Here is a 107,895-nt window from a genome sequence, read left to right as displayed (position 1 = left end):
AAATCACAGCCCAAGGGTTGAGCGGAAGTGGCTTATGGCTGTTGTTGCTCAACTCAGAAGTGATGTGGGTTATCAATGAGCAAATAGTTAGAAGCTCTAGTTCTGCTGAGCAGCTGCTTGCATATTTTCTTATTCCTTATTTAGCATTCACTCTGATAAAACTAAAGATTCATTTGATGACTACGATTATGAAATGGTTTCCCGCAAAGATGATGCCGGGATGAGTTCTACGCGCTCAGAAAGAACAGACTCGATAATGAAGTGCATATAGAATGCCTTTCTGAGATTAATTAAAGATTTCTGATCGGAGGCAGGAGTCGATTCAATTGCTGAATCAATGGCGCACATTGCCTGGAGGTTAGTGACTCGGTCCATCGTGAAAGCTCCGTATCGATGTCTATAGCCTCACCGCAAGAAGTCCTCAAAGCCTTGAGTTAGATCATCTCGCGCTGTGAGATTGGTCATTGCTCTAGTGGCGCGCTAGCAATGACTTCAGTGCATCCATACCCTTCTAGTTCTGCTGATCAGGCCTTAGTTCAAGCTCAAATTGCTTCTGCTGGACAGTTCGCTATCTATGCACAGCAAAAAATGGCTGATATGGCTTCTTCCGCTACCGCTGATTTGGAGGCCCTCGCTGCTTTGACCCCAGCAGGTACGGATTCAGCAAAAGTGATCGACATTCAACCTGTTGCTATCGCTTTGCCTGATTCTGCTAAAGCCATGCTTCCCCAATCCACTCGCATGGCTAATGCGGCCTTGCCTCAGGCAACTTCTCCTTCTTCCTCAGCTAAACGCCGGGCAAGAAGAGCTAAAGCCAAAGCTGCTGCTTCTGAACCAACCAATCTGGTGACGACACTTTGCGTGATCGTGCGCGTGAGCAGCTATCTGGTGCTTTCCACCTGCCGAGTACTCCTCAAGAGATTGCTCTGGTCGGAGACGCGTTAGAAGGCTCAGGCACAGTTCCTCCGCCAATACCTCCGGAAGACGACGAAGCTCGATAAAGAGAGCAAGAAAAACCCCTCGACGCTGCCAGTCGAGGGGCCTCCGCTCTCCAGTGGCTGTTGGTGGGCCTCAGGCGCCGACTCGACAGTTGTCACTCCGGCCTCGACACCAGCTCTTATCTGTTGAAACCGCTTCCCTATGGGGACCCACTACAAAATTGGTGACAAACCCAATACACGAATAAAGTGCGATGCTCTAGGGGTTTCTAGAAGCTATGCATGGACAAGAAAGGCGCTAAGGGTTATTGGATCAGCACTTCAACAGTCACCAATCCAGCTTTATTTGCTGAGTACGTTGAGAAGGTTGGACCTTGGCTCAAAGAAGTTGGTGGAGTGGTTTTTGCTAAAGACACAGAACCTCAAGGGAAAGAGAAGACAGAAGGAGCGAACTTGGCAGTTATTTGTGAGTTCCCTTCGATGAGAGCAGCACTCGATGCTTATGAATCAGCTGAGTATCAAGAGCTAAGCAAAATCCGTTACGCAGCCACAGAGAATGCAACCTTCACGATCATGGAAGGTATGGATGAAGCAGCAAAACTAAGGAGAGCCATGGGTAAGTAGTCGTTTCTTGAAACTGTTACTTGGATGACATCGCCTTTGATGTAAATCGACTAGAAGGCTGATACTTTTTTTGTTTGACATGACCTTTCTGATGCATTGGAGCTTTAAAACTGGATATCACGAGAAAGCAGCTCGTCAGTTCCTTGCGACAGGTGCCCCGATGCCTGAGTGCAAGTCTTGGCAGCGCTTTCACGCACCAGGCTCTGTACAAGGCTGGATCATTGTCGAAACCAACGACGCTGGAGTCTGCTATGAGCATGCAGCTGAGTGGGCTGAGTTCCTTGACTGGGACGTGACTCCCGTCTTCACGGATGATCAGGCAGGCCCATTGATTGCAAAGGTTTATAGCTAACCTCTATTGCAAGCAGTGATGCAAGGGCCTAGCCCAGTTGGAACCTCAGAGGCTCCTGGGGAAGCTTTAGCTGACATCGCCTCTTTCTCACTGAATATTCACCAACCCTCCCCGATCTGGGGGAGGGCAAGACAAACGCATGAATCCTCATTGCACCAAGCGCCTCTTTCCCCATGGCTACTGCTCTGCTGTGCATAACAGGCGTGCTAGCCGGCTTGATCCACAACCGCCTGTTCATGCGCGGGAACACTGCTGATGACACCAGTGAGAGCAAGCTCCTGGGAACGCTCCCTTGAAGCAGACAACGACCCAACACGGGTATAGATGCCATCACTGATCAACATCAGCACGTTGGAGGTGAACAGGTCTGGGATGTTGTCCTTGTAGGTCTGAAGTTGGTTAACGCTGCCCAGACGTCTACCTTCTCATCGGCGTGGTTCTTCAGTTCCAAAACAACGACCGGCAGCCGTTCAGGTGGACGACGACATCAGGACGACGTGTGCTTCCGGCCCTGAATCATCAACTGGGAACTGCAGCGAATAATCAGATCAGGTTGTCGTCCTGGCCTGGAATGATATGCAGATGGGCCGGTTCATGAGCCAGAAACGCATCCCTGTGCACATTCAGAAGCAGGCTGCAGATGTCATCTCCGGCACGGATCAACAGTCCCTCTCCTTTGCAGACCTGATCGTTTTGGCCATTCTCGCCTTTGACCAGTCTTGTCAGAATGAACAGCCTGGTCGGTTCAAAACGAGATAACTCAGGGCTCAGCGATGTTTGAAATTCCCAAACCGATTCACCGCAGCAGGGTTCGACAACTGCTGGGCCGGGAATATCACATTGCCAGACGCAAAGCCAACTGGCTGTTCGGTTCCAGACAATGGGCGACAACACGCGACGTCCTGGCGGCAAGCCACCGCAAATTCTGCCATCAGTCTCTGATCCTGCGCCCTTTAAGGGATGTGGATATGGTGCTTCAGCACAACAAGCGCAGGAATCTGGAGCTAGCGCTTGCGCAACTGGATCGAATCCTGATTCGTCCGGGGGAAACAATGTCCGTGTGGAAGCTGGTCGGACGACCCACTAGACGGAAGGGCTATCTAGAGGGTCTGGTACTGAATCAGGGCAGGATCTCCAGGGGGACAGGAGGAGGCCTTTGTCAGCTGGGAAATCTACTGTTCTGGATGGCGGCCCACAGTCCGCTCACGATTTCAGAGCGCTGGAGGCATGGTTTTGATGTGTTCCCGGATGTGAATCGAACCATTCCCTTTGGTGCCGGAGCAACACTGGCGTACAACTATGTGGATCTGCAGATCACCAACAACACGCCCTATTGCTTCGCGATTCATCTATGGCTGGATGACATCCATCTGCATGGTGAACTCTGCTGTGATGAGGATTACGACTGCATCTACAGCGTCGAGGAGCGTCATCACAGGATCCAGCAGCAGATCTGGGGCGGCTATTCGAGGCACAATCAGCTCTATCGGATCTGCACAGCATCCGATGGTGTTGAGACGGAACAGCTACTGGTGGAAAATCACGCGATCATGATGTACGAGCCGTTGCTGAAAGCGGCGCCATGATGCCTTGATACTGAACGAATCTCAGCCTGTTGAATCGTCATCGCCAATCCCTTGAGAATCGCCAACTAGCTAGCCAACCAAGGCCACTGGATCCCGAAGGCCTCGAGGGGGTCCATCACCAGCTTGTTAAGCGCACGCCCGAGCACCACCTGCGGTTCATCGGTGCGGATGGGGATCACAGAGTGCTGCAGGGTCCTGGGCAGGTCGGCGCCCCTCACGATCCCGCGCCTGAGCAGTGAGTTGCCCGCTTCCAGACCACACACGTAGGCGCGTTCCTGACAAAGGCCTTTAGCACCATGTTCTTTCTCGCCCATCCGCACCCAGTCGCCGGCGCAGACCACCGAAGCCAGTGACGTCTCCATTGGTGGCCGCTTGCTGAAACTTCCCGGCGAGAAGAGAGACACCGAACCCGGATAACGCCGCACCTCCTGATCCACGACCCTGGCCCCCCGGAAGGCAGGCTGCGCTATGGGCAGCAGATCCTGCATCAGGCAGTCGACGATCTCCTGATCGCTCAGCTCGGCGATGGCCGAGGCGTTGTAGAAGTCGCTGGCGATCACCGAACCCTGCGGTGGCTGATCACCCCAGAGCGCCTGCTCCGACTCCCGCTGCAGTTGATCCAACATGAAGAAGGTGGCGCCGGCGCCTCTTAGTGCGCTGAAACGTGAGAACACATTGGCGGGATCGGCGACCGGCACGGTGCGATCCAACCACAGACGGATCGACACCACATCGATCGATCCGAGCGTGGCGGCACGCACAAGCTCTGGCGCCAGCGCGCCGCACTCCGGGGATTGCGCCATCAAAGCACCCATTCCTTTGGCACTCACGGCAAGCACCACGGCATCGACATCCTCGATTAAACCGGTGCTCCCGCTTGTTACGGAACGGGTTGCCACCGAGCGGATGGCCTGAGTCTCCGGCGAGACGTTCAGCCGGGTGGCCAGGGTGCCGCCCAGCACCTCGAGCTGATGCTGCTCCTGCAGCCGCTCACTGAGCGGGGCAATCAGCTGTTCGGCGATGCTTTTCGACCTGATCCAACGCACATCGAAGGAATCCTGATGCGCCAGGGCGTAGTAGTAAAGGAGCTCCATCGTGACAGCGGCCGACAGCTCCTCCGGCGGCTTGAACAGCCCCACCAGCAACGTGGGCCGCAGGAAATCATCGATCATGCGATCACTGATCCTGAGCTGTCTAAACAGCGTCAGCGCATCGATCGAGTCGTAGCTCCTGTATACCGCATCGCTGCGGTTCAGATCGAGCATGGCGTAGAGCAGGCCGGCGATGCTGAGCCGATCAGCAACAGGCAGGCGCTTGAAGTTATTGATCGTTGCAGCAACCTGACCCAGGGGACTCGGCCACAGCGGAGCGTCACCGAAGACAGGAGCCGTCGCCTCCAGGCCTTCAGGTGACCAGAACGCACTAGTGGTGAACTCCGTGAAGATCGAGCCGAGCCCGAGCTCTGCTGTCAGGGCATTGATGTTGGGATAATCCTTCCAGAACCCCCGGGTGCCTGCCTCGAACGGTTTGCCGCTTGGCGTGGTGAGGGGCTGACTGCCGGTTGGATCCGCCATCCCATCCATCAGGGTTACGCGAACACCCGCTTCGCAGAGTGCCTTGGCCGCACCCCAGCCAGCCCAGCCGGCCCCGATGACAACCGCATGAGATTGCTTTTTACCCGGAGAACCTTCGGCCATGAAGCTGTTTTACATCGGCCCAAGCTAAAGAGATGAACTCATCAACCATGGGCTTCCTTAGCCACCTTGTGACAAAGGCAACTCTTGAAGGAAGTCTTCGTTGTCTCCACAGAGCAACTACTATTTCTTCGTCCCTGCTTACATGGGTAAGCGCAGCTAGCCCGAGCCCTGTAGCAAACACCTCAGAGGCAGCGCAGCAAGACCCCTCTCTCTCGTTAAGAGCACCTAAAAACTGACCTAAATTGGGTTAATGCTTCGGAGGGCTATTTAAAAAAATGGTTTTTCGCACCCTGAGAACAGACACTCGTAGACGTGTTGAGGAGATCATCCATCGCTTAGCGACTGGAGAACCTGTCAGCCTCGAGGAGCGGGCTCAGCTTCAGAAGTATGCACTCCACATTCCTTTTGTTGCAGGCCAATTGAGGAAAGCCCTTAAACACCGAGAGGAGCTGGAGGCAGATGGACTTATTGAATAATCGGAGGGTTGGCTCGCCACTGTCAGCTCTCTTTCTGATCTGGCCACCACACTCTTAGCTTAAGGAGGCGAGAGCTTTCTGCGCTCATGCATTCTAGATACTCAAGGATGTGGCTTTGCTATTGCTCAACATGTTTGCGATGAGCATGTAGAGCCTCAATGAGTTGTTCTTCTGACATTAGTTTAGGTGTTGGTTGTTATTTGTAAGTTTATGGTGCCAGCTATCGGATGTCATTTCCAACAAATATTGAAGTGGTTAAAGCAATACAAAGCCCCTGCAGTTGCAAGGGCTTTGCATTGCTTTTGAACCGTGATGCCATACCAACAACAGGCTTGAGTGGTTGACGCCGCCGAAATGGCGTCTGTCGAACGATCAAGATTGCGCCGCAAGCGTTCTTAGCCATGACGACAGATAACGACAACAAGGGCACCAACACATAAGTGCATGCCGTTTCAGGGCATGGGCACACCTGCTCTAGTTGTCATGGCTATTAATTCTATGCTTCCCATATTCGCGCTTCGAGAGCTGCACAAACAACTGAAGAAGCCCACGAACCCTAAAAGGGTATCTCCACTGGAGAAGGACGTTATGAGCCACTGCTTGGAAAAAGCAGAAAGAACAAACCAGGCCCTAGGGGGGGCTCTTTTTTTTAGCGGCATGCCAGCATTCCTGATCTGGAGATTGCTCAATGACTGAAACCAAGAAACCAAGTCCTATGAAGGACTTCACAGACAAGCTCTTCGATCTGTGCAGGGAATATCAGCAAGAGATCCCACCGCACAAAATTGCAGAAGTGCTAAGGGACTACGCAGAGCGGTTGGATTGATGGTGCGTTTCTCATGCTCTTGGCCTCAACGATCGCTGAAGTGTGCACACTAAAAATGCCCCCTATGTGAGAACAGAAGGAATCAACAACTAATAAACGACCAGCTGACCGCCATCATCCGGCCCAGCGGTCACTCTTTGGTGGCGGCAAACTCTGTATATGGCTCTACTTCCTGTAGACAGGCTGCAATTCGGCAATCTGCTTCTCGAGCTGATCAACAACTCAAAGATGCTCTGCTCTGCGTGCATCAAGACGAGCAACGCGCTGTGCGTTTTGACACTCCTGCGCAGCCTTGTACTCAGAATCAGGGATCACAACAACGCGATCACGAGAAATGGTGTAGCCAAAGGGAGCATTGAAGCCTTCGTCGAATCGTGAGTACAGGTCGTGCAGTTCAAGACCTCTACAGCATGACGCCATCAGAAGGTGAGAGCGAACTAAAAAGGTCGTAAGAACAAGGGCCGGGCGGGGCTAGGCATCACCTCCTGAACGTCTCGAATATGGTTTGCGTCAAAAAGAATCCATCGATCAACCCATCGCATCTTCGAGGGAAGGCCAGAGCTTGTTTACTTGAGCCAAGTTTCAACCCAGGGTTTCTCTCCTGGGATCTTGTCGATGAGGAAGACCTGCCCCTCGCTTGGCTCGCTGGCCTTGCCGTTGTCCTGACATGCATCAATACAAGCCTCGATCCCCTTCTTCTCAGGTTGGGCACAACTTTTTGTTCTTGCATTCCTGGCCATGTGAGAACATCAGCTTGACGAGCCCTTCCGTATCTAGATGAGCAGCAAGGAAAGCGAGCAGGAAATCGATCTTCGGATTGCTCGTATCAAGAACGAATTGGCTGAGGCAGAGGCTCGTCTAAAAAACGAAATCGCTGAGATATTGGCTCGTCTAAAGAAAGAGTTGGCGGAGGTAGAAGCTCCTCTAAAAAAGGAATTGGCAGAAGCAGAGTTACAAAGGGGTTATATCCGTGCTGCTGCTAGGCAAAAGGAGATCCTGAAAGGTCTTCTCGAGCAGAAGCCAAGAGCTTGACTTGCTAGCTCGAACTTGTGCAGGAGGGTGACACAACCCCCTACCAATGGCTGACATGGCCCTCCAACCCTCTTTTTTCAAAAAGCTCTCGCATCTTCGAGGTGTGCGAAGCTGCTACAAATACCGATGGGTTAGCGAGTGACCCTTCAAACGACTCGCCGCTAAAAATGTGAAGATAATATCTACTAGCAGCTGGTCTATCAATGAACTATCAAATGTTGCTCGAATGCCATGCCGCAGGTACAGCAATAACTGTAAGAGAGGCACAGCTATTGGATCTAGAGTTGGACTCCCAAATCGCAAGTATCAAAGTTTCTCGAACGCAGGGTTGTATTGAAGTCGCTCCTGATCACATTTGCCAATCAGCTGGTGTCTGCAAAGGTAGTTTCTGGATCACTTGCTTTGCCGCTGTACTTGATCAGGTCACTCCTGTATCAGCTGGGAAGAAAGCAAGAGGCGCAACAGTCTTTGATGAGTTAATCAACAATCGTTATCTAGTTGATCATTAGGTACTTGAGAACACACAGCTGCTATGCGATGAACAGACAGCTGGTGTGCCCCATGAATAAAAAGGAGAGAGACCTCAGTCTTTTTTCATTCCTTCAATTGAAGTAGCCTGATAGCTGCAGCCAATAGGGAAGTAGATAATGAAGCACCTTTTAAGCATGCAACGACCCCATAGGCACTTTGGATGATGACGCTACTGCTGGGAGGAACGCACCTATTCTCTTGTTCATTTTTCAGGGCATAGACCTCATAATTCCCACCCCCAGTAAAGTTAATCCAGTGACTGCAAGCGAAAGCTTTCTTTCTTTGCCATTTCTGGATTTAGTTCAGCCCATTTCTTCATCGCTGGGTTGGCATCCAAGTAAGCCTTATAACTGCATTTGTATTGACGGAGCCTGAAATCGCACTTTGGCGCTTCACGTCTTTCTCGAGCAGCTTGTTCTGAAGGGCTCTCCCATCCAGCAGGAGGTTTTTGACAAGTGCTGTTGTAGCCGATTTGAGGTTCGCCAGGAGGACATTCAGGATTGATGCTTGCTCTTGCGCTGCCTTGAAGTTGCATCACTCCAGCTCCATACCAAAAAGATCCCTTGCATCCCCAATCAGCTTTCCCTGCAACTCGTTGGTCATGTCCGGTATCAAAGCCAAGGCCCGTTGATGTGTTGTAGACACATTTAACCTCCATGCAGTTGCCTCCACCAACGTAGGCAAACCCTGATGGGCATTGATTACCTTCTGCAATATCTGCACCTTGTGAGCGAATCTGCCTGGTCGTGTTACTAGTGTCGCCTTTCATTGCTCTGACACAGCCAGCGTAGTCTTTAGCTTCAATACAAAGCTTGTGTATCGAAGGTTCGACTTGTGGATTCGCTTTAGAAGCAGCAGCAATAAAGAGCAATGATCCGAGACCTGCAGCAAAAGAGATTGAAGAAATGAATTTCATTGTTGGTTGATGATCTTCAGGTTTTCAGCTTCGCTCCAGGAATGAATGCTAATGCAACTGCGGAGCCTTTAGATAGTTGACTTCGATTGAAGCAAAATTCATATTAAGGTTTTAATTGTGACGCTCTCAACTCAGACAAACACACTATCGCACAGCCAACCTGCAGCAGCAACATCCAGAAAGAGATTTTTTGATCTTGCTATTTCCCCTAAAAGAAGGATTTCCCGCCAGATTGGAGGAAGAGCATTTTCAATCAATAAAGCTAAGTTTTCCCCAAAGAAACTACAGCCTTTTTCTTTGTTTAAAAGATACTTGTTTTCACGATACAAAGGATATGATTAGGGTCAATGGACTAAAGGCATGGATTTATTGCTAGCGCTAGGCATTCCAATGGTGGTCTTGGGTCTAGCCTATCTACTGATCAATAATGCTTCAGGATTTCCTGTTTGGCTAGAGAGGCTAACGAATAGAAGTGGAGCAATCTGGACATATGGTGTAATCATCATTGCCGTTATTTCCATAGTTAGATACGCCAGTGGAAATTAACGATGGGTTCATACCTTTTTAATTGAAACAATGCAAGAGTTCTCGAAAGCTAGTTTCATCGCACTATTTCCTTCTCCCAGATACGCTCCAGCGATGCTCTGAAGTCTTCTGTAGCGAATGCTCTATTCAGTGTCTTCTGGAAGAGTAGATGGGAGAGTCTTCTTAATTTCAGGCCAACCGCGAAGCAAGCAACTGCCCAAGCAAGGATTACCCAAATGGGATGTTGCATCGCTAAAGAGCCTCCACTCAGACAATGCTCTATCAGGCTCCTATCGGCACGAAACCGTCATCAAGTTGCAATCTGCCGCCTGATCGGCTCACATGCCTCCCCGTGCTTATCCCCATCCAGACGGGAGTCTCCTTGTCTGAGCAGTTCCTGGCTGCAGGCTATGAACTGATGTCCTTGCAGCGATAACGTGTTCCCTTGCTATTGCTCTGCTTATTTGTCCTGTAGTGTCATAGACGCTTGATCCCAGCAGAAACAGACCACATTCCCAGTCCTCCTGGCCTGAAAGTGATCTCTAGACCTGTGTAGGACTGTGATCACACCCTTTGATGTACTGCCAATAGACAAAGGCATTTCCCGACTTCACTAATGAGTGGTTGATGTTGCTGCCATTGAGAATGACTTCTGCAACGGTTCTTGCATAGCGGTCAGTTGCCTTGGAGCGGAGAGTCACATCAGATCCAACCGCTCATAGAGCCTTTATTACTTGTCGTGCTGATATGTCATACGGCGACTGTGAGGTCTCTGGAGCGACTATGCAGGCAAAGGCGCACTTGGATTGATTGGCTGCATTCTGTGACGGCGAGAGTGTCACCATCACCTATCGCAAGTACTTCTGCTGCATTGCATGGGTCTACCCAGACAGCATGAAGAAGAACTAGAAGTCTCTTGCCCATATCCGCTCCAAGAACTTGTAGAACTCTTTCTTAGTCAACGGTTTAGCAAGCTCTTGCTTTCTCTTAGCTCTCCTGATCCACCAAATCATCAAACCCCAGTAGAAAATAACCAGCAAACCAACTTCGAGATAACTCCAGTGCAAGTGCCCCATCAGTTCTCTCCCAGTCCTTTTAGTTCCTTCCGTAGGACACGGTTAAGGTTGTCATCGCAGCCAATGATCATCTGCGTGTCAATCGTGCCTTGCCTATAAGCGGCACATCCCTTGGCACAAAAATCTTTAGTTATCTGCTGGCATCGATCAAAGGCTCTAGAAGGCAATTGAGATTTCAAATTCTTATTGATCTTTTCAAAGACAAGTGTCTCAGTAGTGAGGCGGCTTTGAGTCTTCAACTGGAAAGTAAGCACGTTCTTCCTCATCAGATTCTTGGCTGTTGAGGTACTCATCAACCTCGTCATAGGAATCATCATCGACATCTCTTTCGTGAACAGTCACGCCTAAAACTCCATTTGATCTCATCTAACTCAATTTTGCCTGATCACATCTCATGGTTATAGTAGGAAGAAGCGTAGGTCAAGCAATAGAAGGGGTCTATGGCATTGCTGGTGAAGACGCCGGTGCCCTATCTCACAATTCACGAGGCTCTATCTAGGCTTAAGACATAGCCGTGTCATAGATGTCCCGCCTTAGCTCAAGCCTGCTCCTGATGCTGATCTCACTGAACAACTCACAGTAGAAACCACGCTTGGGTTCAGGGTTCGCATCTAAGAAGAGGAGGTCCACAAGCGGCTAGAAATCGCGTTGTTAAAAATTCCAATCCGCTGAGCTACTTTCGCTCGCGTAAAAACCAGAAAATCCTCTTACTAGTGTATACAAGCTAAATCCATTAATTATTCTCAGATTCCAAGTCTAGAACGGCTAAGACATAACATTCAAGAACGGAATCTTCTAATTATGCTAAAATATATAAATGATCTTCAAGCCTCTATATGCGACGCACGCCAATCTCAGATTTTATCCTCAAATGTGCAATAGCTGGCATATTACTCTGCACATCAACAATCTCTGCGGAGGCAAAGGATAAAGTCATTGAAGGCACAGCCTATAGCTATAATTGTAGAGAAGGGCTCTGGAAAAGCAAAATAATTGGTCGTGGAGTCAACGACAAAGACTGGATTACAATTGAAAGGCTGGAGGAGCTTTCAGGTACTCGACAAGTAAATGTTAGGAATGATATTGAAAAATCATGCCAATCCTCTTCACTAATCTCTAAGGCTAAAAGAGCATTTGGAGCCGATTGTGAGCTCGTAAGTGATTCTTTTGATCCTGGGAATTGGCAAATTGATTATGCAAGTAGATTCAACACTCATGGGAGTAAGTACTTGATCTTCGCAATAAGATATGGTGATGGAAGCAGGAGGCTCTGCCTTTCGAAGAATAATTTCAGAGACAACTCACCCATCGAAACCCCAGGCAGGAGCCTGTTTCTCCACAACATCGCAAGACAAGCGGGTTCATCGGTTATTGAATACGAGTATCATCCTGGGAATGGATGGGGCTACGAGGTTAAAAAGTACCGACTAGATTTTAGTGATCCAGAACGACCAAGTTTTAGCGTCGTTGATAGTTGGATCCATCAGCGGTAAATAGAATTCGGCTTAACTGAGGCAGGCAGAATACTACTTATGCTTATCTCAAAGCAAATGCTAAGGCTCAGTTGCTATTGCCTTGCAGCTTTAAACCTATAAGATTTAGCTAATCAGTCATTTGCCAATGGATCGAAATGTTTTAGGCGAACCTCTCGAGATTTGTAGTTGTGATCCGAACACGGGTTGGTATCGAGACGGAAAATGTAGAACTGATGGATATGACCTTGGTCAGCATACGGTTTGCTGCGTGATCAGCGAGCAATTTCTGACCTATAGCAAAGCTCAAGGGAACGATCTATCAACGCCAATGCCTCAGTATGGATTCTCAGGGTTGAAACCAGGTGATCATTGGTGTGTATGTGCATCTCGTTGGAAACAAGCCTATGATGATGGCATGGCCCCAAATATTCGATTAGAGGCAACGAATATCGAAGTTTTGGCAATTGTAGATCTTCAGATACTCAAGCAATACAGTCATGCTTGAGCTGCATAGATCTTTGAGAATTTAGAGCACTAAGAGGCATGATCGATATCTCGGATGCGCTAAGGAATCATTATTTAATACTCTTTAAGCAATACTTTGGCATCAATCAGATTTATGTTTGTTGAAGAACTAAATACTTCCCAGTACTTTAAGGGATATTGGCCATGGTTGTTATCAATCCTCCCTTTCTGAAGGGCTTTCAGTAAAGGTCTGCTCCAAGCGCCTTTTGAATTCATCGTCCCGACTGATTGGACTAAGATCCCTTTGCGGCTTGAAGTTTGTGCCGACTTCCTTTGGAGGCTTGAATTCGACTCGCAAGTCCCTTCTTTTACTGAATAGTCCCATCGTCATACCTAGCCACCAGAACTGAAGTCCAGCGAAAACAAGAAAACAGAGCCCAAGCCCTATGTAGCCAGCGTTCATCTCCATACAGGAAGCCTTGCATACAACTGGCATGGGCTCGATATGAGCGGCTTTGGCAAGAACAGGCGAACGCCTGCCAAACGAGAGAAGAAGTGAATCAAAGCTCGTGAACTCGACCAGCTCGCAGTTGTTGACCAGCTCGCGGAGCAGATTGCTGACCGCTGGCTGCTAATGATGTGGGATCAGCCTGGCGCTGCTTAGGTGGGATAAAACAAACAGGGACTAGGGATCTTGGATCAAAGAGAACGTCTACTCCCCCCTGTTGCTATGCGAGTGGGCATTTGATACCTAAGCTTGTTGCCTTGGTGCGTGCAAACGCCTTGTGACTTAGCCAAAGTTGGAACGAACGCATGAGCTGCCCTCTGTACCTACCAGAGGGCCTTTTTTTATGGCAGAGGAGATAGACCTCGATCTGCTCAATCAACGTCGCCCTGCTTCCAGCCAGTGCCATCGATAGAAGGAGCCCAAACCTTGATGCAGTCGGTTCTCGTCGCCTCTTCCCATTCCTTACTCTCCTCATTCTGCAGATATTGACTCCACTCTTTGATTGAGTCGCCCCATCTTTCTCCGACGCACCACTGTGGGCATAGGTCGAAGTATTTTTCTGATAGTCAAGGTTGGCGTATAGATTTCTCAGCTCTAGAAGGAGCAGCCAGAGCTCCGATCAGCAAGAAGAGCATCAGAGCTTGAGCCGCATTGGCGAATGTATTTCTTTGGTTCTCCCAATAGCCTGAAGGGAGCCTTCTTTCTCTTGGGGCCTCAGTTCACATAAAGCCAGCGCGCCTGATCAAGCACCTGCTTCAACTGGTCGTCATCCAGAGCAAGGGCTTCTGGCCAAACATCAGAGAGCCAAGCACGTAGCTTGATGCAATCGATTCCAGCCTTGCTCTGCCAGGGTGTGAAAAACTCCTCCTGAGCAGCCAGAACTCGGAACTTCAGGAACTCCAGCAAGCGGGCTCGCAGCCGCTGTTGGTTTGGCATTCAATGGATCGTTCCGGTCCGTTAAAAATACAACTCCGATCCAAGAAAAAAGAAGTCAAGAAGAAACAGTAAGAGAGAGATGGATTAGCCGGCCTATAAGTGCCCCAAACTGGTGAATAGACGCAAGCACGCAAGCAGCAATCAACAACTGGATGATCACCAACCATCAGAGCAAGCTCCTTAAGATCATCGATAAAATCGGCTTGGGAGAAGAGAACAAGCTGAAGAATGACTCATTTCACCTCGTTTACTGAGCCATTTGGTCAGCAAAACCTCCTGATTGATTTTGAATTGATCCAAGCTGACTTTTCCCTGGTTGCTCAGCAACTCACCTCTTAAAGCCATGGTGTTGATCTTGTGAAGGTTTACACCCTCACGCTGCAGTTCAAGATTGCCTGAGGAACAAAAGACCCCCGAGGAACCAGGAGGTCTTTTCTCTCCCACACCCGTAGGTGCTAGCGGTCAGGTTTCCGCTGCCGCTAACCCATTGTCTGACACTGCTTCTTGCTGACAAGGCTGCAATTCGGCAATCTGCTTCTCGAGCTGATCAACAACTGAAAGATGCTCTGCTCTGCGTGCTTCAAGACGAGCAACGCGCTGTGCATTTTGACGTTCCTGAGCAGCCTTGAACGCAGAATCAGGGATCACAACAACGCGATCACGAGGAATGGTGTAGCCAAAGGGAGCATTGAAGACTTCGTCGAATCGTAAATACATGCCATTCAGTTCAAGACCCCTACAGCATGACGCCATCAGAATTTTCGACCGAACCAAAAAGGTCGTAAGAACCAGGGCCGGTCGGCGATAGACATCGCCCCCTAAACGGCTCGTGTACGGTTTTTGCGAATCAAAATCCATCGATCAATCCATCGCATCTTTGAGGGAACCCCAGAGCTTCTTTGCTTGCGCAAGATTTCAAAGCAAACGCTTCTCTCCTGTGATCTTGTTGATGACATAGAACCGCTACTCGATTGGATCGCTGGTTTCGCCGTTGACCTGATCTTCAGCAATAAGAGGCCCGACCCAATTCTTCTCAGACTGGGAGCAACTTTTATTGTTCTTGCTCTATCTGGTCATGTAAGCCCATCAGATGTGTGCAAGGCTTCTCTTATGCAACACGCTCTGAGTTGAGATGAATGCTGGCTATATCGCTCTTGGGATCTGTTTGCTTGTCTTCCTTGGCCTTCAGTTTTGGTGGGTAGGAATGACGATGAGAAATGGCCGTGGTGGGGCCAACGGATGGGGTAGAACAGGGCTTTTTGACTTCAGGTCTCAACAAGAGGTCAAACCAAAAGACAGCATCCAGAGCTACAAAATCAGAAAGCAGTTAGAGGAAACCTTCTCTAAAAGCCCTTAAAGGCCCTCGAACACCTCGGTGGTGCGCACTCCACCGGTCTTTCGATTTACGCAGATCAGATGTGTGCAAGGCTGCCGGTGTACAACAGGTGGTCTAAGTTTCAATACCCCCTTGACCTGCTATGGAGACGAACGCTGCTTTAGCACTTCTTCTCTCTTTGCTTGTCTTATTTGGCCTTGGTTTTTGGTGGTTGTTCAGAATGACGATCAGGAAAGGCCCTGATCGGGCCAGCGAAGTGGGAAAAGCAGGAGGGCTCTTTAACTTCAGTTCTCAACAGAAGGGCAGCTCACGGCGCAAGATCGCACCAAACGACGCAATCAAAGAGCGATTGGAAAAAACCTTTGCTGATAGCGCTTCACGAACGGAGGACTAAGACGCCTTAACCCTGATGAGGGTATTCCTGCCACCAATCTTTCTTGCGCTGCTTCCATCGCTCACGCGGGTCATCCACGTGGGGATTGATCGTCTTGGTTTTCAGTAAGGCAGGCTCAGCCTTCATCGAGCGGCCTTTGATAACTCGATATCGCGCTCGAGATCGCTAAGAGCAGCGCAATCCATGAATTGCAGAAACCACTAGCCCTTGGGGTCAAGCAACAAATACGCCGCGCCGCGCTTCATCTCACGCATCATTGTCAGTCGCCCATCAAGATCTTGCCTTCGCCATACGTCTCTGGCGGGTCAGGGATGGGCTGTTCCTCTGGGTTTTGTGGGATGGCTTCTTCCATCCCCAAATCGATTTCAACGAAAAGAAGAGATAGGGCACCAATGAGTAGAACAGCTCCTGCGAGTAGAGACCAATGGCGACTGTCCATACAGCGATGAGGCAAGCACATTGACCTCTTCTACTGGATTTTGCCCTCACCCCCCCTATTGAGCAAACGAATCAATCTCTTGATAAGGGTGGACAGGTGGAACTCAAACCAGTCATCATGAGAATGATTCCCATTCCCACTCTTAAGTCTTGGTTCTGCGTCTATCGGCAGAGGCTACGGCTGGAGACCCAAGGCCCTTTCAGGGCGGTGAGTTGGACCAACTCCAAATGATGACCATGCGAGTTCCACGCAATCAGCCAACAGCCTTGTTGCTACAACCATGAGCAAAACCTGGCTGATCTCCGGGCCTCCCGGCTGCGGCAAAACAACCTGGATCCTCAACACAATGCAGAGCCACTCCGGCTGTTGTGGATACCTGCGACTTGAGGGTTACGCCGATGAAGGCCTTGAACAGGCCCCCGACACGGGAATAGATCTTGCCTTTCTCCAAGATCAAATTCCTCAACTGAGAGACCTCACTGATCCGCATCTAGACCTCGCATCCCAACCGGACGACTTGCTGGCATTGATCGAAGTTCCTCAGTTCCGCCCTCCCAAGGAGACTGGTCTGATCGGGATCGATCCTCGCGTCAAAGCTCAGCTCGAGGCGTTCCACCTGCTCCCTGATCGGCATCTCCACTTCGGCCAAGACCCTGAATTGCCGAAGCGAGACAGCTTGGAATTCAGCAAACTCGAATCCTGGACCATCAGCCTTCACAAATATGTCTGGGACCCCAGCAGCCTCAACAGCTTCTGGTTCGAACTTGTGAACGGTGCCTATGGCGATGTTTACCGAGCCAAGGCATTAATGAATCTGCCTGATGGTCGTGCATTTTTCTGCAACTGGATGATGACTCAGGACGGTTCACAGTTCCTGCCCCTACAAGCAGTTGCACCACCAAATGGCCGCCCCACTCGAGTGTCTGAATTGGTGGTTCAAGGCAAAGCGCTCGATGCAGTCGGCGCTCAGTCGACGATCGACGACTGCCTGCTCAACGATGCCGTATTGGAGATGCATCAGGCACCTCTGCGGGATCGGCAACCAGAACTCACTCACTCACGCTGATTGTTATGGCTCATGCTGTGATTTCGTGTCTGCACGCCAACCTCGCTGCATTCGAGGCGGTGCTGGATGACATTGATCAACAAGGGATCGAGACGATCACCTGCCTTGGCGATTTAGTGGGCTACGGCCCCCAACCCAACGAAGTTGTGAAGCTGGTGCGAGAACGTGCCATACCCACTTGTCAGGGCTGCTGGGACGAGGACATCATCGATGGACTGAATGCATGCGAGTGCAGTTACCCATCTCAGCTGGCTGAACGGCGCGGACACCTGGCCCATCAGTGGACAGCCGAGCGGATGACTGATGAGAACAAGGCCTTTCTGGCCAGTCTGCCGACATCGTTACGTCGAGATCGGCTCCTGTTTGTGCACGGCAGCCCCAATAGCCAACACGAATATCTGCTGCCAAATATGGATGCCTTTGCAGCACTCGAAAGGGTGGAAACGGCAGGAGCCGAGACCCTTTTCTGTGGACACACTCATCAGCCTTATGTGCGTGAACTGCGCAATGGATCAATTCATGTGCGCCTGCAAAACGCCGGCAGCCACAGCGCAGGGGAACACGAGCTCAATTTGCCAATGCGTCGAATCGTCAATGCTGGCTCTGTGGGCGAGCCACGTCACGGGAGTACCAGCGCCACCTATGTGATTCACAACGATGCCACTGATGAGGTTGAGATCAAAGAGGTGAGCTATGACGTTGGGAGAACCTGTCAAGCCATTGTTGAAGCGGGGCTACCTCCAGTGTTCGCCTGGCGCTTGAGCCATGGCTTCGAATATGCAGAACAAGCAGAAGACGCCAGCCACGTGTGTGAACGCTGATGGATCGCTGGGCACTCGTAAGCGGTCTCCGCGGAGATTTGGAGGTTTATAACCTCATCCAGCGAGACTTAAAGAAAACCCGTGGGGTAGAGACCCTCTTTGTCTTGGGAGATCTGATTGGTCCTGATCGCAACTGCAACGCACTGTTGAACCGTCTGCAAAACCCTCATCGCAATGAATTAAAACCCCAATGCATCTATGGGTGGTGGGAAGAACAATTGCTTGCAGAGCGCGGGTTTCGTGGTGATCGAAATGCCGAAGCAATACGTCTCAACCAAGGAGAAGATGCTGTGCATGCACTTGTCAATGCTGTTGATTCTGCTCACTTGAACTGGCTGGCCTCTCTTCAATTCGGCTTCATTGAACTGGATTGTGGTCTCATCCATGGCAGCTCGGCGGACGTTGGCGACAACCTGACGCCTGAGAGCTCACCGTTAGTGCTCCTTGATCGCCTCACACGACTCGATGTGAACAGACTGTTCACTGCACGCAGCACTAAGCAATTTCGTCTTGAGTTAACAGGTGGAGGTATCGACTCACAAGTCAAGGATTTGGAGGGTCAACAGCAACATCAACAGACGGTTCCCAAACGGAGCGTGATCGGCATCGGAGCTGGCCCTCATTACACCCTGTACGACCCAGGCAGCGATCAAATCGACTTCCTCACTGCCGGAAGTCAAACGCCATCCAAGCATCGCGGTTTTGCTTGAACTAACCCTGCCCAACAGGACAAGTTAAAAGTTCAGTGAAAGACAGGAGCGCCTAAACCCTTGATGGCAATGGGGTTTAACACTCTCTTACGATCCAATGCTTAGAAAAGCGAAAGCTTTTAAACGTTCGAGCAGTTCCCCTTTGAAGCAATCATTGGCTGCTTTCCCTAAGCATTCCTTGTCTGCTGAAACCACAATAAAAAAACCTGGAGCTATGAGCGGAGGAGGGCAGGTAGGCATTAGCTTTTTAACGACGCCCCCAATCTTCACTCCTATCCGACAACCCCTTACTTTCACTTGCCAGTAACGACTAGCTCAGACAAGAGAAAGGGGCCCGCAGGCCCCCTAGAACGTGCTGTTGTATCCCAGCAAATATCGGCAGATGGGTCCCACTCCAGCTGCCGTTAGCGGTCACTCTTTTGTGCCCGCTAACTCTTTGTCTGGCTCAGCTGCTGGTAGTGCAGCTTGGAGTTCACCGATCTGCTCGTTAAGCCGCTCAATCACCTGAGAGTGATGCTCTTTGCGAGCTTCAAGTTTGGCAACTTGGCGCTCATTTTCTTGGGCACGCAGCTTGTTGTACTGCGAATCAGGAATCACAACAACGCGATCACGAGGGATGCTGTAGCCGAATGGAACGTCAAAGACGGAATCGAATAGTGAATACATGATTGTTCTCTTCAAGACCCCTACAGTTTGATGCAGCTGGATGGTGCAACCGAACCAAAAAGGTCGTGAGAACCAGGGCCGGTTGGCGATAGACATCACGTCGCGAACGTCTCTGGTACGGTTTTCGCGACTCAAAATCCATTGATCAATAGGTCGCATCGTCAAGGGAATACAAGAGTTGCATGGCTTGAGCAAGGTTCAAGCCTGGAGGCTTCTCTGCTATGAACGCATCGATCACCTAGAACTGCTCCGCGCTTGGCTCCTATAGCTCGCCGTTGTCTTGAAATTCAGCAATAAGGTTCTCGAGCTATTTCTTCTCACGCTGCGCACGTTTACGCCTGTTCTTGCCATCGTTGGCCATATGAGACCATCAGCTGAGCAAGCCTTCCAGCTCCTAAATGCTCAGTAAGTCCATAACTGGGATATTCGGCCGTCGAAACAAAAAAGATGCTCCCAAAGAGGACCCCACAGAAACAGATCTCGAAAGGGGCTACAGACTCGCTGCTGCTAGGCAAAAGGAGATTTTGAAAGAACTTCTCGCACAAAAACCAAAGCCCTGACTCCCTACCACTGGTCTAGGGGCAGAGTTGTTGAAACGACCCTCACCACTGGGCTGACGTGGCCCTCCAGCCATCTTTTGCAGTCTTTGCCATCGCTCCCCTGCCTCATCCACATCGGGATCCATCGCCCTGCTTTTCAATAAGGCGAGCTCGCCCATCATCTGGCGGTCTAAGTAACTACGGCCGAGAACATCTATAAAGCGCAGATACCCTTTAAACACCCAACTGGAAAGCGCTCTGATAAAAAGGCCTGCTCAAGCTGGAGATGGAGATGAAGGAAGCAGGGATCCGCTTCGAAATGTCTGAGGGTGAAGACGATGAATGAGACCTACTTCGATGAACTATTCGAACGCTGGCAAGCGGCCGATGAAGTTGACGCTGAGTTGATCCAACTGATCAAAGACACTGTTCGATTTAGCGAAGAAACTGAAGACGACACCTTGAGGAATCGTGCTCGTGAGCTGCTATCTGGTGCTTTCCACCTGCCGAGTACTCCTCAAGAAATTGCTCTGGTCAGAGACGCGTTAGAAGGCACAGGCACAGTTCCTCCTGAAATACCTCCTGAAGACAATGGCTATGGCCTATGACGAAGCCCGATAAAGAGAGAAAGAAAAACCCCTCGACGCTGCCAGTCGAGGGGCATCAGGCGCCGACTTAGCAATTGTCACTCCGGCCTCGACGCCAGATCGTATCTGTTGAAACCCTTTGCTATCACTTGTCAGTGACTGCTCACTAAACCAATAAAAAAGGCCCCGTAGGGCCAGGGGCAAACCTTGTGGTTCTCACAGAGCTCGATGAGGTTTGGCGAATGCAAGACCGCGCAGTCCGAGAAAGGCAAAGACGGAGCAGATGCCGGTGAGAAGTACAAGGGTCGAGACCAAAGTAGGGGTCAGTTCATAGCAACTACCCCAAAAGCTGATACCCATGTCATTGACAGCAAGACTTTTAGTTCATAGCAACAACTCAGCCAATCGCCAATAGGGCCAGGTTGATCGTTGCTGATCAGGTCAATCGCAAAGTGAGCGGCGCCAACGATCAATTAAGCAAAAAGACCTGCTTTAACAGGCGTGGGGAAACGACAGAGCCACCTCAGCACACCTCAATCGTGTGGTTCATAGCAACTGCGAGATTGTCAATCAAAGGACAAACACAATCCAACATTTGCGAAGCATCCATCCTGGTTGAAGCTGCTAAACCCTGGTCTTAAAGGGATTGGACGCTATGGATCGTTCAGACAGCCTCGCCAAGATGGCAGTTCAGGCCACTTAAGCAATACACCACTGCAGGAAAAAAAGATCACTCAAGCAACACACGCTGCTCGACCCACAAAAAAACCAAGACCGATGTCGCCGTCAGCGAATGTTCTCATGCCTTAGTTGATGTAAAAAATCAAGTCATACCAGTAGGTTTGCCAGCGCATAAAAAAGACCCCTGGTTGCTTTGCATTCACAGCAAGGGTCTTGGCGTTCTCGTGTGAGGTGGGGTTAGCTCGCAGTACGGGCTAGCTCCTTCGCCTTGTCTGACAGAGCTCCCTCAAGAGTCAACCTTGCGATCTGAATTTCAAGACGTTCAAGGGCGCTGAGGTATGCAGCCTTGGTTTGCTCGAGGTCTGCAACACGTGCAGCCTTCTGAGCGTCGTGGTGAGCCTTGTACTCACCATCACTCATTGCATAGAAGGTGGGTTTTACAGAGGCGCTGGAGGAAGCGAAATAACTGTCGAGGAGCTCGCCTTTGTCCTGATAGTCAGCGATGCGGTTGTCTAAGGAGGTCATTGGAGGGAGAGAAAAATCGTTCCTTACCGGGCTGCATTTAAAGGGCCATCCAGGATGCAGTGGGTACGGTTTCCGCGAATAAAACTCGATAGGCAGATACTTGCTGTCTGCCAAAGTCACCCAGAGCACCTTGACTTGTGTCTGGTTTAACTGCAGCTGTTGTTCCCCTGCTCTGCAGCGATGCGGTTCTTGAACCACTTCTGCTCAGTTGTGCTCGTCACTGCTTTTGTCCACCTCTTGCCATGAGAGCCGATCAACTAGGCAAGCAATCTTCTTAGTCAGACCTCAATCCCAGCTCAAGCAGGTTGGAGGGTTCTAAAGAGCAGGGATTCATACACAGCTATCGCCAACAAGATCAAGACGATTCCGCTCACCAGTACTTTGCCGTTCATCGATGTCTTAGAGACGGGCACTTCCCTTTCTACTTTCTGCTCAAGTGCTGTGCTAATCGAGTTTTGCAAGAACCTGCCACCCTTGCGGTGAGCATGCTGGCCTGGCCATCTCAACCCAACAACTAGGCAAGGCTTTCGGTCTGCACCAATTGAAAATGAGGCAAAGAAGGGCAGCCCAAACAATTGCACCGTTTAAGAATCATGCGTGCTCAAGTCGGGCCAAGGTCCCCATTGGCAAACCTGGCGATCCCTTCCAAGCTGAGCCCACCAACCAGCACAAATTCATAAACAGCGATCCCCACAAGGGATAGGACGATGGCCAGAACCACAACTTTGCCGTTCATCGATGCACCACTTGAAAACATGAAGGATTGATCAAAACTCAACCTGATTGGAGGAATCTGACGATCAAAGGTTCACATAGAGCGACACCAGCCAGTAGCAGGGCGATTGCCAGAAAAAGAGCTTTGCCACTCATCTATTGCATTGGGGCGTGTCGTCCCTTTCTACTTTCACCTCAAGTGCTGTGGAGCATTGATCGAACCCTGCACTCATCACCATTGGGGTGGCGCAGCGCTCCAAAACCCCTTGATGCCTTGTTTGCATCGCTCCATGAGCTCCATGGCGTCTTTGATGCAATGGCCAAGCCTCCTTGCCGTGAGCAGCAACAGAGGCTGATGAGGCCATCAATCAAGCGTGCTGCAGCCTCGGCGCTTCCTTCTAGTGCAACTGATCAACCGCCCCTCAGGGGGCTTTTTTGCCCTTATACGCGTAGACCAGCTTCGTCTAGACGTATAAGCCAAGTAGACCAATGATCATCGAGAAGGATCTTTAAGCCTGAGGGGCTAAGCCCAGGCGTAGCCTGGATAGGACCGGCTGTTCATCTTGAACAAACGTTAATGCTGGTTGTACTTGTATTCATCGATACTCAAGATAGAGCCAGCTGTTTTGACAACGGTGGTTTTTTCGCAAGCGATCCAAACCAAACCTCTCACTTATACGTCGCCTGCGGCACGTGAACGTGAAATTTACTTCTCATCTGCAAGGAATTTGGCCAACGCTCAGTTTCAACTGGCTGATGCTGAACTGACGCAGAGGTTATGGCAGGACGTGAGCGATCGCGATCTTGATGTGGATCGGGTGCTCAACTTGATGTATGGCTGCTGGTTCCATGACGATGCGGAAGCGATGATCGATGCAGACGAGGCTTATCTCCAGAGCGGACGTGCGGAAGCTTGAGGCCATGGTGGACGCCCTATAGAACGCCATGCCAAATCGTTGACGTTCAACCGCCCCTTCGGGGGCTTTTTTTTGCCTTATCCGCACCGGCCAGTTTCATCTCGACGGATAGGCCGGATAGCCATTGCCGACAGGCATTAACTGTGAATGCCACCAGCGCCGTTCTTCTTTTGGCAGCCGGTAGCTGAAGTCTGTTTTGACGTCATGCCATTGATTGCCCGCACGATCAACACCGATGACTGAGTAGCTCGGAAACGTACGCGTGGCGATGTCTTCGACATAGCGCAGACCAAAACGATTCCAGGAAGGCTCCTTGCCCTTCCAGCAGCTGAGCCAGCCAAAGAATTCGTGTCAGGTCGGTGTGTGCCTGAACGCTGAAGCAAAGGTCAATGGAGAGCAGCCTAGATCTGATGGCTGCGGGTAGAGCTGTGTATGGAAGCCTGTTTTTTTGAACACCCAATAAGCTTGCGATTGCGATTTAAATTCAGATGAGTCTTGTGAATTCAATCAAGAAAAACCTGACCTTTGGTAACGGTAAATACATCTTTGATGGCTCAATATCTTGAGGCCAAGACATCAACCCTTCCAGGTAGTTTCCCTGTAATTTCTAATACAGCCTTGATGAATCTCTATGTGTATGTTTTGAAAGTCATCTATATGGAGCAAGTTCATGCCCATCAGTGATTTCTTAAAAGAGACCATTAATGATTGCATGACCAATAAGGCAGAATCATTGAATGGCAGGATTGCAATGGTTGGTATGTTGGCTCTTATGGTTACGTACCTTGCAACGGGAGACATTATCCCAGGTGTTTTTTAGTCTTGCGATTCTCCAATTGATGGGGAGCGATTAACTGGGAGTCATTCTTAGATTAAAACTTATATAAAACTCTAATGAATGGGCTCCCGATTTTCCTTAAATGAATCATTTTCTGATTGATGTTTGAAGGTTATTGATCTCTCTTCTGTAGACCTGCAGTAACATGATTCCCTCAGTTATGTAGTAGAGGCCTCTGTTGAATTTAATCATCTAGCTTGGTCACACAATGCATGTATTTGCCTTCATGATGCTCAGACGGCTCAAGCCTTTGCGGGCAATAGTGGTTGCTGTGTCTTGATTCTTTCAAAGGCTTTTATTCTTTCTTATGATCTCATCAGCCATTTCAAATGGCAGCCTTTAGGGCGTTGATGGTGTTAGATAGCAAGCAGCATCTCCATCTGAAATTTTCAGGAGTAGTTTTTTGCATGACAGGGTCAACTAAATTAAGCTTTGATTCGTTCAAAGTGAATCAATTGATGCAGACAGAAAAGCGCCTTTTGGCCTAAATAGAGTTAGACGAGAAGACTTTCCATGACTGAAATGTTAAATTTTGATCTGCGGCAGAAAGCTCTGAAACTCCTCAGCAGAAAAAGAGCTTTGAAAAATGAGCTCAAGCTTTACCTTGTTTTCAATCAATTGCTTATCTGGGTTTGGGTGTTTACTAAAATTACCTTTTTTTTGCCCATTTGGTCTATTTTGGCTGGAGGTATTTATCTTCTTTCTAAGTCACATAAACTCTCTCGTATACAGAAGCAGCTTATCCATGCAAAAGCGAGGCAGCGTATGGGTGCCTCGACTCTGCTAAAAGACGAACACATTTCGAAACTTGTTGAAGCATCGTGAATCTTGGCGCTTCATCTTCGTAATGGAGGAGATCGACAGAAAACTTGCAGAACCTATCAAGGCAGCTGAGGGCTCGCCCTTTGCGGACCCGAAGAAGATGCTACCGAGACCATCAATCTCCAGACATTTCAGAGGCTAAATCTTGATTCAGTCAGAAGAATATTAGATTCGAAAAGATCCCATGATATTTTTTGCATTATTAAATACCGAAACATTGAATATGGATAACAGTGGTTTTATTGATTGGTATTCGAACTAAAAAACTTGATTATAGATCAAGTATATTTGAGTAGCCTTGCGATTTTAGTTAGACAAACAATGCCTCAAGTATCAATATGAAATAGATGTAGGCAATAGCAAGTGTCTGCAATGATGCTCATGATGAAAGGTTGATGTATGAAAAGGATTTCAATTGATGCTTGCCGCGAGTTTGTCTTATCTTGAATCATTTGGCAATTTATAAAGTCGGCCGTCTTAAACTAAGCCAATTGGTTTAATAGAGCTTTTATTCCTACATTTACTAGAAAGCAGCTAAGACCTGCTTCATTATTCTTAGCTTGTCGTGCTGCTTCATGGCTGCGTTTGGGCAAGTCAATTGGTTGACGACCACTTCCTCACTAAACAGGTAATATCCCAATAAATTTTGGTTGCCATAGAAGTCAATGCAAGGATATTTTCCATTAGCCAATAGAGCCTATCTTTTGTAGTTGTAAGCACAGGTTAGTTGATTGTAAGTCTTCAAACCATGGCATAGTCAACTTTTGCGGCTGTATTGTGAGGTTTTATACAGCATTCTTTTATAGTTTTTCTTATCTTTATCAAGTCACATATTTTGAGCAAGACCATGACGATCGCTGATTTCATGAGCAACAAGGCAGAGACTTGGAACGGAAGAGTCGCAATGCTTGGCTTTTTAGTGGCCATCGGTACATATGTAGTAACAGGAGAAATTATTCCCGGTATTTTTTAGTGAACTTATAGGGAGCTTTCTTGAGCTATTTTTATATTCAAGTGGCTCCCTATTATTTAAACCAAAAGGCTCTTCATCTATTGCATTGGGGCGTGCAATCCCTTTCTACTTTCACCTCAAGTGCTGTGCAGCATTGATCGAACCCTGCACTCATCACCACTGGGGTGGCGCAGCGCTCCAAAACCCCTTGATGCCTTGTGTGCATCGCTCCATGAGCTCCATGGCGTCTTAGATGCAATCGTCAAGCCTCCTTGGCGTGAGCAGCAACAGAGGCTGATGAGGCCAGCAACCAAGCGTGCTGCAGCCTCGTCGCATCCTTCTACTGCAACTAATCAACGCCTACTTTCAACTCTCAGTTCTCAACGCTCTTCTGATCAACATCGATCTACGGCCTGGCTGAAGAGGTAACAACAGAGCAACTCAACACATCTCCTGGTAGGCATCCGAGCGGATCGGCAAGGGACTGACGAACCAAGGGCTAGCAACCGATGAGATATATCAAAATTTCTTGATGGATCGCTAACTTTGCCTCATTTCACCTCCTCGCTGCTCTAGTTATGGAGCGCCTAACAGCGCTAAAGCTCATGATGACCATTCTCAAGAAGGGCTTTCTACTTTCTTCACTGGTCGCTCTCGGTGTTGGCATCACGGCTTGCAGCACCTCAGGCACCTCAGGGTCATCCGCACGGCTCAGTGGAGCTGGTGCCACTTTCCCTGCAAAGATCTATACCCGTTGGTTCAGTGATCTTGCCAAGGCTGGGGGGCCACAGGTCAACTATCAGGCTGTTGGCTCTGGATCTGGTCGTAAAGCCTTCATTGATCAGACCGTGAGCTTCGCGGCATCGGATGATCCGATGAAGCAAGAAGATATTGACAAGGTTCAGCGTGGCTTGGTGCAAATCCCCATGGTGGGAGGCACAATCGCCTTTGGCTACAACCGAGACTGCGATCTGAAGTTGACCCAAAAGCAAGCGGTTGAAGTTGCTCTTGGCAGCATCACTGATTGGGATCAACTCAATTGCCCTGCAGGCAAGATCACTTGGGTGCATCGCTCTGATGGCTCTGGCACCACCAAGGCTTTTACCAATTCGATGCAGGCCTTTTCTAAACAATGGACCTTGGGAACCGGGAAATCAGTGGAATGGCCAACAGGGGTAGGCGCTAAAGGGAATTCAGGTGTTGCTGGTGTGATTACAAATACACCTGGCGCGATCGGCTATGTGAATCAGTCATTCATCAAAGGAAATGTCAAAGCTGCTGCACTTGAAAATCTCTCTGGCGAGTTCCTCAAGCCAAGTGTGAATACAGGAGCTGCTGCCCTCAATGGCATCCAGTTAGACGCCAATCTTGCCGGTACCAATCCAAATCCCACAGCCAAAGGTGCTTATCCGATTGCCACCCTCACCTGGTTGTTGGCATACAAAACTGGTAATGGCAGCAACCTTGACGCACTCAAAACAACCTTTGACTACATGTTGAGTGATGAGGCTCAGGCGCAAGCTGATGGGTTGGGCTTTGTCCCCCTTCAGGGTGAAATTCGCTCCAAGGCTCGAGCAGCAGTTGAAAAGGTCGGCAAATGACTGTTGCACCTCCAAAGGTCATACCTCCTCAGTCATTGAAGGTTTTCCGATTGCTTGTTGTTGAAGACGATGACGCGATTCGAGAAACTATTGGCAGCGCTCTTTTCCCTTTCTTATATTGTCCTTAAAGTAAAAAACGTCTTACATTAATCATGGGCACAACGATTGCCCCGCCACATTTGCTTGATTCAAGTCGTGCCAGAACTTTAATGAAGGCACTTGCAGATCCTATTCGTCTGCAAGTGATCGAGGAGCTTGCCTCTGGTGAACGTTGTGTGTGTGATCTAATTAATGAGTTAAGTCTTGGCCAATCACGCCTTTCCTTTCATCTCAAGGTCTTAAAAGATGCTGGTTTGATTGTTGATCGGCAGAGTGGTCGTTGGGTTTATTACCGCTTAGAGCCAAAAGCCCTTGGTATCTTGCAGGATTGGCTTTCATCCTTAGCCGAGCAATGCCAGAAACCAACGATTGACTGCGAATAATGATGTTGTTGCTAGTGATGAGCCTGATCAGCAGACCAAAGCAAAAGCCCCAGCGGCTTGAGGATGCCACCGCAACACTGTTGAATTGACAAGAACAATCCAACAGCTTGTGGTGCTACAGGATCCCAATGGCCGATAAGTCAGCGAAATGGATCACAGCCCTGCGCGACGGGATCAGACGACAATGTGGCGATGGCTGGATGGTTCGCGGCGTTGGTAACGGTCTCCTCCAGAGGGTTCAGCTGACTGTGCGCTTCGACGATGGCACCCGCACCAGCATCATCCTCGGTCCAAAGGCCAAGACCGATCCTGATTTCATTCCATGGGTCGCAACAAGCGCTGATTGGATCTTGAAAATTTCAACTGAGATCTCTGAGTTAATGAAAGATCAGGGAAAAGGATTGACTGATGCCTACGAGTTGGTGAAAAAAAGAAACGAGTCTGGAGCTGGTGGTGAATTCGATTGGGAACGACTACTAAAAAAATTCAAATCACATAAAACAAGTAAAAGCAAAAATGGAGCCCGGGTTTGGAACCGTAACTACCGCACTCCCCTTGCCCGTACAGTCGTTATTCTCACAAGCCAGCCTGAACCCAGCTCCGGCTACACGCTCTTGAAAGCATTGATCGAACGTCATGGAGGAGAGCCCGGCTCTACAAGCAGAAGACTTCGCATTCAGTACGCAGCAGAATTCCTTCGCTTCGCGTTTAAACATGGCGCCAACAGGCGTTGGCTACCACCGGAAGATCTCAAGACGTTGATCGGCGAAAAAAGTGTCGATTTCACTCAGAACAACGTCAACACGGTGTAGGGGTGTAGGAAACCAAGCCGCTTCGCCACATTCCCGCTGACAGGCAACCCGTTAGTTCCCCTTCAGGTCTCGCCTTGATCAGCGCCTGCTTGAAGCTCTACCAGGCCCGTACTACCGCAAACAAAAGTTGATGCCCAAGCAAAGCTTGCCTGCGATCGCTGGCTACGAAGCCGAAATTCTTGCCCTCGTTCAACAAGCTAATCCCGCTGTGCTCACGCATAGCAATCTCAAGCTGGAGCAGTTTCAGTCAGCCTTTGCCTGTGCTCTCCACATGCATCAGCCCACGATTCCGGCAGGTGCGAATGGAGAACTGATCTCGCATCTGCAATACATGCTGGAGCACAGCGAAGAAGGCGATAACCACAACGCCGAACCCTTTGCCCATTGCTACAAGCGCCTCGCAGACATCATTCCCCAACTGATTGAAGAGGGATGCAACCCTCGCATCATGCTGGATTACTCAGGCAACTTGCTCTGGGGTGTTGAGCAAATGGGCCGTGTCGACATTCTCGAGGCGCTTAAACGTCTGGCATGCGATCCCACGCTTCAACCCCATGTGGAATGGCTCGGCACCTTTTGGAGCCATGCCGTTGCACCCTCAACTCCTATTCCAGATCTGAAGCTACAAATCCTGGCCTGGCAGCATCAATTCGCTGCCATGTTTGGGCGGCAAGCATTGCAACGGGTGAAGGGTTTCTCGCCACCGGAAATGCACCTTCCCAACCATCCAGACACCCTCTATGAATTGGTGAAAGCCCTCAGAGATTGCGGATACCGTTGGCTGCTTGTTCAAGAAAACAGCGTTGAAAACTTCGATGGCTCATGCCTTCGCCATGCACAGAAATACGGCCCCAATCAACTTGTGGCTCGTAACTCCAGAGGGGAAACAGTCAGCATTGTGGCGTTGATCAAAACCCAGGGCTCAGACACCAAATTGGTAGGACAGATGCAGCCCTATCACGAAGCATTAGGCCTGGGCAGACAATCACTGGCAGGCAAATCGATTCCATCATTGGTCTCTCAAATTGCCGACGGAGAAAATGGAGGCGTAATGATGAATGAGTTTCCAGCCGCCTTTATCCAAGCCCATCAAACCATTGCTTCCCAGGTTGATCCTGTAAGCACAGTTGCGCTCAACGGCACTGAATATCTGGAGTTACTGGAGGCCGCCGGTGTGGAAGCCTCTGATTACCCAAAGATTCAGGCGATACAGCAACACAAGCTGTGGCATAACACTGACAGCCCCATCAACCCCGAATCAATCGAAGCGGCCATCAGCAACCTCAAAGAAACAGATCCCTCCTTCTCAATGGACGGCGCATCCTGGACCAACAATCTCAGCTGGATCAAGGGCTATGAAAATGTGCTGGAACCGATCAACAGCCTCAGCGCAAAGTTTCACCAGCTGTTTGATCCCTTGGTGACAAAGGATGCAGCAATCACGCACACCCCGCACTATCAAGAAGCTCTGCTCTACCTGCTACTGCTAGAAACCAGTTGCTTCCGCTATTGGGGGCAGGGCCAATGGACCCAGTATGCAACTGATATCTACGACCGTGGGATGAAGCTATTAGAGGAATAGTGTGCCCTTTAGTGTGACTCTTAGCGTGACCTAGCCAATCGCTCAATAGGTCCCATCGCACGCAATGAATCTGCTGAACCCATTTGTCAAAGAACTGAATCGACGCAGGACGCCGCATCACGTGTCTTGAGAAAAGAAGGCTAACCATCAGGCATTGGACGACCAAGAGCAACCATCAACCGCACGCAGAAGAAAACGGAACAGATCGCGAACGGCACAAAGCTGGATCTCTGTAAGGACAGAAGGGGACATGGGAGGCTTTCAGCATCCGTGCAGTTAAGTACATGAGGCTTCAGATATTTCTGCTGGGAGTTAGGCGATTAAAGCCAAATGGCTGATGCTCTGGAATATGCCTGCATTGCGATCCAGAAAGGACTGCTTCCCTGGAACTTTGGTATTACTGGCTTCCGCGTAAACTGTGCCGTATCCGCTCTGACTGGAACGGTGCCGACCAACAGCAAAGTACGGCGTTTTTATTGCTATAAATTATCCCATGCAAATGCTGCAAAAGTGATTACATAAGCAGAAGAAATAGCCGTCCCACAAAAAGCAGTTATACGTCGCTTGGACTTTTGAAAGATGCCAACAAGTCCTAAAGCTAGTGCCCCTGCCACTGGCAATATACCTACAACAAATACGTAGAGACTCATTAGTATTGGAAAGCCAGTAATGAGCAAGAGGACAATAAGCACTATTGGTATAAGTGCAAATACTAGAGAGAGATTGCCGCACCAAGATTGACCTGTTCTTTCCAATTGCATTCGTATTGAATAAATTTACTATGGCACGATTGATCATACTTGTCACATCTGATTGATTCGTGAACTCCTCACACCAATCACGCCCCGACCAGTGCGGGTATTTTATCTTCAGTCCTGCAGGATTTCACAAGAGGCTTTTTCTTATTACGATCAACACGAATGCAGACAACTTTATCGTTTCTATCGAAATATCTCGAAGATTTATTTTAGCATCGCCATTACTAGAAAGTGCATACAGCTGGTGTTTCTGTCCAAATGTATTCCCTATCTTCACCGATGCTGCTTGCAAGTCTGAACTGGGCTTCTATTGCAGGTCTGCTCCTTCTGGCGCTCTGGATTCCTGCTCTTGTCGCTTCATTGCGTCGCTTTGATGGTCTGATGCGCCGTGATCAATCCAGGGTGTCATTTCAAAGGTGGGGATATGCACTGTTATTAATCAATGTGGCTGGGCGTGCTATGGCTCTGCCGCTGGTCGCTGGCATTCTCTTTTTCCAGGGTTGGCGGCTGGATCCCATTCTTCAGTTCGGAGTAGGACTGCTGACATTGGGCATGATCTTTGAGTCAATCAGAACCATTGGCATAGACAGTCATGAATTTGACCGGGTCAGTCAAAGGGATACTCAGCAATCCGTCCGTCAGCTAGCACTGGAACGCCGTCTGCAGGACCGTGTCTGGCCTTGGTCAATCGCCCATTATTTGCTGCCATTTGCAAGCATTTATTATGCTGTTACACGACGCACAATCACCCCATTGCTGTGGGATTTCATAGCTCGCTTTGTAGTGCTGCTGGCTTCTGCAGGGATCTTGATACTCACCAACGTACTTCTCCCAGTTGATAAGGAGCTAATGATCCAGGGGGCGTTGACGAGTACAGACTGGGTGAAGGCTTGGGTTCATGTAATTGAGTTTTTGCTCGTAATTCTGGTCAATATCGTTGCTGGTGTTCTGACTGTGAGAGCCGCTATTCGTCGGACACAGGTCGATGCTCGGCGCCGCCTGGAACCCTGTGCATGAGCCCACACCCAGTTCACTCCACCAAGTGAAGGGTTTTTTATTACCTACTCTGCAGCAGAAGATGGGCTGGGGACCTTAGGCAAGGTGAGTTAAGTCCGCAGTGGATTCAGCGGCAGCCATCAGCTCCAACTCCCTGGCATTGGTGCCGTAGTGCTGCATCAAAACTTCTAGATCATGGGGAGAGGCTATTGACATCTATATGGTCAGTCCTGAGCACAGAAGGTTTCTGTTTTGCTCTTGTGCTAATAACTTGAGGTTCAGAGTCAATATAAATCTCAACGTCATACTTATATCGCTCTCTTATATCTTCGTGTGGATTGGTATTCATTGATTCAATTAGAATGAATGAATATGCAGGTATTTCAACTACATCCCAGTCATCGAATGATGATGGTTTGTTTATTGCAGGCCTAGTAGACGTACCAATAACAATGCAGTGAAGCACTTCAACTTGCAGTCACCCTTGTCTATGCCATCGTTACTGTCATGACTGGAGTTGAGTTCAGTCACACCTTCTGACTCGCCTAGTTAAGTCAGAATTGATAGAGATTGAAGACGTTATCAAGATACTTCTAGGGTTCAACCATACCGAACAGCAGCTACTACCGAAGTCATTTGCTGCTGCTCATTATCTTTTATAGTGTTTAGCGTCACTACGAAGGTATGAAAGGACATACTCTTCTTCATATACGGGACATTTATTCCAAAATGCATTGTAGTGCAGTTCATTAAAGCGATTTAGCGAGGTGTCGCTTATTCGCATCAGTCCTCAGTCTCTTTAAAAGCCTTCTCAAATACAGAAGCATCTGCAGCCTAACAAACACCCTTCCTATTCATTGTCATTGAACTATCATCATCGAACGAAATCAAATCAATAGACATGTTTCCAGGAGGAGAATACTTCACAGATAATGCTCCTGAACCAGTAATACCACCCTCATTATGATTGACCTTATAAGAAGCAGTGCCATCAACGATATCCGCTTCTTCCCATAAATACATATATGAGTTCCTGATTCGACCATTGACAGTATCGATCTTGAAGTGAACTGATTCCGGAATATTTTCGATCATTGTTATCTTATTTAAGCTGAGTTACCTAATTACACGAAGCATTTTAGTGTCACATTTCAAATAAACAAAGTCATCAGCGATGGCAGGTGACGCTGAGAGGAGTAGAGCACCGAGGACTAAAAGAACCTTCATTGATAAACACCTTTACAAACATCTGCTTTTTTTATATTTTCATATGCCTTGTTTATAGAGGGTGTATAGCCTTTGTTTCTTGGATCCTTTAACAAGGATTCAACTAGACTTGGCAAGAAATACTGTGCATACTCTTTTGTAATTTGTTTGTCTTCTAACGCGCCGCATAAGGTAGCTCCTGATCCATAAACAAAACCGTAGAAATAAACTTTTTTTTGGTTAAGCTCATCTGCTGCTTTGACTGGTACAGCAGACATAAGCAGTGCAGCAAGGACTAATAGAGATTTCATAGACAGATGCGAGATTCCTAAAAAGTAGCAACGTCTCGCATCCTCACCAATAAGAAAATAGTCAATTGAACATATATAAAGCGATCGCAACCACAATTAATCGGCATCGTGCCTAGAGCATTACAAAGTCCTGAACTCCTATTTAGGGGGGACAGGGAGGCACATCCCACAAATGCCAAACAAACCCCTGTAGACTCTTCCCAACCGTTGGCCCCGTTCCGGGGCGCAGTCAGACTTAAGCCAGGCAACGGGGGCTTAAGCACTGCAGGAGCGTTCGATGAACATCCTCTCCATGATTCAGCGCAAAGCGCAAAAGCAAGCTGCCCTGTCTCATTCCCAGTTCCTGATGGCGAAAAGCTATCGAGGAATTGACTACACCTCCGCTCATCAGTCCCCAGCGAAACTCGCTGTCCACACACACACCAATCGAGGGGTTGACTACACCATATAAATCACTTAAATCTCCTACAAATCACACCACCTCAGCGGTTTTCCTCAAGGAAACCGCTTTTTTATTTCCTATGCGCGCTCTCATCGTCTCGACCATCTGCCTCACTGGTTTATTGGCCGTCAGTTGCTGCAACAGGAAAGATCAAGCCAGTGCACCGATCAAATCTGATGTCTTGGTGTCTTCAACAGAATCATGGGATGGGGAGCGGGTCAGCTATCCGCAAGGCAAAGCTGAGATGACATTGATAAGAGCTGTTTTTCCGCCTGGCGCCAAAACCCCAATCCACACACACCCTCAACCTGGTGTCGTGTATGTCGAGAAAGGTTGGATCAAGTGCACACTCACAGAGTCTGGTAAGGCAAGGGAGTTCAGACGAGGAGAAGCCTTTGTTGCCTCTACCGGAGACACCCAACACGCCTGTGAAAACATTGGCAATGAAGATGCCGTTGTGTTTGTTGCCTGGGCAGGGGTAGAAGGAGTGCCGCTCAAGCAACCTGTCAAAGCTGAATGAAGTCAGAACTGTTGGCAGTGTTGCGGCCAACCCCTCTTGCACATCGCGCCTGCGCAGGTTTTTATATAGGCAATAAAAGAGCCCCCCAGCTAACAAGGGGGCGGATTTGTGCAAAAACCGACTGATCCCCATCACCCGGCCACGCAAAGAGAATAGTGGCTGTCAAGGGTGAAAGTGATGGTCTTCACACTATATTTAGGTTTGAATGCATTTATATTGACTTTCCAGCACCACCTGTAGCGGAAGCTTGTTTTTTTGATCATTTTTGCCTAAAAGTTGATTTCCCCATCACCCAGACCCGTCGCTCTCCTGCGAGGGTCTTTTTTATTGCTTGCCATAGAGCAGCCGCTGCCTTTGTGCCCCAAAACCTTTGCCCTGTTGGTGCGAGAAGAGGTTGGAGATAATTTTCGATTGGATCGACAACAAGATCTTGAACAAACCAATGTCCTTCTCCCCCACAAAGCTGAGCACAGCCCAAGAACTCAACACCTCTGCTGAAAACTGTGAATATCAAGTCGGTGTGTCCTCCAAGTCTGCTGAGTGATTCACTAAAGATCAAGCATCACCAACAAGGCCCCACCCAACCATCTTGCGCCAATTCAGCCTGGCTTGCATCAAGCAAGACAACAGTCTCAAAAAAAGAGCCTGCTGCTGGTTCATTGAATCGCGAGTTTCAATCGGTCAGAACAAAAACCCTCGCTAGCCGCAGGGGCCCTTTGTAACCCACTTTTCAGGTGTTCCCACCTCCTGGTGCTAGCGGTCAGATCTCAGCTGCCGCCAATTCTTTATCCTTCTCTGCTGCGAGAAGAGAAGACTGCAATTCAGCAATCTGCTTCTCGAGCTGTTCAACACCTCGAGATAATCTGCGTTGCGAGCCTCTAGGCAAGCAACGCGTTCAGCGTTCTGACGCTCTTGCAGCTTTTCGGACTCAGATGCAGGGATCACAACAACGTGATCACCTGGATGATCAGGCGAGTGATTGAACTCTGTTGTATTAACGATGACAGCAAGACCGCCTGAGACCGCTTGAAACCACTTCGATAATCGATGCTTTGGGCTTAGATAAGTAGCAATAAAGCCTCGGCTATCCGTACCAACGCAGGTCCCAAAGCCCCCACATTGGCGTTGTTTTTTTGTCATTGTCATGGAACGTCTTTTGGCAGGCACATTCAATGCCTCAATCAAAGCTCACCCTCTCCTTCATCCTCTTCACATCACTCTGGATTGTTTGGTCCGCTTGGGATGCAGTGCAACCTGTCCTAAGTAGTGGTCAACTGGCTGCGCTATTCCCTTTACTGCCAGTAAGCGCACTTTTATTAGGCCTCTCGTTCTTCGATAACGAAGATGATGATGATCACAACGGTGGGACGCTTCAACCCATCTATGCCAAGGCTAGAGCTTAATCAGGTGGATTTTTACACCATCACACTCGGCGTTTTTATCGCGCTGTTTTGCCTCGCTGTATACAGGATTGCTGATCAGCCTGCCTAAGCAGCACGGATACAGGTGGCAACACAATTCCATTCTGATTCAGTGGTGTCATCCCAATTCTCTGGTTCGGCACTTAAGTACACCGTCTTCAAGAGGTTCACTGACTCATCAACGCTTGTTGCTTGAGGATCTCTTGCACGAGCCAATGCTGCCTTTTGCTCTTCAGTGAGTGTTACTGGAGAGTAGTTATCCACGAGTTTGAGTGTTGTTGGCATGGCGAACAATTTTTGTTGGCTCTTAATAGCAACAAAAAAGCATCTCAGCTAGGGGGCTTGATCTCAATTCAATGTGAACGAGCTCACACATCAGAGCCTGAACATCTGCCAGAGCGATGGTCAGGGGCAGTTGAGTGAGCAGAAGGAGTGTTATCAAGCAGAGGCACTATCAAATCTCATCGGGGAGAGTGTTGCTGCGAACTTGGCATGCTTAGGCTCGAGCAAAACCTGCTGCATCGCTTTATTTGCGGCCATTGAACAGCTGACCCTAGAGCAAATACATGCATCAACAAAGGTTCTACGTAAATGACATATCACATTAATGCATAACCGAAGCATTAAGCCCTCCACAAGCTAGCGCCCTTGGGCCTCCCGCCCTATGGGCCAAAGCATGAATTTCAGCCGTCTGGGCGATGCAATTCGCCAGCGAGGCCAAATCCAAGCAAACGCACAAATAAGCCATCGCTCTAAACATTGGCCCTAAGCATGGAGCGGCCAACGCGAGCACCCTTGCCAACACAAAAGATCTGGCATCGATTGACATCACATCCCCCCCCTGCCTCTTATCTCTTCCTTGACAGATGGATTGATGCCAAAGCTGTCGCCAGGAGCAGGCCGCCCATCCACATGTCGACAATACAGGTGTACTATACTTGCTCACGTTGCCGATAAAAACACCATGGCTGCAAGCACACCAATCCCCAACAACCCCACCACGGGTAAAGCTTGGACACGCAATGAACTGCTTACAGAGCTGGAGGTAGAGCGCAAAAGAAACTCAGAGCGAACCAGTGGAATTGTCTCCTGGTCTGAGCAAGTTTCAAATGTGCAAGCTCGTTGGCACATCCATCTCAAAGAGTGGACAATCCTCACCCACCAAGTCTACGAACTGGGCCGCGAATGCCGCGTCTTTGCAGAGACCCGCCTGCTCTCGAGCACGAGTACCTCTCTAACGCGATCGAATTGATACCAACTAGCAAAAACAAAAGAGTGCCGATGGATCAGGATGGATTAATGCTGTGACCGATGTCATTTCTTTCTGCGAATCGTCTAGACCATTGATCATGAGCAAGACAACTCGAACCATGCCCTACTAAATCCACCGAGAAGGTTCCAGAGAGCTGATGGGCCAGTCAAGGCTCATTGCCCGCGGGAGACGAACATTCTTTTGCCGCTACGAATCGCACTACCCCTCAGCCCTTCAACAAGGCCTGGTTGTCGCTGGATTGAAAGCGTCGTTCCCAGGAGCCTTGAAGATCATTCGCTTGTTGATGCAAACCAAGAGCCCTAGTCAAAACCAGGGCTTTTCCTTCGTCATCTCCAGACCCTAGGCCTCGATCCCATACTCAATTGCGATTTGATGCAGCTCATCGAGCGTTAATTCGGACAAATAACTCCGCAAGCAAAGCAAGGATTCAAAGCTCTCTAAGGTGCCACCACCTTCTTTAAGCAGCAATAGTCGAGCCAATCTCATGGCGAGTTCATTCTGGGTCATGCGGCGATTTCTTCTGTGAACTGAGGGTCTGGGTCTTCCCCGCATGGAGTCGTCAGTTTTTGCCATCCATCAAGAAGCATCTGACCACATAGTTCAAGGGCTTGATCCAAAGGAAGCCTCAGGCGCTGTTTCATCTGCGATGGAGTTCCATCCATTTGCGCACTCCATTGATCAACAAAAACGAAGGGGTTTCTGATCCAACTGTTGGCATCGCGGTGGAAGCGATAGCAGAAATGGCCATCAGGGCTGATGAGCCAGCCATTGACCTGCTGCACTGGAGGACTTTGCATGACACAAGCGAAAGTACACCTGTACTAGCCTTGTTCCTGTGACCTGTCAATAGTGGCGATGGGCGGCACGCTGATCTTGTTAGCTACGCCCCTACATGCCCTTGATCAGAGCGTCCTCCGGACGATCGCGACAACCCGAAAACCGATTTCAAAATCGCGCTGTGAGATTTGCGCCTTGCCCAGGCATCAGAAACACTCCTTCGCAGAGCTTCCCAACTTCACACAACTCATCTGGCCTGGTTCGCAAAGGCAAAGCCCATCCACTAGAAAATTTTGATCAACCCCATAGCCATCATTGAGCCCTGCAACGACTTGGCATGGCAAGTTTCCAGAAGCTATAGACAGCGCTGAAGAATGCAGAAAAATTTTTTCACCACAACAGAATGAGAACCCAGGAAGTAAAGCCTCACTTTCCGCGGGGGCTTTGCTTAGTACGATGATTTAAAAATCATTACCTTGAGAGCACGTATTTGCCATACTATAAATCAGTTGACCCTATTAGTTTAGTCAGGACAGAGTTAATGATGACATTCCTTGGCTTCATGATGAGTTTTCTAATCAGTGTTTCACCAGTAGTCCCAAGTGCATTAGCTCCGGAATCAACCTCATTTACATGTGATGGAAGTCTTGTGGAAGCAACAATATACAACAATGAGAATGGAACATACAACAGAGTTAAAGCATATGAAGAGCTTGATGCTGGAGCTTTTATCCTGATCAAGCTAGTGAATTCAAAACTAATGCTACCAAGAACCTTCAACGTTGGCGAAACAAGTTTTACTGATGGCAAATGGTGGTGGAGCTATGAAGATCATCAACATCCAACCTTCCGTGGTCTTACACCACTCGGCGAAATTCAAGATTTTAGTTGTGAAGCTCTATAAGCTAACATTGGCTTAGGAATGGCTAGCACCATGTCTCGCGTATTAGGCATTAGCTAGTAACAAACAAGTGGATGGATCCTAAGCTTTGCTGAAAATAGTTCATCCAAATTGTCAAAGAATGTCCTCCAATGAGCAAGGTATACACAGAACAGCGCTTAAGAAAAATCAGCGAAAGCAAACTAGTGTGAGGGATAGGAGATCACACATCCTTTTAATGAGCCTGTGTCAACCTGGCGCCATTGCTGTAGGGGTTAGTGGGTCTGCTGCTGTTGCATTGTCACTGTTGAAGGAGTCTTACCAATGACGAAGGCGGGGTTGAAAGTCAAAATCAATGCGTTGCCAGACAACCACATCTCGATAGAGCTAGAGGTTCCAGCGGCTCGCTGCAAATCAAGTTATGACGCAGCCTTATCGCGCCTGGGTAGCGCGATAAGGCTGCCAGGCTTCCGCCCAGGAAAGATTCCTAAGCAAGTGGTCATTCAGCAGATCGGTATCGCACGTATCAAAGCAGCAGCACTAGAGAAGCTGATCGATATGACATGGAAGGAAGCCATCGTTCAAGAATCAATCGAACCAATTTCTGAGGCGCAGCTCAAAGAAGAACTTCAAACTCTTGTGGATCGCTTCAGTCCTGATAAAAGTGTGACATTTACTCTTGAAGCAGAGGTGGCTGCAGCAAGCAAACAGGAAGAAGAGTAAAAAGCCGACCGGTTAGAACTTGAAAAGAGTAAAGAGACAAAGAAGATCAAAGCATGATTAATAACTGTTGGCAGTCTTATGGGGGAACTAAGGTATAGATTCCAATTCAACGCAAGATGTTGGTCAGCTAGCAAAAAATTAAGGGTGCTTGACTCATGAATCCAATTCAACTGGTTGAGATCACAATCATCAGATTCATTTGCCAGATTAGCTCCGCCGTGAAGTTGTTCTGACTAATCTCTTCTGCAGTTGGCTTGATACCGGTGAAACGATCTGAACTCTTGAGAGTCATAACAGGGGCGGCAGTGTTGAGTATCAGCCAATGTCTTGGGCGCCCAAGCCAAGCCTTGGCAATGGAGGGAAAGCTTCCTGCTCTAGACGCTCAAGCCCCAGACTTTGAGCTAGAGGCCGCTGCTCAAGAAGGTGCACTGGCTGAGAAATTACAACGTGATGCCTTTCTAGGCAGTTGGCTGGTTCTTTACTTCTACCCTCGCGACTTCACCAGTGGCTGCACTCTGGAGGCGCGTGGATTCCAGCGAGATCTCTCAGACTTTAAAGCTGTAGGTGCAGCTGTGGTGGGAGTCAGCGCTGATGGCACCGAAGAGCACGTCAGCTTCTGTAGCAGCGAAGGCCTTGGATACACACTGTTGTCTGACCCAGGTGGAGTCGTAAGCGAGAGGTATGGATCATGGAGTTCACCATTCAGCCAACGTCACACATTTCTGATTGATCCCGATGGCATCCTTCGCGCTCGCTGGGAAGACGTAAGTCCATCTCGCCATAGTCAAGATGTGCTGCGAACGTTGAAGGAACTTCAGCAGTCATAAATGAATCGCGAGAGAAAGAGACCATCTACCTTCTGCCCAAACGGCGAAAAACTTATCGCAAACAGGCAAAGTAATAACGCAAATATCTTGAAATTACCTGCAATATTGTGCACACCGGAAAGCGTTGATACTGTAAGCAATCATTGCTTCTGTCAAGCAAGTCTGAAACTAGATAGCATGGTGCACTGCTCAGCATAGGTGAGTCAATGTTCTTTAATCCTGCTCAAAAATACAAGAAAGCTAAACATTTCATCTGGATAACATCTCCTAGAATAAGCTTATTGAGTTTTGCTCTGATAGTAGGCCCTTGGTCTAATCCTGCCTTAGCGGAAAAACTAATTCCAATAACGACCTCAGAAGGAATGGTCTTGTTGCAAAGAAGCAAGTCTGTATCAGATTACGGCTCGTTAATGGAAGCTTTTCTGACCCAATCAAACCTTGCCTATTGCGGGGTTGCCAGTGCCGTAATGGTTTTAAACAGCCTAGCAATTCCGGCACCTCCAGTAGATGGTTTCAGAAACTACCACTTCTGGACCCAAGACAATATCTTCGACTCGGATTCATCTCAAACAGTAATTAGCCCAGCCAAAGTCAGGCGTCAAGGCATGACACTTCAAGAAGTTCAAAACCTACTCAGTCATCATGGTGTTTCTTCTAAGCGTTTACACGGAGACATCCTTAGTCTGTCAGCATTTAGATCGCTTGTGAAAGCTAATCTTGACGATTCAAGTGATCGCTTGATTGTCAATTATGACAGGAAGGTTATTGGTCAAAAAGGGGGTGGACACTTCTCTCCACTAGCAGCTTATGACGCTGTTACTGATAAAGTTCTAATCCTAGATGTTGCCAGATATCGCTATCCTTCTGTATGGGTAAGAACACATGATCTATGGAAAGCAATGCGAACATTAGACGGCATATCAGGATTGCAGAGAGGAATACTCGTTATTGAATAGTGTGCAAGATTAGGGAGAATCATTTATAAAATCAATGCTCATGACACTTATCCCTTTTCGCAAAGAAATACTAATACAATAGATCAATCATTGTCCCTATAAATTCTAACTTGACAAGATTATCCCTAGCCAAGAGCCAGCAGAACGATGAGATGAAACCAATCCGGGAGAATGTTGATCAAGTGATAACCCAGTAGCCACTCCAGTCGGGATTCATGCCATCATGTCGCCCCTGAGGATCGATCTCAAGGACGACTGAATATCCCTGTAGACGGATGATCGCGGCATGATCATCCTTGTGGATCTGATCCATCGGCTCGAACCAGCGGCGACGTGCCTTGCCCTTGGCAATTTGAGCTGAAGGTGCGACCACAAGTTCCAAATGATGCTGTTCAAGCATTTCGCCAGCCTTATAACCTCCCAGGTTGATGAACCAGAGCTTGTTGGCTTCGTTTGCATTGACTTCACCGGCGCTAGCCATTGTGATCCGGTAACCATCCACGAAGCGGATGCGCATGTAGCTGTCCACATGCAGCCCTCGAGGATTACCAATCCATTGTGATTTCAGCTGGGGCACTGTTGCTTCAATCGTTTCACCCACCACCCAGCGCACATCGTGCATCTCCACGTGTGCTCCGCGCATCCTCCCACCCAACACGACAAGGTAGAGATTCATCTCTATAAAAGATTAATCCAGGAAAAGATCATTTTTGACGCTTAAAAAGAAATACTGCACAAAAGCTTCACTTAAGCCAGCTTGCCAAAAGAAAAGACCAAAAAATAGTGTGAGATTAGACTATCAGCTATTCCTTTTGGGGCTTCCAAAGCAACAATACAACCCAAAGAGTAGATGAGACAACGATCAATGCCTCAACAAGATATGTGTGCATACTAAACCCTCTCATTCTTCCCAAGCTTAGCAAGCATTTTCAAGAAAAGAAAGCAAAAATGCTTAAACCGGATTAACGGGTAAAAATTTGAATTAATCCCCATATTCAATCATGAATCTATCCTTATTCCATTCATCCTTGCTCTACGAGCAAAGCCTGCTGGAGTGAAGAGCCGGGGCCTATAGGCATACGAATAAAAACAAAAATCGACATTAATTGCCAACAGACTAGAGGGGGAGAACTCGCTCTAGATGTTTTGTTAATCCTATCGATCAAGTCGATTCATTATTTCGCGCACGTTTTACCGCTAGACCAGCTTCTACAGCAGTTGTTGCAGCGACAAGCAAGAGACCTATAAGACCCACCAATTGATTTCTTTGATCATTAACAGGATCAATGTCTTGACCCAAGACGGCACCAATCACAATCCAAATACTAACGATCGCGGAAGTAATCCAATAAGCCTTCCACCTACGTTGGTAGAGGTACCCGGCCCCAATACCAGGTAAAATATTTAATGCAACAGCAACCCAACCAGCAGAAGATGCAACAATTTGATCTTTGGTCGACTTATCCATGTGAAAGTGACAAACAGCTAATATCATAGCAAATCAAAATGATGCAATAGGCGAAATGCAATTAAGCATAAAGAGCCATGCCAGTACAAGACAAAAGCAATCTATATAAATTTAAAACAGATGTATGTTAAACGACTAATCTACTTGGCCCTCCTCCTCCATCAGCAAATACAATACTTCTAAATCCAGAATGGATTCAGCAACTTTACCCCTTAAAGAAACGAGTGATTTAGGGTCCATAGCAGACTCTGTAATCATCAGCTTTGCCTGTTGAACAGCATGCTCTAGGTTTCTGGCTTTAAGCTTGCAAATATGCTTATTGGCTTTGCAATGCTGCAGCGTATAAGAGTCAATCATAAAATCAATATATCAATCAAGGCATCCATCAAACAAAGGAAACCTGAATTTTACTCTCTTTCGATTTTAGCTCTCTCAAAAGAGCCACTGTTTAATTTTCTACTCCTCCTAGCAGTCCTAAGGTCATCGATAACAATAGAGTGCCTTAGCCTTCGTCTTTTGTATGAATCATGGCCCATTAGAAAAAAACAATACTATCAGGAAGCAAGCAAACAATAGTGCAAACTGATGTAGAGGTCATGGATTAGCAATGTGCACATAGAGCCTAGAATGTGTGCATAGAACCTAGATTAATTGTAGCCTTCATGCAAAGAGTTTCGTCTTATTTGCCAACTCAGATTGCTTCCTTTGTTGGCTTTACTGCAGTCAAGGCTTTGTCGCGATCACTGCAAAAAATGGATCTCCTTTGCCGCCTAGCAACCCCAAGACACCTGTTGAGCGAGTCTCCTCTGCGATGATCTCAGGCTTTGGCCAACCCTGAGCCATCAGCACCCTAGAAACGTAGGTGAAATGATCACGGTCATCACCATCCCTCCAGATCTGCGGAGCTTTTGTGAAAAACATACGATTCGAGAAGGCAACGATGACTTGGCCCTTCGAGCGCGTCACACGCAATAACTCCGCAGCGATATCCTCAGGCTGCTGAAGGTATTGCCAACCCGCAACGATGAGAGTCGCATCAATGCTCTCATCCTTAAGCGGAATGGACTGGTTGAGATTGAAATTCTGAACCCAATGGCTATCAAGCCGGTTGTTGGCCACGAGTTCCTTTTCATTGAGGCCATGGCCGATCACACGGTCATAGATGACGCCATCAGGCAGGTGAGACACCCAGCTCGACATCAAGTCGAGCACTGTGGAGCAAGGCGGAATCTTCTCGCGATAAAGCTGCGTCAAACGTCCCCGAAAGGCCTCGTCCAGATGATGAACGAAACGAGGCTCAGCATAAAAAAGCACGTCATCATTCTGATCGAGCTTGGAACGCTGATCGTTTCGAAGAACTTGAACCGCCAAGGGGATTGCGAAGCGATGCTCAGTCTCGCCTGCTGCAAACCATTCCGCGAGTCAATAACCTCAAGGCCTCACAGGATTCAACTAAGCTGATATTCGCAAAACATGCTCACTATCGTCGACTTTTGCGAGTTTCTCTATATAGATCATGTCAGTGCTAATCCACTCGAGCAGATGAATTTGAAGCTGCCAAAGGGGACTTTTAGGAGCATTATCAGTTAATTTTCTTACCAACCATTGCAGCTATTTACAGGGAATAGAAAGCCCCCGCACTAGCAGGGGCTTCATGAATCGCCACTGAGCTTGTAGTGGTTCCTCCTAATTCTTGTCATGCCGAGCGCGAGCAGGTCTCCTTTGCTGCGGCAGGCTCAGCGATAGGTGCCTTGATCACTTGCTTGGCTTGCGGCAGTGCTGTTTGAAGCGCCTCAATCTGTGCTTCAACTTTGTTGACTGAATCGAGCAAATCGGCCCTTACATTCTCGAGATGAGAAACACGTTCTGCGTTCTGGCGATCCTGATCAGCCTTGAACTCAGAATCACTGATCACAGAAACGCGAGGACGTGTTTTATAGAAGCTTGCACTAGAAAAAAACTCGTCAAAGAGGGAGTACATGGTGTTCTATGAGAGATTTTTACAGCTTGGTCGGCGTAGATGCCTAGACCGAACAAAAACAGTACGGAGAACCAGGCCCGGTTGGGATTAAAAAGCCACTCCAAAGTGATAGTTGTACGGTTTTCGCTAATCAACTTGCATCGGGGAATCGATGGCTTGATCAAAAGCACTCCACAACAGCTGGACCTCGTCGTTAGAGGCACTCCCTTGACGGTGATGCTCATCAGCGACGCAGCAAAAACGACTGAGATCTCTTTTTTTCACTCCTGGGCGTGAAAAACCTCATCCCTATGGGGCAGAAATGCCCCTCCCCAAGGCATTTTCTAGTTGCACATCTGTGGATCCCACCGCTCCATATCAATGTCAGGGCCTTGATCTAGAGGTCTGCTACTACCTTCTGACCGCCGTCCCAGAAAGGCATTTTTGTGACTGCATCAGTTCGTTCATGCCGATCACCACATTGCCCATTGGGTCATCAGTGATGCCTTCCACCCCAATTTCACCATTTGACGATTGGCCATCCGCTCGCCAAATCTCAAAGCAATAGACGGGCCTTTGAGGATCAGCCAAGCGGATGGCCCTTGTTTTGCAAGGGTTGATCAAAGCTCACTTGATCGCGTAAATGTTCGATCACTCCAACATCATCAACCAAGTGGTAATCACGAATACATGTCTTTGGATCATTGCCTACATCGGTTTTTTCTGGATCATTCATGATCTCTATGCGTGGAGATACAGCGACTCACTCCCTTGGGTACCCGGATCATCCAAGGGTCTTTTCTTGCTCCCGCACGAATCCATAAGTTGATCTGGAAGGAACGGCAGAAGCTTTTTTCGATCAACGTCAGTCGATCGTGTTTAAAAACCAAGTTTTGCAGCTCTGGCGACTTACACTCTCCAGTCAGGTTTTTCCAGATTTCTATGGAAGGCCATAGTTTACATTAAGCGCTTCTAAGCAATAGCTTCTCTTTATGTTAGCCAGACAAAAGAAGTCTAGATGAGCATCAAGGTTTTAAATTCCCCTTTTGAAATTATCCTTACAGAACTCTAAGCTTAATCTTTAAGGATGCCTTGATGGAAGCTCAACAACATCGCAAACACTACGATACTTTGCCCCAAAGTACAATCATCAACAAGCTTGATATATGCGATCGAACTCAAGCAGCTGTCTTTGCAATCAGGCATGGCTGCGTGGAGTAAAAAAGGCTCAAAGAGGAATGAACTGGATAACAAATACTGCCGATCAGGCCATAAAGATAGCAGACAGTATTGAGAATCAAAATTGTTGATCATGGTGATGGATATTGATTGTTTTATCTATCAAAAGAAAGAAGTTAGTTCTTCGAAATCATTATATATTTAACGGGATCACCAGAGTCTTTCCATACCTAGGGTCACAAAGATTTCAGCCACTAAAGCCTTACTTTGGTGACCTCGGCCTGAATCGCTGATGGTCCAGTGGAAACCTTGATAGGACGTCTGGTGAAAATCTCAACACGAATGCCCGCGCGAGTAATCGCGATTAAAGCCTTGCTTAAAAAGGCTGTGCTCAAGATAACGGCCAGCGGCCAACGCCAGGCCAGCAACAGCTCAAAAATGCCCCTCATCTATCGCCTCAGTTAGGAGCTAGTCGTAGCTCACCTCACCTATAACCAGCAAGCCCTGAATCATTAGTAGCAACAGTTCCGCCTTCGCCTTATTTTCTATGCAAGGGGCCCCATCTGATGCGCATGACTGCATTACCTTCGCCTTAGCTGTTCCTTTGAACATCTGCCAAAAAGTAGCTCTTAGCCTGTAGGCAAGCCAAAACCAAGGCTAGGCAAGAGAAATTTGATTCAAACGATCAGCATTGCCGAGCTAATCAAAGAACGTATCTCGTTCATTCGCCACTCGACTCCAAACCTCCCCCAAGCCCCTTATTCATGTATTGGTTTTGATGCGGACTAATAACAGCAGCAAAGTATCGCCACAAGCACAGGCTCAGTTCTTCACTCGAACCCCATTGACAATTGCTGACAATCTCATAATCGCTCCTGCTTATATCAGCAAAGACATGGCACCTCAGAAACATTCCTGATGGATTGACCTACATCCTCTTAGATCCCAATCAAGTTCTATTCATCACTGTTGCAACGGCAAAGGGGTTTGAGCTAATTCAAAATGCTTACTCAGCTAGCCAAGCAGCGAAAATAATCATTCACTCTCAAGAATTAGGCAGGTTTGTAGAATCACTGAGTAACATCAACCACCTGAATTCCCATAAGCTCCTTCGATAGGCAGAGAATCAGGGACCCAGAAACGGAGAGATTCTCTTTCCAGTTCAACTCAATAAGCTCTAAGCGATGGCGTGCAGGCTTTTAGCACCATTGCTAAATCCAATTGTGTCTACCTTTTGATTCCCCGGCCAGACCCTCACCATGCAGACCCTTGACTGGATCTGGTTGCTACACCCGATTTTTGCCGTAGCCTTGATCTACCCCCTACTGGGGGTAGTCCTAAACCTGTCACTTCAAACCCGCAGTCGTCGGCTCAAACGTCAGAACGAAAGTCCAGCCAATGTCGGGAGTGTGCACAGCAATCTCGGACGATGGCTCTCAGCCGGAGTGATCGCAATCGTGCTGCTTGCTCTGGTGGTGATGATCAGCACTGAACATCCGCTAACGGAGTTTGAGGGAGGTCTGATCCGTGCTGGATTGCTTCTACTGGTACTCATTGGATGTTGCATCGCCTTGCTGACAACCTGGCGAGACAAAAGACCCGCCTATCGAGCAGGCTTCTCCTTACTCTGCTGGGCAGGTGTCATCGTCCTTGGCATGCAGCCGGAAGTATTCCGCCTCGGTGACAACCCCCTCAAAGCAGAATTCTGGCAATCGCATTTCTGGGGTGGCATTGGTCTCGTTGGGCTGATGCTGTTCTCGCTGGCATCCCGACAAGAAATCCTGCGTGATCTGCGCTGGCGATGGCTGCACATCACAGCCAATAGTCTTGCGGCGGTGATCTTCCTGGCAGAAGCAATCACCGGCCCCAAAGCCCTACTAGAGATCCCCCTGAACTGGCAAAAGCCTTACATCCAACAGGCAAAAGCCGAGCGGGTAGCTAATTACACCGCGAATGCTCCTCAACCGTAGGAGTAGTTGTGCGCGCCCGCTCGCCAATGCTGGAACAAACCTCACGCCGCCAAACAGACCAACGATGTGCTCTAAGCCCTCCTGGTCTTTCATTTGATCCCTATCGAGCGCTTGCCATGGTTGCCATTGGAGAAGAAGGCGTCCATGCCATCAGCGTTCTTCAACCTGCTTAAACCCAGCAAACAAATGCAGGAGTTCTGCAAACAAAAGATTCTCAAAAGGGATACAAATATCACTCTTACCAGCTCAATTAAGCACTCAATCAGCTCTCAGCTCTAAGCCGATAATCAACGAGAAAAGCGAATCCATAGAGAACTGCATCGTGTGATGAGTGAAGGCAGCAAGACAAATCAAATGGCTGCTGAAACGGCTGCTTTGATGGAAGCAATCAAATTGGCAACGCTTGGTTGAACGTTTCTCATCAACGAAAGTTGACCATGAACAAAGCCTGCAGTGCAACGCCTTTTAGGCATGAGACTTCAATGCCACAAACCGGTTCAGTCTGCAGTGCCAGAGCGCTGGGATCAGGCTCATTGCTGAACTTGATCCAAGCCACTGCATTTCTATAGAAGCGGCAAGAACCTATGGTCACAGGTCAAGGACGACAAGAAAAAGGGTTCACTGCCCTAAGGGTGGAACGAATAAGCAAACCCCCGTCTTAATAGCAGGGCTTTTGCCTGCGCTTCAACAAAAACCCGCACTTCCATTGATGTTTGAGGTGATTGATGCTGCTAGGCAGAGCGATTTATATCTTTAACCAACGGGGCTATTTATGGCAGCCCAAACGAATAGAAAGACATTTGCGGCAATTGCCAAGCCGACGGAGGAGACCTTCTTCATGGATCATCCAGGTAACCCTTCCACTGCAGCAAATCACGATGTGCCTTTGCCAGAGTCTGTCAGTGAGCCCTCACAAGGATATCGAAAGAGGCCCACGCTCAATAGACCAATGGTCACTGATCCGGAAGTTGATGTGGTGAAGAAGAGCATTGAAAAAGTTTGGTTCTTGTGCATTTGCTCACTTCTTTGAACAATTAGTGGCAACTCCATACTCTGCTGAGCAAGGATGTAAATGATCAATTGAATGGCTGGACTAATGAGCCGCCACGGTTACACCATCAGCTATCGCGATGCTCAGAGTCATCGGTGCGAATTCTGTGCCTATGCGAATGACTCTTTTGAGGCCAGACAGGTTGCCATGGAAACGATCAAATTCGTCCATGAGCATCCAAATGCGATTGATCACATTCTTCGCTCAAGCTAGGACAACAATTTGAGCCTTAGGGCTCAGCCTTCGTCAACCATCCAACTGGTGGCTAGAGGTAAGGGATATCCTTGAAACTCTTGCCCCTTGTTTAGGGCTGTTTTGCCACACGAATACCATATTTGGCGTGCTAACTAAGGAATAAGAGCTTTTCGCCCTGCTGATGGTGCAATGGCAGCCATGGTTGATTGCCTAAGTGACCACTTGCCGCGCAAAGATTCGTTCGCTTCCCCTCGGCCGAAACGCATCCAGAGACAGCACAGCTCATAGGAACTTGATCTCAACTTGACCAGCTGGGATTGAGCGTTCCACAGCCAGTGAAAACCATTCACACAAGTCGTGCAGAAACGACGTTCCCCTTTGTCTCGGCGCACCGCTACACCACTAACAAGGAACTGGCGCTAGGAGGCATGGCTTCAGTTGAACCATCAAACCGAGCAGATTCACCTCCAGCTCTATGTGCGCCAATAAGCAATGGATGCGTCAATGCTGTCGCATCACTAATGGCAAATCAGAAAAAAAATCATTCCCAGGAGAATCTTCTTGGACCCAACCAGCAGACATTAGCCATCAAGACAAGAGCTACCAGGAGGGATCAACTGCTCGATTGGAGTGGACTCAACGTCTGCGACTACGACGACGTTGCTGAGCCTTGCGTTTGTACTTCTCGACTGGGGTCTCGTGGTGACGAATGCGCTTGAGATCAGAAAAAATCCCAGCCTTAGAGACTGCTCGCTTAAAGCGACGCAGGGCCGATTCAACGCCCTCATTCTCCCCTACCGTGACCTGAGCCATAAGCAAATTCAACCAATCAACGAATTTACCAGGCCACCTCTCGTGAGAAATTCACCAACACAACAAAAAGGTGTGTGGCATCACCTTGAGAATTGGAGATCTGATCAATAAAGCAAGCCTATGCAATGCATCAGGATTTGGAATTTCCATTGATCCAAGGCCACTCCTGTCGGTATTTTTACCTACATGAAGAAAAGCCAATTCAAAGCCAGGAACAGCGATCTCTACGAGGCCATCCTGATTGCCTCAGAGAGGGGCCATCTTTGGGGTCTCGATCGCTCCAGAACAGCAAACCAGACACGCCTGGTTCCTGATTTTCACCAACACCGCTAGGCAGTGAACCGCTGATTGCTCAGTTCAATCTGGCTCAACAGGATCATTTCGCTCAGACATTCCTTTGCTGATTCCGCTAAGACCTTAGTTCGCTACAAATCGGTCGCTTCGATCCCAAGAGGGGCCAATTTGACAAGCAAATACCAAAGGCAAGTGTTGTTTACGAGACAAACAACCTTTTATGCAAAATGTCTTCTCAGGCAAGCCATAGTCCACTCAAGATCCACTATCAACTGCTGCATCCTGCCAAGGTCTAACCAGGCAAAATCTGCCAAAAGCCACTGACGGTTCTACTGAACTCACCACTTGCTCAGAACGACCTACACCCTGAGCTGTTGTGATGGGCTCACACATCTTGAGAAGTTCTATCAGAACAAGGAGATATCAAGGCAGCAATGACCCCCATCTAATTTGCCAAACCTCGTCCCAATTGCTTCGGGCAAAAATCATGGCGAACGGGTTTCCAAACCAATAAAGTACACCCCCCGGCGACAGGTTCAGGGGGACTGTTCTCACTCATTCAAATTGAGAACGCACAATTGATGTGAATAGGTTGAGGCACAAGTCTTGCCGGCTACTTGCTCAGCTCATGCTTGGCGGAGTGCGTTCATCAGATCTCCTGAAGTCAATCCGGGCATAGAGTCGATACTAGCCCGTATGTATCGCACGACTGCACATCTAAACAAGAAAAGATTACCAGTTATACGCTTAAGTAATACTTAAATGCATAAGCCTTGTTTGATCTATCAGTTCTCTATCAATATCTGAAATCCTTTAAATCGCTATTGAAGCCTTTGCTTCACTTAGCCCAAATGCTGATCAGGCTATTTCGCAGAGAGGTGTCTCAGCAATAGCTTTTTGGTGGGCAATCAAATCCAATCTCCACTCAGAGAATGCTGCCATTGCAGAAGACATAAAAAAACAAATCAAGTCAAAGCGATTGATGGCTCAATTCAAACTTTAAGACGAACCCAATAACTGCTGAGCGATTGAGGCGCACTAATTAGCAATGGTCACTTTGTTTAGACCTCCGAGCAATATGGTGCTGGCTGAATGCGAAAGAACTACAATAATGGGCATAACATTTTCAGTGAAACGTGGTTTCTTGAGTATTAAAAACAACAACTTTATAAACAACCACGATTGCAAATACAGCACAAGAATCCATTCTCAGACCAGTCAACGTAATAACCATAACCACTATGGACTAGGCATGAGATATTGCCTAATCTATTAATTAAAGAAAGAAAAGTATCGTTTAGAATTGCTTTATTTCTCACCTTTTCTTTTGATCACCTGGCTTCTCCTGCGTCCAATCGAAGATTCCCTGATAGCCACCAAATGCCGAGCTAATCCCGAACATCGCAATGAATAATACTCCGACAACCATAATCACTCCAATCGTCAGTGGACTCAAGTCAAGAGCCATCGCGAAAACAAGAGCACGCATGACGATCCGCAAGACATCTTCATCATCCTCTCAGATCGAGGTCAAAGCCGAAGAATTAAGCAAACTAGATCCTTGCTCACGCCTACCAGGAAAGCTCCGGACAATTGGCACGCCAAGGCTCGCTGGAGCGACCCATGCCTAGGATGGATTGAAATCAAAAGGGAGAGGGAACCTTGGGGACCATCATGGGATTCCGCCTCAAACTGCATGAACAGGTAATCAATCAATCCACAGGAGGCAATACATCGATATTCAATAAGTTAAGTGGCGCAACAATTGCTGTTTCAATCTTTTTCGCAGTTCTGAGCACTGAAAATCAAATTGATTTTCAGTTTGGCGGACAAATAGATGCCATCGATTGGATCATTGGCTGTCTGTTTTGCATTGAATATTTTTGTCGAGTGTGGACTGCCCCACTTGAGGGCAAATATGGAGAGGGTGTAGAAGGCGCGATTCGCTACATGTTCTCACCAATGGCCATTGTTGATCTGATTGCAATTATCCCCTCCTTCATAGGCGTAAGAACAGAACTAAAGATCCTGAGAATTATTCGTCTTCTTACCATTCTAAAGGTTGGCCGCAGCGAAAGATTCAAGCAAAGCATGCTTCATTTCAACTATGCACTCAGATCCAAAAGCCAAGAGCTGCAGATATCTACTGTTTATACATTATTGCTTTTACTCATTAGCAGCACATTGATGTATCTTGCAGAGTCATCTATTCAGCCTGATCTATTAGGTTCAATACCAAGATGCCTCTGGTGGTCAATTAATGCAGTCAGCTCAGTGGGGCATGGAGATTCAGTGCCAATTAGTGCGGTAGGCAAGATTATCGCTTCAGTAACTTCTCTTATGGGAATTGGCGCCATCGCCATACCTACCGGAATTCTTGCCGCAGGTTTTAGCGAATCAATTGCTGTGCAAAAGAATAATCTTGAGGAATCTGCTTAGGAAAGCATTACTTAGGAATAGACACACGGCAATTGGTTCATAATATCAAACAATCAAATCCTTGTTTTCAGGCAAAAGTTGAAAGATGAGAGTTTAAGCTTTAGTTGGCTAGATAAAGTAAGGCATCTCTATCTTTCAGCCTATTCTCTTCTAACCAATCAATTAGCCAAAGGTGAGCAGCCTCTGCATACGAAGCTCACAATGTTGACTTCTGGCAGAAGAGGCCACTATTGCCGAGGGAAGCTTCCCATAAGATCGCCAACTATGAGTTAAATAGACCAACAATTGCCATCACAAGAAGAACTGCGCTGGCAAGGAGGCTAATGGCAAAGCCTGGCCCTCTCAGCTTGGCCGCTTTCCAATAGCCAATGCCATAAGCAATACGTGCGCCCACCCAGATGAAGCCAATCAAGCAGGCAACAGACGTGTTGCTAGAAAGAGCTGCTAGCCAGAACACCGGCAGGAAGAACATCATCTGTTCAAGGGTGTTCTGCTGAACACGTAGCACTCGCTCAAATTCTTCTGGCCCACTCGTTGCTGGAGCTTTTACTTTGTGCTGGCTTCGTGCAAATGCCACTGCAAACATGGTTCCTTGGTAGACGATCGCGGCAGCCAAGGTGACAACGGCTGGAAGCACAAGAATGGTCATGAAATTGGTATCAGCACAATGACTTTAAGGATGCCATCTGAATTCCAACCTTGATGGCCAGCGAGTGGGGCTGTGCCTCTCTGATGAAGAGCAGTGTTTGTCTCTGCATCGCCGGTTGGTTCAAGCAACTAGCTGACCAGAGCCACGACATTCATAGTTGCCCAACTGAGGGGAAAGCTCCTCCATGAAGTCGCCCACTTGACTGAGGTGATCATCATCATTGAACTAGCGGCTGCCATCCCCCCTCAATTTCCCTAAAGCCCAACAAAGAGAGAGTCCTGTCATGCTGTCTTGGCAAGGGATCGGCCTACAAGATCTTCTGCATCGAAATTGCGCAAAACCTCAAAATATTGCTCCACACAACCTGGCTTCAGTCTTTATCTGAGAGCTGACGCTGCAGCACGATATCCAGGCCTGGCGCAATCGGTCTGAACTCCCCAAGTCTGGGGCTCCAGATAGCACCACTCGCCAGCTCCTCCATAGTCGCCAGGGTCATATCCTGACCCTCCAGCAACTGCAATTGGCCAAGGGAAACACACAGTGGCCCTCGAAATACATGTACCACAAGTGTGCTGCTGTGGTTGCTGAACCAAGGAACGAGGAGATTTTCAGGTGCCCAGTTGATTTCCTCGACAAGTTCACGGTTCACGGCATGAAAAGGCGTTTCCCCTGCATTCAAGTGACCTCCAAATAATCCCCAATGACCTGGAAACAAGATTCCTTCGATGTCATCACGAAGCTGAAGGAGCCAGCGACCATCCCTTTCCAGCACAGCAAGAGAGACCTCGTGCGTCATCTCTTCATTTCGAGGAGTCGTTACCCATAACGCCAGCCTGCCGCACCCTTGTACTTAACGTCTTATAGACCCTCCCAAAGGTTCAAAAATTCGGCTCATCAGGTTTTGTTCTGTAAACAGATGAGTTGTCCAATGCTATTGACCTTGGAGAGGGCATGACCACCTGTTCAATCATGGGCACCACAGCAATCGGAAACAAAAAGCAGCTAGCCAATTCCTGGAATGTGAAAAGGAAGCTTGTTGTCAAATGCCACGAGCCAGCGCTGCACCGCAGGCACACGCAACAAAGCCAAAGGCACAACAATATTCAGAGCAATCCAGGCAAAACCAAGGATTGCGCCAATTCGTCCACTCTTCTTGAGCAAACTCTCTTTCGGCTGCGGTTCGTTCATCGAATCACCGCTCATCAAGCTTTCTGCATTATGCCCTCCACCAAAAAGGAAGCTCATTGCAGCCCCATGGGGGGGGGCTGATCAACAAAAAAAAGACCCTCGCGTGACGCGACGGGCCTGGGTGATGGGGAGCTTTATTTCTAAGGGAAAGAGCTTATTGACGCAAGCCCCTACAAATAGCGCTTCGGCTTAAAGAAAGTACAAGTGGCACCAGTAGTAGTGTTTCTACGCATGGCAGGTTCCAAGCCTGTTCCTAGTGTCAGCGTGGCTGGGTGATGGTGAGCAGTCGGCTTTTTACTTCAGTGCGCCTCCATCAAGCAAAGGGGCTCCTTTGCTCAATGCGCAAGGTTCAACGACCAACCACCGAGCCGTGCTGAACTGATAACCAGAACAAACTGATCCCATTGACTTTCCCCACTCTTCTGGCCTACGCCACAATCGGCGACGCACGCAATGCAGGCGTACTTGGCCTAAGCATGGGGACATGGATGATCTTGACGTTGATCTTCCTAGGCATCTCGTCGGTTTACTTCATTGTGCTGTGGTTCAAGATTGCCCAGCAGGAATCAAGCAAGAAGGGGAGCAGTTAAGCCTTCCTGCTTTAATTTAGGCATTTCAACAACTGAACAGTATTACATTAACGACAACAGATTGATCCTGGTTAAGCCTTTAGATCCTTTTCAAGCCATGTTCGCCTGAGCGATCTAGCATGGATCAGATCAGTCATTACGTCCATACCAATGCCGATCACACCTCCAAGACCGAGATCGATTGCAACAGAATGGTTCTGAGGGGCTATCAAATAGGCGCTTACGCAATACTTACGCTGAATATGGTCATAGTCTGACAGGTATTTGTTGCCTAATAGTCATGACACAACGCACCTTGGTCGCCCTAACAGATCACGTCTCCAAGAAATAGCCGTGCGTTACAGAGGTGCTATGGGGAGATATTAGGTCATCTATCTACGTTATATGGCCTCTTATATGGGTTATTTCTTCTCAGTAGATAGGTAGACTCTGAAGATATTCCAACATCTCTTTTGCTTTCACATGCTGGTCTTGTGGATTGATTTTGTTCTTAGTTAGAGCGTTGGATTGAGGCTGAGACTGCTCCTGTTGTTTGCGGGTAATTTACAGTAGCTTTACCTTTAACCCTTGCTTACTCGTTTGTATTGCCTCTGCTATTCGTAGAGTTGTACGTTTGTTCATGTTGATCGTATATTATATTTTAGGCTGCCCCAACGTATTGATCAGATGAGTGTGATCAAAGCAGGGCCGTTTGGAGACTCAAGAAAACTTGACTCTCTTGTGATTCTAATAAGTCCTAGCAATATCCTTTAGCATTTCAATGGCAATTTCTAAACACTCATAAACAAATTAGAGATAGAATGAATTCCTTGAGATTGGCAATCCGATTGCATTGATGGAACTCAATGATTTCTTGATCACTAAGCACGCCACACCATGACTGATACTGCCCCATTACACCTAGGTCGATGGTGGTCGCAAGATGGTGAAAAAATCCGATGCGATCTCTGCCCACGTCATTGTCGAATGAAACCAGGCCAGCGAGGGTTTTGTTTTGTGCGACAAGCCACTGCTGAAGGCATGGCCCTAACCACTTACGGCCGTTCAAGTGGTTTTTGCATCGACCCGATCGAAAAGAAACCGCTGAATCATTTTTTTCCAGGTTCTTCGGTGCTTTCGTTCGGAACAGCAGGCTGCAATCTTGGCTGCAAGTTCTGTCAGAACTGGGACATCTCGAAATCTCGAGAGATGGATCGTTTGATGGATGCTGCCTCACCCGAGGGGCTAGCTGCGACTGCTCAACAACACGGCTGCCGCTCAGTAGCTTTTACCTACAACGACCCTGTGATCTTTGCGGAATATGCCATCGACGTGGCACAAGCAAATCGAGCGCGCGGGATCAAAAATGTGGCCGTCACTGCCGGCTACATCACCGCAAATGCTCGAGCAGAGTTCTTCGAAGTGATGGATGCAGTCAACATAGATCTCAAAGCCTTCACTCAACGCTTTTACCGAGACTTATGTGCAAGCGAGATTGAACCAGTCAAAGACACCCTTCGCTATCTGGTGCATGAAACCAATACTTGGGTTGAGATCACAACCCTATTGATCCCGGAAGAAAACGATGGCGATGACGAAATCCGTAAACTCGCTGAGTGGGTCCGCGAAGAGCTACGCCAAAATATTCCGATTCATTTTTCTGCTTATCACCCAGACTACAAGCTCAATCGGCCCAAAACTCCTCCATCAACATTGACCAAGGCAAGGTTGATCGCTATTGAGGAAGGCCTGCAATTTGTCTACACAGGTAACGTGCACGACCCAGCCGGAGACAACACACGTTGCCCTAATTGCAACCATTTGCTCATCGAGCGCGACTGGTATGCATTGGGTCAGTGGGGCCTCTCCACAACAGTGAAAGGAACATGTGCACAATGCGGCACCAGGATCCCTGGTCACTTTGATGCCACTCCTGGTCAATGGGGCCGGAAACGACAACCGGTACGTATTGGCCAATAACTCAGCGATGGAAGGTTGCCAACACCTATCTCAGACAATGCCGCCGAAATGAACGTATTTGAGCTAATATTAAAGCTGCATTAATCATGAAAATATCCAAGTTAGACTCAAATCAAACATCCTCTAAGCAGATCGAATCGATATGGACTATTGCCGACGGAACTCATAGATGGGGGAATGCCACGAATCAACGCCTTCCAGTACAAGCCTTTGGCCAGCTAAGGAAAGAGTCATAAAGCAATGGGTAAGGTGAGAGCCCCTGCAATAGCTGGAGTTTTTTACTCAGCTGATAGAGAAACGCTCGCAAGCGACGTCGCCAGATTGATCGCGAATGCCGACACAACAAATCCCTTGCAGCCTAAGGCGCTAATCGCTCCACATGCAGGTTACGTTTACTCAGGCCAGGTCGCGGCCAATGCCTATATCACCTGGCAAAGTCAAAAAGACAAAATTGAACGTGTTGTTTTGATCGGCCCTGCTCATCGCATCGCCCTACAGGGCATTGCTGTGCCATCAGTGGATGCCTTTCAAACACCGTTGGGAGAAGTTGAGATTGACCGTGAAGCCATCACCGCAATTCTTGACTTACCTCAGATCAGCTTCAATGACGAAGCACACCGCCCGGAACATTCACTTGAGGTCCATCTTCCATTTCTCCAGAAAGTTCTTGGCGACTTCAAATTGCTACCACTTGTTGTTGGTGCCGTTTCCGGAAAACAGGTTGCCGAAGTCATTGAACGGCTCTGGGGCAGTGATTCAACACGGTTTCTTATCAGCACAGATCTCAGCCATTTCAAGGACTACAAAAATGCCCAGAAGATTGATAGAGAAACGGCTCAATCTATCGAAAGTTTGAATCCAGACATGCTTAGCCCAGAAAAAGCATGTGGTTGTATTCCAGTTGCCGGAATGCTGATTGCAGCACGCAAATATGGCCTCTCTGTTAAGCGACTTGCTTTGCAAAACTCTGGTGACACAGCAGGCAACAAAGAACGAGTCGTTGGTTATGGTTCCTGGGCCGCATTCAAGAAAATCGATCAAAGCAATTCTCTACGAGTGGAAGATGATTGGGGTCTACTGAATCGTGAAGCAGGGCGTCTTATCAGAATTGCAGCACAGACCGTGGCCTATTCGATTAAAAATGGTCATCCTCCTGCAATAGACATCGCTTCTTTCCCGCCAGAACTTCAACAAAAGCGCGCCACTTTTGTCACATTAAATAAAAACGGGAATTTACGAGGCTGTATCGGTACAGTCCAGGCCTATCGACCACTCATCGCGGATGTCGTCGATAATGCCTATAAAGCTGCAATGAAAGATCCGCGGTTTTCTCCTATAGAGTTAGAAGAGGCCTCAGAACTTGAGATCTCAATCTCGCTTCTCAGCCCTTTTGAAAGAATGACATTCTCAGATGAAGCAGATTTCATGCAACAGCTGCGTCAAAATGTCGACGGGCTGATCATCGCTGACCAAGGAAAACATAGTGTTTTTCTACCGCAGGTCTGGGAAAGTCTTCCGGAGAAGACTGAATTCGTAGGGCAGCTCAAAAAGAAAGCTGGTCTGCCTAGCAATTACTGGGGGGATACATTACAAGCCTGGCGTTTTACGGCTATTTCAGTAAAATCATCAACGGAAACTCAAATCAACAACAAAGATTGAGCAATAAAAAAACAAATCAACAAAGCAGCACAATCACAATTGCTTCATTAAAAAGATACAAAAAGGTCAATAAATTTGGAAAATAAAAACGACTAGCACAAATAGATCCACATATGTACGCAGGCAAATAAAAAACCAAAAGCAGATACTTTTCAAAAAAAAACTTACAAATTACTTTTCACCACTTGATACTTGTTAAATAGTAATCAAGCAGAGACATTCGAATGTCTCGAATCAATGCAACTCAGGCCCTTATAGCAATTACCGCTTAAGTGTAAATATTCAAACTAATATCGAAAAGAGTGGAGTTCTAAAGTTTAAGCAGCGTGGATTATGCTGATTTAATCTATCAAGCTAGTGTTTCAGTCGCCCAAAAGAAATGTTCTTGTTAGCCAGCCATGAAAGCTGAGATAATGATGAAAATGTTACACATTGGCGAGGGAGCCATAAGGCAGATATCAAGATTTTCCACTTGGCTCTCACGCTATTGGCTGTTCTAAACTTCCAGAATAAATGAAGTGATAGAGAAATTGCCCCGGCAATGACTCCAGCCATAGTTTGTTTTTCATTCACTCCATTATCTAGCTTTGTCAAGTTCAAGGGCCTTCTCCTATGGAGCCCCTCAAAGAACGAGGCCTGAGTAGACCTGTCTAAGGGAGGGATCGCTCGTATTGAGTATTCCCTCCGATCGCGCATTGCAGGTTGATGCGCTTTCGTTTAAGCAAAGAAAATACATGAGTACATGGCACATCAAGCAAGACAAAGAGAAGACCACTACGAATCCATCATTGAGGCCTACAACAGAGGAGAGCTTTGGCCGACAGGCTCATGTCGCAGCACAGGCTGCTCAGCAGAAAACCCAGTCAACATCGAGTCGTTCAGAGAAAGAATGAGCAATGCTTCAGATCAAGCAACGGCAAGATGATCTCGATTGGCTTAGCCATTGGCATGTGTGATTACGCTCCTTCTTCACCCGTGGCCTTGATGTGAATACAGCATTGATTCTTAGCAACTCGAGGAACGTCAGATGAATCTTGAGTAGGCCAAGCAAAAAGCACAAAACCTATGTAGCAAAACTGAACGACGAAAATGCCCTCCTTCACCAGCTCGCACCCTGGACAGTAATAATACTGCATTATAAGGCTACTGTCATCCGTCTAGCTGGTCTGCTTGATGCTTCCCGAGAGCAATCAACGAATCATTTGCATTTCTTAGACCATGCATTGATCCAGTTGTTCAGCGAGGTCACTTCACAGCTAGCCGTCATGGCTCATTCATCAACCAAAGCGATAGTGCTTACGAACTGCCTGATGAACCTCCCAAATGCATGACATTCCAGCAGGGAACACCACCAGATCACCTGCACCAAAGCGCACGGGCATTCCGCCTTCAGGCTTAACGGTCACCTCGCCTTCCAACAACAGGCAGGTTTCCTGTTCATCATAGGTCCAAGGAAAGGTGCTGGCCTCACATGTCCAAATGGGCCATTGCCGGATGCCCAGTTCATTAATTGTGCTCTCTGGACATGCAGAGGTAACGCTAATCGCCATGGGCGGGTCGAAGGGAAGCTCTCTTGAACCTAGTAGCAGACCTGATGAATTGTTTAACAAGAAAACGGAGCGGAAGCTTCAGGTTTCTTTAAAGATGACGAATAGAAGCAAAGAGGCTAACGAGAACAAACTCTTATATGGAGCTAAGTTTGTCTGTTGAATGAGACAAACCAATCATTTGCTCAGTTATGCCAAGACCTCATTCAACAGAATCAAACCACTTTGCGGTAGCAGCTAACTTGGATCAATCTGCGCTCCAACGCCAAGAGTAAGAAGATGAAGAGACGCTGCAGCAAGCAAAAACAGCCACTGCAAGACTTGGGCAAGTCATTGGCAGCAGGGCCTAGGTGTTGTCACTGGTCAGACAAGCTGCACATCAGAGATGCCACTTTATTAAGCCTATGCGTGTCTATCAGCTAGTATTCAAAAATTGTTTCGTGTTTTCAGAGGTCACATGTCAAAGAAAGACTGGTTCGGCATTGGATATGTGTCTGCATGGGTATTGATTTGGGGAACTATAGGTTCTCTGATTGATTTGCCATTTCTGAACTCTGAAATCTACTTACCAGGGTCAATAGGCCAAGTCACTACATTCATTGTCACAGCGATCATATCGGTGATCGTTGGCGTATTGCTATATCCAAAGGTATTAGAAAATACCCTTATTGTCTCAGCATTAGGCTTGGATACTGACGAGAAAAAATAATTTCAATCCTCAAAGTTAGCTTGCCATAATAGAGACAGTCAGGATTGCCAAAAGGTCTGCATTCATTTTCATATGAGAAGAGAATGGGTGAAATTAGACACTTAAGAATCACAACAAAAGCCTCTGAGATTAGATCCATGAATCCTCACAGCATGATTGGCATCCTGACCAACAGACGAAGGCTTTATCACTTCATAGGCCCTCAAAGAGTGATGACGAAAAATAGTCAACATTGCCAAAAAGCATGCGAGGCAAAGACAATCAGACCCTACAATCATTCCCATAGAGTTAGAAGCAAGAATTCTGATCACTATTTACCTTCCAATCAATTATGGTAAAAAGCCATAGGAAGCATCATGGCTAGCAATAAGCGGATCAAATCAAAGACTTACTTAAAAAATTGAATTGCTTAACAGGCAAGAAAGTTATTAACTCATATCTACAAAATGCTGCAAGTGTTCACGGCAATGGATAGAATCTCATATAAATAAATGCAGCCATTAATAATCTTAAGGCCATTGGCTTATTGCATGATTTGAGTAAGTTTTCAGCAGCAAAACTCGCTGCTGCAGAGCTGATCAAAATTCACCAGGCAGTTATTACTCAACAAGTGCTGATTGCTATTTTCAATAAAATAAAAAATAAATTGGAATTAGCTTTATTATTCAGGTGGTACGGTCTCCTTGTTGAACAGCATTAAGCAAGCCTACCTCCAAGCGATCAAAGGCATCTATCAATTCAGCGCCTTCAAGCATCCCCACGCTGATGCGCAGTACACAACTCTCGTTCTTAAAACCAAAACTACAACCTCCAATCGTGGCAACTCGATAATCTCTTACCAGCTGACGCATCAAGGTGTCTCCATTGCAACCACAATCCACTTCAAGTAAGCCATAAAAAGCTCCATTGGGTTGATGTAAAAAGCGCCAGGGTCGATCGTTGCTAGCGGCAAAACGCTTCAAGAGCAACTGATACCGACTCAACAATTGAGAGACATTCTGCCGCACCCAATGAGAACCATCCAACAAGGCCGCAATCGCTGCTCGTTGGCAAAAACGAGGTGGACAGATCAAGACTGTGTCTTGAACCTTGGCCAAAGCCTTACTCCAGCCAATAGGAACAGACATATAACCAAGACGCCATCCGGCCATGCCATAGGCCTTAGAGAACGAATAGAGCGAAACAGTATGGTTCCCTGCGCCAGGAAGAGATCCAGGGCTCCAATGAGGTACATCACCAAACACAAAATCCTCATAAGCTTCATCGCTGATGTGCAGCAAACCATGCTGGGCACAGATCCCATTGATGGCGGCAAGTAAGGTTTGAGGGAAAACGATTCCGCTTGGATTATTAGGGCTTATTGTGACAATGGCACGGGTGCGTTTTGTAATCGAAGCCTCTATGAGCTCAGGGTTAGGTATTAGACCAGCATTCACAGGCACAGGCACTCCACCGGCCAACTGAATAGCCATAAAATGATTAAAGTAATAAGGCAGCGGCAGAATGACCTCATCGCCAGGGTCACAGAGAACCTGAGCAATGGCATGAAATGCCATGTTGCTACCTGCAGTGACCATGACCATGCTTTCGGCCAAATCCAAACCATTCTGGATCGTCAATTTTTGCTTAATTAGCTCAAGCAGATCAGGATCACCTCGAACCGGGCCATAACGATTAAGGCTTGATTCTTGATTCAACAGAGCATTGTTCATTGCCAGTTTTACGGCAACGGGTGGAGCCCAATTCACCATGCCCTGGGCCAGCGAAAGGGTCCCTGGCGTCTTCGCCACCAACTCGTTAAGTTCTGGAATCACAGGATCCAGCACAGCATCGATCTGCGTGCCAGGTTGAGGGTGTTTGCTTGAGGACAAAGAGTTCATGTCGATCGAGTTAAAGGTTCGTCCATTATTTAACAGAATGGAATGGAAATCTCAAATCACCAAATCCATAAGATATTGACCGACTAAAAGAGAAGAGCCACCTTCTCAACATGAAGTAATGAAAGCATTTATCATTCCTGAAATAATCCGTCTTACACGAGGCAATCTCAGCCCAGTATAAGTAGCCTACCCAAGAAGCCTGCTGAAATCGAACCCATTGCTGATCGCGATCTGCTGCCAATAGAGGCACTTACAGATCAATAATACCTGGCATAGAATTAACATCTGCGGTTCAATTAGACCTGTAAATGTTAGCAACAAAATCAATTAGTTCCGATCTTTATGTCTCTTCTAAACACTGCCATAGGAATCTTTACTGTTGCTAACCCTATTGGCAATCTGCCGATCTATCTTTCATTCACAGATGGAGATCAAAAAACCGACAAGGCAATCGCACGCAACAGTGCCTTCACCTTCTTGATCGCACTTCTCTTGGCTACATGGCTCGGGAATGATTTGCTGGCAATTTTCGGCATAAGCCAAGGAGCCTTTCAAATATCTGGTGGGTTAATTGTTATCTTGATCGGCCTTTCCATGCTCCGATCCAAACCACCAGAGGAGCACCATGACCCAGCCTCGATTGATCGGGACAAGAGTTCTTCAGGGAAAGGAATCGTGCCTATCGGCATTCCCCTTCTTGCAGGCCCTGGCACACTGACGATTGCAATTGCCGACCCGGTGAATTCTTCCATCGATGGCAAAATTTCATTGAGCTTAATAGTCTTACTACTATCTTTGATAATCTATCTTATTTTTGATGCAGCCGAGATGCTTTCGTCCAAGATTAGTGTATCAGCCCTGCAAGTGCTAACAAAAGTAATGGGAATAGTGCTTACATCTGTTGCTGTTCAGATGTTACTTAATGGCCTAGAAATCTCGTTCCCAAACATTTCACAATGAGCCGATGTATGCTCATCAAGGCAATGAGAAATTCATAAGCTCGCCGCTTGAACCAGTAAACACCTCCATCGAGACAACCAAAACAACAAGGTTGTAAAAGCTCATCGTCTTGTCACCTCAACTCGGATATCTGGCTCATCGATTGGCTTTTGAAGCTTAAGCAGCATCTGTTGGATTACATAAGCAGCAACACCAAAGATCACCAGTGCCCCGATGGCCTGAACAAAAACAACATAAGTGGCAGCAAAAGTGTTCATTCCTCTTCCCTCTTAAACCAGCCAAGCTCAGATCTAGCGCGGATCAATGCAGTGATGAGTGCGCCTCCAAAAAACGCTCCAAACGCTGTTGTAACAAGCAGAATTGCTAATGGGAGGTGTCTTCCAGTCTGGCTTAAAGGGTCTAAAGGATCCATCAAGCCATTAAATAGCCTCAAAGCAAATATGGAGCAAAGCTTTGATGAACTGGAATCTCACCAGATTGCTGAGTAGTGACTAGCCCAAAGTTCGCCATCACCAGCAAGGAGACCGGTCTTCGTTGACGAATCGTCCCAAGCAAGGGCAGTGTTAAGAGCTACGAGCTCCACAAGCCATTGAGTCCATCGGCACAATTGGTCATAGAAGAGGCTGTTTGAGATCCAAACAAGATCACAAAAGCCCTTATCAAGGCAAACCACCCACACCTAGAGAGCCTGGCACATCTACCCAATGATCTAGGCAAAGCAACTCCTAGATCAGCAAGCTAAAGACCCCATCCTGCAGAAATCTTGCAGAAACCTTCACAACAACAACTCATGAAACAGCTACTCAAATGAAAAGCGAATGGATTGTGATTAAAGAAGGCGAGGTCCCCCTGCGCTGTTGGTGGTCAAAACCTAGTCAAGGTCGTGATGAAATCGGTGAAGGGCCGAATCGTGTTGCCCTGGTGTTACCAGAAATCTTCGGAGTCAATAACTGGGTTCGCAGTGTGGCCGATCGCCTCGCCACCAGAGGCATCCCAGCCCTGGCGATGCCACTATTTTCTCGCACCGCACCGGAGCTAGAGCTTGGCTATAGCGAAGACAACCTGATCGAAGGGCGACGACACAAGGACTCAACCTCAATGGAACAAATCCTTACCGATACCTACACAGCTATTTGCTGGCTTAACAAACAGCTTGATCAACCACAAATCACTGTGATTGGCTTCTGTTTCGGCGGACACGCTGCACTGATCACTGCAACCATGACCGAGGTGAGCGAAACCTTCAATTTTTATGGTGCCGGTGTAAGCAAAACCCGCCCGGGAGGTGGTGCACCAAGCCTCGAATTATTACCGCAGGTCTCAGGCCGACTGACATGTCTGTGCGGTACAGCAGATCCGTTGATCCCAACTTCAGATCGGCAAGCAATCCAAGCGGCATTACGCATGCAGGATCCTGATGGAGAGCGACTGCGCTACGTAGAGATCATTGGCGCCGATCATGGTTTTATGTGCGAAGAAAGAGAAAGCTTCGCCGCTGAAGCTTCCGCCCTAGGTTGGCGCCTACTGCTAGAGAGTCTCGAACGCTAATCATTTGGCAGCTTCTGGCGTCATCCTTGCGACGAACCAATTCTGCTTAAAAGGCCTGGTTTTTAACCCTTTTGTCAAAGCCCAGTCCACGACATCTCTGGCACGTGCAACCAGGCTCAAATGTCATCACTCACCCCCTTAAACAAAGTCACTATCTCAACGGAGAGCTAATGAGCCTTGAAATTGTTGCTGAGTACCCACGTCCGCCAGCTCTTGTGGCCTGCTCAGACCACGTCATTGTGGAGGCCCTCGGTACGCGTATCAGCGAAACCCATGACTGCCTGCGTGTGCTGGAGACATTCCATCCACCCACCTACTATCTTCCTCCAAAGGCGATGCGGAAGGATCTACTGATACGCAGCCGTCGCAGCAGTTTCTGCGAATGGAAGGGAATCGCAAACTACTGGGATCTGGTGATTGCAGACAAACGTCTCGAGGGTGCAATCTGGTCATATCCAGATCCCACCCCAACATTTAGGGCCCTTACGGGCTGGTACGCGCTATACCCCGGACGCATGGATCATTGCAGCGTCAATGGAGAGACAGTGATACCCCAACCCGGACAATTCTATGGAGGATGGATCACATCCCAAGTGGTCGGTCCATTCAAAGGTGATCCTGCTCATCCGCAGTTAATTTGATCCATGAGAGCACCTCAAAAGAAATCGAGGCTGAGTGCAACCATGGTGACTCTGCATCAAAGTCAGCAGCGACTACTCCCTAGGCATTGATAGTGATCCACCATTGCAGTAGCGAGTCGCCCACAACTTCGAAACCAACTGTGGATCCGTTGGGAACGTTCTGCGGTCCCAACGAAAAGACTCCTGAAAACATCCATTCCAGCGTGTTGCCTGCCTAGAGATTGGAACAAGAGACCAGGCAATAACGATCAAGCTAACAGTACATAAAGTAGCCAAAATCACATAAGAGTGAGATCCAAGCCCTTCAACCGGATTGAGGTTCTGGTCTTTTCGGTCGGGCTCTTGCATCGATGCAGAGACGTTGTCTGAAAGAGGTTTTTGAACGGTCATCGGTGGATGCCAACTATCACTCATTGCTCCAATCAAGACATCAGACAAAGTTCTGTTCTTAAAATACGGCCTCACAACAGCCTAAAACCTGTAGGTTTCTATTAAATGATTGCTTTTCAATGAAACGTCTAGCATACAGTCTGATTCCTTGCCTTTTGATAACGCTCATCACCATTCACAGTGATCCCGCCATGGCATTCTCTGGGGAAGGAAGGTTATCCGAATGCGCAGTTGACACAAACTGTGTGCTGGTTGAATGGGAAGTCAACGAAGTGAAGAAGTCCTATGAGGATCTCTTAGGCATTGCGTCTCAACTACCAAGAACTAAGGTTCTCGAGCAAACCAACAATTATTGGCATGCTGTTGTTAGAAGCCTAGTTTTTCGATTCCCAGATGACCTGGAGATTCTTCAAATACCAAACGAAAAGGTTATCCAAGTTCGATCAGCTTCAAGAGTTGGTGTTTCAGATCTAGGCGTGAATAAGAAAAGAGTTGACAGTCTGTACAATCAACTGTAGGAAACGTTAAAAAAACTCGTAAATATAGCGCTCAGGCCTAAAAAGAACAGCAACAGAAAAAATGCATCAGCCTCTAACTTACAAGGTCTTTTTCTACAATAATAAAACAGGGATAGCCAAAGAGAAAGTTCAATCAAATGGTCTAAAAGCTATTAAAGATGCTAGACATAAAAGAATGAATCATTAGAGTAATGGTAGGAACTCCTAACAATTAAACAGATCAACTGACAAAAGGGCAATAGGGAAAGACTTCTATATTCGTCTTATATTCTACAATCTGGACCCAAGACAAAGTTGAATGCTGAAGCACAATATATAGTATTTCAAGGACATAAGGAAATAGACAACACCAGACAATTACCTAGACTAGAATCAAACATTCTGCAAGCTGTCGAGAGAATAAATCAATCTGCTTAAAGGGAAACAGTTTCCATGCTTGCCTTGTTGGAAGAAAGAACAGCATGGGCCCTCATTCACCACGTTGCTTATTAGTCGTTGAGATGCGGCGTTGAATGATTAATTCACCATTTTCAATTTTATCAAGGCATTCCATGCAACTTTTATTGATCAACAAGGCCTCCTTTTCCCATTGGTAGTCAGAAGAAATCGCCTTTCCGCAATATCGACAAAGAATTGAGCTGTCCATAGGCTCTTCATCCCAATAGCCTTTTCTAATCAAATTTCACAGCAAAAACCATTTAGCAATAAAGAGATATAAATCCTTCCGCAATACTGGCTGATCATAAAAAGATTGAACCCTTTACAGAAAAAGCCTTTCCTATACAGGAAAGGGGTTGATGGTTGCTTTTGGCTCACTAAGAAAGTAACTGCTCAGACAATGACCCATAAAAATGCTTAAACAGCCATAGGCCTGGCCAGAGCGATCTCCCCAGGCCTCTGATGAAAGTCGCCTAGGGTACTGAATTGAAGAGGTTTCCAGTCGGCGCTTAGCGGCCCCAAAAAAGGAGAAGTTCATGCTCGAAGCAATATTTGTACTATCCAAGGGGAGCTTATAAATGGCCAGGAGAAGGCGCATCTCATCTCTGCCACGAATAAAAAGAGCAGAAAGATCGGCTAGATTTTTTTCTTCAGTTCAAATTCAACAAAAGCCAAGAGCTCGCCAATGGAGTCATGTGAAGCTACGACAGTTAGAAACAGTTTTGAGCCATTCCTACGATTACCGTCTAATTATGGGTAACGCACAGAGTCGTTAATGGCGTCACCAGTCGAACAGGCACTATCTCTCTTATTGATTATCAAGCATCCCGTGGAGGGGATGGCCTACCTCTTCTATTTGGCTCTAATCGTTCGCTGGAGGTGGCCAAAAGCTTGGAATAAGTTCCTTGATCGATGCAAGGCGCGCGAAGAGATCAAATCCCTATAGATAGCAATGCCATCAATACTGCGCTAATTTTTATCATCTAAAAACTCTCTAGCCGCAACACCTATCACTAACTTTAAGACCAAAAAATGCCAGCTTATTGATATCTACGCATTTATCAGATCAAAATTTCTTGTGCCAGGAACAATAACTTCATAGAAAAATTTAAAGCAATTTAAGTTATCAATTAATCCGCAAGTCTAGCCAACAGAAAAACTAGACAATAAAAAATCCATAACTATTGACCAGACTCTTATGGTAAAGCATACGTAAGTCAGCATTATCAATGCTGGTGCAAAGTAGAATTGGATTGATAGCTATTAGAGTATTTCTCAGGCTAAGGTTTTTTCGGATAGAGACTGGCTATCTTTTTTGCTCTCATCTCATCCTGATAGGCTTTGCTACCTTTGTCTGGATTAAAATCATCACTTTTAATCAAAAAGAAGGGAATACAAAAGGTAAAGATCACCCCAAAAGTTAAAAGTGCGATTCCCCAAGGAGAGAAGGGATCTAAGCCATTTGAAAGATCAGGCACAAGCAAGCTTGATTAAATCAGTTACTCATTCTAGCCATGTATCTGCCTGAACAACATCGCCGTGAATCAGCAGCCAAGGCTCATCAGGCATGGGTAAAAACCCCTATGTGCTATAAAGGCCTCCATCTCAAGACATAAAATGCAGTCAACAGGTTCACTGTCTCAAGCCTCTCTCAAGGAACGTATCACCACTTTTGGCAATCAGAGATGGGAGCGCCTTACTGATCCTCAAAAGGCTTACGCCAAAAAGGCCTGGGGGATCCTGACCTTCAAATGGCGTTGGCAAATCGCGATGAACATTCCATACCTAGCAATTTTTATTCTGGATCGCACCATTCCAGCGGTCCACAAGTTCAATATGGATCTTCTTTCTTCACTCATGGCTAAGCTGCCAATCCCGGAATTTTTAACTTCAATGATTGCGGCTGGCTAGAGGGTAAGATTAAAGCCAACTAAAATCAAAACAATCGCAATCAAGTATACACTTAAAAGTTTAGCTCAACAAAATCATACTCGATGAGCTTCATGCAATAATGGATAAAGCTCATCGAGAGACTGATCAAATAAAATCAAAATCACAACTGACTCATAGATGTTTTTTGTTATGCTAAATACACAGAGAATGATCTTAATCCGATAACATAGACACTCGAAGCAACTCTTTCAATTTTTATCCAAGCAGAGCCCTAAAGTTTCTCTTCATAGCTAATTTGTACTTACTTATCAACAGAGAACCTTTGCTAAATTTGAAGGCTTTTCTGAATATGCGAAAGAAGTTGTGCCTTGGATTAATTCAATAGGCGGTCGCATCCTTTCTAAAGAATTAAAATCTGATATCTGTCAAGATATCGGTGTTCTCTTGGAAGTACTCATCGACTTTCCATCTAAACAGGATGCTCAAACGGCTTATCAGGCCCAATCAATTCTTGCAACTTACGCAATAATGGTAAGGCTTAGTTTACTTCCTTGGCATTGGTAGAGAGCCACCATTGCAGTAGCGAGTCGCCCACAACTTCGAAATCGTTTTGGACTCCTTTGGGAAGTCCCTACGTTGCCAGCGTAAGGATTCCTCAAAACATCCGTTCCAACGGGCTGCCTGTCTAGAAATTGGGATAAGCGACCAGGCGATCACGATGAGGCTGATAGTACTTAAAGCAGCCAATACGGGAAAAGCATGGGATCTAACCATTTCGCGTGGGGTCAGTCTCCTGCCTTCCTGGTAAGCAGCGCTCATCGATGCAAGGGGAACATCAATAGCAGTATCAACCTTGAGCGGCGGTAACAATCAGGTCTCCTTGTCAACGACGTCGGCTCCTGAGCCAACGTCATCACCAGAAGTGGCAGTGCCTGGTCGCCAACCACTGGACCAGATCGCTCTGGTCTTGGCATTAAGGGCTTCACGATCAAAACCCCAACTCTTAACCACCTTTGTCAGATCTTCCTGCAAGTCCATCGCACCTTGGAAGCCGTCGTAACGGTTGAGAAGCATCGCTGCCGTGGTGAGCTGGTCTTCGTTGGGATGCCCCTTATGCCCTAAGAGAGCATCAACTCGATCACGATCACTCGCATAGAGGGGGTGGTTTTGATCTGGAGGTGAAGTCTCCTCTTGTTTTTTGTTTTCCATACCAACAGGATATTTGAATGGGCCGATACAAAAGCCTGATTTGTATTGATCCATCTCTAATTAGTTGGCCTTAAACAATGAGCGCCATAGCGATTGGGCTTACTTGAGGTTGAATCCAAGATGATCAGATCAAATCAACCTTGATGTGATCAAGAGTTTAATTAGTCGCTGCAGGCTACTGGGGCCTTTGATTTTTTATTCGATGAGGTTCTCAAAGACATCCAATCGCAGAATAATCAGTTCAGAGCCGAATGACGATGACCACAATCTCGTGTTGCTACAAGGGCAATCTGCGCTGTGAAGCCCTACATACCCCCTCTGGGGATCGTCTTAGCACCGATGCCCCTATCGATCACGAAGGCAAGGGCGAGGCCTTCTCACCTACAGACCTAGTCGCAACAGCTCTTGGCACCTGCGTGCTCACCGTGATGGGCATCACTGCCCGTCGCAAGGGCTGGAGAATCGAGGGCGCAGCAGTTGAGGTTGAGAAGATCATGACCAGTGAAGGCCAGCGCAGTATCAAAGCCCTGAAACTTCGAATTAGCATGCCGCCTGAGCTGAGCGATGAACAGGTCAAACTGCTTCAAAGGGTGGTTGATACCTGCCCAGTAAAACGTAACCTCGAAGAAGGGATCGCTATGGAGTTCAGCTGGAGCTGATTGACTTCCCTCGTACGGCAAGCCTGCCTCAAGCAGTTCTAAGCAGGGGTCCACTGATACGACTACAGTTCACTCCCATGCCTATCTTCCGTGAAAGGCCATATGTGACGTTCTTCGACGCTTATGTGCAGGCTTCAAACCTTACTGATGTTGTGAAGCCTCGAGTTGAGCCGCTTCACCTCCTGATGACCGTGAATTTGAGCAGTACTGCCTACATCACCAGCAAACAGATCACAACCTCGTCAGAGGAGAGCGGCGCAAGCCCACTCTGCTCAACACCCTTGTGATCGCGAGAGCACCACAGGATGCATCATCGATGACGAGCAATACCTGCCCTTTGATTAGCCATCTGCAACCATCAGCAAATGATCTTGCAGCAGTCTTCACTGCACAAAGAAAACTGAATACAATATGGTTTAGGAAGCGACTAGATCGATGAGCCGTCGCCGTCCAACAATTCTCGAACGATTCATGCATCAGTGGCGACGTGTTCGACGGCATGAGTTAACTCGTACCCTTCGTCACATGCATTACCAACAGAAGCGAGCTGCTTACGTAAGAACCTATGTTGAGAAATCCTTGAGCTCAATTGATCGAGCAGAGGGCAAAATTCAAAACGATCAACAGAGCTCCCTAGCAGATCAGGACTACTTCGACGAATGGCCCTAACCCAGTTTTCAAAGGACAAATTTGGGAAAGAAGCTGTAGAGAAAACGACTTCAGCTATTTATCTAAAAAATAATAAAAAGGAACAACTTACCCTTGATATCATTACATTAGCACAATAACAAGAGAATATTTCTTGCAGAGTTGATCGCAAAGAAGTATATGCAAGCGCCTGAAGAAGGTTAACTGTCGACTGAATGATACATTCTAAAGCGTGTCGTTGTTAGGCATGCCCTCAAAAGCATGAACCTGTACAGGAAGGGCGATGAGGAAAGGCTTATTTACTCAGCTCCGATTAGATTATCTTGTGCCATCTTGCACAGAACCGTCCAAAGGAAAGCAGAAGAAATATAAATTAAGGCCGAAAAGTTCTAGAACGTCTTATGATGTCTAAATTAATTATAGTAATAAATCAATGGTGACTAAGGAGAGGATTTATCACAGATAGAGAGCTGTTCATAGGCGACATTTCTCTGCATCTGATCTTCCAATGTGCTCAAGGCTGCCTTAATTGCTTCTAATTCACGCTCCATACGTTCACGTCTGTAGAGCAATACGCCAAGTTGTTTTTTTAAAATCCAGGCGACGAATGTCACGGTAGTCAGCTTTAAGGGCATCGTTTGTTGAATAAGAAACTGATTGTCTGGGTTTTCGCTTGCTATCTGAGCTTTGGCTTGCCATTCCTGCACTCCAACCGTTGTTAGCGGGGGCCCACAAAGTAGGCCCCTAAAGCCTTTCAGGACCGACCTCTCCATCCATCACCCTGTCCTTGGCTCTAATTCCGTTTTAGTCAGCAGCAAAACGAACGTCATGAGTGGATGCGCTGGAGTGTTTACACTCCCCCAGGCACTACCAATGGTGTTTTAGCGCGGCTGGACGGATTCTAAAAAAACCTGCGTGTAAAGCCGACTCAGGCAGACTCAACACATCAATGGCTGAAACTCCCAACCAGTGGAGGACCATAGAGGCCTAGCGAGAGAACGTGTTGACGAGCACACCCATAATGTAAGGGTCCGGAACCAACCATTTGCGCCTCATTCAAGGGATTTTTAGCAGACCCAACAAAGTCGTCGCCCTGCAAAGGATCGATCTCTCGCGCAATGCTGACCCTGTGCAGTCATTGCAGGCTCGACTAGAGAGGCTCGATCGAGCAATCGGCGAAACCAGCCGAACACTCATTCAAGCTCATGCGGTTAGGGTGCGCTCAATGTTTTCTAGCTCCTCAGATTTCTTGGGAGGTATACAGAAAAAGGTCGTTGAATCATCAGCTCGAAACTCAGTCTCCTGGCATCAAAGCCGTCTGCAAGAGATGACTCAAGAACGTAGGCAGCTACAGAATCAACTAGATCGACTAACCGGGCAAGTATGGCCGAAAAGACTGCGACGCTGGTTACTTTGGGCTGGAATCGGAGCCGCAATAGTTGTTGCCTCTACTGTTTTCTTAATGGGGGTTTTTACCGCTATTTATCTATTACCAATCTGGGGAACACTGTTTTTGGTATTGTTCTTATTCCAAAGGAAGAGGTGATAAAGATATAAAGAATAGACAAACGCTTGACGACAAGTCTCAAACATCAGATTTATTCTAAGATTGAAAAAAGGTGCCGTTCATTGTATTAAAATCAAGAACTGACTTCATCTCAGCCAATACTCCATCATCTGTGCCAATATCATCCTTGTACTTAAGACACAGATCAGAGCAAACATGAAAGTCGGCTTCGTTACCATTATTGTTCTCGCCGCTGGCGTGATGCTATTTTTATTTTTTACTAGTTACCATTCAGCCTTTGAAGCAGACCAAGCCTGCCACTTCATAAAATGGGAATCCTATAAGGAAAGCCTTGAATTTGGCTGTGATCATGATCTAGAAACGAACCAATGGATCCTCTATCAAGAGGGTTCTAACCATGAACCAGCAAAAGTAATTAAACGCTTCCGCTATTAACAAGAGCGTTAAGTCGTGAAGTTCTCAAGTATGACTAAAAACCATAACATTACAGACTCTAGCTCATCAATGATCTTCAAAAGAACTCTGGACATGATGAGCTAGCACTTGATAGTGAATTACACAGATGCAAGAATGGATAAGGACTAAAAGTGAAAGACACTAACCTTTCATAAGAGCTAACTATTAAAATTTAATTTTCAGAGCTCCATCAAACAACTCAACAGTTCCTCTGGGTTCAGGTCGGTATTCCAAACCACGCTCATGGCGTCTTCCCTGATACCAAAGCCCGTTGCGACGACAAACACCATCGCCAACATAGTGATAACCGATAGCACATACATAATGGTCATGATGATGATGTTTTCCGACTGCGGACATCGGCACTCCAATGAAAACAAATGTTGTTGCAAAGGCAGATGTAATGAGTTTGACGATATTCATTCGTTGTTCCAAAAGATTGCCATCTAACTCTTCAGAAGGATTGCTGTATTATCAGCATAATACTGCAATCATATAAATTAGGCCCTAACGGCTTAAAGATTAGACAGTTGTTGGCACATCAGATACAAGACAACAATGAAGCTGTTAAACCATTGGCAATGTTCAAAACGAAGTAGGAATTCCTACTAGCTTGAGCATATAAGTCTTCATTGAGAGAGTCAGATTAGCGATGGTCCTGCAGATCAACCACCTAACCTGACTTGATCTGCACCAATTAAACAGACTAGAATAAACGTAAATTAGCAATGTGAATCGGTGAAGCAAGAGCAAAAGGGTTTTCTGTCTTGACAAAAAAGCTGAGTGGCAATGAAATGACTCCGCTACTGATGTCTTACAATTGAAGAAATACAGGCTTTTCTCCTGAAAAGACAAATCGACGTTCAAAGCGACTTCTCACAAAGGATGAAATAAGCTAAAAGGAGGCATGACCAAAGAAACAACCCCGGACTTTTTCGAAGACAGAGGACGCCTGGCGATGGAGCTCCGTGATGCTTTGAAAAGCCTGCGCTCGTTATTTGTAGCGGCTGTCTCGCTTGTGATCACCATTGCAGGATGGAGGCCACGATCAGAAGCTTCTAATTCAACGACTAGCAAGGATGATCAGATCCCTCAAATGCAAGCAATTCCTGCCTCTTCATATCCAATCCTTAGCTCTCGATCGACTCATGACTCAAAGCCAATAGCTAACTCGCGAACAAAACTCAACTCAGATCTAATAGCTACCTCGCAAACGAGGTTTAACTGGAAGGCAGTTGAGGCCTCCCCAAAAATCACACAGCCAGAACGTCGTAAAGTTAACAAACTAGGAGTTGCTAAAGATCTCGTCTACACATTGATGGCAGCAATCAGCACGATCGCCCTAGTCGTTGGTGTCTCTAGGCTTGAGCCGATTGCTGAAGGGCTTGAGCCGATTGCGCGTTGGGCTAAGTCACAGAATGAATGTATTGAATCGACTTCCAATAATGATGGAATGAATAAAGCTGATCTTCCGATGAAAGTGATGAGTTGTAATGGTGGCCACGAATAAATGTGAAATCAACTAAACCTACAAAATAAGCATTCCTCAATAGAACACCTAAAGCTACAATAGACTATTTACAAACTGATTAAGGGAAGTAATACGCTGCACCCAAATCTAGACTCATGCCAAAGAAAGCCTAGGCCAGCCATTGTTTATAAATAATCATAAATCCAAGTTCTCGTCTTGAATCTTTTTCGCTAAAAAGCTTGATTATCATATCTACAATAGAAGTGCAGCGGATGTTTATATAGAGATGGAAATCATCCATTGATTGATTTAAATCTCAGCATTTATTTTTAAAATTCAAAAATTTCTATGGATTAGACAATAGTCTAACGAGGAGGGCTCAGAGCGTCTCAATATAAATAAAATCTAAAAATCAAAAGAGTATTATCTCTGCACGTCATGTGCGCATCCATCTCCCTCATACAAATCACTGTCGTAATATCCATTTCTAGTTCCAAAATAAAGCGTTATCAGTGCAAATGGTAAAGAAGCCCATAGAAGTACTGTTGACAAATCCATGAAGTAAACGAATGGCTGGTTCCTTATCAGAGGATAATAAACGAATCCGGCCTGTGTGGTCTAATACTTATAACGATAACGCAACAAATTGCGCTTGAGGCCAGCCCTCCCTCCGCTTATTCTGTCAGCAATAGAACACAAACAAAACAATTTAGGGTATCTCCCCAGGTTAATGATGGGCTAGTAAATAACCTTGATTGGGGAATAGCGATGCTTGATTTGTTTTTTCTATGTTCAAGACAGGCATGAAAGTCTCGTCTCTCTAACCCAAAAGATACTTGTTAATAAAGTGATCGAAGCACTGCCCGCTACCCAGTAAGCAGGGCTAATTGGATTTCCACTTCCCTGAATTAACCAGGTCGCTATTAATGGTGTTGTACCACCAAAAATTCCCATAGAAGTGTTGTAGGCAAAGGCCAGGCCGGTACAGCGAACCACCTTAGGCATTAGCTCCACATTCGCGACATTTAATCCTCCCGAAAGAGTTGCGAGTGCAATCACAAATCCAAGCTGCCCTGCGAAAATTCGTAAAGGATCAGTGGTGTGAATCAATTCAAACAGTGGAATCGAGCCAAACATCAACATGCCACCCCCAGCGAGCAACAATGGCTTGCGTCCAATACGGTCTGAAAGCCAAGCTGTTAATGGATAAAGTAGTAAAAGTATTGCCATAGAAACTGTATTTATATTCAAAGCTATGCGTTCAGACACCATATCTATTTCTTTTATATAACTCACAACATACACAAAAGCTGCATAGAAACCAACACCACCACCAATATTAAGCAAGAATAAGCGTAATACCTGCATACGGTATTTTCCAAAAACCTGTTGTACTGGGTCTCTGGATACATCAGTAGATACATCGCTAACAAGGCCACGACGAATTAAAAGTCCTATTAATGCGACAAGAGAACCTAGAGCAAAAGGCACTCTCCAGCCCCAGATATCTAGCTGTTGATGATCAAGAATATTCGCAAGAAAACTGGCGACTGCTGAAGCCAACAGAATTCCTAATACTGCACCCCATAGCCCCCAAATAGCAAAGAAGCCTCGTCGTTGATAAGGGGCATTCTCAACGAGATAGACAATCGATGTTGTGTACTCGCCGCCAACTGATAATCCTTGAATGATACGCAACAAAACAACTATGATCGGGGCGGCTATGCCAATCCTGCTGTAGTTGGGCATACAGGCCATTAGCACTGTTGGAATAGCCATAGCCATCAAGGTAAGGATAAGAGCCTGTTTTCGTCCCAGCAAATCAGCGATACGTCCGAACAAAAGTCCTCCAAAGGGCCGAACTAGAAAGCCGACGGCAAACGCTCCGAAAGCAGCAATTAGAGAAACAGAAGGATTACTTGAGGGAAAGAACTGTTGTCCAATAACGTTGGCAAAGTATCCATACAAAGCAAAGTCATACCACTCGATCACGTTACCAACGAGGCCCGCTAGTATCACACGCATGTTAGATGTTTCTTGGGCTTTTGCGATCATGCCAAATAACTAAAAGAATGGTCTTTTCAGGTGAGTCTCCCCTCATGATTAAGCAAGAAATTCTGACCTAAGGCTAAAACATAAATGGTGTGATTAAGACTTAAGAAAAGGCAAAAGCGTTTCTTGTATGTCGAAAAAAGAGAATTCATTGATGTACTCTTCATATCTTACTTAAACACATCCGCAAATGCTATCTGATCTGAATTCTGTGTTCAAATCACAATTCATTCATAAATGAAAGGCAAAGTTCTATATACGCAAAGGTCTAAGATTGATTAAAAAAGTTGCCAACCCTGTATCATTTCCGGTTATACAAACAAGGAAATAGAGTAATTTATACACATTAAGCTATTAAAGGTATGCCTTGCTATATATTGAGAAAATTTTGATTAGTGTGACTGCATGAGATTCTATTATCTCTAGCTTTCAGAGCAGTTCTGTTTTCTCAAGATGAAGTCAAGCCAAGAGCTTTTTACACATCAGGAGAGAATCAAATTTTCCCAGCTTTTGAAAATGAATTTAGCAATGGTTTTCTATGGATGAGTTCCAAGAAACCATACAAGAATCAAAAAGAAATTGGGCAGAGAAAGACTCTGCCCAATTAAGCAATTTATTTTCAGGCGTCTGCTGGATCGTTAACGGCCAACCAGAAGAAGAAAGCAAAACCAAGAATGCCAAGGACTCCAAGGATTGCAGCTGAAGGAATCATTTGAATTAGAATGCAAAGCCGGTTAATTATACACTATAAAACCCAGCCTTAAGCACCATTTCTACCATGTTTTCAAATCTGCTTGGTTTAATAAGCCTTATACGATCGTTATCGCTTAGGGCATTAGGCTAGCTGCACATAATGGATTCGTTGTAAGTCGCAAGGCAAGACGCCTTATGGGCGCGCCAAAAAGCTCAAGGTCAAGCCAGCCCGAAAAGCCAATTCGTGCTGCAAGGACCCTTCGATAAAAAATCACCAAACAGTGCTGCGATGAAAAAACAATCCAGATCATTTAAACAGCTCATACAAAGGCATTGCTTGTAAACAGCCCATCACCAATCTGGTATCAAGATATTCTGATAAATTTAGGCCTACAGATGGGGCATCACAAGCAATGAAGAGTAACTTCAACTTTGCAATCAGATAATTCTAATTCGCCCAAGAAATGCTAGAACTATGAGGTCTTCGCTCACCCCTGGAATTATGGGACGAAATGTAGGTGATCCAATTGACCCACTCGACGGTGCTCCCAAGTGGATGCAGCGGTGGCTGGCTCCACCTATTATTTGGTGGCGTGGTGTAGAGGATCAACAAGTTAGTGCCATTCATGCACTTTTACTTGGTGGGCCTGCTTTATTTGTAATGATCCTTTGGTTCTTTGGCGTAAATGCTGATCCCAATGGCATTGGATCCGTTGCAAGTTGCCCGGCAGAATGGAAATGCCTAGGGCTAGGCTGGCTTTTAAATTTCAGTGGTGCCTGATAACAAGAGAATCCACGATAAGTCCTAATGAATTTTAAATTCAAATAGGTTTAATTAAACCCTGCACATAAGTGCAGGGTTTTTCTTTTGCAAAAAAATCAAGCCATCTATCCAGAAAAGGGAGTAAAGCTACGCCCCCACCAAGAAGAAGGAGGCAGGTGGGTTAGTGGGTTTAATCCATAACCAACAAAGCCATAATCTACAAAACCAAAATAGTCAAAACCTATTCGTGAGAAATAAGACTGTAGGCTTTTTAAAATGATGAGCTTTTTAGATGTGTTCTGTTTAGCTTGAGAGTTATACATTCATAAAATCAGAAACAGTAAAACCATTCCAAGTATTTTGCTTGAGGACCGTTTAGCCCTGAACTTCATAGATAGCAGGGTTGAGCTTAGAAAAATCTGTAAAAGCGTAGAAAGAAATATTCAATCAATGGACAAATCAGACTATTCCTAACCAAAAAAAAGCCCTGCACTAATGTGCAGGGCTTAATTGAATTACTGGAGAACCAATCAGTTCAGAGTAATTGTTGCGCTGTCGGCATTTCCGATAGCATTGGAAACTCTCTTGAAATCAAATCCGAGAGCTCTGAGGGCATGCCACAGATGACCTTGGATATAGAAGAATCCCAAGTAGTAGTGAATGTTGGTCAACCAAGCACGTGATGTGTAGGTTCCTTCAGGAAGATTTGCAGTGTCAACCCAATAAGGAGAGATACTGAATTTGAGATCTAGAACTTCACCGAAGAATGTATCTGGATAAATGGTTGTGTTAGAAGCACACCAGAAGGCAGCAACTAAAGCCATCCAACCTACACCTGCAAGGGCCCATGAGAGCTGAGCTTCAGCACTAAGGATTCCTTTGCCTTTAAATGTGGTGTACTCACCAGCTTGCTTGGTAACAATGTGCCAAAGGCCACCAGACATCATGAACAATGCGAGGAAGGCATGGCCACCCATTACATCTTCAAGGCTATTAATAGCTAGGAAATTAAACTGAGCATTCCATACCATGCCAATGTTCAGGTTTGGTACTACAGTTCGTACTACCCCCTCTGCATTGTCATACAGGCCGTAATACTTAGCCCATTCAACAAATTGAACGTTGCCAAGGCCTAATAGGAATAGGTGATGACCAAGAATAAAGGTCAACTTGTCTGGATCATCCCACTTAAAGTCAAACTTTCTAGCCCACTTAACTCCCATTTCACCAATGTCTCCATTGAATAGGAGGGAGTGCATAAGTCCGCCAGCTGCATAAACCATGGATAGAACCAGGTGCAGGACTGCCGTCACAACAATTGGGTAAGTATCAGTTATGACACCACCATCACCGACGCCTATTCCAAGAGTTGCCAGATGAGGGAGGGCAACCAGAGGCTGATGCCCCATGGGTACTGAGGGGTCATAACGGGAAAGTTCAAATAAGGTGAACGATCCTGCCCAGAAGGCCATCAAACCTGTGTGGGCAATATGCGCTGCCAGGAATTTTCCTGATCGATTTGTAGTTCCAGCATTTCCTGCCCACCACCCATAGGTGGGGTTAGGATTTCCATAAGTTTGCACGAGAACGGAGCAAGAGAAACGCCAGCAGCATTATGAACCTTTACTAAGGGATTCACCTAGAACCTGTAACAACACTCCACCTGAGCAGCAAATTAGTGCTAATTACCTAGGTATATATCCTAAAAAAATCGATTTTTTAGGTATAATTACTCACTGTCGGTTAATTTACTGGCACACTCTGCCGACATTTAGAGGCAGTTCTTGCTAATGGGCGAATCTCTCGCAATCCACTCAGAAGGCCTGCCATGGTTCAGGCAAGATCAAGTCTTAAAGACATAGGCCTTCCAGGTCCAGAAAATAAGGTGCGTTTTTTGCTAGAGATTCAGTTCAACCGTTTCCAGAGGAGAGGTGCCAAACACTCGCTGGAAATCGATTCCCCAATCGTTTGAGAATCAGCTTTTGTCATCAGTCACTTTCTATGCGTGTCTTAACAACGATATAAAGAAGCATCTGATCTGATTCCGAGAAAATCCACTAGTGGCACTTCAACAATCTGTTGAAAACAGCCAAGCTAATTAGTGAGCCTCACATAGTTCATGGTGGATCTTTAGCTAAATAAGGGTAAAAAAATTCATCAGCTTTCAGCTCATCAAGGAAAACCCCTTCAGATTCTGAGATGGACAGTTCCAGCTCATCAGTAAAGATCGATCTAACATTAACCCTGCCAAAATGACTTACTAGTAAGGGGACTCAAATTACGAAGTTATCTGCATAGTTATGAAGGGGTAAATCTCTTGGATAGCAAGGGAAAAGCCAAAGGGATTCATTCAGTTCCTTTGCTTGGATGTTTCTTATAAAAAGAATCAAGTCAATAAACATGATTAGAAAACCAATATTAGTTACTATTCTAATCATGGACTTTCACTAGGCAATGAATAGAAAAAATGCATGGCTCATTGATTCTCTAAACTCAACTTTTTTACCAAGTAAGTTTATTTTTTACCTTTGGTGAGGAGGGTTATCAATGCGCCAAACAACCAACTTGAAGTAAGGATAGCAAGCACCACTGCGGCAATAGTAAGGCTGCTTGGACCACCCGCTTCGTTCAATAAATGCATTTCATTTCGGCTCCGATCGATTTCGAATGGCTTTGCTCAACATCACAGCAATAAACGGAATGTGAATTGCATACTTCTGCAATTTGATCCTCTCCTCCAGACTTACCACTTCCCCAGTGGCTAAGCGATCAATGATTTCCTTGACTCGATTAAGGGTAACTGTAGTAAGCGAGCGAACAGCCATTGCTTTAATGAGGTGTGCACCACTACACAAATCTCGCCACAAATCAACTAAATCGCAACCAAGTCTCAACAAAAAGATGGGCTCGTAAGCACCAAGACTCTCTTACGGCCTAGCAATGAATCAAGGAACTAGATCCGCATCATCTTGAAACTACCCAAACACGATGCTGATGAGATCAATCTGAGCGGTCTCCTCAGACTTCCCTCAACGTAAGCGAAGCCTCCTCAACAGAGCAAACCGCAATTAGGCAAAGGATCAGCCCTACTCCTTTGCGGTACAAGAGCACAGTTCATGCAACTCTCAGGACAAAGATTCACGAATGCATTGTCCGAATTTTTCCCACTGAAGGTCGGTCATGTTGTCGGTTCCAAATGGGATGCCAATTTGCTTTAAACAAAGAACTCTGCGCGACTCTGCTTTAGCGTTCATCTGTTGGGGATATTGGTCCTGAATGCATATTCCCATGGCAATTAAAAGACATGTGACGGCGAGCTGTGATTTCATCTTTTGGATAGCGTGAGGGCTCTATGCCCGTTGTCTACCAGCCTGATTTCATTAAGTAGAAGAAGCCTTGAGGCCTCTCACTCATCTTCGTGATCTTGCTCACATGATGGGTTGAACAAGAAGAATGCAAGGTCTCCCCTTTGATAGATCTTTTGAAGCCCCCATCTCAAGGCAAATTATTAGCTTCAAAAGCTTTGCTCTTTGAGCCTGATTAGAACACCAAAAACCCCATGGGAAAGTCATTTACTGTTAGGGGAATTCGTAAACCTTTGAGGCATTACTACGAAGACTTCAGATCTCTAGAAATCAAGCGCATCATTCTTCTACCACTCCGCCTTAAAATTATTCTCAACTATACACAGCAATTGATCTTGCATGGATTGGCAAAATCCGCATCGAAGTGGATCCAGGCTTAAAGCTGAGCACAGTTCCGAATAGCTCATGCCTACAACAGTGAGGATTGACAGAAAACAGCTCTACGTCATTTGGCTGACTCTTTCGACTTCGATTTTCTAGCTGACTTGCTTTCTAACTGTTCGAGTAGGGCTTCCAACTGGGCCATAGCAACTCAAAATCACCAGGGTGAGGGAGCACTGTTTCTTCAAGCACCCCTGCATGCATGACCCGCAAGGCCTTGCGAAGGCCCTGAAGCTTGACCTTGACCTCTTCACGTTTCTCACTTGCTGTCGACATCGAGAAACTCTTTTCCGATAAGGCCTCTGCACTTTGTCGGGAAGTGTGTCGTCTAACACTCATGAGCACAAATACGCAACAGAGTGCATTTGTCCACCAGAACCGAGAACTGGATTGAAAAACGAGCTACTCCATGGGTCGGTCAAAGGGGAAAGAAGCTATTCCCTGGGCTATGACGTTGAAATAGCCATTGACCCCGACAAGCCAATCAAAGAAGAAGTGGCAAGAACCTTCGAAGAGGCGACGCAACTCAAGCCAGTCCTCATCGAAAATCCACTCGTAGCAATCGACGCATCAAGCTGGAGCTGGGTCGTCGAAGATGACGAAGATAGTGACGAATTCCTAGTGGTCTTCAAGAAAGTCGCTCAGGAGTGACAAGGCACGCACGAGTTTTGCAAGCTGACCACAACAATCTCAACAAAACCACCATCACAGCGTTCAAACGCAAAAGGGCCAAAGCTTTTTGGCCCTAGCCCCTTGGTGTGATTGAGATGGGTCGCGTGCGATTCGAACGCAGGGCCAGCCGGTTCAAAAAGCCGGATGGAAACCCTGAGATGCGCTGCTCCAATGAAACAGTACGACAAAACTTACGCGTCCATTGAATTGACACGAACGCGATCCCCTCCCCCTCAACCAAAGGGGTTTATCCCGTTGCCTTAGGTATCCCGAAGCTACTTAAGCTAGGCATTTGAACCTATCAAAAGGTTTGGGCTTGGGATATGGCACTCAAGCCGGGGGAGCTAAAGACCAGAGTGGATGTGAGCAAGAGCCGAGAACTAGATCAACAAACGAATCAAGGATGATCGAAAGAAATCAAATGACTCAACTCCGAGAACGATGACGTTGCAATAGCCATTGACCCCGACAAGCCAGTCAAAGCAGAAGTGGCAAGAGCCTTCGAAGATGCGACGCAACTCAAGCCAGTCCTCATCGAAAATCCACGAGTAGCTCTCGACGCATACAGCTGGAGCTAGATCATCGAAGAATACGAAGACAGTGGCGAAGTCCTAGTGGTCTTTAAAAACCCTCTCAGGAATGTCAGCTCATGAGGTTTACTTCTTCGACTTCTTCGCTGACTTGGGTTCAAGGACTTCAAGCAGCTCTTCCAATTTGGCCATCGAGGCACGCACCTCGCTGGGTTCGGGCATCGTGCTTTCCTCCATCACTTTCGAATGGATCTCCCGCAATTCCTTGCGCAGAATTTGGAGCTTGCTTTTGATGTCCTCACGTTTTTCAGCGGCTGTCGCCATTGTTCCTTTTAATACGACTTTACCCCTCAAGATAAAGGTTGATTCTTCCTATCCGCGCCTAAGTCCATGTCGCAATGCTCAACATGCAAAAAACAAGCCCGAAGATCCTATTGGTGGAAAGGTTTTTTGATGCCTCTGACCAACTTCTGCTTCTGTTTGTAGTGGTAATAAATGCCAGCAAAGATGCTGATGAGCACGAACTCAGTTCCTTCCAGCTGAGCAGCAACTGATCCGATTTCAACTGGGAGGGGCTCTCGAAAGATCAAAAGTGAACACGCCAGCGAAACTATGGCGAGTATTGCCGCCGCCCAAAATGGTGTTGATGGACCAAAGAATGAAACAAGGTTGGCGTCGGTCATCATCCCGCCGAACAGTGGCCCTACGACATAAGCATTAGAGACAGCAACTTAGATGTAGCCGAACCATCGACCTCGATCCTCGGGCTTGACAACATCGGCAATGGACGATTGCACAATAACGATGTTCGCTTCAATGATCCCTGTTCTGACATCAAAGATTGTTCCAACTAAAATGGGGTCTCGCCAAGCAGTCTTTCAACGGTATGTCCTTGGGAAGCGTTAAAGCTCTTGTGCCAACAGCCTCTCATGTTGTATGTACGGGCGCAGTGTTGCTTTCCATCACCGCCTGTAAACAGCAGCCTCCGCAAATCATTATTAACGCCAACTCTTCAGCAGATAAGACCAACTCCTTTACCGCAACTGAAACAACCACTTCAAATTCCAGGTCAGCCCAGATTGAAAACCAGCCGCCAGCAGTGATTGCGGTTGCTCCCGTTGCCACCGCTCCTTCTAAACCTGTTCCTGCCGCTGCACCTCCAACAACACAGCAGGTTTGCCGTGTCAATGACCCGAATGACTCCTATGTCAACCTTCGCCAGTCTCCAAACGGAGCATTGATTGGACCAGTTGTGAACGGGACTACTGTTCAGATCACTGGCTACCAATCGGATAGGCAAGGCCGAGACTGGGCCGCCGTGTTCACCCAAAACAAACGGGTTGGCTTCATGTTCAGAAGCATGATCAGTTGCGGGTAAGCAACCGCTAAAGCCCCCCGCTAAAGCCCCCCGCTGATGCCTCAGTAGATGGACTTCAACGATGGGATCAATCGTCTTGAACTCACCTCAAGGCTCTTGAATATCACCATCGGCAAGCACGCCAAAGATGCTCTGATTTCTCAGGGCAATGACCTGCTGGCCTAAGTCCACCAAATTTGTGGGAAAACTTTCCCATAAAACGCGACATCACCTTGCTTAACAAGAAGTTTGTCGCAGTGATTGACAGCACTTCAGCCCATGAAAAAAGCCAGTGACTTCAAGGGTTTTCCCTGAGGTCCACTGGCCTGACTGAAGTGGGTCGCCTGCGATTCGAACGCAGGACCAGTCGGTTAAAAGCCGAATGCTCTACCGCTGAGCTAGCGACCCGCCCTTTGGGCATGCCATTCAGGCACGCATGAAAAATTATCATGCAGCCTATCGAGCAAAAAGGACACCTTGGCAAAGTATCCATGCAGCCACCGCATCAACTGAAGATTAAGGACCTAAAGTGGTTGATGAAAATTCGATCAGCTGCTGAGGCCAAGCATGCTTGGCCTTATGTAAGTACGTAGAATCGGTTCTCTGCAAACTCCACTAAGCGATCAGCCCCCTCATGATTCTCATCGTTCTCCTCCCTATTTTACTTGCCGCCACCTGGGCCTTTATCAACATCCGCGGTGCTGCTTTAAAGCAACAGGGCTTGGGGCTTGTCAGCAAAAACAAAGGCTAAAAATCCGCAATGGCCATCCCCAAATGGCCACTACCTAAGCTCGAGTTCAGGCCAAATCCCGAATGACCTGAACTCTTGAGTTCCCTCCCTACTGTGCTTGTCATAGGAGCTGGCCTGGCTGGTTCCGAAGCGGCTTGGCAAATAGCACAAGCAGGCGTGCCTGTCAGGCTGATAGAGATGCGGCCGATCAAGCACTCACCAGCTCACTACAGCAGTGAATGTGCAGAGCTGGTCTGCAGTAATAGCTTTGGTGCTCTGAGTAGCGATCGTGCGGCCGGCCTACTCAAGGAAGAGCTGCGCCGGCTGGGCTCAATCGTGATCCGCACAGCCGACAGCCACGCCGTACCTGCTGGTGGTGCACTAGCTGTCAATAGGGCTTCCTTCAGTGCATCCCTTACCAAAGAACTCTCTGCCCATCCACGCATCACGATCGAGCGTCAAGAGCAGGAACACCTTCCAGATGAAGGACAAATCACTGTTCTGGCAACGGGTCCTCTGACCAGTGAATTGCTTGCAGAAAACCTACGCACCTTCACCGGCCGTAGCGAATGCCACTTCTTTGATGCCGCCAGTCCAATTATCGAAGGCGAAAGTATCGATCTCACGCTGGCATTTCGGGCAAGCCGCTACGACAAAGGTGACGCTGACTACATGAATTGCCCGATGGACAAAGGGCAATACCTTGCCTTTCGGGAAGCACTGCTCAATGCTGAGCAAGCCGAACTCAAAGAGTTCGATAAGGAATCTGCCAAGTTTTTCGAGGGCTGCCTACCAATCGAAGAGCTTGCTCGTCGCGGCGAAGACACAATGCGCTACGGCCCACTCAAACCAATCGGACTCTGGGATCCCCGTTGGGGCGATCTCAATGATCGAGACGTGCGTCGCTCCAAACGGGCTTATGCAGTTGTGCAACTGCGCAAAGAAGATCACGAGGGTCGTCTCTGGAATCTGGTGGGCTTTCAGACCAATCTCAAATGGAGCGAACAAAAGCGAGTTCTAAAAATGATTCCAGGCCTGCACCAGGCTGAATTCGTGCGTTTTGGGGTCATGCACCGCAATACCTTTCTCGAAGCCCCGCAGCTACTTGAACCAACCCTGCAATTCAGCAAACGATCCAACCTCCTCGCTGCTGGACAGATCACCGGCACAGAGGGTTATACCGCTGCAGTAGCTGGAGGCTGGCTTGCTGGAAACAATGCAGCGAGATTGGCAATGGGTCTCAACACCATTACGCTTCCTTCTACAACAATGATCGGTGCCCTTACACACTTTGTGAGTGACAGCGACTGCTTTAGGGGCCGCAAAGGTGAGTTCCAGCCGATGCCCGCAAATTTCGGCCTTCTGCCAGAACTTGCAGAGAGAATCCACGCTAAACGCGCACGCTACGGTGCCTACCGAGATAGGGCGCTCAAGATGCTTGAGAAAGCCCAGCAACAATGGGGCACGAGAAAGGCCCCTGTCCAGATAGGGAGTTCATAATCGTCTCGAGCAGGGCAAGCATCAAACTGATTCTTTAATCTCTCCAGCAAAGCTGCCGCAAACTTCACAGTCAGAGTTGACGGGTTCAGAGTTGCATACAAGCCCTTAGCGTCAAGCTGTTGAGACCATGCCATGGAACCTATCCGCATCGAAAAAGACGCAAAACAGCCTTGGGATGCTGTGGTTATCGGTTCGGGCATCGGCGGCCTGGTCACCGCAAGTCAGCTAGCTGTCAAAGGTGCCAAGGTTCTTGTTCTGGAGAGCTACACAATCCCAGGTGGTAGTAGCGGCTCATTCCAGCGAGAGGGCTACACCTTTGATGTAGGTGCATCAATGATCTTCGGGTTCGGAGAAAAGGGATACACCAACCTGCTCACCCGAGCCTTGGCCGATGTGGGGGAGCACTGTGACACCCTGCCTGACCCCGCCCAACTCGCCTACCACCTTCCTGGAGGATTAGAACTCGCAGTTGATCGGAAATACGAGCAGTTCATTGCTGATCTCACCGCACGCTTCCCCCACGAAGCGAAGGGGATCCGTCACTTTTACGACATCTGTTGGCAAGTGTTCAACTGCCTGGATGCAATGCCACTGCTATCGATCGAGGATCCCACTTATCTGGCCAAAGTTTTTTTCAAGTCCCCCCTAGCCTGTCTCGGTCTTGCGCGCTGGTTGCCCGTCAACGTGGGTGATGTAGCCAGGCGTCACATCAAAGACCCAGAACTGTTGCGGTTCATCGACATTGAATGCTTCTGCTGGTCAGTGATGCCTGCCGACCGCACACCGATGATCAATGCTGGCATGGTGTTTTCAGATCGCCATGCCGGTGGCATCAACTACCCCAAAGGAGGCGTTGGTGTGATAGCCCAAAAGCTCGTCAAAGGCATGCAACGTCATGGTGGTGAGATCCGCTACAAGGCACGGGTCACACGAGTGGTGCTGAAAGATAACCGTGCTGTTGGTGTACAGCTAGCAAATGGAGAAATCATCCACGCCCGCAGGGTGATATCCAACGCCACTCGCTGGGACACATTCAGCGGTGAGGGGTCCAAACAGGCCCTGGTGGATGCAGAACACACACCCGCAGCTGAGCAAACCTGGCGACGCCGCTATGTGCCATCGCCATCCTTCCTCTCTCTTCACCTTGGAGTCCGTAACGAGGCCATTCCAGCCAACAGCCACTGCCACCATCTGCTCCTAGAAAGCTGGGATGAAATGGAGAGTGAACAGGGTGTCGCATTCGTCTCTATGCCGACTCTCCTGGATCCATCCCTGGCGCCAGAGGGACATCACATCGTCCACGCCTTCACACCATCCTCAATGCAGGCATGGCAAGACCTAAGCCCTGCGACCTACAACAGCAAAAAGCAAGCTGATGCTGATCGTCTAATCAGGAAACTCGAAAAAATCCTGCCTGGCCTAAGTCAAGCCATCGTTCACCGAGAAGTGGGCACTCCTCGTAGCCATCGACGTTTCCTAGGACGATTTCAGGGTAGCTATGGGCCAATCCCCTCAAGTCGTTTACCAGGACTTCTCACCATGCCCTTTAACCGCACTGGACTCAAAGGGCTTTATTGCGTCGGCGACTCTTGTTTCCCTGGCCAAGGCCTAAATGCAGTTGCTTTTAGTGGCTTTGCCTGCTCCCATCTCATCGGTGCCGATTTAGGGATCAACCCCTGGGCCCTGCCCAATTGAGCCATCTTCTAGATCTTCATAGAAGACAATCGCTACCCAAAAGACCTTGAAGTACAAGGCAGCAACAGAAATTGTTCCGCGGTATGGCTAGCACATCTCAATTGATGTCATCAGGAAATTAGCGAGGAAGCTCAAGCTCAAAAATCTCTACAAACAATCACTCCCCCATGACAACAGCAACCACTCGATTAGCAGATTACAGGCCATATCCTTTCCAGATTCCTAACATTGAACTGGATGTTGTTGTCGAAGAACAGCACATCGCGATCTCCAGCTCCATGCAGATCGAGCCTGCCTTGACAACCAAAGTTCCTTTAGTCCTTCAGGGGTTAAACCTGGAGTTGGACTCCATTGTTATAAACGGCAGTTCTTTACCAACGGATGCCTACAGCCTATCTAGCAGTGAGTTAGTTCTCCATCAGCCACCAATTCATCCTTTTGAATTGAAGATCATCTGCCGAATTGATCCCTTCAACAACACCTCACTAGAAGGGCTTTATGCCAGCGAGAGCATGCTCACAAGCCAATGTGAGGCAGAAGGCTTCCGTCGAATCTGCTTCCATCCTGATCGTCCGGATGTGCTCAGTCGCTATCGAGTACGAATTGAGGCGGATCGGACGCGCTATCCAGTGTTGCTCTCGAACGGAAATCTTGTGAGCAAAGGGCCTTTAGCTAAAGATCCAATGCGACATGAGGCAATTTGGGACGATCCCTATCCCAAGCCTGCCTATCTCTTTGCTTTGGTTGCAGGGGCACTTCAGGAAGTTCAGGCTCGTTTCAAAACCAAATCTGGACGCTCAGTTCTATTGCGTTTGCATGTTGAGAAGGGAGATGAGACCTACACCTCTCACGCCTTGGATTCTCTGAAAAAAGCTATGACCTGGGATGAAAAGGTCTATGGGCTGGAGTACGACCTGGATGAATACAACATTGTGGCAGTGCGCCACTTCAACATGGGTGCAATGGAGAATAAGAGCTTAAATATATTCAACTCAAAACTTGTATTGGCTGATTCCGAATGTGCCACCGATGGTGAACTTGAACGAATCGAAAGTGTTGTTGCTCATGAATATTTTCACAACTGGACTGGCAACCGTATCACCTGCAGGGACTGGTTTCAGCTCTCCCTAAAAGAAGGTCTCACTGTATTTCGGGATCAGAGCTTCACAGCGGATCTGCATTCAAAAGCAGTGAAACGCATCGAGGATGTATCAATGCTGCGAAACACCCAATTTCGCGAAGATTCAGGCCCTACATCTCATCCAGTGAAACCTAGTGAGTACAAGGCAATTGACAACTTCTACACCACAACTATTTATGAAAAAGGTGCAGAGTTAATCCGCATGCTTCACACCCTGCTTGGGCAGCAACGCTTCATGGCAGGAATGGCGTTATATGTGCAGCGTTTTGATGGCACTGCTGCCACCACAGAAGATTTTATCCACTCCATTGCTGAAGGAGCCTGCGCAAATGGGGAACAACTTGGGTTTGATCTTGATCAATTTCAGCGTTGGTATCACCAAAGCGGAACTCCTCAAGTCTGCGTCAAACGCCACTGGGATTCTCAAGTCGGAACACTCACACTTGAGGTCAGCCAATTCACACCACCAACGCCTGGTCAACCCTCAAAAGCACCTCTAGTCATTCCGATGGCCCTCGCCGTGATCGGCCCAAATGGACGCATCGGCGAAGAGAAACTGGTTGTGTTGGACCAAGACACGCAGAGCGTCTCACTAAGGGATCTACCAAGGCAAGCAAAGCCTCCAGCTCTATCGATATTTCGTCGTTTTTCAGCTCCGATCACGTTGCAGATGGACGTCTCAGTCGACGAATCGTTGCAGCTACTTGCTCTGGATGACGATCCCGTTGCTCGATGGGAAGCAGGCCAGAGATTATGGAGAAAGATCCTTTTAGCAAGGGCTCGCAAGCAAGCTGACAAGCCACTTGAAGAACGTTTAGCTCTAGCGCTAAATCAACTGATCACCAGTGGAGGGGAGAGTGATCCCTCTTTTCTGGCGATGTTATTTGGCATGCCAGGACTAGCTGAACTGGAGGCCGCCCAGGATGTCGCCGATCCATTGATGCTCTATCAGGTCTATCAATCACTCAAGTCATGGTTGGGAGTCAAGCTTTCAGATCCGCTCCAGAATCTGCTTGAACGTAGTCGATTGAATTGGGGGGCTCAATGGCCAGCTGGACAAGGTGAACGCATGCTCACAGGACTGACCTGGAGCTGGTTAGCGGCTGCTGGTGATTGCAAAGTTCGCAAGGAAGCAGTTGAAGCAGTCAACGGACCCTCGATGTCTTTGGCTCGAGCGGCCCTTCGGGCACTACAACCCATTGAATGTACTGAGCGAGACGAAGCTCTCAAAAGCTTTTACGAGCGCTGGCAAGATCGACCAGTGATCCTAGATACCTGGTTTGCTCTGGAGGCATCCACTCCACGGTCAGATGGGCTTGAACGAATCAAACAGTTACTAGATCATCCCCGCTTTGACCCAATGGCACCCAACGCGATAAGGGCTGTCCTTGGTGGGCTCGCTTCAAATCCACCTGTATTTCACGCTATTGATGGAAGTGGTTACAAGTTCATGGCTGAACAGCTCATCGCCATTGATCAACGCAACCCAATCACTGCTTCACGCATGGTGAAAGTGTTCAGTCGTTGGCAAACTTATGCTCCCTCAAGGAAAGAGGCGATGCACCGGGCCATCGATCAACTGGCCAGTGCAGAGCTTTCTGCAAATACCAGAGAAGTGGTCACACTCATGCAGCCAAAACACTAGAAGTAAGCCTAGTTTTTCTTCTCATGCAATTGCTTGAACTGCCTGAGGCGCTGAATTCCACCCTCGATGCCAGCGTGCTGTCCCCAGAGCCCCTCCCAATAAAAATAAATCACTCCATGGCCGCGCTCAGCTGCCATTCGAACCTTTTCAGCCAAAATCGGCATGGGCGTGGTGCGTTTGCCGAATCCTGCCAGCACACCAATATGCACAGGGACACCCAATTGAGGTGCTTTGCGTAAGGCCGGCTGGTCGAGATCCTTCGCAAATCCCTTGAGCGAGTAGGCGTAGTTCTGCACAACCAACTCGTCTATCAATTTGCCTACAGTCCAAAGCTCCCAGTCTTGAAGCCAGTTGTTGTAAGCAAACCTGAAAGGCCCAGGGGCAAGGCTGATGTTGACAGGTAGCTTTTCCTTCTCCAATGCTTGCCTCAGTTCTCTAAGCAAACCGGTCAGTTTCCGCCTTCTCCATTGCATCCAAAAGCGGTCGCTGTAGTCCCGGGGCGGAGAGGAGCCCGTTTCTTGTTGATAAAGAGCCACGGTGTAAGGGTCATAACCAAGCTGCACCGGCCAAGCAAAATGATCATCAAGCTGAACGCCATCCATCTTGCAGCGCTTCATGACCTCAATCACTACGCCAATGAATCGCGCACGAACCTCTGGATGGGCTGGATTAAGCCAAACCCGCTGGTGATTCCCATGCATCTTCACAACTGGGTTGCCATCAGCTCTGGCAAGAACCCAGTCGGGATGAAGCTTAACCACCTCTGCGTCATCAGGCTCCATCAGCCCGTATTCAAACCATGGCACCACCTTCATGCCGCGGGCATGACCTTCTCTACTCAGGGTGCAAATAGGGTCTAGAGCCAAGCCTGCTTTCTGAAGGGGCCCTTCTACAGGGGCATAGTTGCTGCGATGGAAGGTAGACCCCCGACTCCAAACATTGAGATAGAGCGCCGTGAATCCTGCGCCATAGAGATCTTTCACCGCCTTATGCATCAAGTTACGTCTGTAATAAAGAGGGCTCGGACTATTGGTCATCCAAACACCAACAATCGGCAAATGATCACTTAAATGACGCAAGCTTGATTGGGCCACTGATGGGGAAGTTGATGCCTGCGCTGAAATTGCCCATGGTTGAGAAGTCATCAACAACACAACCACTAACACTCTCAAGTAGGGATAGCGCCACCAAAAGCTGAGTGATGGCATCGTGTTATCAGGGCATGGCATATTTCTTGGCATGACGCGAGATTCAACCAAAAACAGGATTTAAGCAAAGCGTGGAGAAGGGTTGAAGTTGTAGAAAGGTATCTAGTACTGAAAGATGAGCATAAATAGCCTGCTTGCTAGCAAAGAAGCAAAAGAGATGAGAGAACGAAACCAATCGCACTTAATCGTTATTGAGCCCCTACATATCCTTGCTAACACTCAGACCAACGGACAATCCCAAAGGCATTGATCGCAACACGTGTTTTTGTCTGGCCTATGGGCAAAGGTCTACCTGAAGACCACGGTCAAACTTAGTCATGCTTTGCAGTGCTTCTGGTCAGATTTTTGCATGTGCATCCGCGCAAGATAAAAAGGTCAACTTTTGGAGTTCTCGATGAACTTTTCCATACGTTCCAAAGCCCTTTGGCTGATTCCTTGTTTTGCCCTTGCTGGTTCGGCCTTTGTCGTCCGCGATGCTGACGCCAACAAAGGTGGCCAAAGGTTTAGAGCCAAACTTAGCGAAGCTCAGCAACAGAAGCTTTTTGAGGCCCGCAAAGAATGGGAACTAAGTAGTGCAGACAATCGGATTGCCATCATCAACGCTTCCCAGAACTGTATTGATTCTGCCCAAACACCAGAAGCTTTTCGAAACTGTAAACAAAAAGGGCGGAAATCTTATAGAGCCTTAAAAGAGCAACGCCGCAAAAAAATCAATGCCACCCTAAAGAACATGGGGCTAGAGCCTATGCAATCACACCTTAAGCATGGCCATCACAAAGGCAGAGCAAACAACCAAAGAATTGGAGCTAAGCTGAGATCAAATCAAGTTTAAAGCCTCAAAATTGGCTTCTTATTTACTGCTTTAGATCAGTTAGGCATGTATGGCTCCAACTCTCTTAAATCCATGAGAGTTGGAGCCATACATGCTACTTGCCTTTCCAGGAAGATGTTCCGGCAGAAAAATACTGAGTCTCTAACCAGACTTCTCTAATCAATGCAAGCAAGCAATTCATTCAACATTGCAAGATTAATTGCTCGAACAAAACCAACTGTTCATGCATCCATTTCATAGCATTCCTTCGTGAGAGTAGCCAAAGAAAAAACTTCACTTCAACAAGAGCCACATTACTGGAAAGCCTGCTTGGAGATATTCAACTGCTCTTGGCATAAACTTAGCCAATCTCTAACTAAAAACCATACAGACACACTTTCTTCATCGCTGTGTTGTCTACTTCCTAGAACTGTGTTCCATCTGCCGTTGTCTTTCAGCAAAACGAATACGGTCCGTATCACTAAATTGATCCACGCAGTGGCGACATTGAACACCAGGCAGATAACTATTCATCGTCTGATCCTCAGGGGTGAGGGGCATTCCACAGGCATGACAAAGACAATGGACACCAGGTGAAAGCTGATGATTCAAAGCCACACGTTGATCAAAAACAAAACACTCTCCTTGCCAGCGACTTTCAGCTTGAGATACCTCCTCAAAATAACGAAGGATGCCACCACGAAGATGATGGACGTTAGTAAAGCCCTTCTCAATCAGATAAGACGTAGCCTTCTCACAGCGAATGCCGCCTGTGCAATACATGGCTATTCGTGCTGGAGTTTGTGCTTTAACCATCGAACGCAACTGCTGTTCTACCCAAGCAGGAAAGTCGCGGAAGCACTTCGTTTTGGGGTTTATTGCTCCTTTAAATTCCCCAATCGCAATCTCATAGTCATTTCGCGTATCAATCAAAAGAGTATCTGGATCATCAATTAGATCATTCCATTCATGAGCGTCCACATAAGTCCCCACCGTCTTTGATGGATTCAGGCCGGCAAGACCCATGGTCACAATCTCTGCCTTACGGCGAACCTTGAAGCGACGAAAAGCCTGCTCAGGCGTCCAGCTAATTTTCAATTCAAACAAACCCTCGATCAAATCGCGTTCTAACCTCTCAAGCAAAGCGCTAACACCACCAACCGATCCACAAATCGTTCCATTCACCCCTTCCTCTGCTAACAGCACAGTTCCCATCAGTTGATGTTCATCCCCAAGGCTCAGCAGATCCTGCAATAAGCAGGAAATAGTGACCTCAGGCCAAGCAGTAAAGGAATAGAAAGTCGCTACCTGAAATAGATCTGCAAAGGTCTGATCATCTTGCAGATTCATTCGTCACTCTCCTCCCAATTCGCATGAACTCCTGCCTGAGAGAGAAGTTCGCGATCAGTTTTTACATCAGGATTGCTGGTAGTTAGCAAACTATCGCCGTAAAAGATCGAATCAGCTCCCGCTTGGAGACAAAGGATCTGAGCCTCTCGACCAAGCTGCTCACGCCCTGCGCTTAGACGAACACGACTGCGAGGCATCAGAATTCGAGCCGTCGCAACCATGCGCACCATCTCTAAAGGATCCACCGCAGGGAGGTCCTGCAATGGCGTGCCCTCCACTGCCACCAGACCATTAATTGGAACACTCTCAGGATGAGGGTTGATATTGGCTAGTACACAAAGAAGAGAGGCTCGATCCAGCGTTGATTCCCCCATCCCGATGATGCCCCCACAGCAAAGAGTGATGCCAGCTGAACGAACCTTCTGAAGGGTTTCGATTCGCTCTTGGTATGTGCGCGTTGTGATGATCTGGTCGTAGTACTCAGGGCTGGTATCAAGATTGTGGTTGTAGGCAGTCAATCCCGCATCTGCCAACCGAGAAGCCTGCTTTTCAGTCAGCATACCGGCAGTAACACAGGCCTCTAGTCCCAACTCCCGTACACCACTCACCATCGCAAGCATGGCTTCAAACTGGGCACCATCTCTGATCTCCCGCCAAGCCCATCCCATGCAGAAGCGATCCGCACCAGCATCTTTGGCGGCCCGTGCGCGCTCAAGCACTGTTTGGATCTGAACCACTAGATCGGGCTGCCCTTCAACATCACTACTGTTGTGCATGGACTGTGGGCAATAAGCGCAATCCTCCTGGCATCCTCCCGTCTTCACGCTGAGCAAAGAAGCCAGCTGAACCCGATAGCCAGGATTTGCCGTCCGATGCACAAGCTGGGCCTGCCAGAGCAAGTCCATAAGTGGTCGCTCCAAAAGTTCCCGCACCTCATCCACTGTCCAGTCATAACGATGAACAACGGGTTCAAAGGTGAGATCCTTGGCAATAAGCACGGTCATGGAACGACTGGAGCCAACGGTCAAGATCCCAGATGATTCGCTGCAATTGGATCCAAGCCGCCGAAACGACGACAGCGTGACTGGTAATCAAAAAGAGCTTTTGTCAAAGCTACTTCATCAAAATCAGGCCAGCACACATCGGTGACGTGAATTTCTGCATAGGCGAGTTGCCAGAGCAGAAAATTACTGATCCGTCGCTCACCACTGGTGCGGATCAGCAGGTCTGGATCAACCTCACCAGCCGTGAGCAACTCAGCCTCGAAACTGTTCTCATCAATCAAAGTTGGATCAAGATCCCCTCTTGCAGCGCGTTGTGCAAGTTTCTGTGCCGCTAGCACCAGTTCACGTCGACCACCGTAATTGGTGCAGACATTGAAGTGAATACCATTGTTCCTAACAGTGAGCTCGGTGGCCTCACTGATCAACTCCTGAAGACCTGATGGGAGACCCTCAAGGTCTCCCAGGAAACGAATCCGTACCTTTTCACGCTCAAGTGATTCCAACTCCCTCTGCAGCACACGCTCAAACAAAGTCATCAAGAAATTCACCTCATCTCCAGGGCGAGACCAATTCTCCGTAGAAAAGGCATAAGCCGTAAGGGCGCCAATGCCCCAGTCACTGCAAAGACGAAGGGTTCTCTTGAGAGCTTCTACGCCAGCGCGATGGCCAACCATCCTAGGCAGGCCCCTGGCCTTGGCCCAGCGTCCATTCCCATCCATAATCACAGCCACATGGTTAGGTAGCCGATAGGGATCAAGCCCCGAGGGACATGCACAGACCTTTGGATGGTCTGAACTAGTGGCCGAACGGCGGCTCACGGGAGTGGTTCCTCGATAGAGCTGCTCACGCTAAGCCTGGATGAAGCTTGTGTAGCAACAGCCGAAGCTTTGACTGGACTAGAGGCCCCCTTCGTGGCCGCTGCTCCTAATGAGGAACCAATCAAGGCCTTAAGCAAATCCTGCAGACGACTACTGGTGATGGGCCGTTCAAGCCGGCCCTGGCTTGCAAGAGACAATGTTCCAGTCTCTTCGGAAACCACCACACAAATACAGCGATCAAAACGTTCTGTTATCCCCAAAGCTGCTAAATGTCTCGTGCCATAACGGCTGATGCCCTGCCGCGAGAGGGGCAGAATCACACCAGCAGAAACGATCCGATTGCCCTTTACAAGTACTGCCCCGTCATGAAGGGGCGTATCAGATGCAAAAAGATTCAGCAGCAACTCACTACTTAGCTGGGCATCGATCAGCACACCAGGGTTAAGGAAGTCTTCTGGACGAAGATCACTACCCATATCAACAACAACCAATGCTCCACGGCGGCTCTGAGATAAACGTCCAGCCGCCTCAGTGAGCTGAGCAACGGTGCTGGCGGTGGCCCGTAACTCGTTCTGAGGATTGCCAAGGAGAACGGCCAGGCGACCTGTTCCCAGTAATTCCATCAAACGTCTCAGTTCCCCCTGCCAAAGGATTGCTAATGACAAAGAACAAGCCAAAACCAGCGCATCCACCAACTTTGAAGTGAGCGGAAGATTTTCAAAGCGCTGCACAAACCAAGCCAAGGCAACCAAAAAGAGGTACCCCCTCAACAACCACAGGGTGCGCCGCTCATTGACCCTAGAAAAAAGCAAGACGCCAAGGGCCGAAGCAAACAAAACATCGAGCAGGCGCGGATCTACCACCCCCCACAAGTTCACTCCCACTCCCCAGCCTTGCTTGCTCAGCCTAACGCTAAAAATCGTTCCGGCATAACGTCATATCGCAGAAGATCTTCTGGCTGCTCACGCCTCTGCACCAACTCCGAGTGGCCTGAATGAACAAGTACCGCTGCAGGTCGTGGGATGCGGTTGTAGTTAGAACTCATAGAGACGTTGTAAGCCCCTGTCGCGAACACGACCAAGACGTCTCCACTGCTGGCATATGGCAAAGCAAGGTCCTTAAGCAGAACATCCCCAGATTCACAATGCTTGCCAACCAGAGTGATCGTCTCGTCTGGCGAGGCCAAAGGGCGGTCAGCAAGGCAAGCCGTATAGAGAGATTGATACGTGATTGGGCGGGGGTTATCACTCATCCCTCCATCGACAGAAAGATAGGTACGCAGCCCTGGGATGGTCTTGCGTGATCCAACCCGATAAAGGGTGACTCCGGCAGCAGCGACCAGAGAGCGACCCGGCTCACACATCAACCGGGGCAAATCCAGTTTGCGAGAACGACAGGCTTGATTCACTGCCTCGGCAACCACCTTGACCCAGTTATCAATTGAAGGTGGATCATCAGAGCTGACATATCTGACACCTAGGCCTCCTCCAACGTTGAGATCCATGACTGGATGCCCCAGGCGCCTAGCCAGTTGCAGAGCACCAGCCATCACATCTGCCAGATCCTGATGAGGTTCCAATTCAAAGATCTGCGATCCAATATGAGCGTGGAGTCCCGTTAAGCGTGCCCAGCGACAGCCGAGTAACTGATTCAGAACCGATTCCAGCTGATCTGGATCAAAACCAAACTTGCTATCAAGATGGCCGGTGCGGATGTACTCATGGGTATGGCATTCGATGCCCGGAGTGAAACGCAACATCAACTTTGCAGGATCTGCTCCAACCGGCACCAGTTGTGAGAGGCGATCCAGATCATGCTGATTATCAGCAACGATTGTCACGCCATTGCGATAGGCAAGCAGCAGCTCCTGATCAGATTTGTTGTTGCCATGAAGCACAATGCAATCGCCTGGCACACCTCCCTTCAAAGCGGTAAGCAACTCACCTGCTGAGACCACATCCAGCCCAAAACCTTCTGAAGCCACCAGGCTGCTCATCATCAATGAGCTATTGGCCTTAGAGGCATAGATAGGAAGAGATGGCCCTGGATAGTGACGCTGTAATGCCCCACGGTATGACTGACAAGCTGCCCTCAAAGTGGCTTCATCAAGCACATAGAGAGGTGTGCCATAACACTCCGCCAATTCGCTCAGTTGACAGCCTCCAACGATCAAGCGTGATTGCGCATCAAGTTCGGTTGTAATCGGCGCGAGGTTGCAATTGGGGCTAAGGGGATCCCGCCCAGGCTCATAGGGGCTGGATGACATCATGGCGATGGACGAGGAAATTAGTTAGAGGGATCAATGTAGGCATCAATCCCCCCAAGGAAGGGGTTAGGCATGTTGAAGCACGACATCCAAGCAATGGAAGTCATCCATCTAGGGCCGGAACAGATCAATGCGTGCATGGAGCTGAATCAACTCGCACTCAATGGCCTCTGGAGCAAACAGCAATGGATTCAGGAATTGATCGATTCCCGCAGTCTCTGCATGGGAGTGCTCAAGTCTTCAACACTGCTTGCTTTGGCCTGTGGCTGGCTAGTGGTAGACGAACTTCATCTCACCGCAATAGGCGTTCATCCTCAACATCGCAGACAGGGCCTTGCCCGTCTGCTGCTATCAAAGTTGCTCGAGCAAGGTCAACGAACAGGAGCCATCCACGCCACACTCGAAGTTGCCAGAAACAATTCGGCGGCCAGAGGGCTTTACGAAAGCTGCGGATTCAAGACAGCAGGATGTCGTCATCACTATTACAGCAACGGCCAAGATGCTCTGATTCAGTGGCGAAGCTTAGGGAAGCAGGCTGAGCCAAGACAAAAGATTTGAATAAGTACGGATTACCGTCCGGGAAATACAACGAAGACAAACATCTTAGCTACTTCATTGTTACTATTGAAACCACTAACTCCCTTGCAGTAAAGGGACAAGGCCAAATAATCCAACAGCTCACATTCCAACACCAACCCTGATAAGTTAGAGATAGATTCACGTGCCCCGGACCATGTTCGAGCGGTTTACCGAGAAGGCCATCAAGGTGATCATGCTGGCCCAGGAAGAGGCCCGGCGTCTTGGTCATAATTTCGTGGGCACCGAGCAGATTCTTTTGGGATTGATCGGTGAGGGCACAGGTGTGGCAGCGAAGGTTCTCAAGTCAATGAGCGTGAACCTTAAAGACGCCCGCGTTGAAGTTGAAAAGATCATTGGCCGTGGTTCAGGCTTCGTCGCCGTAGAAATCCCCTTTACTCCCAGAGCAAAGCGCGTACTGGAACTCTCTCTAGAAGAAGCCCGACAACTTGGCCACAATTACATCGGTACAGAACATTTACTGCTTGGTCTCATCCGAGAAGGAGAGGGTGTAGCAGCCCGAGTCCTCGAAAACCTTGGTGTAGACCTAGCAAAGGTGCGCACCCAAGTAATCCGCATGCTCGGAGAAACCGCCGAGGTCACTGCAGGCGGAGGTGGAGGCAAAGGCTCAACGAAGACAGCCACACTTGATGAATTCGGCAGCAACCTGACCCAGCTAGCCAATGAATCCAAGCTTGATCCTGTTGTCGGGCGACAAAATGAAATCGATCGTGTTATTCAGATCCTCGGAAGACGCACAAAGAACAACCCTGTACTGATTGGAGAGCCTGGAGTTGGCAAAACAGCAATTGCTGAAGGCCTCGCTCAACGCATCCAACAGGGAGATATTCCCGACATCCTTGAAGAAAAGAGGGTTCTAACCCTCGACATCGGCCTGCTAGTTGCTGGAACCAAATACCGGGGAGAATTCGAAGAACGGCTCAAAAAGATCATGGAAGAGATCAAAGCCGCAGGCAACGTGATCCTGGTCATCGATGAAGTGCACACACTGATTGGGGCAGGCGCTGCAGAAGGTGCCATCGATGCCGCCAACATTCTCAAACCAGCGCTAGCTAGAGGAGAACTGCAGTGCATTGGTGCCACCACTCTTGACGAATATCGAAAACACATCGAACGGGATGCTGCCCTAGAACGCCGATTTCAGCCGGTCATGGTTGGCGAGCCATCGATCGCTGAAACCATTGAAATCCTGCAAGGATTAAGGGAGCGTTACGAACAACATCACCGCCTAAAAATCACAGACGAAGCCCTAGATGCCGCAGCAAACCTAGGCGATCGCTATATCTCTGACCGCTTCCTGCCGGATAAGGCCATCGACTTAATCGATGAAGCTGGCAGCCGCGTGCGTTTGCTTAACTCCAAACTTCCCCCTGCGGCAAAAGAGGTTGACAAAGAATTACGCAAGGTTCAAAAGGAAAAAGAAGATGCCGTTCGTGATCAGGACTTCGCCAAAGCCGGGGAATTACGTGAAAAAGAAGTTGAGCTAAGAGAGAAGATCCGCACTCTGCTTCAAAGCAGTCGCCAAGGTAGTGAGGACTCGCCCCCCGCTGAGGTGGAAAATGCTGTTCGTTCCAGCGATGAGACGCCAACGCCTCAACCTGAAAAAGAGACAACAGCTGCATTAATTCCTCATCTCACCACACCGCTGGTGACAGAAGAAGATATTGCCAACATCGTGGCGGCTTGGACCGGAGTACCTGTACAAAAGCTCACCGAAAGCGAATCAGTGAAGCTCCTAAACATGGAGGAAACCCTCCACCAGAGGCTGATTGGCCAAGATGAAGCCGTCAAAGCAGTCTCGAAAGCCATCCGTCGAGCCAGGGTGGGCCTCAAAAACCCCAATCGCCCCATTGCCAGTTTCATCTTTTCAGGCCCTACTGGCGTGGGCAAAACCGAACTAACCAAAGCTCTCGCCACCTACTTCTTTGGTAGCGAAGAAGCCATGATCCGACTAGACATGTCGGAATTCATGGAGCGACATACGGTCAGCAAGCTGATCGGATCACCTCCTGGCTATGTGGGGTTCAACGAAGGGGGACAACTCACCGAAGCTGTTCGTCGCAGACCTTATACCGTTGTGCTCTTCGACGAAATCGAGAAGGCACATCCAGATGTTTTTAACCTGCTGCTTCAATTATTGGAAGATGGTCGACTAACTGACTCCAAAGGAAGAACAGTGGACTTCAAGAATACCTTGATCATTATGACTTCGAATATCGGTTCAAAAGTGATTGAGAAAGGAGGCGGAGGACTTGGCTTCGAATTCTCAGGTGAAAACGCAGAAGACAGTCAATACAACCGAATCAAATCCCTTGTCAACGAAGAACTAAAACAATACTTCCGTCCTGAATTTCTGAACCGTCTCGATGAAATTATCGTCTTCCGCCAACTCAGTAGAAATGAGGTGAAAGAAATCGCTGAGATCATGCTTCAAGAAGTGTTCTCTCGCATGCAAGACAAAGGGATCACTCTCACTGTTTCAGATGCATTCAAAGAACGACTAGTGGAAGAGGGATACAACCCCTCTTATGGAGCGAGGCCGCTACGAAGGGCTGTCATGCGACTCATGGAAGACAGTCTTGCCGAGGAAGTGCTTACTGGCCGCATCAAGGACGGTGATTCTGCGGAGATGGATGTGGATGACAACAAGCAAATCGTTGTACGCCATATCAGCAAAACTGCTGCCACACCGGAACTCGCTGGAGCAGGCGTCTGACACCTCTCCTACATCAATGAACAAAAACAATTTGCCTGAGGAGGTCTCTCACTGCGCTCACTCCATCGCCCCCGCAAAGGTTGTTAGGGGAGAAAGGGCGTGGGAAGAAAGCCATCAACTCATTGCCTCGATTTGCCGCTCACCTTTACTTCTTGGACGCAGCATCGCCACGGCTGAGTTACGCCAGGGATTACTCAACAACCTCAGGGACCTTGGACTCAACACAGTTTCTGCTGAGCTCAAGCACGATTGCTGCGAGATGGATCTCAAGCGGATCAATGCTCTTGCCTTGTACAACTCCTGCGACGGTGTAATTGCCGCAGGTGGGGGCAAGGTGCTAGATGCCGGGAAGCTTTTGGCCCATCGGCTAAGCATCCCATGCATCACAGTTCCATTGAGTGCAGCCACCTGTGCCGGTTGGACCGCCCTCGCCAATATCTATTCACCAACAGGTGCTTTTCAACGCGATCAAGTTCTGGCTCGATGTCCACATCTGATGATCTTTGATCATGGTCTCGTGCGTCAGGCTCCTCCAAGGACTCTCGCAAGCGGCATCGCAGATGCAATCGCCAAATGGTACGAAGCGTCTGTCAGCAATGGCTCCAGCAACGATGGCTTAATTCAACAAGCTGTGCAGATGGCAAGGGTCTTGCGCGATCAGCTTCTGCTTGATGGGCCTGAAGCGCTGAAAGATCAAAACAGCCTGGCCTGGATCAGAGTTGCCGAAGCCTGCGCACTAACTGCAGGGCTGATCGGAGGGATTGGCGGTTCTCGCTGCCGTACTGCCGCTGCCCACGCGGTACACAACGCACTCACGCAATTAAAAAATTGCCATGAGGTCCTTCATGGAGAAAAGGTGGGTTACGGGATTCTCGTACAGTTGCGTCTTGAGGAGATTGTTGGAGGCCATCAACTGGCCGGACAAGCAAGGCGACAGCTGATTCCATTCCTCAAAGGACTTGATCTACCTGTAAATCTTGAGGATCTGGGCCTATCGAATTTGAGTCTTCACGAGCTGCATGAGGTCTGCCAATTCGCCTGTCAAAAAGGCTCTGACCTATACCAACTGCCGTTTCCCGTCAATTCCAGCGCCCTACTCGAAGCACTCCTCGGCGCTAGCGACAATGGCCCGGTCCCCGTCGAATCCACAGTCACCAAGCGAATGGCAGCCTCTTGAACCTCAAAACTGGAATGGCAGCTCAAACAATCGCCTCGTCAGAAACCCTTTTACGTCAGCTCACACCACAACTTCTGGATCCATTAGCCCGTGACCTGGCCAATCAAGTTCAGTGGTGGTCTTTACCGGGGCTTGTCCCATGCTCGACCTCAGAGCCTGAGTCCTACCCAGTAGCCATCACTGGCGAGGGAGCTCCAGTGCTGCTGCTGCATGGGTTTGATAGCAGCTTCCTTGAATTCCGACGCCTAGCTCCGTTATTAAGCCCTCACCATCAGCTTGTGATTCCGGATTTGTATGGTTTTGGCTTCACTCCCCGTCCCTCTGAAGCTGACTATGGACAAGAGGCGCTCATCCGTCACCTCGATGAACTGCTAGCCCATCTGCCCTCTAATACTTCAGTGGGAGTCATCGGAGCATCAATGGGAGGTGCTATTGCCATGGAGCTTGCTCGACGTCATCCAAAACAAATCAACCGCTTGCTCTTACTTTCGCCTGCAGGATTAACAGGACGGCCAAAACCTATCCCTCCAGGCCTAGATCAACTGGGCGCATGGATCCTTAGTCAACCGGCCGTGCGACGCAGCATCTGCCGCCAAGCCTTCGCTGATCCCAAAAACTCTGTCGGAGATGCTGAGGAACAAATCGCTTCCCTTCATCTACAGGTATCAGGCTGGAGGAGATCACTAGCTGCCTTTGCCCGCAGTGGAGGGATCGCCAATTGCGGAACACCGCTACCCCAGCAACCACTTCATGTGATCTGGGGTGCCAACGACCGTATTCTAAATGGACCTCAGAGACGGGAAGCCCTCACCCTGCTGGGGTCTCAAGTGGAAGAACTTGACAACTGCGGCCATTTACCACATCTCGACCATCCCAAGATTGTCGCCCAACGCTGGCTTCAAGCTTTGTCCTAGCCATGGGAGATCCTTCATCCACCACCACCAGTAGCGGGCCTTTACTGCAACTCCTCGCCAATGGTCTAAAGATTTGGGTCCGCCGACAATGCGATGCCGTTGGTGAACTGAAGCTGGAACTGCACGGATCTGCTCTGGAGCTCTTGAGAGGTCGTCTTTCAGGAGTCAGTCTCATGGCCAAGGAGGTGATCTTTCAAGGCCTGCCATTGCATTACGCCGAATTAAAAAGCGGCCCCCTCAGGCTGAACATGAACCTCGGCAAATCAGCCCAGGCTGTGACTCTCGAGCAAAGCTTCGATCTTCAGGGAACTGTATCAATCACGGACAAAGACCTCAATCAGGTCCTGCTATCAGATCCATGGAGATGGCTTGGCGATTGGCTAGCAGAAGAGCTCATTGGCATAACGCCTCTTGGAGGACTTCAAATCAACAACGACACCTTGGAATTACAAGCTCCAGTGATTGGTCAACAAGAACCGGCAAGACGACGTTTTCTAATCAGAGCGGATCAAGGAACCGTGCTGATTAGACACCAGGATGTGGATCTAGAAGCTTCACTACCCATGGACCCTGCTATTCACATTGAAGAAGCCGTTCTGAACGGTGGACAACTTCACCTCAAGGGTCGCGCATCAGTAACACCCTGATCGCATTAACTCATGACAGGCAGGATCAGCGTTACTGCGTAATACACCACTGCAGGAGTGAAGAGATAGCTATCAATGCGATCAAGGATGCCGCCATGACCAGGCAGCGCATCACCAGAATCCTTAAGACCCGCATCTCGTTTCATCATCGACTCGATCAGGTCTCCAACCAGCGCAAATAATGCAACCAAAACTCCAAGCAGCACGCCCAGCAAAAACCCCAATGGCCAAGCCAAAAGCTCACCGGCAACTGCCCCTATAGTCATTGCGCAAAACAGGCCTCCGACAGCACCTTCCACAGTCTTGCCAGGCGAAATAGACGATAAAGGTAGGCGTCCAAAACGACGTCCCAATTCATAAGAGCCAATATCACTAGCGACGATCATCAGGCAAGCCACCAAAGTGATCGCCATCCCAGAAGTCAACCAGCCTGCACACCAGCCAGGAAGCTGACCCAGCCCAGGAGCAAGATCGATAGCACTCAAATTACGCAATCGCAACCAATGACTGGGTAAAAAACCCAAGTAAAACAACCCAAAGATCGAGGCGGCGATATCGGCAATGGAGCCGGTGATCGGCTGAAGCAACAACCAACCGCAAATGGCGGCTCCAGAGAGAGGCAGCACTGCTGCAGCAAGATCAGATGGCAACCCGCCAACCACACCCCACTGTGTACTGATCAGCAACAACTGACAGGCCACAAGAGTCGTTTTCGTCGCCGGCCTGATTCCGGTGAACTTCGCCATGCGGAAAAACTCAAGCAAAGCAAGGTGCACGATCACACCCAAACCAACCGTGAACCACCAACCCCCTAAAGCAACCACCACCAAACCGAAAGCTCCGGCAGCCAGGCCACTGCTAATCCGCTGGCTGGAAGATCCGGCTGCAACCAATCTCCATCGAAAGGCCTCTGCTCTCACGCCCACACCATTGATGGTCTTACAAGGCCAGAACTTTTACCGTACCAGCGATCTGCTCGGGCCAAAGGTTCTGCTGCTCTAAAAGCCAGTCCACACGTCTGTGATCCAGCTTCTCACCCGGCACTAGCAAGGGAATCCCTGGAGGATAAGGACAGATTAACTCCGCAGCGACTCTCCCTACCGCATCAGCAATCGACACTCTCCGACTTTGAGCGCGCCAAGCCAAGCCACAAGCCATTGCTGGTGCTGTAATGCGCGGCAGTGGCGGGGGCGTAAAAACTGGCAAGGGTAGGCCCTTACCTTGGGCCTCAAGGAGTCCCCGCCAGCAACGATGCATCAGCCTGACCAATCCACGCTGGGGCGCCAAGCCAAGACAGAACGTTAGGCAGCCTGGTTCTGGAAGTTCGCCCACCAGCCCCCTGGCCATCAGCCAAGCATCTGCTTCAAGTCCGCTGATACCCTCTGCAGCGGTGTGCAAAATCAGCCGCAAGGGATCCTGGTTTTCAAGCAAAGGCAATCCCAACTGACGAAGTTGAACCGCCAATTCGCGAGCATCCTTGAGGCGCGTTCCCAGCTTGTGCAAGCCTGCAGGCTTGCACAAGTCACTCAGCGACGCTTCACAAGAAGCCAGCAAGAGTGCGCTTGGACTGGTGGTTTGCAACCAGCCGAGACTGCGCTCGACAGCTTTGGGATCAACGCGATCCCCTTGGCTCCAAAGCACTGCCGTCTGAGTCAAACCGGCAGCAGATTTGTGCAATGAGTGGACGATTAAGTCAGCACCTGCTGTGATCGCAGAATCAGGCAAAGATGCATCCACCCGACTAGCGAAATGAGCACCATGAGCCTCATCCACTAATACCGGCCAACCCCGAGAATGAAGCTCAACAACCATGGGCTTGAGATCCGTCGCATAGCCCTGATAAGTGGGATGCACCAACACAGCTGCAGCGATCTCAACACCAGCGATAGGAAGTTCATTCAAAACGTCCTTCAACCAAGGTCCATCAGGGGGAAACACATGACCCCGATCAACCATGAAAGGCAGGTCAAACAAGACAGGCGTGAGATCGCCCAAAACACAAGCCTGAATGAGGCTGCGATGGACATTTCGAGGCATCAACACAGCCTGACCAGGCCTTGCTATTGCCAAGAGAGCAGCCTGCAAGAGGCCTGTCGCGCCATTGACGCCATACCAACCCCGCTCAGCCCCGATAGCAATCGCTGCCTGCCTTTGACTCTCTGCTACTGCCCCCTGCTGCATCAATGGCCCACCCAACTCAGGAAGTTCCGGCAGATCCCAGATGCCAGCTCGATGGCGCAACATTGCACGCAGATCATCAGGCAAGCCAGCCCCACGACCATGAGCGGGGAGATGCAAGCTGCGACCACGGTCGCGAGTCAGCAGGGGAAGAAAGCCCATGAAGGTGAATCGCCGTTTCTAAAGTCTGATGATCAACGTGCCCAGGCGGTCTGTTGAACAGCTCCAATCCATCGTCC

Annotated in this window: 141 protein-coding genes, 1 tRNA gene and 1 pseudogene (1 of these 143 only partly in view); 74 read left to right on the top strand and 69 right to left on the bottom strand. The window is 48.0% G+C overall.

Translation table 11 applies throughout. The features are described 5' to 3' along the window. Positions 1-52: the 5' end (the start) of a hypothetical protein gene (locus tag SIB79_RS03915; RefSeq protein WP_413681138.1), read on the bottom strand. It extends 101 nt beyond the left edge of the window; the window shows 52 of its 153 coding nt (coding positions 1-52); the start codon lies at positions 50-52; the stop codon falls past the left edge of the window. A gap of 434 nt (positions 53-486) precedes the next feature. On the opposite strand from SIB79_RS03915, the gene SIB79_RS03910 reads away from it, so the two are divergent. From SIB79_RS03910 to SIB79_RS03900, 3 genes are all read left to right on the top strand, one after another. Next, complete coding sequence (locus SIB79_RS03910) at positions 487-945, top strand: hypothetical protein (protein WP_063402857.1); 459 nt, start codon at positions 487-489, stop codon at positions 943-945. A gap of 275 nt (positions 946-1,220) precedes the next feature. Continuing rightward, positions 1,221-1,562 (top strand): DUF1330 domain-containing protein, encoded by a 342-nt coding sequence (locus tag SIB79_RS03905; protein ID WP_063402856.1) that lies wholly within the window; start codon positions 1,221-1,223, stop codon positions 1,560-1,562. Between the two features lie 79 nt (positions 1,563-1,641). Beyond that, positions 1,642-1,914, top strand: a complete 273-nt coding sequence (locus tag SIB79_RS03900; RefSeq protein WP_041385049.1) for a DUF3303 domain-containing protein — start codon at positions 1,642-1,644, stop codon at positions 1,912-1,914. A 206-nt stretch (positions 1,915-2,120) separates the two neighbouring features. On the opposite strand, the gene SIB79_RS03895 is transcribed toward SIB79_RS03900, so the two are convergent. Then, the gene (locus SIB79_RS03895) at positions 2,121-2,258 is read right to left on the bottom strand and encodes a hypothetical protein (protein WP_196757558.1); all 138 of its coding nucleotides are present in this window, start codon (positions 2,256-2,258) and stop codon (positions 2,121-2,123) included. Positions 2,259-2,508: 250 nt separating this feature from the next. Here SIB79_RS03895 and SIB79_RS03890 point away from each other — a divergent pair, with 250 nt between their 5' ends. Both SIB79_RS03890 and SIB79_RS03885 read left to right on the top strand, forming a co-directional pair. After that, on the top strand, positions 2,509-2,673 hold the full coding sequence (locus SIB79_RS03890; RefSeq protein WP_155724539.1) for a hypothetical protein: 165 nt from the start codon (positions 2,509-2,511) through the stop codon (positions 2,671-2,673). 14 nt (positions 2,674-2,687) lie between these two features. Next, on the top strand, positions 2,688-3,500 hold the full coding sequence (locus tag SIB79_RS03885) for a VanW family protein (protein ID WP_063402854.1): 813 nt from the start codon (positions 2,688-2,690) through the stop codon (positions 3,498-3,500). Positions 3,501-3,565: 65 nt separating this feature from the next. Here SIB79_RS03885 and SIB79_RS03880 read toward each other — a convergent pair whose 3' ends face one another. Beyond that, positions 3,566-5,197, bottom strand: coding sequence for an FAD-dependent oxidoreductase (locus SIB79_RS03880; protein ID WP_063402853.1), 1,632 nt, complete (start codon positions 5,195-5,197; stop codon positions 3,566-3,568). Between the two features lie 275 nt (positions 5,198-5,472). Here SIB79_RS03880 and SIB79_RS03875 point away from each other — a divergent pair, with 275 nt between their 5' ends. Beyond that, positions 5,473-5,673 carry a hypothetical protein gene (locus SIB79_RS03875; RefSeq protein WP_063402852.1) on the top strand — a complete coding sequence of 67 codons (201 nt, stop codon included), beginning with the start codon at positions 5,473-5,475 and terminating at the stop codon, positions 5,671-5,673. 220 nt (positions 5,674-5,893) lie between these two features. Here the strand turns inward: SIB79_RS03875 and SIB79_RS03870 are convergent, their stop codons facing one another. From SIB79_RS03870 to SIB79_RS03860, 3 genes are all read right to left on the bottom strand, one after another. Further along, positions 5,894-6,076, bottom strand: a complete 183-nt coding sequence (locus tag SIB79_RS03870; protein WP_155724538.1) for a hypothetical protein — start codon at positions 6,074-6,076, stop codon at positions 5,894-5,896. Positions 6,077-6,721: 645 nt separating this feature from the next. Next, entirely contained in the window at positions 6,722-6,919 is a 198-nt protein-coding gene (locus SIB79_RS03865; RefSeq protein WP_236072474.1) for a hypothetical protein, read from the bottom strand. 146 nt (positions 6,920-7,065) lie between these two features. Then, positions 7,066-7,239, bottom strand: coding sequence for a hypothetical protein (locus SIB79_RS03860; RefSeq protein ID WP_155724537.1), 174 nt, complete (start codon positions 7,237-7,239; stop codon positions 7,066-7,068). Between the two features lie 37 nt (positions 7,240-7,276). On the opposite strand from SIB79_RS03860, the gene SIB79_RS03855 reads away from it, so the two are divergent. Together SIB79_RS03855 and SIB79_RS03850 are read left to right on the top strand one after the other, a co-directional pair. Next, positions 7,277-7,531, top strand: a complete 255-nt coding sequence (locus tag SIB79_RS03855) for a hypothetical protein (protein WP_011825822.1) — start codon at positions 7,277-7,279, stop codon at positions 7,529-7,531. 203 nt (positions 7,532-7,734) lie between these two features. Further along, positions 7,735-8,040 (top strand): hypothetical protein, encoded by a 306-nt coding sequence (locus SIB79_RS03850; protein ID WP_063402848.1) that lies wholly within the window; start codon positions 7,735-7,737, stop codon positions 8,038-8,040. A 269-nt stretch (positions 8,041-8,309) separates the two neighbouring features. Here SIB79_RS03850 and SIB79_RS03845 read toward each other — a convergent pair whose 3' ends face one another. From SIB79_RS03845 to SIB79_RS03825, 5 genes are all read right to left on the bottom strand, one after another. After that, positions 8,310-8,831: a hypothetical protein gene (locus SIB79_RS03845; RefSeq protein ID WP_155724536.1), complete on the bottom strand. Its 522-nt coding sequence runs from the start codon at positions 8,829-8,831 to the stop codon at positions 8,310-8,312. Between the two features lie 278 nt (positions 8,832-9,109). Continuing rightward, positions 9,110-9,307: a hypothetical protein gene (locus SIB79_RS03840; RefSeq protein WP_063402846.1), complete on the bottom strand. Its 198-nt coding sequence runs from the start codon at positions 9,305-9,307 to the stop codon at positions 9,110-9,112. 738 nt (positions 9,308-10,045) lie between these two features. Continuing rightward, entirely contained in the window at positions 10,046-10,204 is a 159-nt protein-coding gene (locus SIB79_RS03835) for a thermonuclease family protein (RefSeq protein WP_236072472.1), read from the bottom strand. 49 nt (positions 10,205-10,253) lie between these two features. Beyond that, a complete protein-coding gene (locus SIB79_RS03830; RefSeq protein WP_236072470.1) occupies positions 10,254-10,427 on the bottom strand; it encodes a hypothetical protein in 174 nt (57 codons plus the stop codon). 362 nt (positions 10,428-10,789) lie between these two features. Further along, positions 10,790-10,921, bottom strand: coding sequence for a hypothetical protein (locus SIB79_RS03825; protein WP_268873530.1), 132 nt, complete (start codon positions 10,919-10,921; stop codon positions 10,790-10,792). A 494-nt stretch (positions 10,922-11,415) separates the two neighbouring features. On the opposite strand from SIB79_RS03825, the gene SIB79_RS03820 reads away from it, so the two are divergent. Then, a complete protein-coding gene (locus tag SIB79_RS03820) occupies positions 11,416-12,072 on the top strand; it encodes a hypothetical protein (RefSeq protein ID WP_063402844.1) in 657 nt (218 codons plus the stop codon). 127 nt (positions 12,073-12,199) lie between these two features. Next, positions 12,200-12,559: a DUF2237 family protein gene (locus SIB79_RS03815; protein WP_063402843.1), complete on the top strand. Its 360-nt coding sequence runs from the start codon at positions 12,200-12,202 to the stop codon at positions 12,557-12,559. Positions 12,560-13,741: 1,182 nt separating this feature from the next. Here SIB79_RS03815 and SIB79_RS03810 read toward each other — a convergent pair. Next, a complete protein-coding gene (locus tag SIB79_RS03810; RefSeq protein ID WP_011130345.1) occupies positions 13,742-13,963 on the bottom strand; it encodes a hypothetical protein in 222 nt (73 codons plus the stop codon). A 462-nt stretch (positions 13,964-14,425) separates the two neighbouring features. After that, on the bottom strand, positions 14,426-14,821 hold the full coding sequence (locus SIB79_RS03805) for a guanylate-binding protein (protein ID WP_236072468.1): 396 nt from the start codon (positions 14,819-14,821) through the stop codon (positions 14,426-14,428). A gap of 274 nt (positions 14,822-15,095) precedes the next feature. On the opposite strand from SIB79_RS03805, the gene SIB79_RS03800 reads away from it, so the two are divergent. Both SIB79_RS03800 and SIB79_RS03795 read left to right on the top strand, forming a co-directional pair. After that, positions 15,096-15,320, top strand: a complete 225-nt coding sequence (locus tag SIB79_RS03800; protein WP_041384414.1) for a hypothetical protein — start codon at positions 15,096-15,098, stop codon at positions 15,318-15,320. 121 nt (positions 15,321-15,441) lie between these two features. Next, positions 15,442-15,693 carry a hypothetical protein gene (locus SIB79_RS03795; protein ID WP_063402838.1) on the top strand — a complete coding sequence of 84 codons (252 nt, stop codon included), beginning with the start codon at positions 15,442-15,444 and terminating at the stop codon, positions 15,691-15,693. A 259-nt stretch (positions 15,694-15,952) separates the two neighbouring features. On the opposite strand, the gene SIB79_RS03790 is transcribed toward SIB79_RS03795, so the two are convergent. Further along, positions 15,953-16,132: a hypothetical protein gene (locus SIB79_RS03790; protein ID WP_063402837.1), complete on the bottom strand. Its 180-nt coding sequence runs from the start codon at positions 16,130-16,132 to the stop codon at positions 15,953-15,955. 149 nt (positions 16,133-16,281) lie between these two features. Between SIB79_RS03790 and SIB79_RS03785 the strand changes: the two genes are divergently transcribed. From SIB79_RS03785 to SIB79_RS03770, 4 genes are read left to right on the top strand one after another with little or no spacing between them, the layout of a single operon-like run. Next, the gene (locus SIB79_RS03785) at positions 16,282-16,416 is read left to right on the top strand and encodes a hypothetical protein (RefSeq protein WP_255359768.1); all 135 of its coding nucleotides are present in this window, start codon (positions 16,282-16,284) and stop codon (positions 16,414-16,416) included. Further along, the gene (locus SIB79_RS03780) at positions 16,413-17,198 is read left to right on the top strand and encodes a GTP-binding protein (protein WP_063402836.1); all 786 of its coding nucleotides are present in this window, start codon (positions 16,413-16,415) and stop codon (positions 17,196-17,198) included. Before SIB79_RS03785 ends, SIB79_RS03780 begins: the two co-directional genes overlap by 4 nt. A 5-nt stretch (positions 17,199-17,203) precedes the next feature. Beyond that, a complete protein-coding gene (locus SIB79_RS03775) occupies positions 17,204-18,019 on the top strand; it encodes a metallophosphoesterase family protein (RefSeq protein ID WP_063402835.1) in 816 nt (271 codons plus the stop codon). After that, positions 18,019-18,729, top strand: a complete 711-nt coding sequence (locus SIB79_RS03770) for a hypothetical protein (protein ID WP_063402834.1) — start codon at positions 18,019-18,021, stop codon at positions 18,727-18,729. The genes SIB79_RS03775 and SIB79_RS03770 overlap by 1 nt, the downstream gene beginning before the upstream one ends. A gap of 411 nt (positions 18,730-19,140) precedes the next feature. Here the strand turns inward: SIB79_RS03770 and SIB79_RS03765 are convergent, their stop codons facing one another. Continuing rightward, positions 19,141-19,590: a hypothetical protein gene (locus SIB79_RS03765; protein ID WP_413681137.1), complete on the bottom strand. Its 450-nt coding sequence runs from the start codon at positions 19,588-19,590 to the stop codon at positions 19,141-19,143. A gap of 295 nt (positions 19,591-19,885) precedes the next feature. Beyond that, positions 19,886-20,176, bottom strand: coding sequence for a hypothetical protein (locus tag SIB79_RS03760; protein WP_063402833.1), 291 nt, complete (start codon positions 20,174-20,176; stop codon positions 19,886-19,888). Positions 20,177-20,272: 96 nt separating this feature from the next. Here SIB79_RS03760 and SIB79_RS03755 point away from each other — a divergent pair, with 96 nt between their 5' ends. Further along, positions 20,273-20,542 carry a hypothetical protein gene (locus SIB79_RS03755; protein ID WP_063402832.1) on the top strand — a complete coding sequence of 90 codons (270 nt, stop codon included), beginning with the start codon at positions 20,273-20,275 and terminating at the stop codon, positions 20,540-20,542. Positions 20,543-20,737: 195 nt separating this feature from the next. Here SIB79_RS03755 and SIB79_RS03750 read toward each other — a convergent pair whose 3' ends face one another. From SIB79_RS03750 to SIB79_RS03730, 5 genes are all read right to left on the bottom strand, one after another. Next, the gene (locus SIB79_RS03750) at positions 20,738-20,881 is read right to left on the bottom strand and encodes a hypothetical protein (protein ID WP_155724534.1); all 144 of its coding nucleotides are present in this window, start codon (positions 20,879-20,881) and stop codon (positions 20,738-20,740) included. Between the two features lie 558 nt (positions 20,882-21,439). Further along, entirely contained in the window at positions 21,440-21,727 is a 288-nt protein-coding gene (locus tag SIB79_RS03745; protein ID WP_011825790.1) for a hypothetical protein, read from the bottom strand. Between the two features lie 296 nt (positions 21,728-22,023). Continuing rightward, positions 22,024-22,188 carry a hypothetical protein gene (locus tag SIB79_RS03740; RefSeq protein WP_236069677.1) on the bottom strand — a complete coding sequence of 55 codons (165 nt, stop codon included), beginning with the start codon at positions 22,186-22,188 and terminating at the stop codon, positions 22,024-22,026. 140 nt (positions 22,189-22,328) lie between these two features. Further along, on the bottom strand, positions 22,329-22,463 hold the full coding sequence (locus tag SIB79_RS03735) for a hypothetical protein (RefSeq protein WP_255359769.1): 135 nt from the start codon (positions 22,461-22,463) through the stop codon (positions 22,329-22,331). 130 nt (positions 22,464-22,593) lie between these two features. Next, positions 22,594-22,806 carry a hypothetical protein gene (locus tag SIB79_RS03730; RefSeq protein ID WP_063402829.1) on the bottom strand — a complete coding sequence of 71 codons (213 nt, stop codon included), beginning with the start codon at positions 22,804-22,806 and terminating at the stop codon, positions 22,594-22,596. A gap of 246 nt (positions 22,807-23,052) precedes the next feature. Between SIB79_RS03730 and SIB79_RS03725 the strand changes: the two genes are divergently transcribed. Continuing rightward, positions 23,053-23,358 carry a hypothetical protein gene (locus tag SIB79_RS03725; protein WP_063402873.1) on the top strand — a complete coding sequence of 102 codons (306 nt, stop codon included), beginning with the start codon at positions 23,053-23,055 and terminating at the stop codon, positions 23,356-23,358. Positions 23,359-23,495: 137 nt separating this feature from the next. Here SIB79_RS03725 and SIB79_RS03720 read toward each other — a convergent pair whose 3' ends face one another. Further along, positions 23,496-23,639 (bottom strand): hypothetical protein, encoded by a 144-nt coding sequence (locus SIB79_RS03720; protein WP_155724533.1) that lies wholly within the window; start codon positions 23,637-23,639, stop codon positions 23,496-23,498. Positions 23,640-24,709: 1,070 nt separating this feature from the next. On the opposite strand from SIB79_RS03720, the gene SIB79_RS03715 reads away from it, so the two are divergent. From SIB79_RS03715 to SIB79_RS03675, 9 genes are all read left to right on the top strand, one after another. After that, positions 24,710-25,021 carry a 2TM domain-containing protein gene (locus tag SIB79_RS03715; protein ID WP_063402828.1) on the top strand — a complete coding sequence of 104 codons (312 nt, stop codon included), beginning with the start codon at positions 24,710-24,712 and terminating at the stop codon, positions 25,019-25,021. A gap of 844 nt (positions 25,022-25,865) precedes the next feature. After that, entirely contained in the window at positions 25,866-25,991 is a 126-nt protein-coding gene (locus SIB79_RS03710) for a high light inducible protein (RefSeq protein WP_011130364.1), read from the top strand. Between the two features lie 120 nt (positions 25,992-26,111). Further along, positions 26,112-26,399, top strand: a complete 288-nt coding sequence (locus SIB79_RS03705) for a hypothetical protein (RefSeq protein WP_063402827.1) — start codon at positions 26,112-26,114, stop codon at positions 26,397-26,399. 179 nt (positions 26,400-26,578) lie between these two features. Continuing rightward, positions 26,579-27,571, top strand: a complete 993-nt coding sequence (gene pstS / locus SIB79_RS03700; protein ID WP_413681172.1) for a phosphate ABC transporter substrate-binding protein PstS — start codon at positions 26,579-26,581, stop codon at positions 27,569-27,571. 152 nt (positions 27,572-27,723) lie between these two features. Continuing rightward, the gene (locus tag SIB79_RS03695; protein WP_063403220.1) at positions 27,724-28,053 is read left to right on the top strand and encodes an ArsR/SmtB family transcription factor; all 330 of its coding nucleotides are present in this window, start codon (positions 27,724-27,726) and stop codon (positions 28,051-28,053) included. Positions 28,054-28,181: 128 nt separating this feature from the next. Beyond that, on the top strand, positions 28,182-28,865 hold the full coding sequence (locus SIB79_RS03690; RefSeq protein WP_063403219.1) for a hypothetical protein: 684 nt from the start codon (positions 28,182-28,184) through the stop codon (positions 28,863-28,865). A 130-nt stretch (positions 28,866-28,995) separates the two neighbouring features. After that, a complete protein-coding gene (locus tag SIB79_RS03685) occupies positions 28,996-30,447 on the top strand; it encodes a hypothetical protein (RefSeq protein WP_063403230.1) in 1,452 nt (483 codons plus the stop codon). 330 nt (positions 30,448-30,777) lie between these two features. After that, on the top strand, positions 30,778-30,969 hold the full coding sequence (locus SIB79_RS03680) for a hypothetical protein (RefSeq protein WP_155724603.1): 192 nt from the start codon (positions 30,778-30,780) through the stop codon (positions 30,967-30,969). Between the two features lie 494 nt (positions 30,970-31,463). Further along, a complete protein-coding gene (locus SIB79_RS03675; protein WP_155724602.1) occupies positions 31,464-32,222 on the top strand; it encodes a hypothetical protein in 759 nt (252 codons plus the stop codon). Between the two features lie 1,202 nt (positions 32,223-33,424). Here SIB79_RS03675 and SIB79_RS03670 read toward each other — a convergent pair. Beyond that, positions 33,425-33,718: a hypothetical protein gene (locus SIB79_RS03670; protein ID WP_063403216.1), complete on the bottom strand. Its 294-nt coding sequence runs from the start codon at positions 33,716-33,718 to the stop codon at positions 33,425-33,427. Between the two features lie 277 nt (positions 33,719-33,995). On the opposite strand from SIB79_RS03670, the gene SIB79_RS03665 reads away from it, so the two are divergent. Continuing rightward, the gene (locus SIB79_RS03665) at positions 33,996-34,169 is read left to right on the top strand and encodes a hypothetical protein (RefSeq protein ID WP_196757588.1); all 174 of its coding nucleotides are present in this window, start codon (positions 33,996-33,998) and stop codon (positions 34,167-34,169) included. 70 nt (positions 34,170-34,239) lie between these two features. Further along, entirely contained in the window at positions 34,240-34,680 is a 441-nt protein-coding gene (locus tag SIB79_RS03660; RefSeq protein WP_063403215.1) for a cupin domain-containing protein, read from the top strand. Positions 34,681-34,939: 259 nt separating this feature from the next. Here SIB79_RS03660 and SIB79_RS03655 read toward each other — a convergent pair whose 3' ends face one another. Then, the gene (locus SIB79_RS03655; RefSeq protein WP_236074495.1) at positions 34,940-35,158 is read right to left on the bottom strand and encodes a gamma-thionins family protein; all 219 of its coding nucleotides are present in this window, start codon (positions 35,156-35,158) and stop codon (positions 34,940-34,942) included. Between the two features lie 275 nt (positions 35,159-35,433). Then, positions 35,434-35,820 (bottom strand): hypothetical protein, encoded by a 387-nt coding sequence (locus SIB79_RS03650; RefSeq protein ID WP_063403213.1) that lies wholly within the window; start codon positions 35,818-35,820, stop codon positions 35,434-35,436. 32 nt (positions 35,821-35,852) lie between these two features. Between SIB79_RS03650 and SIB79_RS03645 the strand changes: the two genes are divergently transcribed. Further along, positions 35,853-36,083, top strand: coding sequence for a hypothetical protein (locus tag SIB79_RS03645; protein WP_155724601.1), 231 nt, complete (start codon positions 35,853-35,855; stop codon positions 36,081-36,083). 84 nt (positions 36,084-36,167) lie between these two features. On the opposite strand, the gene SIB79_RS03640 is transcribed toward SIB79_RS03645, so the two are convergent. Next, on the bottom strand, positions 36,168-36,386 hold the full coding sequence (locus SIB79_RS03640) for a hypothetical protein (RefSeq protein WP_011825747.1): 219 nt from the start codon (positions 36,384-36,386) through the stop codon (positions 36,168-36,170). 679 nt (positions 36,387-37,065) lie between these two features. Here SIB79_RS03640 and SIB79_RS03635 point away from each other — a divergent pair. After that, positions 37,066-37,353: a hypothetical protein gene (locus SIB79_RS03635; protein WP_236072545.1), complete on the top strand. Its 288-nt coding sequence runs from the start codon at positions 37,066-37,068 to the stop codon at positions 37,351-37,353. 157 nt (positions 37,354-37,510) lie between these two features. Beyond that, the gene (locus SIB79_RS03630; protein WP_063403211.1) at positions 37,511-37,717 is read left to right on the top strand and encodes a hypothetical protein; all 207 of its coding nucleotides are present in this window, start codon (positions 37,511-37,513) and stop codon (positions 37,715-37,717) included. Here the strand turns inward: SIB79_RS03630 and SIB79_RS03625 are convergent. Both SIB79_RS03625 and SIB79_RS03620 read right to left on the bottom strand, forming a co-directional pair. After that, positions 37,714-37,881 (bottom strand): hypothetical protein, encoded by a 168-nt coding sequence (locus SIB79_RS03625; RefSeq protein WP_155724600.1) that lies wholly within the window; start codon positions 37,879-37,881, stop codon positions 37,714-37,716. The genes SIB79_RS03630 and SIB79_RS03625 overlap by 4 nt on opposite strands. Beyond that, positions 37,878-38,171, bottom strand: a complete 294-nt coding sequence (locus SIB79_RS03620) for a DUF1651 domain-containing protein (RefSeq protein WP_063403210.1) — start codon at positions 38,169-38,171, stop codon at positions 37,878-37,880. The genes SIB79_RS03625 and SIB79_RS03620 overlap by 4 nt, the downstream gene beginning before the upstream one ends. A 521-nt stretch (positions 38,172-38,692) precedes the next feature. On the opposite strand from SIB79_RS03620, the gene SIB79_RS03615 reads away from it, so the two are divergent. From SIB79_RS03615 to SIB79_RS03600, 4 genes are all read left to right on the top strand, one after another. Continuing rightward, a complete protein-coding gene (locus tag SIB79_RS03615; RefSeq protein ID WP_063403209.1) occupies positions 38,693-39,055 on the top strand; it encodes a hypothetical protein in 363 nt (120 codons plus the stop codon). A gap of 300 nt (positions 39,056-39,355) precedes the next feature. Continuing rightward, the gene (locus SIB79_RS03610; protein WP_063403208.1) at positions 39,356-39,754 is read left to right on the top strand and encodes a trigger factor family protein; all 399 of its coding nucleotides are present in this window, start codon (positions 39,356-39,358) and stop codon (positions 39,752-39,754) included. A gap of 263 nt (positions 39,755-40,017) precedes the next feature. After that, positions 40,018-40,581, top strand: coding sequence for a peroxiredoxin (locus SIB79_RS03605; RefSeq protein WP_063403207.1), 564 nt, complete (start codon positions 40,018-40,020; stop codon positions 40,579-40,581). Between the two features lie 206 nt (positions 40,582-40,787). Beyond that, positions 40,788-41,537, top strand: coding sequence for a phytochelatin synthase family protein (locus tag SIB79_RS03600; protein WP_063403206.1), 750 nt, complete (start codon positions 40,788-40,790; stop codon positions 41,535-41,537). Positions 41,538-41,715: 178 nt separating this feature from the next. Here SIB79_RS03600 and SIB79_RS03595 read toward each other — a convergent pair whose 3' ends face one another. The 5 genes from SIB79_RS03595 to SIB79_RS03575 form a co-directional block, all read right to left on the bottom strand. Then, positions 41,716-42,213: a DUF1543 domain-containing protein gene (locus SIB79_RS03595; RefSeq protein WP_063403205.1), complete on the bottom strand. Its 498-nt coding sequence runs from the start codon at positions 42,211-42,213 to the stop codon at positions 41,716-41,718. A 486-nt stretch (positions 42,214-42,699) separates the two neighbouring features. Beyond that, positions 42,700-43,032: a hypothetical protein gene (locus tag SIB79_RS03590; protein ID WP_063403204.1), complete on the bottom strand. Its 333-nt coding sequence runs from the start codon at positions 43,030-43,032 to the stop codon at positions 42,700-42,702. 108 nt (positions 43,033-43,140) lie between these two features. Next, on the bottom strand, positions 43,141-43,362 hold the full coding sequence (locus SIB79_RS03585) for a hypothetical protein (RefSeq protein ID WP_063403203.1): 222 nt from the start codon (positions 43,360-43,362) through the stop codon (positions 43,141-43,143). A 366-nt stretch (positions 43,363-43,728) separates the two neighbouring features. After that, complete coding sequence (locus SIB79_RS03580) at positions 43,729-44,376, bottom strand: methyltransferase domain-containing protein (protein ID WP_063403202.1); 648 nt, start codon at positions 44,374-44,376, stop codon at positions 43,729-43,731. A 325-nt stretch (positions 44,377-44,701) separates the two neighbouring features. After that, positions 44,702-44,986, bottom strand: coding sequence for a hypothetical protein (locus SIB79_RS03575; protein ID WP_063403201.1), 285 nt, complete (start codon positions 44,984-44,986; stop codon positions 44,702-44,704). 39 nt (positions 44,987-45,025) lie between these two features. On the opposite strand from SIB79_RS03575, the gene SIB79_RS03570 reads away from it, so the two are divergent. Beyond that, positions 45,026-45,262 (top strand): hypothetical protein, encoded by a 237-nt coding sequence (locus SIB79_RS03570; protein ID WP_063403200.1) that lies wholly within the window; start codon positions 45,026-45,028, stop codon positions 45,260-45,262. Positions 45,263-45,376: 114 nt separating this feature from the next. Here SIB79_RS03570 and SIB79_RS03565 read toward each other — a convergent pair whose 3' ends face one another. The 3 genes from SIB79_RS03565 to SIB79_RS03555 form a co-directional block, all read right to left on the bottom strand. Then, positions 45,377-45,556: a hypothetical protein gene (locus tag SIB79_RS03565; protein ID WP_063403199.1), complete on the bottom strand. Its 180-nt coding sequence runs from the start codon at positions 45,554-45,556 to the stop codon at positions 45,377-45,379. Then, positions 45,549-45,701 carry a hypothetical protein gene (locus tag SIB79_RS03560; RefSeq protein WP_155724598.1) on the bottom strand — a complete coding sequence of 51 codons (153 nt, stop codon included), beginning with the start codon at positions 45,699-45,701 and terminating at the stop codon, positions 45,549-45,551. Before SIB79_RS03560 ends, SIB79_RS03565 begins: the two co-directional genes overlap by 8 nt. Before the next feature lie 697 nt (positions 45,702-46,398). Continuing rightward, complete coding sequence (locus SIB79_RS03555; RefSeq protein ID WP_063395392.1) at positions 46,399-46,593, bottom strand: hypothetical protein; 195 nt, start codon at positions 46,591-46,593, stop codon at positions 46,399-46,401. An 810-nt stretch (positions 46,594-47,403) separates the two neighbouring features. On the opposite strand from SIB79_RS03555, the gene SIB79_RS03550 reads away from it, so the two are divergent. Then, positions 47,404-48,114 carry a DUF4079 domain-containing protein gene (locus tag SIB79_RS03550; RefSeq protein WP_063403197.1) on the top strand — a complete coding sequence of 237 codons (711 nt, stop codon included), beginning with the start codon at positions 47,404-47,406 and terminating at the stop codon, positions 48,112-48,114. 8 nt (positions 48,115-48,122) lie between these two features. Further along, a complete protein-coding gene (locus tag SIB79_RS03545; protein ID WP_155724597.1) occupies positions 48,123-48,287 on the top strand; it encodes a hypothetical protein in 165 nt (54 codons plus the stop codon). Between the two features lie 248 nt (positions 48,288-48,535). Here SIB79_RS03545 and SIB79_RS03540 read toward each other — a convergent pair whose 3' ends face one another. The 3 genes from SIB79_RS03540 to SIB79_RS03530 all read right to left on the bottom strand — a co-directional run bounded on the left by SIB79_RS03540 (position 48,536) and on the right by SIB79_RS03530 (position 49,752). After that, positions 48,536-48,706 (bottom strand): hypothetical protein, encoded by a 171-nt coding sequence (locus tag SIB79_RS03540; RefSeq protein ID WP_196757585.1) that lies wholly within the window; start codon positions 48,704-48,706, stop codon positions 48,536-48,538. A 501-nt stretch (positions 48,707-49,207) separates the two neighbouring features. Continuing rightward, positions 49,208-49,336, bottom strand: a complete 129-nt coding sequence (locus SIB79_RS03535; RefSeq protein ID WP_255454309.1) for a hypothetical protein — start codon at positions 49,334-49,336, stop codon at positions 49,208-49,210. Between the two features lie 176 nt (positions 49,337-49,512). Beyond that, positions 49,513-49,752, bottom strand: coding sequence for a hypothetical protein (locus SIB79_RS03530; RefSeq protein ID WP_063403195.1), 240 nt, complete (start codon positions 49,750-49,752; stop codon positions 49,513-49,515). Between SIB79_RS03530 and SIB79_RS03525 the strand changes: the two genes are divergently transcribed. After that, the gene (locus SIB79_RS03525) at positions 49,678-50,079 is read left to right on the top strand and encodes a hypothetical protein (protein ID WP_236072552.1); all 402 of its coding nucleotides are present in this window, start codon (positions 49,678-49,680) and stop codon (positions 50,077-50,079) included. The genes SIB79_RS03530 and SIB79_RS03525 overlap by 75 nt on opposite strands. On the opposite strand, the gene rpsU is transcribed toward SIB79_RS03525, so the two are convergent. Together rpsU and SIB79_RS03515 are read right to left on the bottom strand one after the other, a co-directional pair. Further along, the gene (rpsU, locus tag SIB79_RS03520) at positions 49,997-50,173 is read right to left on the bottom strand and encodes a 30S ribosomal protein S21 (protein ID WP_011130394.1); all 177 of its coding nucleotides are present in this window, start codon (positions 50,171-50,173) and stop codon (positions 49,997-49,999) included. The two genes, SIB79_RS03525 and rpsU, sit on opposite strands and share 83 nt — an antisense overlap. A 1,609-nt stretch (positions 50,174-51,782) precedes the next feature. Next, complete coding sequence (locus SIB79_RS03515) at positions 51,783-51,956, bottom strand: hypothetical protein (RefSeq protein ID WP_155724596.1); 174 nt, start codon at positions 51,954-51,956, stop codon at positions 51,783-51,785. A 185-nt stretch (positions 51,957-52,141) separates the two neighbouring features. Between SIB79_RS03515 and SIB79_RS03510 the strand changes: the two genes are divergently transcribed. Continuing rightward, complete coding sequence (locus SIB79_RS03510) at positions 52,142-52,906, top strand: ion transporter (RefSeq protein ID WP_063403194.1); 765 nt, start codon at positions 52,142-52,144, stop codon at positions 52,904-52,906. A 262-nt stretch (positions 52,907-53,168) separates the two neighbouring features. On the opposite strand, the gene SIB79_RS03505 is transcribed toward SIB79_RS03510, so the two are convergent. The 3 genes from SIB79_RS03505 to SIB79_RS03495 form a co-directional block, all read right to left on the bottom strand. After that, positions 53,169-53,555 carry an MAPEG family protein gene (locus tag SIB79_RS03505; protein ID WP_063403193.1) on the bottom strand — a complete coding sequence of 129 codons (387 nt, stop codon included), beginning with the start codon at positions 53,553-53,555 and terminating at the stop codon, positions 53,169-53,171. Between the two features lie 370 nt (positions 53,556-53,925). Beyond that, entirely contained in the window at positions 53,926-54,351 is a 426-nt protein-coding gene (locus tag SIB79_RS03500) for an NUDIX hydrolase (protein ID WP_063403192.1), read from the bottom strand. A gap of 206 nt (positions 54,352-54,557) precedes the next feature. Then, positions 54,558-54,800 carry a Signal peptidase I gene (locus SIB79_RS03495; protein ID WP_236065961.1) on the bottom strand — a complete coding sequence of 81 codons (243 nt, stop codon included), beginning with the start codon at positions 54,798-54,800 and terminating at the stop codon, positions 54,558-54,560. A gap of 199 nt (positions 54,801-54,999) precedes the next feature. On the opposite strand from SIB79_RS03495, the gene SIB79_RS03490 reads away from it, so the two are divergent. From SIB79_RS03490 to SIB79_RS03470, 5 genes are all read left to right on the top strand, one after another. Beyond that, positions 55,000-55,125, top strand: coding sequence for a hypothetical protein (locus SIB79_RS03490; RefSeq protein WP_268873540.1), 126 nt, complete (start codon positions 55,000-55,002; stop codon positions 55,123-55,125). A gap of 22 nt (positions 55,126-55,147) precedes the next feature. Next, positions 55,148-55,333 carry a hypothetical protein gene (locus SIB79_RS03485; RefSeq protein ID WP_063403191.1) on the top strand — a complete coding sequence of 62 codons (186 nt, stop codon included), beginning with the start codon at positions 55,148-55,150 and terminating at the stop codon, positions 55,331-55,333. A gap of 876 nt (positions 55,334-56,209) precedes the next feature. Further along, entirely contained in the window at positions 56,210-57,292 is a 1,083-nt protein-coding gene (gene amrS / locus SIB79_RS03480; protein ID WP_063403190.1) for an AmmeMemoRadiSam system radical SAM enzyme, read from the top strand. A gap of 240 nt (positions 57,293-57,532) precedes the next feature. Continuing rightward, positions 57,533-58,951, top strand: a complete 1,419-nt coding sequence (amrB, locus tag SIB79_RS03475; RefSeq protein WP_063403189.1) for an AmmeMemoRadiSam system protein B — start codon at positions 57,533-57,535, stop codon at positions 58,949-58,951. A 671-nt stretch (positions 58,952-59,622) separates the two neighbouring features. Next, the gene (locus SIB79_RS03470; RefSeq protein WP_196757443.1) at positions 59,623-59,844 is read left to right on the top strand and encodes a hypothetical protein; all 222 of its coding nucleotides are present in this window, start codon (positions 59,623-59,625) and stop codon (positions 59,842-59,844) included. Positions 59,845-60,228: 384 nt separating this feature from the next. Here the strand turns inward: SIB79_RS03470 and SIB79_RS03465 are convergent, their stop codons facing one another. Beyond that, positions 60,229-60,501 (bottom strand): cupin domain-containing protein, encoded by a 273-nt coding sequence (locus tag SIB79_RS03465; RefSeq protein WP_063403187.1) that lies wholly within the window; start codon positions 60,499-60,501, stop codon positions 60,229-60,231. Between the two features lie 454 nt (positions 60,502-60,955). On the opposite strand from SIB79_RS03465, the gene SIB79_RS03460 reads away from it, so the two are divergent. After that, complete coding sequence (locus SIB79_RS03460) at positions 60,956-61,207, top strand: hypothetical protein (protein WP_063399293.1); 252 nt, start codon at positions 60,956-60,958, stop codon at positions 61,205-61,207. A gap of 665 nt (positions 61,208-61,872) precedes the next feature. Here SIB79_RS03460 and SIB79_RS03455 read toward each other — a convergent pair. After that, entirely contained in the window at positions 61,873-63,087 is a 1,215-nt protein-coding gene (locus tag SIB79_RS03455; protein WP_063403186.1) for a pyridoxal phosphate-dependent aminotransferase, read from the bottom strand. Positions 63,088-63,429: 342 nt separating this feature from the next. On the opposite strand from SIB79_RS03455, the gene SIB79_RS03450 reads away from it, so the two are divergent. Beyond that, complete coding sequence (locus SIB79_RS03450) at positions 63,430-64,047, top strand: MarC family protein (RefSeq protein WP_063403185.1); 618 nt, start codon at positions 63,430-63,432, stop codon at positions 64,045-64,047. A 101-nt stretch (positions 64,048-64,148) separates the two neighbouring features. Here SIB79_RS03450 and SIB79_RS03445 read toward each other — a convergent pair whose 3' ends face one another. Beyond that, positions 64,149-64,304: a hypothetical protein gene (locus SIB79_RS03445; protein ID WP_155724594.1), complete on the bottom strand. Its 156-nt coding sequence runs from the start codon at positions 64,302-64,304 to the stop codon at positions 64,149-64,151. 550 nt (positions 64,305-64,854) lie between these two features. Between SIB79_RS03445 and SIB79_RS03440 the strand changes: the two genes are divergently transcribed. Both SIB79_RS03440 and SIB79_RS03435 read left to right on the top strand, forming a co-directional pair. Beyond that, positions 64,855-65,595 carry a dienelactone hydrolase family protein gene (locus SIB79_RS03440; RefSeq protein WP_063403183.1) on the top strand — a complete coding sequence of 247 codons (741 nt, stop codon included), beginning with the start codon at positions 64,855-64,857 and terminating at the stop codon, positions 65,593-65,595. Positions 65,596-65,765: 170 nt separating this feature from the next. Then, a complete protein-coding gene (locus SIB79_RS03435) occupies positions 65,766-66,236 on the top strand; it encodes a DUF427 domain-containing protein (RefSeq protein WP_063403228.1) in 471 nt (156 codons plus the stop codon). A gap of 72 nt (positions 66,237-66,308) precedes the next feature. On the opposite strand, the gene SIB79_RS03430 is transcribed toward SIB79_RS03435, so the two are convergent. Further along, positions 66,309-66,650 (bottom strand): hypothetical protein, encoded by a 342-nt coding sequence (locus SIB79_RS03430; protein WP_063403182.1) that lies wholly within the window; start codon positions 66,648-66,650, stop codon positions 66,309-66,311. 95 nt (positions 66,651-66,745) lie between these two features. On the opposite strand from SIB79_RS03430, the gene SIB79_RS03425 reads away from it, so the two are divergent. Next, positions 66,746-67,144, top strand: coding sequence for a DUF1499 domain-containing protein (locus tag SIB79_RS03425; protein WP_155724593.1), 399 nt, complete (start codon positions 66,746-66,748; stop codon positions 67,142-67,144). Between the two features lie 469 nt (positions 67,145-67,613). On the opposite strand, the gene SIB79_RS03420 is transcribed toward SIB79_RS03425, so the two are convergent. Beyond that, positions 67,614-67,790, bottom strand: coding sequence for a hypothetical protein (locus SIB79_RS03420; protein ID WP_155724592.1), 177 nt, complete (start codon positions 67,788-67,790; stop codon positions 67,614-67,616). Positions 67,791-68,862: 1,072 nt separating this feature from the next. Next, entirely contained in the window at positions 68,863-69,066 is a 204-nt protein-coding gene (locus SIB79_RS03415) for a hypothetical protein (protein WP_063403180.1), read from the bottom strand. 133 nt (positions 69,067-69,199) lie between these two features. Between SIB79_RS03415 and SIB79_RS03410 the strand changes: the two genes are divergently transcribed. Both SIB79_RS03410 and SIB79_RS03405 read left to right on the top strand, forming a co-directional pair. Then, positions 69,200-69,493: a hypothetical protein gene (locus tag SIB79_RS03410; protein WP_063403179.1), complete on the top strand. Its 294-nt coding sequence runs from the start codon at positions 69,200-69,202 to the stop codon at positions 69,491-69,493. Between the two features lie 315 nt (positions 69,494-69,808). Beyond that, positions 69,809-70,039, top strand: a pseudogene (locus tag SIB79_RS03405) (DUF1330 domain-containing protein); the annotation flags it as partial. Here SIB79_RS03405 and SIB79_RS03400 read toward each other — a convergent pair. After that, positions 70,019-70,294: an Ets-domain-containing protein gene (locus tag SIB79_RS03400; RefSeq protein ID WP_236065957.1), complete on the bottom strand. Its 276-nt coding sequence runs from the start codon at positions 70,292-70,294 to the stop codon at positions 70,019-70,021. The pseudogene SIB79_RS03405 and the gene SIB79_RS03400 sit on opposite strands and share 21 nt — an antisense overlap. A gap of 51 nt (positions 70,295-70,345) precedes the next feature. Next, entirely contained in the window at positions 70,346-70,684 is a 339-nt protein-coding gene (locus tag SIB79_RS03395; RefSeq protein ID WP_063403226.1) for a DUF3288 family protein, read from the bottom strand. A 251-nt stretch (positions 70,685-70,935) separates the two neighbouring features. On the opposite strand from SIB79_RS03395, the gene SIB79_RS03390 reads away from it, so the two are divergent. The 4 genes from SIB79_RS03390 to SIB79_RS03375 all read left to right on the top strand — a co-directional run bounded on the left by SIB79_RS03390 (position 70,936) and on the right by SIB79_RS03375 (position 72,131). Further along, positions 70,936-71,343 (top strand): OsmC family protein, encoded by a 408-nt coding sequence (locus SIB79_RS03390; RefSeq protein ID WP_063403178.1) that lies wholly within the window; start codon positions 70,936-70,938, stop codon positions 71,341-71,343. 77 nt (positions 71,344-71,420) lie between these two features. Beyond that, positions 71,421-71,630, top strand: a complete 210-nt coding sequence (locus tag SIB79_RS03385) for a hypothetical protein (RefSeq protein ID WP_063403177.1) — start codon at positions 71,421-71,423, stop codon at positions 71,628-71,630. Between the two features lie 148 nt (positions 71,631-71,778). After that, positions 71,779-72,012, top strand: coding sequence for a hypothetical protein (locus tag SIB79_RS03380; RefSeq protein WP_063403176.1), 234 nt, complete (start codon positions 71,779-71,781; stop codon positions 72,010-72,012). Beyond that, positions 72,003-72,131 (top strand): hypothetical protein, encoded by a 129-nt coding sequence (locus SIB79_RS03375; RefSeq protein WP_268873539.1) that lies wholly within the window; start codon positions 72,003-72,005, stop codon positions 72,129-72,131. The genes SIB79_RS03380 and SIB79_RS03375 overlap by 10 nt, the downstream gene beginning before the upstream one ends. A gap of 300 nt (positions 72,132-72,431) precedes the next feature. On the opposite strand, the gene SIB79_RS03370 is transcribed toward SIB79_RS03375, so the two are convergent. Further along, the gene (locus SIB79_RS03370) at positions 72,432-72,698 is read right to left on the bottom strand and encodes a hypothetical protein (protein WP_236072541.1); all 267 of its coding nucleotides are present in this window, start codon (positions 72,696-72,698) and stop codon (positions 72,432-72,434) included. A gap of 338 nt (positions 72,699-73,036) precedes the next feature. On the opposite strand from SIB79_RS03370, the gene SIB79_RS03365 reads away from it, so the two are divergent. Beyond that, positions 73,037-73,537: a hypothetical protein gene (locus tag SIB79_RS03365; RefSeq protein ID WP_063403175.1), complete on the top strand. Its 501-nt coding sequence runs from the start codon at positions 73,037-73,039 to the stop codon at positions 73,535-73,537. Positions 73,538-73,714: 177 nt separating this feature from the next. Further along, positions 73,715-73,954 (top strand): hypothetical protein, encoded by a 240-nt coding sequence (locus SIB79_RS03360; RefSeq protein WP_041385067.1) that lies wholly within the window; start codon positions 73,715-73,717, stop codon positions 73,952-73,954. Between the two features lie 186 nt (positions 73,955-74,140). Here SIB79_RS03360 and SIB79_RS03355 read toward each other — a convergent pair whose 3' ends face one another. After that, positions 74,141-74,335 (bottom strand): hypothetical protein, encoded by a 195-nt coding sequence (locus SIB79_RS03355; protein ID WP_155724590.1) that lies wholly within the window; start codon positions 74,333-74,335, stop codon positions 74,141-74,143. 547 nt (positions 74,336-74,882) lie between these two features. Here SIB79_RS03355 and SIB79_RS03350 point away from each other — a divergent pair. Then, a complete protein-coding gene (locus SIB79_RS03350) occupies positions 74,883-75,485 on the top strand; it encodes a hypothetical protein (protein WP_063403173.1) in 603 nt (200 codons plus the stop codon). 753 nt (positions 75,486-76,238) lie between these two features. On the opposite strand, the gene SIB79_RS03345 is transcribed toward SIB79_RS03350, so the two are convergent. Beyond that, complete coding sequence (locus tag SIB79_RS03345; protein ID WP_063403172.1) at positions 76,239-77,501, bottom strand: MFS transporter; 1,263 nt, start codon at positions 77,499-77,501, stop codon at positions 76,239-76,241. 535 nt (positions 77,502-78,036) lie between these two features. Here SIB79_RS03345 and SIB79_RS03340 point away from each other — a divergent pair. Together SIB79_RS03340 and SIB79_RS03335 are read left to right on the top strand one after the other, a co-directional pair. Further along, positions 78,037-78,201 carry a hypothetical protein gene (locus tag SIB79_RS03340; RefSeq protein WP_162009615.1) on the top strand — a complete coding sequence of 55 codons (165 nt, stop codon included), beginning with the start codon at positions 78,037-78,039 and terminating at the stop codon, positions 78,199-78,201. A gap of 492 nt (positions 78,202-78,693) precedes the next feature. Beyond that, positions 78,694-78,972, top strand: coding sequence for a hypothetical protein (locus SIB79_RS03335; protein ID WP_011130417.1), 279 nt, complete (start codon positions 78,694-78,696; stop codon positions 78,970-78,972). A gap of 512 nt (positions 78,973-79,484) precedes the next feature. On the opposite strand, the gene SIB79_RS03330 is transcribed toward SIB79_RS03335, so the two are convergent. The 3 genes from SIB79_RS03330 to SIB79_RS03320 form a co-directional block, all read right to left on the bottom strand. Beyond that, complete coding sequence (locus SIB79_RS03330; RefSeq protein WP_011130418.1) at positions 79,485-80,537, bottom strand: chlorophyll a/b binding light-harvesting protein; 1,053 nt, start codon at positions 80,535-80,537, stop codon at positions 79,485-79,487. A gap of 1,059 nt (positions 80,538-81,596) precedes the next feature. Next, on the bottom strand, positions 81,597-81,779 hold the full coding sequence (locus SIB79_RS03325; RefSeq protein WP_063403225.1) for a hypothetical protein: 183 nt from the start codon (positions 81,777-81,779) through the stop codon (positions 81,597-81,599). Positions 81,780-82,811: 1,032 nt separating this feature from the next. After that, on the bottom strand, positions 82,812-82,976 hold the full coding sequence (locus tag SIB79_RS03320; protein WP_236072539.1) for a hypothetical protein: 165 nt from the start codon (positions 82,974-82,976) through the stop codon (positions 82,812-82,814). A gap of 114 nt (positions 82,977-83,090) precedes the next feature. Between SIB79_RS03320 and SIB79_RS03315 the strand changes: the two genes are divergently transcribed. Beyond that, positions 83,091-83,351: a hypothetical protein gene (locus SIB79_RS03315; RefSeq protein WP_063403168.1), complete on the top strand. Its 261-nt coding sequence runs from the start codon at positions 83,091-83,093 to the stop codon at positions 83,349-83,351. A 677-nt stretch (positions 83,352-84,028) separates the two neighbouring features. Here SIB79_RS03315 and SIB79_RS03310 read toward each other — a convergent pair. Further along, entirely contained in the window at positions 84,029-84,226 is a 198-nt protein-coding gene (locus tag SIB79_RS03310; RefSeq protein WP_063395417.1) for a hypothetical protein, read from the bottom strand. Between the two features lie 107 nt (positions 84,227-84,333). Further along, complete coding sequence (locus SIB79_RS03305; RefSeq protein WP_155724589.1) at positions 84,334-84,585, bottom strand: hypothetical protein; 252 nt, start codon at positions 84,583-84,585, stop codon at positions 84,334-84,336. Between the two features lie 203 nt (positions 84,586-84,788). Between SIB79_RS03305 and SIB79_RS03300 the strand changes: the two genes are divergently transcribed. Further along, on the top strand, positions 84,789-85,280 hold the full coding sequence (locus SIB79_RS03300; RefSeq protein WP_081215629.1) for an SH3 domain-containing protein: 492 nt from the start codon (positions 84,789-84,791) through the stop codon (positions 85,278-85,280). A 315-nt stretch (positions 85,281-85,595) separates the two neighbouring features. On the opposite strand, the gene SIB79_RS03295 is transcribed toward SIB79_RS03300, so the two are convergent. Further along, a tRNA-Lys gene (locus SIB79_RS03295) sits at positions 85,596-85,667 on the bottom strand. Positions 85,668-85,893: 226 nt separating this feature from the next. Here SIB79_RS03295 and SIB79_RS03290 point away from each other — a divergent pair. The 4 genes from SIB79_RS03290 to pepN all read left to right on the top strand — a co-directional run bounded on the left by SIB79_RS03290 (position 85,894) and on the right by pepN (position 91,970). Further along, a complete protein-coding gene (locus SIB79_RS03290; protein WP_011130420.1) occupies positions 85,894-86,010 on the top strand; it encodes a photosystem II protein Y in 117 nt (38 codons plus the stop codon). A gap of 75 nt (positions 86,011-86,085) precedes the next feature. Next, entirely contained in the window at positions 86,086-87,489 is a 1,404-nt protein-coding gene (trmFO, locus tag SIB79_RS03285; RefSeq protein WP_063403167.1) for an FADH(2)-oxidizing methylenetetrahydrofolate--tRNA-(uracil(54)-C(5))-methyltransferase TrmFO, read from the top strand. A gap of 132 nt (positions 87,490-87,621) precedes the next feature. Further along, positions 87,622-89,184 carry a carotenoid isomerase gene (gene crtH / locus SIB79_RS03280; RefSeq protein WP_063403166.1) on the top strand — a complete coding sequence of 521 codons (1,563 nt, stop codon included), beginning with the start codon at positions 87,622-87,624 and terminating at the stop codon, positions 89,182-89,184. A gap of 167 nt (positions 89,185-89,351) precedes the next feature. After that, entirely contained in the window at positions 89,352-91,970 is a 2,619-nt protein-coding gene (gene pepN, locus SIB79_RS03275; protein WP_063403165.1) for an aminopeptidase N, read from the top strand. 8 nt (positions 91,971-91,978) lie between these two features. Here pepN and SIB79_RS03270 read toward each other — a convergent pair whose 3' ends face one another. After that, entirely contained in the window at positions 91,979-93,211 is a 1,233-nt protein-coding gene (locus tag SIB79_RS03270) for a glycoside hydrolase family 10 protein (RefSeq protein ID WP_063403164.1), read from the bottom strand. 349 nt (positions 93,212-93,560) lie between these two features. On the opposite strand from SIB79_RS03270, the gene SIB79_RS03265 reads away from it, so the two are divergent. Further along, positions 93,561-94,010, top strand: coding sequence for a hypothetical protein (locus SIB79_RS03265; RefSeq protein ID WP_236072538.1), 450 nt, complete (start codon positions 93,561-93,563; stop codon positions 94,008-94,010). A 396-nt stretch (positions 94,011-94,406) separates the two neighbouring features. Here the strand turns inward: SIB79_RS03265 and SIB79_RS03260 are convergent, their stop codons facing one another. Genes SIB79_RS03260 through lysA form a run of 5 tightly spaced genes read right to left on the bottom strand, consistent with a single transcriptional unit; the run spans position 94,407 to position 99,430 of the window. Next, a complete protein-coding gene (locus SIB79_RS03260; RefSeq protein ID WP_063403163.1) occupies positions 94,407-95,339 on the bottom strand; it encodes a rhodanese-related sulfurtransferase in 933 nt (310 codons plus the stop codon). Continuing rightward, on the bottom strand, positions 95,336-96,343 hold the full coding sequence (bioB, locus tag SIB79_RS03255) for a biotin synthase BioB (RefSeq protein WP_011825650.1): 1,008 nt from the start codon (positions 96,341-96,343) through the stop codon (positions 95,336-95,338). The genes SIB79_RS03260 and bioB overlap by 4 nt, the downstream gene beginning before the upstream one ends. A 20-nt stretch (positions 96,344-96,363) precedes the next feature. Continuing rightward, positions 96,364-97,161 carry an isoprenyl transferase gene (locus SIB79_RS03250; protein WP_063403162.1) on the bottom strand — a complete coding sequence of 266 codons (798 nt, stop codon included), beginning with the start codon at positions 97,159-97,161 and terminating at the stop codon, positions 96,364-96,366. After that, on the bottom strand, positions 97,158-98,039 hold the full coding sequence (cdaA, locus tag SIB79_RS03245) for a diadenylate cyclase CdaA (RefSeq protein ID WP_063403222.1): 882 nt from the start codon (positions 98,037-98,039) through the stop codon (positions 97,158-97,160). Before cdaA ends, SIB79_RS03250 begins: the two co-directional genes overlap by 4 nt. A 23-nt stretch (positions 98,040-98,062) precedes the next feature. After that, positions 98,063-99,430 carry a diaminopimelate decarboxylase gene (lysA, locus tag SIB79_RS03240; protein ID WP_063403161.1) on the bottom strand — a complete coding sequence of 456 codons (1,368 nt, stop codon included), beginning with the start codon at positions 99,428-99,430 and terminating at the stop codon, positions 98,063-98,065. 69 nt (positions 99,431-99,499) lie between these two features. Between lysA and rimI the strand changes: the two genes are divergently transcribed. The 5 genes from rimI (at position 99,500) to SIB79_RS03215 (ending at position 105,478) form a co-directional block, all read left to right on the top strand. Then, the gene (gene rimI, locus SIB79_RS03235; RefSeq protein WP_063399270.1) at positions 99,500-99,985 is read left to right on the top strand and encodes a ribosomal protein S18-alanine N-acetyltransferase; all 486 of its coding nucleotides are present in this window, start codon (positions 99,500-99,502) and stop codon (positions 99,983-99,985) included. A gap of 175 nt (positions 99,986-100,160) precedes the next feature. Then, a complete protein-coding gene (locus SIB79_RS03230; protein WP_063403160.1) occupies positions 100,161-102,740 on the top strand; it encodes an ATP-dependent Clp protease ATP-binding subunit in 2,580 nt (859 codons plus the stop codon). Between the two features lie 16 nt (positions 102,741-102,756). After that, complete coding sequence (locus tag SIB79_RS03225) at positions 102,757-103,917, top strand: iron-containing alcohol dehydrogenase family protein (RefSeq protein WP_063403159.1); 1,161 nt, start codon at positions 102,757-102,759, stop codon at positions 103,915-103,917. A 14-nt stretch (positions 103,918-103,931) separates the two neighbouring features. Further along, entirely contained in the window at positions 103,932-104,831 is a 900-nt protein-coding gene (locus SIB79_RS03220) for an alpha/beta fold hydrolase (protein ID WP_063403158.1), read from the top strand. Positions 104,832-104,833: 2 nt separating this feature from the next. Beyond that, entirely contained in the window at positions 104,834-105,478 is a 645-nt protein-coding gene (locus SIB79_RS03215; RefSeq protein ID WP_063403157.1) for a DUF2993 domain-containing protein, read from the top strand. A 5-nt stretch (positions 105,479-105,483) separates the two neighbouring features. Here the strand turns inward: SIB79_RS03215 and SIB79_RS03210 are convergent, their stop codons facing one another. Together SIB79_RS03210 and SIB79_RS03205 are read right to left on the bottom strand one after the other, a co-directional pair. After that, positions 105,484-106,398: a phosphatidate cytidylyltransferase gene (locus SIB79_RS03210; protein ID WP_063403221.1), complete on the bottom strand. Its 915-nt coding sequence runs from the start codon at positions 106,396-106,398 to the stop codon at positions 105,484-105,486. Between the two features lie 19 nt (positions 106,399-106,417). Beyond that, positions 106,418-107,818: a lysine decarboxylase gene (locus tag SIB79_RS03205; RefSeq protein ID WP_063403156.1), complete on the bottom strand. Its 1,401-nt coding sequence runs from the start codon at positions 107,816-107,818 to the stop codon at positions 106,418-106,420. Between the last annotated feature and the right edge of the window lie 77 nt (positions 107,819-107,895).

Source organism: Prochlorococcus sp. MIT 1342, from assembly GCF_047304495.1.
GTDB classification, from domain to species: Bacteria; Cyanobacteriota; Cyanobacteriia; order PCC-6307; family Cyanobiaceae; genus Prochlorococcus; species Prochlorococcus marinus_D.
This window is presented reverse-complemented; position numbering and strand designations above follow the sequence as displayed.

Coding starts and splice junctions, on each gene's coding strand:
- SIB79_RS03260 (WP_063403163.1), bottom strand. CDS start 95,339: ATGAATCTGCAAGATGATCAGACCTTTGCAGATCTATTTCAGGTAGCG.
- SIB79_RS03300 (WP_081215629.1), top strand. CDS start 84,789: ATGTCCTTGGGAAGCGTTAAAGCTCTTGTGCCAACAGCCTCTCATGTT.
- SIB79_RS03620 (WP_063403210.1), bottom strand. CDS start 38,171: ATGCAAAGTCCTCCAGTGCAGCAGGTCAATGGCTGGCTCATCAGCCCT.
- SIB79_RS03885 (WP_063402854.1), top strand. CDS start 2,688: ATGTTTGAAATTCCCAAACCGATTCACCGCAGCAGGGTTCGACAACTG.
- SIB79_RS03350 (WP_063403173.1), top strand. CDS start 74,883: ATGACCAAAGAAACAACCCCGGACTTTTTCGAAGACAGAGGACGCCTG.
- SIB79_RS03860 (WP_155724537.1), bottom strand. CDS start 7,239: ATGGCCAGGAATGCAAGAACAAAAAGTTGTGCCCAACCTGAGAAGAAG.
- SIB79_RS03695 (WP_063403220.1), top strand. CDS start 27,724: ATGGGCACAACGATTGCCCCGCCACATTTGCTTGATTCAAGTCGTGCC.
- SIB79_RS03675 (WP_155724602.1), top strand. CDS start 31,464: ATGTATTCCCTATCTTCACCGATGCTGCTTGCAAGTCTGAACTGGGCT.
- SIB79_RS03440 (WP_063403183.1), top strand. CDS start 64,855: ATGAAAAGCGAATGGATTGTGATTAAAGAAGGCGAGGTCCCCCTGCGC.
- SIB79_RS03660 (WP_063403215.1), top strand. CDS start 34,240: ATGCGCGCTCTCATCGTCTCGACCATCTGCCTCACTGGTTTATTGGCC.
- SIB79_RS03590 (WP_063403204.1), bottom strand. CDS start 43,032: ATGATATTAGCTGTTTGTCACTTTCACATGGATAAGTCGACCAAAGAT.
- rpsU (WP_011130394.1), bottom strand. CDS start 50,173: ATGGCTCAGGTCACGGTAGGGGAGAATGAGGGCGTTGAATCGGCCCTG.
- SIB79_RS03635 (WP_236072545.1), top strand. CDS start 37,066: ATGGCTGCAAGCACACCAATCCCCAACAACCCCACCACGGGTAAAGCT.
- SIB79_RS03610 (WP_063403208.1), top strand. CDS start 39,356: ATGACGAAGGCGGGGTTGAAAGTCAAAATCAATGCGTTGCCAGACAAC.
- bioB (WP_011825650.1), bottom strand. CDS start 96,343: ATGACCGTGCTTATTGCCAAGGATCTCACCTTTGAACCCGTTGTTCAT.
- SIB79_RS03445 (WP_155724594.1), bottom strand. CDS start 64,304: ATGAACACTTTTGCTGCCACTTATGTTGTTTTTGTTCAGGCCATCGGG.
- SIB79_RS03585 (WP_063403203.1), bottom strand. CDS start 43,362: ATGATTGACTCTTATACGCTGCAGCATTGCAAAGCCAATAAGCATATT.
- SIB79_RS03735 (WP_255359769.1), bottom strand. CDS start 22,463: ATGAACGGCAAAGTTGTGGTTCTGGCCATCGTCCTATCCCTTGTGGGG.
- SIB79_RS03570 (WP_063403200.1), top strand. CDS start 45,026: ATGCCTAGACCGAACAAAAACAGTACGGAGAACCAGGCCCGGTTGGGA.
- SIB79_RS03495 (WP_236065961.1), bottom strand. CDS start 54,800: ATGAGCTTCCTTTTTGGTGGAGGGCATAATGCAGAAAGCTTGATGAGC.
- SIB79_RS03855 (WP_011825822.1), top strand. CDS start 7,277: ATGAGCAGCAAGGAAAGCGAGCAGGAAATCGATCTTCGGATTGCTCGT.
- amrS (WP_063403190.1), top strand. CDS start 56,210: ATGACTGATACTGCCCCATTACACCTAGGTCGATGGTGGTCGCAAGAT.
- SIB79_RS03665 (WP_196757588.1), top strand. CDS start 33,996: ATGAACATCCTCTCCATGATTCAGCGCAAAGCGCAAAAGCAAGCTGCC.
- SIB79_RS03680 (WP_155724603.1), top strand. CDS start 30,778: ATGGCTGATGCTCTGGAATATGCCTGCATTGCGATCCAGAAAGGACTG.
- SIB79_RS03500 (WP_063403192.1), bottom strand. CDS start 54,351: ATGACGCACGAGGTCTCTCTTGCTGTGCTGGAAAGGGATGGTCGCTGG.
- SIB79_RS03465 (WP_063403187.1), bottom strand. CDS start 60,501: ATGGCGATTAGCGTTACCTCTGCATGTCCAGAGAGCACAATTAATGAA.
- SIB79_RS03755 (WP_063402832.1), top strand. CDS start 20,273: ATGAATGAGACCTACTTCGATGAACTATTCGAACGCTGGCAAGCGGCC.
- SIB79_RS03375 (WP_268873539.1), top strand. CDS start 72,003: ATGGCCCTAACCCAGTTTTCAAAGGACAAATTTGGGAAAGAAGCTGTA.
- SIB79_RS03510 (WP_063403194.1), top strand. CDS start 52,142: ATGGGATTCCGCCTCAAACTGCATGAACAGGTAATCAATCAATCCACA.
- SIB79_RS03810 (WP_011130345.1), bottom strand. CDS start 13,963: ATGCCAAACCAACAGCGGCTGCGAGCCCGCTTGCTGGAGTTCCTGAAG.
- amrB (WP_063403189.1), top strand. CDS start 57,533: ATGGGTAAGGTGAGAGCCCCTGCAATAGCTGGAGTTTTTTACTCAGCT.
- SIB79_RS03450 (WP_063403185.1), top strand. CDS start 63,430: ATGTCTCTTCTAAACACTGCCATAGGAATCTTTACTGTTGCTAACCCT.
- pstS (WP_413681172.1), top strand. CDS start 26,579: ATGACCATTCTCAAGAAGGGCTTTCTACTTTCTTCACTGGTCGCTCTC.
- SIB79_RS03455 (WP_063403186.1), bottom strand. CDS start 63,087: ATGAACTCTTTGTCCTCAAGCAAACACCCTCAACCTGGCACGCAGATC.
- SIB79_RS03325 (WP_063403225.1), bottom strand. CDS start 81,779: ATGGCTGTTCGCTCGCTTACTACAGTTACCCTTAATCGAGTCAAGGAA.
- SIB79_RS03290 (WP_011130420.1), top strand. CDS start 85,894: ATGATTCTCATCGTTCTCCTCCCTATTTTACTTGCCGCCACCTGGGCC.
- SIB79_RS03550 (WP_063403197.1), top strand. CDS start 47,404: ATGCAGACCCTTGACTGGATCTGGTTGCTACACCCGATTTTTGCCGTA.
- SIB79_RS03515 (WP_155724596.1), bottom strand. CDS start 51,956: ATGCGTGCTCTTGTTTTCGCGATGGCTCTTGACTTGAGTCCACTGACG.
- SIB79_RS03410 (WP_063403179.1), top strand. CDS start 69,200: ATGCAGTCAACAGGTTCACTGTCTCAAGCCTCTCTCAAGGAACGTATC.
- SIB79_RS03850 (WP_063402848.1), top strand. CDS start 7,735: ATGAACTATCAAATGTTGCTCGAATGCCATGCCGCAGGTACAGCAATA.
- SIB79_RS03640 (WP_011825747.1), bottom strand. CDS start 36,386: ATGCCAACAACACTCAAACTCGTGGATAACTACTCTCCAGTAACACTC.
- SIB79_RS03205 (WP_063403156.1), bottom strand. CDS start 107,818: ATGGGCTTTCTTCCCCTGCTGACTCGCGACCGTGGTCGCAGCTTGCAT.
- SIB79_RS03815 (WP_063402843.1), top strand. CDS start 12,200: ATGGATCGAAATGTTTTAGGCGAACCTCTCGAGATTTGTAGTTGTGAT.
- SIB79_RS03780 (WP_063402836.1), top strand. CDS start 16,413: ATGAGCAAAACCTGGCTGATCTCCGGGCCTCCCGGCTGCGGCAAAACA.
- SIB79_RS03625 (WP_155724600.1), bottom strand. CDS start 37,881: ATGACCCAGAATGAACTCGCCATGAGATTGGCTCGACTATTGCTGCTT.
- SIB79_RS03795 (WP_063402838.1), top strand. CDS start 15,442: ATGGAGACGAACGCTGCTTTAGCACTTCTTCTCTCTTTGCTTGTCTTA.
- SIB79_RS03225 (WP_063403159.1), top strand. CDS start 102,757: ATGAACAAAAACAATTTGCCTGAGGAGGTCTCTCACTGCGCTCACTCC.
- SIB79_RS03830 (WP_236072470.1), bottom strand. CDS start 10,427: ATGGGCAAGAGACTTCTAGTTCTTCTTCATGCTGTCTGGGTAGACCCA.
- SIB79_RS03820 (WP_063402844.1), top strand. CDS start 11,416: ATGCGACGCACGCCAATCTCAGATTTTATCCTCAAATGTGCAATAGCT.
- SIB79_RS03775 (WP_063402835.1), top strand. CDS start 17,204: ATGGCTCATGCTGTGATTTCGTGTCTGCACGCCAACCTCGCTGCATTC.
- SIB79_RS03310 (WP_063395417.1), bottom strand. CDS start 84,226: ATGGCGACAGCCGCTGAAAAACGTGAGGACATCAAAAGCAAGCTCCAA.
- SIB79_RS03430 (WP_063403182.1), bottom strand. CDS start 66,650: ATGAGTGATAGTTGGCATCCACCGATGACCGTTCAAAAACCTCTTTCA.
- SIB79_RS03745 (WP_011825790.1), bottom strand. CDS start 21,727: ATGACCTCCTTAGACAACCGCATCGCTGACTATCAGGACAAAGGCGAG.
- SIB79_RS03865 (WP_236072474.1), bottom strand. CDS start 6,919: ATGGCGTCATGCTGTAGAGGTCTTGAACTGCACGACCTGTACTCACGA.
- pepN (WP_063403165.1), top strand. CDS start 89,352: ATGACAACAGCAACCACTCGATTAGCAGATTACAGGCCATATCCTTTC.
- SIB79_RS03650 (WP_063403213.1), bottom strand. CDS start 35,820: ATGACAAAAAAACAACGCCAATGTGGGGGCTTTGGGACCTGCGTTGGT.
- SIB79_RS03800 (WP_041384414.1), top strand. CDS start 15,096: ATGAATGCTGGCTATATCGCTCTTGGGATCTGTTTGCTTGTCTTCCTT.
- SIB79_RS03910 (WP_063402857.1), top strand. CDS start 487: ATGACTTCAGTGCATCCATACCCTTCTAGTTCTGCTGATCAGGCCTTA.
- SIB79_RS03750 (WP_155724534.1), bottom strand. CDS start 20,881: ATGGGTATCAGCTTTTGGGGTAGTTGCTATGAACTGACCCCTACTTTG.
- SIB79_RS03770 (WP_063402834.1), top strand. CDS start 18,019: ATGGATCGCTGGGCACTCGTAAGCGGTCTCCGCGGAGATTTGGAGGTT.
- SIB79_RS03890 (WP_155724539.1), top strand. CDS start 2,509: ATGAGCCAGAAACGCATCCCTGTGCACATTCAGAAGCAGGCTGCAGAT.
- SIB79_RS03600 (WP_063403206.1), top strand. CDS start 40,788: ATGTTCTTTAATCCTGCTCAAAAATACAAGAAAGCTAAACATTTCATC.
- SIB79_RS03875 (WP_063402852.1), top strand. CDS start 5,473: ATGGTTTTTCGCACCCTGAGAACAGACACTCGTAGACGTGTTGAGGAG.
- SIB79_RS03220 (WP_063403158.1), top strand. CDS start 103,932: ATGGCAGCTCAAACAATCGCCTCGTCAGAAACCCTTTTACGTCAGCTC.
- SIB79_RS03710 (WP_011130364.1), top strand. CDS start 25,866: ATGACGATCGCTGATTTCATGAGCAACAAGGCAGAGACTTGGAACGGA.
- SIB79_RS03320 (WP_236072539.1), bottom strand. CDS start 82,976: ATGTCGACAGCAAGTGAGAAACGTGAAGAGGTCAAGGTCAAGCTTCAG.
- SIB79_RS03685 (WP_063403230.1), top strand. CDS start 28,996: ATGCCCAAGCAAAGCTTGCCTGCGATCGCTGGCTACGAAGCCGAAATT.
- SIB79_RS03535 (WP_255454309.1), bottom strand. CDS start 49,336: ATGGACGAATTTGATCGTTTCCATGGCAACCTGTCTGGCCTCAAAAGA.
- SIB79_RS03215 (WP_063403157.1), top strand. CDS start 104,834: ATGGGAGATCCTTCATCCACCACCACCAGTAGCGGGCCTTTACTGCAA.
- lysA (WP_063403161.1), bottom strand. CDS start 99,430: ATGATGTCATCCAGCCCCTATGAGCCTGGGCGGGATCCCCTTAGCCCC.
- SIB79_RS03460 (WP_063399293.1), top strand. CDS start 60,956: ATGTCAAAGAAAGACTGGTTCGGCATTGGATATGTGTCTGCATGGGTA.
- SIB79_RS03360 (WP_041385067.1), top strand. CDS start 73,715: ATGAAAGTCGGCTTCGTTACCATTATTGTTCTCGCCGCTGGCGTGATG.
- SIB79_RS03340 (WP_162009615.1), top strand. CDS start 78,037: ATGGATGAGTTCCAAGAAACCATACAAGAATCAAAAAGAAATTGGGCA.
- SIB79_RS03645 (WP_155724601.1), top strand. CDS start 35,853: ATGCCTCAATCAAAGCTCACCCTCTCCTTCATCCTCTTCACATCACTC.
- SIB79_RS03345 (WP_063403172.1), bottom strand. CDS start 77,501: ATGATCGCAAAAGCCCAAGAAACATCTAACATGCGTGTGATACTAGCG.
- SIB79_RS03905 (WP_063402856.1), top strand. CDS start 1,221: ATGGACAAGAAAGGCGCTAAGGGTTATTGGATCAGCACTTCAACAGTC.
- SIB79_RS03595 (WP_063403205.1), bottom strand. CDS start 42,213: ATGAATCTCTACCTTGTCGTGTTGGGTGGGAGGATGCGCGGAGCACAC.
- SIB79_RS03355 (WP_155724590.1), bottom strand. CDS start 74,335: ATGTCCGCAGTCGGAAAACATCATCATCATGACCATTATGTATGTGCT.
- SIB79_RS03230 (WP_063403160.1), top strand. CDS start 100,161: ATGTTCGAGCGGTTTACCGAGAAGGCCATCAAGGTGATCATGCTGGCC.
- SIB79_RS03390 (WP_063403178.1), top strand. CDS start 70,936: ATGACGATGACCACAATCTCGTGTTGCTACAAGGGCAATCTGCGCTGT.
- SIB79_RS03335 (WP_011130417.1), top strand. CDS start 78,694: ATGGGACGAAATGTAGGTGATCCAATTGACCCACTCGACGGTGCTCCC.
- SIB79_RS03690 (WP_063403219.1), top strand. CDS start 28,182: ATGGCCGATAAGTCAGCGAAATGGATCACAGCCCTGCGCGACGGGATC.
- SIB79_RS03870 (WP_155724538.1), bottom strand. CDS start 6,076: ATGGCTAAGAACGCTTGCGGCGCAATCTTGATCGTTCGACAGACGCCA.
- SIB79_RS03615 (WP_063403209.1), top strand. CDS start 38,693: ATGATGACATTCCTTGGCTTCATGATGAGTTTTCTAATCAGTGTTTCA.
- SIB79_RS03505 (WP_063403193.1), bottom strand. CDS start 53,555: ATGACCATTCTTGTGCTTCCAGCCGTTGTCACCTTGGCTGCCGCGATC.
- SIB79_RS03305 (WP_155724589.1), bottom strand. CDS start 84,585: ATGACCGACGCCAACCTTGTTTCATTCTTTGGTCCATCAACACCATTT.
- SIB79_RS03880 (WP_063402853.1), bottom strand. CDS start 5,197: ATGGCCGAAGGTTCTCCGGGTAAAAAGCAATCTCATGCGGTTGTCATC.
- rimI (WP_063399270.1), top strand. CDS start 99,500: ATGTTGAAGCACGACATCCAAGCAATGGAAGTCATCCATCTAGGGCCG.
- SIB79_RS03720 (WP_155724533.1), bottom strand. CDS start 23,639: ATGTCGAAGACATCGCCACGCGTACGTTTCCGAGCTACTCAGTCATCG.
- crtH (WP_063403166.1), top strand. CDS start 87,622: ATGGAACCTATCCGCATCGAAAAAGACGCAAAACAGCCTTGGGATGCT.
- SIB79_RS03575 (WP_063403201.1), bottom strand. CDS start 44,986: ATGTACTCCCTCTTTGACGAGTTTTTTTCTAGTGCAAGCTTCTATAAA.
- SIB79_RS03900 (WP_041385049.1), top strand. CDS start 1,642: ATGACCTTTCTGATGCATTGGAGCTTTAAAACTGGATATCACGAGAAA.
- SIB79_RS03845 (WP_155724536.1), bottom strand. CDS start 8,831: ATGAAAGGCGACACTAGTAACACGACCAGGCAGATTCGCTCACAAGGT.
- SIB79_RS03790 (WP_063402837.1), bottom strand. CDS start 16,132: ATGGACAGTCGCCATTGGTCTCTACTCGCAGGAGCTGTTCTACTCATT.
- SIB79_RS03715 (WP_063402828.1), top strand. CDS start 24,710: ATGACTGAAATGTTAAATTTTGATCTGCGGCAGAAAGCTCTGAAACTC.
- SIB79_RS03555 (WP_063395392.1), bottom strand. CDS start 46,593: ATGAGGGGCATTTTTGAGCTGTTGCTGGCCTGGCGTTGGCCGCTGGCC.
- SIB79_RS03435 (WP_063403228.1), top strand. CDS start 65,766: ATGAGCCTTGAAATTGTTGCTGAGTACCCACGTCCGCCAGCTCTTGTG.
- SIB79_RS03630 (WP_063403211.1), top strand. CDS start 37,511: ATGGGCCAGTCAAGGCTCATTGCCCGCGGGAGACGAACATTCTTTTGC.
- SIB79_RS03270 (WP_063403164.1), bottom strand. CDS start 93,211: ATGCCAAGAAATATGCCATGCCCTGATAACACGATGCCATCACTCAGC.
- SIB79_RS03670 (WP_063403216.1), bottom strand. CDS start 33,718: ATGAAATCTCTATTAGTCCTTGCTGCACTGCTTATGTCTGCTGTACCA.
- SIB79_RS03425 (WP_155724593.1), top strand. CDS start 66,746: ATGAAACGTCTAGCATACAGTCTGATTCCTTGCCTTTTGATAACGCTC.
- SIB79_RS03400 (WP_236065957.1), bottom strand. CDS start 70,294: ATGAGCGCTGCTTACCAGGAAGGCAGGAGACTGACCCCACGCGAAATG.
- SIB79_RS03385 (WP_063403177.1), top strand. CDS start 71,421: ATGCCTATCTTCCGTGAAAGGCCATATGTGACGTTCTTCGACGCTTAT.
- SIB79_RS03895 (WP_196757558.1), bottom strand. CDS start 2,258: ATGTTGATCAGTGATGGCATCTATACCCGTGTTGGGTCGTTGTCTGCT.
- SIB79_RS03380 (WP_063403176.1), top strand. CDS start 71,779: ATGAGCCGTCGCCGTCCAACAATTCTCGAACGATTCATGCATCAGTGG.
- SIB79_RS03560 (WP_155724598.1), bottom strand. CDS start 45,701: ATGAATGATCCAGAAAAAACCGATGTAGGCAATGATCCAAAGACATGT.
- SIB79_RS03805 (WP_236072468.1), bottom strand. CDS start 14,821: ATGGATTTTGATTCGCAAAAACCGTACACGAGCCGTTTAGGGGGCGAT.
- SIB79_RS03395 (WP_063403226.1), bottom strand. CDS start 70,684: ATGGAAAACAAAAAACAAGAGGAGACTTCACCTCCAGATCAAAACCAC.
- SIB79_RS03730 (WP_063402829.1), bottom strand. CDS start 22,806: ATGGCCTCATCAGCCTCTGTTGCTGCTCACGGCAAGGAGGCTTGGCCA.
- SIB79_RS03420 (WP_155724592.1), bottom strand. CDS start 67,790: ATGGACAGCTCAATTCTTTGTCGATATTGCGGAAAGGCGATTTCTTCT.